This window comes from Peribacillus sp. N1 (assembly GCF_054600815.1).
On the sequence record NZ_BAAHZO010000006.1, the window covers coordinates 1 to 115,343 of the forward strand.

Annotated in this window: 108 protein-coding genes and 3 pseudogenes (1 of these 111 running past the window's edge); 8 read left to right on the plus strand and 103 right to left on the minus strand. The window is 41.0% G+C overall.

All coding sequences use genetic code 11. From position 1 onward, the window contains the following. Positions 1-243: pseudogene (locus ACYP5M_RS20770) on the plus strand (NAD(P)/FAD-dependent oxidoreductase); the annotation flags it as partial. 95 nt (positions 244-338) lie between these two features. Here ACYP5M_RS20770 and chbG read toward each other — a convergent pair. The 5 genes from chbG to ACYP5M_RS20795 are packed head-to-tail and all read right to left on the minus strand — an operon-like array spanning position 339 to position 4,434. After that, the gene (gene chbG, locus ACYP5M_RS20775; protein WP_434169111.1) at positions 339-1,070 is read right to left on the minus strand and encodes a chitin disaccharide deacetylase; all 732 of its coding nucleotides are present in this window, start codon (positions 1,068-1,070) and stop codon (positions 339-341) included. Then, positions 1,067-2,410, minus strand: a complete 1,344-nt coding sequence (locus ACYP5M_RS20780; RefSeq protein WP_434169110.1) for a 6-phospho-beta-glucosidase — start codon at positions 2,408-2,410, stop codon at positions 1,067-1,069. The genes chbG and ACYP5M_RS20780 overlap by 4 nt, the downstream gene beginning before the upstream one ends. Beyond that, a complete protein-coding gene (locus tag ACYP5M_RS20785; RefSeq protein WP_230177452.1) occupies positions 2,407-2,754 on the minus strand; it encodes a PTS lactose/cellobiose transporter subunit IIA in 348 nt (115 codons plus the stop codon). Before ACYP5M_RS20785 ends, ACYP5M_RS20780 begins: the two co-directional genes overlap by 4 nt. A 17-nt stretch (positions 2,755-2,771) precedes the next feature. Further along, on the minus strand, positions 2,772-4,121 hold the full coding sequence (locus tag ACYP5M_RS20790) for a PTS sugar transporter subunit IIC (RefSeq protein ID WP_034313464.1): 1,350 nt from the start codon (positions 4,119-4,121) through the stop codon (positions 2,772-2,774). A gap of 4 nt (positions 4,122-4,125) precedes the next feature. Beyond that, positions 4,126-4,434: a PTS sugar transporter subunit IIB gene (locus ACYP5M_RS20795; RefSeq protein WP_048684685.1), complete on the minus strand. Its 309-nt coding sequence runs from the start codon at positions 4,432-4,434 to the stop codon at positions 4,126-4,128. Between the two features lie 278 nt (positions 4,435-4,712). On the opposite strand from ACYP5M_RS20795, the gene ACYP5M_RS20800 reads away from it, so the two are divergent. After that, on the plus strand, positions 4,713-5,429 hold the full coding sequence (locus ACYP5M_RS20800; RefSeq protein ID WP_101224747.1) for a GntR family transcriptional regulator: 717 nt from the start codon (positions 4,713-4,715) through the stop codon (positions 5,427-5,429). A gap of 739 nt (positions 5,430-6,168) precedes the next feature. Here the strand turns inward: ACYP5M_RS20800 and ACYP5M_RS20805 are convergent. After that, positions 6,169-6,903 carry an alpha/beta fold hydrolase gene (locus ACYP5M_RS20805; protein WP_459735485.1) on the minus strand — a complete coding sequence of 245 codons (735 nt, stop codon included), beginning with the start codon at positions 6,901-6,903 and terminating at the stop codon, positions 6,169-6,171. 749 nt (positions 6,904-7,652) lie between these two features. On the opposite strand from ACYP5M_RS20805, the gene ACYP5M_RS20810 reads away from it, so the two are divergent. After that, positions 7,653-8,315, plus strand: a complete 663-nt coding sequence (locus ACYP5M_RS20810) for a hypothetical protein (protein WP_402941895.1) — start codon at positions 7,653-7,655, stop codon at positions 8,313-8,315. A gap of 198 nt (positions 8,316-8,513) precedes the next feature. Here the strand turns inward: ACYP5M_RS20810 and ACYP5M_RS20815 are convergent, their stop codons facing one another. From ACYP5M_RS20815 to ACYP5M_RS20830, 4 genes are all read right to left on the minus strand, one after another. Next, a complete protein-coding gene (locus ACYP5M_RS20815; protein ID WP_452445184.1) occupies positions 8,514-9,122 on the minus strand; it encodes a methyltransferase domain-containing protein in 609 nt (202 codons plus the stop codon). A gap of 110 nt (positions 9,123-9,232) precedes the next feature. Further along, entirely contained in the window at positions 9,233-10,042 is an 810-nt protein-coding gene (locus ACYP5M_RS20820) for an SDR family NAD(P)-dependent oxidoreductase (RefSeq protein ID WP_230177456.1), read from the minus strand. Positions 10,043-10,254: 212 nt separating this feature from the next. Further along, the gene (locus tag ACYP5M_RS20825; protein ID WP_260357134.1) at positions 10,255-10,620 is read right to left on the minus strand and encodes a PqqD family protein; all 366 of its coding nucleotides are present in this window, start codon (positions 10,618-10,620) and stop codon (positions 10,255-10,257) included. After that, a complete protein-coding gene (locus ACYP5M_RS20830) occupies positions 10,610-12,502 on the minus strand; it encodes an OPT family oligopeptide transporter (protein WP_459735486.1) in 1,893 nt (630 codons plus the stop codon). The genes ACYP5M_RS20825 and ACYP5M_RS20830 overlap by 11 nt, the downstream gene beginning before the upstream one ends. 322 nt (positions 12,503-12,824) lie before the next feature. On the opposite strand from ACYP5M_RS20830, the gene ACYP5M_RS20835 reads away from it, so the two are divergent. Continuing rightward, the gene (locus ACYP5M_RS20835; RefSeq protein ID WP_101224714.1) at positions 12,825-13,472 is read left to right on the plus strand and encodes a cupin domain-containing protein; all 648 of its coding nucleotides are present in this window, start codon (positions 12,825-12,827) and stop codon (positions 13,470-13,472) included. Positions 13,473-14,075: 603 nt separating this feature from the next. Next, positions 14,076-14,810 carry an SMI1/KNR4 family protein gene (locus ACYP5M_RS20840; RefSeq protein WP_434169105.1) on the plus strand — a complete coding sequence of 245 codons (735 nt, stop codon included), beginning with the start codon at positions 14,076-14,078 and terminating at the stop codon, positions 14,808-14,810. Positions 14,811-15,001: 191 nt separating this feature from the next. On the opposite strand, the gene ACYP5M_RS20845 is transcribed toward ACYP5M_RS20840, so the two are convergent. From ACYP5M_RS20845 to ACYP5M_RS20855, 3 genes are read right to left on the minus strand one after another with little or no spacing between them, the layout of a single operon-like run. Next, complete coding sequence (locus ACYP5M_RS20845) at positions 15,002-16,078, minus strand: NAD(P)H-dependent flavin oxidoreductase (protein ID WP_459735487.1); 1,077 nt, start codon at positions 16,076-16,078, stop codon at positions 15,002-15,004. A gap of 45 nt (positions 16,079-16,123) precedes the next feature. Further along, entirely contained in the window at positions 16,124-17,320 is a 1,197-nt protein-coding gene (locus ACYP5M_RS20850) for a YbfB/YjiJ family MFS transporter (protein ID WP_452445182.1), read from the minus strand. A gap of 17 nt (positions 17,321-17,337) precedes the next feature. Beyond that, the gene (locus tag ACYP5M_RS20855) at positions 17,338-17,727 is read right to left on the minus strand and encodes a tautomerase family protein (protein ID WP_434169102.1); all 390 of its coding nucleotides are present in this window, start codon (positions 17,725-17,727) and stop codon (positions 17,338-17,340) included. Between the two features lie 164 nt (positions 17,728-17,891). On the opposite strand from ACYP5M_RS20855, the gene ACYP5M_RS20860 reads away from it, so the two are divergent. Next, entirely contained in the window at positions 17,892-18,776 is an 885-nt protein-coding gene (locus tag ACYP5M_RS20860; protein WP_452445181.1) for a LysR family transcriptional regulator, read from the plus strand. Positions 18,777-18,855: 79 nt separating this feature from the next. Here the strand turns inward: ACYP5M_RS20860 and ACYP5M_RS20865 are convergent. Continuing rightward, positions 18,856-18,939, minus strand: a pseudogene (locus ACYP5M_RS20865) (hypothetical protein); the annotation flags it as partial. A gap of 219 nt (positions 18,940-19,158) precedes the next feature. Between ACYP5M_RS20865 and ACYP5M_RS20870 the strand changes: the two are divergent. Next, positions 19,159-19,371 (plus strand): annotated as a pseudogene (locus ACYP5M_RS20870) (tyrosine-type recombinase/integrase); the annotation flags it as partial. 48 nt (positions 19,372-19,419) lie between these two features. On the opposite strand, the gene mutL reads toward ACYP5M_RS20870, so the two are convergent. The 26 genes from mutL to ACYP5M_RS21000 all read right to left on the minus strand — a co-directional run bounded on the left by mutL (position 19,420) and on the right by ACYP5M_RS21000 (position 51,082). Further along, positions 19,420-21,357: a DNA mismatch repair endonuclease MutL gene (mutL, locus tag ACYP5M_RS20875; RefSeq protein ID WP_434169100.1), complete on the minus strand. Its 1,938-nt coding sequence runs from the start codon at positions 21,355-21,357 to the stop codon at positions 19,420-19,422. A gap of 23 nt (positions 21,358-21,380) precedes the next feature. Next, complete coding sequence (gene mutS / locus ACYP5M_RS20880) at positions 21,381-24,005, minus strand: DNA mismatch repair protein MutS (RefSeq protein WP_459735488.1); 2,625 nt, start codon at positions 24,003-24,005, stop codon at positions 21,381-21,383. A gap of 271 nt (positions 24,006-24,276) precedes the next feature. Further along, positions 24,277-24,816, minus strand: a complete 540-nt coding sequence (locus ACYP5M_RS20885; protein WP_034313495.1) for an outer spore coat protein CotE — start codon at positions 24,814-24,816, stop codon at positions 24,277-24,279. Positions 24,817-25,028: 212 nt separating this feature from the next. Continuing rightward, on the minus strand, positions 25,029-25,457 hold the full coding sequence (locus ACYP5M_RS20890; RefSeq protein ID WP_101224709.1) for a YlbF/YmcA family competence regulator: 429 nt from the start codon (positions 25,455-25,457) through the stop codon (positions 25,029-25,031). Between the two features lies 1 nt (position 25,458). Further along, entirely contained in the window at positions 25,459-27,003 is a 1,545-nt protein-coding gene (gene miaB / locus ACYP5M_RS20895) for a tRNA (N6-isopentenyl adenosine(37)-C2)-methylthiotransferase MiaB (RefSeq protein ID WP_101224708.1), read from the minus strand. A gap of 344 nt (positions 27,004-27,347) precedes the next feature. Next, on the minus strand, positions 27,348-28,388 hold the full coding sequence (gene tdh / locus ACYP5M_RS20900; RefSeq protein ID WP_459735539.1) for an L-threonine 3-dehydrogenase: 1,041 nt from the start codon (positions 28,386-28,388) through the stop codon (positions 27,348-27,350). A gap of 594 nt (positions 28,389-28,982) precedes the next feature. Next, positions 28,983-29,849 carry a 2-oxoacid:ferredoxin oxidoreductase subunit beta gene (locus ACYP5M_RS20905; protein WP_057278380.1) on the minus strand — a complete coding sequence of 289 codons (867 nt, stop codon included), beginning with the start codon at positions 29,847-29,849 and terminating at the stop codon, positions 28,983-28,985. After that, entirely contained in the window at positions 29,836-31,593 is a 1,758-nt protein-coding gene (locus tag ACYP5M_RS20910) for a 2-oxoacid:acceptor oxidoreductase subunit alpha (RefSeq protein ID WP_101224707.1), read from the minus strand. Before ACYP5M_RS20910 ends, ACYP5M_RS20905 begins: the two co-directional genes overlap by 14 nt. Before the next feature lie 216 nt (positions 31,594-31,809). Beyond that, entirely contained in the window at positions 31,810-32,745 is a 936-nt protein-coding gene (locus tag ACYP5M_RS20915) for a dipeptidase (protein WP_459735489.1), read from the minus strand. Between the two features lie 133 nt (positions 32,746-32,878). Continuing rightward, complete coding sequence (spoVS, locus tag ACYP5M_RS20920; protein ID WP_029281188.1) at positions 32,879-33,139, minus strand: stage V sporulation protein SpoVS; 261 nt, start codon at positions 33,137-33,139, stop codon at positions 32,879-32,881. Positions 33,140-33,313: 174 nt separating this feature from the next. Continuing rightward, on the minus strand, positions 33,314-34,111 hold the full coding sequence (locus ACYP5M_RS20925; protein WP_459735490.1) for a TIGR00282 family metallophosphoesterase: 798 nt from the start codon (positions 34,109-34,111) through the stop codon (positions 33,314-33,316). Positions 34,112-34,263: 152 nt separating this feature from the next. After that, the gene (rny, locus tag ACYP5M_RS20930) at positions 34,264-35,823 is read right to left on the minus strand and encodes a ribonuclease Y (RefSeq protein WP_063231807.1); all 1,560 of its coding nucleotides are present in this window, start codon (positions 35,821-35,823) and stop codon (positions 34,264-34,266) included. A gap of 342 nt (positions 35,824-36,165) precedes the next feature. Then, positions 36,166-37,212: a recombinase RecA gene (gene recA, locus ACYP5M_RS20935; protein ID WP_101224704.1), complete on the minus strand. Its 1,047-nt coding sequence runs from the start codon at positions 37,210-37,212 to the stop codon at positions 36,166-36,168. 347 nt (positions 37,213-37,559) lie between these two features. After that, the gene (locus tag ACYP5M_RS20940) at positions 37,560-38,792 is read right to left on the minus strand and encodes a competence/damage-inducible protein A (RefSeq protein WP_101224703.1); all 1,233 of its coding nucleotides are present in this window, start codon (positions 38,790-38,792) and stop codon (positions 37,560-37,562) included. A gap of 23 nt (positions 38,793-38,815) precedes the next feature. Next, positions 38,816-39,400 carry a CDP-diacylglycerol--glycerol-3-phosphate 3-phosphatidyltransferase gene (pgsA, locus tag ACYP5M_RS20945; RefSeq protein WP_034313524.1) on the minus strand — a complete coding sequence of 195 codons (585 nt, stop codon included), beginning with the start codon at positions 39,398-39,400 and terminating at the stop codon, positions 38,816-38,818. A 164-nt stretch (positions 39,401-39,564) separates the two neighbouring features. Further along, positions 39,565-40,470 (minus strand): helix-turn-helix domain-containing protein, encoded by a 906-nt coding sequence (locus ACYP5M_RS20950; protein ID WP_232782996.1) that lies wholly within the window; start codon positions 40,468-40,470, stop codon positions 39,565-39,567. 8 nt (positions 40,471-40,478) lie between these two features. Then, on the minus strand, positions 40,479-41,270 hold the full coding sequence (locus tag ACYP5M_RS20955; protein WP_034313530.1) for a DUF3388 domain-containing protein: 792 nt from the start codon (positions 41,268-41,270) through the stop codon (positions 40,479-40,481). Positions 41,271-41,510: 240 nt separating this feature from the next. Continuing rightward, on the minus strand, positions 41,511-41,768 hold the full coding sequence (locus ACYP5M_RS20960) for a DUF3243 domain-containing protein (protein ID WP_101224701.1): 258 nt from the start codon (positions 41,766-41,768) through the stop codon (positions 41,511-41,513). A gap of 80 nt (positions 41,769-41,848) precedes the next feature. Then, complete coding sequence (ymfI, locus tag ACYP5M_RS20965) at positions 41,849-42,574, minus strand: elongation factor P 5-aminopentanone reductase (RefSeq protein ID WP_459735491.1); 726 nt, start codon at positions 42,572-42,574, stop codon at positions 41,849-41,851. A gap of 18 nt (positions 42,575-42,592) precedes the next feature. Beyond that, positions 42,593-43,879: an EF-P 5-aminopentanol modification-associated protein YfmH gene (gene yfmH, locus ACYP5M_RS20970; RefSeq protein ID WP_434169096.1), complete on the minus strand. Its 1,287-nt coding sequence runs from the start codon at positions 43,877-43,879 to the stop codon at positions 42,593-42,595. Next, positions 43,879-45,159 carry an EF-P 5-aminopentanol modification-associated protein YfmF gene (gene yfmF / locus ACYP5M_RS20975; RefSeq protein WP_434169095.1) on the minus strand — a complete coding sequence of 427 codons (1,281 nt, stop codon included), beginning with the start codon at positions 45,157-45,159 and terminating at the stop codon, positions 43,879-43,881. Before yfmF ends, yfmH begins: the two co-directional genes overlap by 1 nt. Before the next feature lie 211 nt (positions 45,160-45,370). After that, the gene (locus tag ACYP5M_RS20980) at positions 45,371-46,330 is read right to left on the minus strand and encodes an ABC transporter permease (protein WP_094246576.1); all 960 of its coding nucleotides are present in this window, start codon (positions 46,328-46,330) and stop codon (positions 45,371-45,373) included. After that, on the minus strand, positions 46,331-47,374 hold the full coding sequence (locus ACYP5M_RS20985; protein ID WP_101224696.1) for an ABC transporter permease: 1,044 nt from the start codon (positions 47,372-47,374) through the stop codon (positions 46,331-46,333). It lies immediately after the preceding gene. Further along, positions 47,367-48,902 carry an ABC transporter ATP-binding protein gene (locus ACYP5M_RS20990; RefSeq protein WP_101224695.1) on the minus strand — a complete coding sequence of 512 codons (1,536 nt, stop codon included), beginning with the start codon at positions 48,900-48,902 and terminating at the stop codon, positions 47,367-47,369. The genes ACYP5M_RS20985 and ACYP5M_RS20990 overlap by 8 nt, the downstream gene beginning before the upstream one ends. Before the next feature lie 204 nt (positions 48,903-49,106). Beyond that, complete coding sequence (locus tag ACYP5M_RS20995) at positions 49,107-50,195, minus strand: BMP family lipoprotein (protein WP_095678836.1); 1,089 nt, start codon at positions 50,193-50,195, stop codon at positions 49,107-49,109. Between the two features lie 161 nt (positions 50,196-50,356). Beyond that, positions 50,357-51,082, minus strand: coding sequence for a GntR family transcriptional regulator (locus ACYP5M_RS21000; protein ID WP_101224693.1), 726 nt, complete (start codon positions 51,080-51,082; stop codon positions 50,357-50,359). A 304-nt stretch (positions 51,083-51,386) separates the two neighbouring features. Here ACYP5M_RS21000 and ACYP5M_RS21005 point away from each other — a divergent pair, with 304 nt between their 5' ends. Further along, positions 51,387-51,686, plus strand: coding sequence for a DUF6509 family protein (locus tag ACYP5M_RS21005; protein WP_434169094.1), 300 nt, complete (start codon positions 51,387-51,389; stop codon positions 51,684-51,686). A 29-nt stretch (positions 51,687-51,715) separates the two neighbouring features. Here ACYP5M_RS21005 and ACYP5M_RS21010 read toward each other — a convergent pair whose 3' ends face one another. The 63 genes from ACYP5M_RS21010 to fliG all read right to left on the minus strand — a co-directional run. Further along, positions 51,716-54,046, minus strand: a complete 2,331-nt coding sequence (locus tag ACYP5M_RS21010) for a DNA translocase FtsK (protein WP_101224691.1) — start codon at positions 54,044-54,046, stop codon at positions 51,716-51,718. Positions 54,047-54,282: 236 nt separating this feature from the next. Continuing rightward, entirely contained in the window at positions 54,283-54,510 is a 228-nt protein-coding gene (locus ACYP5M_RS21015; protein WP_063231821.1) for a YlzJ-like family protein, read from the minus strand. After that, on the minus strand, positions 54,507-55,253 hold the full coding sequence (locus ACYP5M_RS21020) for a ClpP family protease (RefSeq protein ID WP_034313566.1): 747 nt from the start codon (positions 55,251-55,253) through the stop codon (positions 54,507-54,509). Before ACYP5M_RS21020 ends, ACYP5M_RS21015 begins: the two co-directional genes overlap by 4 nt. Positions 55,254-55,380: 127 nt before the next feature. Continuing rightward, positions 55,381-57,051: a ribonuclease J gene (locus ACYP5M_RS21025; protein WP_101224690.1), complete on the minus strand. Its 1,671-nt coding sequence runs from the start codon at positions 57,049-57,051 to the stop codon at positions 55,381-55,383. Positions 57,052-57,341: 290 nt separating this feature from the next. Further along, entirely contained in the window at positions 57,342-58,208 is an 867-nt protein-coding gene (gene dapA / locus ACYP5M_RS21030; protein ID WP_101224689.1) for a 4-hydroxy-tetrahydrodipicolinate synthase, read from the minus strand. Positions 58,209-58,257: 49 nt separating this feature from the next. Continuing rightward, positions 58,258-59,484: an aspartate kinase gene (gene dapG, locus ACYP5M_RS21035; RefSeq protein ID WP_230177473.1), complete on the minus strand. Its 1,227-nt coding sequence runs from the start codon at positions 59,482-59,484 to the stop codon at positions 58,258-58,260. A 106-nt stretch (positions 59,485-59,590) separates the two neighbouring features. Beyond that, positions 59,591-60,646, minus strand: a complete 1,056-nt coding sequence (asd, locus tag ACYP5M_RS21040) for an aspartate-semialdehyde dehydrogenase (RefSeq protein WP_101224687.1) — start codon at positions 60,644-60,646, stop codon at positions 59,591-59,593. Between the two features lie 213 nt (positions 60,647-60,859). Then, positions 60,860-61,462: a dipicolinate synthase subunit B gene (locus ACYP5M_RS21045; RefSeq protein WP_101224686.1), complete on the minus strand. Its 603-nt coding sequence runs from the start codon at positions 61,460-61,462 to the stop codon at positions 60,860-60,862. After that, positions 61,459-62,361: a dipicolinic acid synthetase subunit A gene (dpaA, locus tag ACYP5M_RS21050; protein ID WP_230177688.1), complete on the minus strand. Its 903-nt coding sequence runs from the start codon at positions 62,359-62,361 to the stop codon at positions 61,459-61,461. Before dpaA ends, ACYP5M_RS21045 begins: the two co-directional genes overlap by 4 nt. 228 nt (positions 62,362-62,589) lie before the next feature. Then, complete coding sequence (locus ACYP5M_RS21055) at positions 62,590-62,859, minus strand: YlmC/YmxH family sporulation protein (RefSeq protein ID WP_048684753.1); 270 nt, start codon at positions 62,857-62,859, stop codon at positions 62,590-62,592. A 162-nt stretch (positions 62,860-63,021) separates the two neighbouring features. Further along, positions 63,022-64,248 carry a M16 family metallopeptidase gene (locus ACYP5M_RS21060; RefSeq protein WP_230177475.1) on the minus strand — a complete coding sequence of 409 codons (1,227 nt, stop codon included), beginning with the start codon at positions 64,246-64,248 and terminating at the stop codon, positions 63,022-63,024. A gap of 46 nt (positions 64,249-64,294) precedes the next feature. Next, positions 64,295-65,254 (minus strand): polysaccharide deacetylase family protein, encoded by a 960-nt coding sequence (locus ACYP5M_RS21065; protein WP_434169093.1) that lies wholly within the window; start codon positions 65,252-65,254, stop codon positions 64,295-64,297. A 155-nt stretch (positions 65,255-65,409) separates the two neighbouring features. Further along, positions 65,410-67,527 carry a polyribonucleotide nucleotidyltransferase gene (gene pnp, locus ACYP5M_RS21070; protein WP_434169092.1) on the minus strand — a complete coding sequence of 706 codons (2,118 nt, stop codon included), beginning with the start codon at positions 67,525-67,527 and terminating at the stop codon, positions 65,410-65,412. Between the two features lie 319 nt (positions 67,528-67,846). Continuing rightward, positions 67,847-68,116, minus strand: coding sequence for a 30S ribosomal protein S15 (rpsO, locus tag ACYP5M_RS21075; RefSeq protein ID WP_053345367.1), 270 nt, complete (start codon positions 68,114-68,116; stop codon positions 67,847-67,849). A 135-nt stretch (positions 68,117-68,251) separates the two neighbouring features. Continuing rightward, on the minus strand, positions 68,252-69,202 hold the full coding sequence (ribF, locus tag ACYP5M_RS21080; RefSeq protein WP_101224682.1) for a bifunctional riboflavin kinase/FAD synthetase: 951 nt from the start codon (positions 69,200-69,202) through the stop codon (positions 68,252-68,254). Positions 69,203-69,235: 33 nt separating this feature from the next. Continuing rightward, positions 69,236-70,156, minus strand: a complete 921-nt coding sequence (truB, locus tag ACYP5M_RS21085) for a tRNA pseudouridine(55) synthase TruB (RefSeq protein WP_434169091.1) — start codon at positions 70,154-70,156, stop codon at positions 69,236-69,238. Positions 70,157-70,325: 169 nt separating this feature from the next. Then, positions 70,326-70,685 (minus strand): 30S ribosome-binding factor RbfA, encoded by a 360-nt coding sequence (gene rbfA / locus ACYP5M_RS21090; RefSeq protein ID WP_101224680.1) that lies wholly within the window; start codon positions 70,683-70,685, stop codon positions 70,326-70,328. Between the two features lie 17 nt (positions 70,686-70,702). Beyond that, positions 70,703-70,984 carry a DUF503 domain-containing protein gene (locus ACYP5M_RS21095; protein WP_101224679.1) on the minus strand — a complete coding sequence of 94 codons (282 nt, stop codon included), beginning with the start codon at positions 70,982-70,984 and terminating at the stop codon, positions 70,703-70,705. Continuing rightward, complete coding sequence (gene infB / locus ACYP5M_RS21100) at positions 70,981-73,131, minus strand: translation initiation factor IF-2 (RefSeq protein WP_101224678.1); 2,151 nt, start codon at positions 73,129-73,131, stop codon at positions 70,981-70,983. The genes ACYP5M_RS21095 and infB overlap by 4 nt, the downstream gene beginning before the upstream one ends. A 19-nt stretch (positions 73,132-73,150) precedes the next feature. Beyond that, positions 73,151-73,456 carry a YlxQ family RNA-binding protein gene (locus tag ACYP5M_RS21105; protein WP_034313614.1) on the minus strand — a complete coding sequence of 102 codons (306 nt, stop codon included), beginning with the start codon at positions 73,454-73,456 and terminating at the stop codon, positions 73,151-73,153. 4 nt (positions 73,457-73,460) lie between these two features. Continuing rightward, on the minus strand, positions 73,461-73,736 hold the full coding sequence (rnpM, locus tag ACYP5M_RS21110) for an RNase P modulator RnpM (RefSeq protein ID WP_061462443.1): 276 nt from the start codon (positions 73,734-73,736) through the stop codon (positions 73,461-73,463). Positions 73,737-73,752: 16 nt separating this feature from the next. Continuing rightward, positions 73,753-74,883 carry a transcription termination factor NusA gene (gene nusA / locus ACYP5M_RS21115; RefSeq protein ID WP_076366463.1) on the minus strand — a complete coding sequence of 377 codons (1,131 nt, stop codon included), beginning with the start codon at positions 74,881-74,883 and terminating at the stop codon, positions 73,753-73,755. 43 nt (positions 74,884-74,926) lie between these two features. Next, positions 74,927-75,400, minus strand: a complete 474-nt coding sequence (gene rimP / locus ACYP5M_RS21120; RefSeq protein ID WP_048684765.1) for a ribosome maturation factor RimP — start codon at positions 75,398-75,400, stop codon at positions 74,927-74,929. Between the two features lie 193 nt (positions 75,401-75,593). Then, positions 75,594-79,916 carry a PolC-type DNA polymerase III gene (locus ACYP5M_RS21125; protein WP_427574124.1) on the minus strand — a complete coding sequence of 1,441 codons (4,323 nt, stop codon included), beginning with the start codon at positions 79,914-79,916 and terminating at the stop codon, positions 75,594-75,596. 166 nt (positions 79,917-80,082) lie between these two features. Further along, entirely contained in the window at positions 80,083-81,783 is a 1,701-nt protein-coding gene (locus tag ACYP5M_RS21130) for a proline--tRNA ligase (protein ID WP_434169090.1), read from the minus strand. Positions 81,784-82,049: 266 nt separating this feature from the next. Then, a complete protein-coding gene (gene rseP / locus ACYP5M_RS21135; RefSeq protein ID WP_101224674.1) occupies positions 82,050-83,318 on the minus strand; it encodes an RIP metalloprotease RseP in 1,269 nt (422 codons plus the stop codon). A gap of 7 nt (positions 83,319-83,325) precedes the next feature. Continuing rightward, entirely contained in the window at positions 83,326-84,486 is a 1,161-nt protein-coding gene (dxr, locus tag ACYP5M_RS21140) for a 1-deoxy-D-xylulose-5-phosphate reductoisomerase (protein WP_434169089.1), read from the minus strand. Positions 84,487-84,529: 43 nt separating this feature from the next. Beyond that, the gene (locus ACYP5M_RS21145; RefSeq protein ID WP_260357096.1) at positions 84,530-85,327 is read right to left on the minus strand and encodes a phosphatidate cytidylyltransferase; all 798 of its coding nucleotides are present in this window, start codon (positions 85,325-85,327) and stop codon (positions 84,530-84,532) included. 25 nt (positions 85,328-85,352) lie between these two features. Continuing rightward, entirely contained in the window at positions 85,353-86,126 is a 774-nt protein-coding gene (locus tag ACYP5M_RS21150) for an isoprenyl transferase (RefSeq protein ID WP_101224672.1), read from the minus strand. 399 nt (positions 86,127-86,525) lie between these two features. Further along, positions 86,526-87,083, minus strand: a complete 558-nt coding sequence (frr, locus tag ACYP5M_RS21155; RefSeq protein WP_101224671.1) for a ribosome recycling factor — start codon at positions 87,081-87,083, stop codon at positions 86,526-86,528. Positions 87,084-87,086: 3 nt separating this feature from the next. Next, the gene (gene pyrH, locus ACYP5M_RS21160) at positions 87,087-87,809 is read right to left on the minus strand and encodes a UMP kinase (RefSeq protein ID WP_034313639.1); all 723 of its coding nucleotides are present in this window, start codon (positions 87,807-87,809) and stop codon (positions 87,087-87,089) included. A gap of 125 nt (positions 87,810-87,934) precedes the next feature. Next, entirely contained in the window at positions 87,935-88,819 is an 885-nt protein-coding gene (tsf, locus tag ACYP5M_RS21165; RefSeq protein ID WP_101224670.1) for a translation elongation factor Ts, read from the minus strand. Between the two features lie 295 nt (positions 88,820-89,114). Further along, positions 89,115-89,828: a 30S ribosomal protein S2 gene (gene rpsB / locus ACYP5M_RS21170; protein ID WP_034313644.1), complete on the minus strand. Its 714-nt coding sequence runs from the start codon at positions 89,826-89,828 to the stop codon at positions 89,115-89,117. Between the two features lie 154 nt (positions 89,829-89,982). Continuing rightward, entirely contained in the window at positions 89,983-90,621 is a 639-nt protein-coding gene (locus ACYP5M_RS21175) for a hypothetical protein (protein WP_434169088.1), read from the minus strand. Positions 90,622-90,820: 199 nt separating this feature from the next. Next, complete coding sequence (locus tag ACYP5M_RS21180; RefSeq protein WP_459735492.1) at positions 90,821-91,585, minus strand: FliA/WhiG family RNA polymerase sigma factor; 765 nt, start codon at positions 91,583-91,585, stop codon at positions 90,821-90,823. Positions 91,586-91,711: 126 nt separating this feature from the next. Beyond that, on the minus strand, positions 91,712-92,215 hold the full coding sequence (locus ACYP5M_RS21185) for a chemotaxis protein CheD (RefSeq protein WP_459735493.1): 504 nt from the start codon (positions 92,213-92,215) through the stop codon (positions 91,712-91,714). Continuing rightward, positions 92,215-92,847: a chemotaxis protein CheC gene (locus tag ACYP5M_RS21190; RefSeq protein ID WP_459735494.1), complete on the minus strand. Its 633-nt coding sequence runs from the start codon at positions 92,845-92,847 to the stop codon at positions 92,215-92,217. The genes ACYP5M_RS21185 and ACYP5M_RS21190 overlap by 1 nt, the downstream gene beginning before the upstream one ends. A gap of 4 nt (positions 92,848-92,851) precedes the next feature. Further along, positions 92,852-93,307: a chemotaxis protein CheW gene (locus tag ACYP5M_RS21195; RefSeq protein ID WP_434169085.1), complete on the minus strand. Its 456-nt coding sequence runs from the start codon at positions 93,305-93,307 to the stop codon at positions 92,852-92,854. A gap of 108 nt (positions 93,308-93,415) precedes the next feature. Beyond that, the gene (locus ACYP5M_RS21200) at positions 93,416-95,458 is read right to left on the minus strand and encodes a chemotaxis protein CheW (RefSeq protein WP_434169084.1); all 2,043 of its coding nucleotides are present in this window, start codon (positions 95,456-95,458) and stop codon (positions 93,416-93,418) included. A 21-nt stretch (positions 95,459-95,479) separates the two neighbouring features. Then, positions 95,480-96,577, minus strand: a complete 1,098-nt coding sequence (locus ACYP5M_RS21205) for a protein-glutamate methylesterase/protein-glutamine glutaminase (protein WP_459735495.1) — start codon at positions 96,575-96,577, stop codon at positions 95,480-95,482. Positions 96,578-96,587: 10 nt separating this feature from the next. After that, the gene (locus ACYP5M_RS21210; protein WP_459735496.1) at positions 96,588-97,454 is read right to left on the minus strand and encodes a MinD/ParA family protein; all 867 of its coding nucleotides are present in this window, start codon (positions 97,452-97,454) and stop codon (positions 96,588-96,590) included. Continuing rightward, a complete protein-coding gene (gene flhF / locus ACYP5M_RS21215; RefSeq protein ID WP_434169081.1) occupies positions 97,438-98,595 on the minus strand; it encodes a flagellar biosynthesis protein FlhF in 1,158 nt (385 codons plus the stop codon). Before flhF ends, ACYP5M_RS21210 begins: the two co-directional genes overlap by 17 nt. Next, a complete protein-coding gene (gene flhA / locus ACYP5M_RS21220; protein WP_434169080.1) occupies positions 98,592-100,628 on the minus strand; it encodes a flagellar biosynthesis protein FlhA in 2,037 nt (678 codons plus the stop codon). Before flhA ends, flhF begins: the two co-directional genes overlap by 4 nt. Before the next feature lie 40 nt (positions 100,629-100,668). Further along, positions 100,669-101,751 (minus strand): flagellar biosynthesis protein FlhB, encoded by a 1,083-nt coding sequence (gene flhB, locus ACYP5M_RS21225; RefSeq protein ID WP_459735497.1) that lies wholly within the window; start codon positions 101,749-101,751, stop codon positions 100,669-100,671. 1 nt (position 101,752) lies between these two features. Then, positions 101,753-102,529 carry a flagellar biosynthetic protein FliR gene (gene fliR, locus ACYP5M_RS21230; RefSeq protein ID WP_459735498.1) on the minus strand — a complete coding sequence of 259 codons (777 nt, stop codon included), beginning with the start codon at positions 102,527-102,529 and terminating at the stop codon, positions 101,753-101,755. 3 nt (positions 102,530-102,532) lie between these two features. Then, entirely contained in the window at positions 102,533-102,802 is a 270-nt protein-coding gene (gene fliQ, locus ACYP5M_RS21235) for a flagellar biosynthesis protein FliQ (RefSeq protein ID WP_101224658.1), read from the minus strand. Positions 102,803-102,816: 14 nt separating this feature from the next. Then, positions 102,817-103,482 (minus strand): flagellar type III secretion system pore protein FliP, encoded by a 666-nt coding sequence (fliP, locus tag ACYP5M_RS21240; protein ID WP_434169077.1) that lies wholly within the window; start codon positions 103,480-103,482, stop codon positions 102,817-102,819. Continuing rightward, positions 103,479-104,138 carry a flagellar biosynthetic protein FliO gene (locus tag ACYP5M_RS21245; RefSeq protein ID WP_434169076.1) on the minus strand — a complete coding sequence of 220 codons (660 nt, stop codon included), beginning with the start codon at positions 104,136-104,138 and terminating at the stop codon, positions 103,479-103,481. The genes fliP and ACYP5M_RS21245 overlap by 4 nt, the downstream gene beginning before the upstream one ends. A 15-nt stretch (positions 104,139-104,153) precedes the next feature. Then, positions 104,154-104,516 (minus strand): response regulator, encoded by a 363-nt coding sequence (locus ACYP5M_RS21250; protein WP_063231856.1) that lies wholly within the window; start codon positions 104,514-104,516, stop codon positions 104,154-104,156. Positions 104,517-104,533: 17 nt separating this feature from the next. Then, positions 104,534-105,751: a flagellar motor switch phosphatase FliY gene (fliY, locus tag ACYP5M_RS21255; RefSeq protein WP_459735499.1), complete on the minus strand. Its 1,218-nt coding sequence runs from the start codon at positions 105,749-105,751 to the stop codon at positions 104,534-104,536. After that, complete coding sequence (fliM, locus tag ACYP5M_RS21260) at positions 105,741-106,739, minus strand: flagellar motor switch protein FliM (protein ID WP_260357085.1); 999 nt, start codon at positions 106,737-106,739, stop codon at positions 105,741-105,743. Before fliM ends, fliY begins: the two co-directional genes overlap by 11 nt. 53 nt (positions 106,740-106,792) lie before the next feature. After that, positions 106,793-107,221 (minus strand): flagellar basal body-associated protein FliL, encoded by a 429-nt coding sequence (fliL, locus tag ACYP5M_RS21265; RefSeq protein WP_459735500.1) that lies wholly within the window; start codon positions 107,219-107,221, stop codon positions 106,793-106,795. Then, positions 107,218-107,436, minus strand: a complete 219-nt coding sequence (locus tag ACYP5M_RS21270) for a flagellar FlbD family protein (protein WP_459735540.1) — start codon at positions 107,434-107,436, stop codon at positions 107,218-107,220. Before ACYP5M_RS21270 ends, fliL begins: the two co-directional genes overlap by 4 nt. 45 nt (positions 107,437-107,481) lie before the next feature. Next, positions 107,482-108,747, minus strand: a complete 1,266-nt coding sequence (locus tag ACYP5M_RS21275) for a flagellar hook protein FlgE (protein ID WP_459735501.1) — start codon at positions 108,745-108,747, stop codon at positions 107,482-107,484. A 76-nt stretch (positions 108,748-108,823) separates the two neighbouring features. Further along, positions 108,824-108,970 carry a hypothetical protein gene (locus ACYP5M_RS21280; protein ID WP_434169072.1) on the minus strand — a complete coding sequence of 49 codons (147 nt, stop codon included), beginning with the start codon at positions 108,968-108,970 and terminating at the stop codon, positions 108,824-108,826. Positions 108,971-109,055: 85 nt separating this feature from the next. Next, on the minus strand, positions 109,056-109,202 hold the full coding sequence (locus ACYP5M_RS21285) for a hypothetical protein (RefSeq protein WP_434169071.1): 147 nt from the start codon (positions 109,200-109,202) through the stop codon (positions 109,056-109,058). A gap of 11 nt (positions 109,203-109,213) precedes the next feature. Continuing rightward, the gene (gene flgD, locus ACYP5M_RS21290; RefSeq protein ID WP_434169070.1) at positions 109,214-109,849 is read right to left on the minus strand and encodes a flagellar hook assembly protein FlgD; all 636 of its coding nucleotides are present in this window, start codon (positions 109,847-109,849) and stop codon (positions 109,214-109,216) included. Between the two features lie 8 nt (positions 109,850-109,857). Next, positions 109,858-111,165, minus strand: a complete 1,308-nt coding sequence (locus ACYP5M_RS21295; RefSeq protein ID WP_434169069.1) for a flagellar hook-length control protein FliK — start codon at positions 111,163-111,165, stop codon at positions 109,858-109,860. Between the two features lie 25 nt (positions 111,166-111,190). Next, positions 111,191-111,808: a MotE family protein gene (locus ACYP5M_RS21300; protein WP_459735502.1), complete on the minus strand. Its 618-nt coding sequence runs from the start codon at positions 111,806-111,808 to the stop codon at positions 111,191-111,193. A gap of 4 nt (positions 111,809-111,812) precedes the next feature. Beyond that, complete coding sequence (gene fliJ, locus ACYP5M_RS21305) at positions 111,813-112,259, minus strand: flagellar export protein FliJ (protein ID WP_230177503.1); 447 nt, start codon at positions 112,257-112,259, stop codon at positions 111,813-111,815. Positions 112,260-112,261: 2 nt separating this feature from the next. Next, positions 112,262-113,581 carry a flagellar protein export ATPase FliI gene (gene fliI / locus ACYP5M_RS21310; protein WP_434169067.1) on the minus strand — a complete coding sequence of 440 codons (1,320 nt, stop codon included), beginning with the start codon at positions 113,579-113,581 and terminating at the stop codon, positions 112,262-112,264. A 2-nt stretch (positions 113,582-113,583) separates the two neighbouring features. Further along, positions 113,584-114,357 (minus strand): flagellar assembly protein FliH, encoded by a 774-nt coding sequence (gene fliH / locus ACYP5M_RS21315; protein ID WP_459735503.1) that lies wholly within the window; start codon positions 114,355-114,357, stop codon positions 113,584-113,586. Beyond that, a protein-coding gene (fliG, locus tag ACYP5M_RS21320; protein WP_459735504.1) for a flagellar motor switch protein FliG crosses the window boundary here: on the minus strand, positions 114,341-115,343 show its 3' portion. It continues 17 nt past the right edge of the window; 1,003 of the gene's 1,020 nt are visible here — the last part of the coding sequence; its start codon lies beyond the right edge, outside the window; it ends in the stop codon at positions 114,341-114,343. The genes fliH and fliG overlap by 17 nt, the downstream gene beginning before the upstream one ends.

A 115,343-nucleotide genomic window follows, 5' to 3' on the forward strand; every position in this document is an offset into this window, starting at 1 on the left:
AATGCTTGGCAAATGGGTGAGCTTGTTGGTTACAACCTATTTGCAGCCTTTGAAGGCAAGAAACTTGAAGCATTTTCGCCTGTCAACTCAGGTACGCTTGCGAGCCTTGGCCGTAAGGATGCGGTGGCAACGGTTGGGGCCAATAACACGTCCCTTAAAGGACTTCCGGCTACATTGATGAAAGAAGCAAGTAATGTTCGCTATCTATCGCACATCAAAGCCCTATTCAGCTTGGCTTATTAATTTTTAAGATAAAGCACTCATTGAATTTAAAAGGACCATTCATCATTTGGATGAATGGTCCTCTTTTGCAATTAAAGGGATGTATTTATCAAAATTCAAATGTTAACCTGGTTGATGCTGAATCTAAGGAAAAATCCCTCAGGTAATTTTGCATTTGTCAGGATCCGTGTTTCTTTTAAACGTTTATCATTATATGAGGAGACTTCCATTAATTCTTCATCCATATAAGCAGGGTGAGTCATTATCTCCACGCTCGCCCCATCGATTACCCTCCCCTTCAAGTTTTGAAAGTAATCTTCAACCACCATTTCTCCATAAAAATCATCCAGGAATACATCTGTAACGATTTGAATCCCAGCAAGGTGCCTTCCGGCATTACGCACTGGCAATCCATATTTATCTGACAGCTTTTTAATAACCGGTAGAAATGCTGTGATCCCATGTACATGATGATGGCTGTCAAAATGAGTCGGGAATAGACCAAATTCCAAGAATCTTTCGATTTGTGCTGACCACTCCCTCTCCAATTCGCTCAAGGAAATACCGGCAGGATCCCCATATACCAACCCTTGCTTCTTAAAGAAACCAGCTTCATCAACCAAACTCGGAACATCACTCAACAAAGGTTTCCCCCATGTCAGCACTAAGTGTATACCTACCTTCAACGATGGTGTCTTCTTTGCGATTTCGATCGCATGCTCCGTTGCTTGCGCATTCATCATGATCGTTGTCGAATTGACAATTCCATATTTGTGGCTATCCAAAATCCCATAATTCACCGCTTTAGTTAACCCGAAATCATCTGCATTTACAAGGACTTCAATCATGATAAATTATCCTGCAACTCCTTTTTTTCAAAAAACTGCGGCAGATAATCTTTATGTGCCTCCAGCATTTCGTCTAAGATAAGTTTTGCAACCCGGTCACTTGGAACGAGTGGATTGATCGTCATGGCAAGCAACGCAGTATCATAGTCCCCCGAAATTGCAGCTTCGATGGCTACCCTTTCAAAGGATTTGATTTGCTGAATTAATCCGCGGACAGCGACAGGAAGCTCTCCTACATTGATTGGCTTAGGACCATCCTTAGTTATCACGCAACTGGTTTCAATCGCCGAGCCGTAAGGGATGCCTTCTATCGCACCATGGTTGACCGTATTTACCGCTTGAATATCTCGCCTATCCGTATGCATCGAGCAAATCAACCGTACAGCCGCATCGCTGTAGTACGCACCTCCGCGCTCTTCAAGCTGCGGCGGCTTGATAGCCAGATCCTGGTCTTTGTATAGCTCGAATAAACCTGCTTCAAGTCTTTGAACGACCTCTGCACGTGTTTCCCCTTTTTCTGCATCCTTCAATTCTTGGGCCAGCACATCCCCCGTTTTGTAATAGTAGTTGTGGTATGGACACGGAAACAGATTTAACGCTCTAAGGAATTCCGGCTCCCAGCCCATTGCATGGATATTCTTCATCGTGACAGCTTTAGCTGGATCCGTAATCAAATTGATGATTTGATCTTTGACACTCTCCCCATCAACGAATACATCCAATCCGTAAACCATATGGTTCAAGCCGGCAAAGTCGATCCGGACTCTTGATGGCTCTACATCCATTAAATCCGCAACACCTCGTTCCATACCAATCGGCACATTGCAAAGTCCGATGATTTTGGAGATATTACTGTGACGCAGAACTGCTTCAGTTACCATTCCAGCAGGATTCGTGAAGTTAATCAGCCATGCTTCCGGACATAATTCCTCCATTTCATGAGCAATATCCAGAATGACGGGAATCGTTCTAAAAGCCTTGAAAAGCCCACCAGGCCCATTCGTCTCCTGTCCGATCACTCCGTGTTTCAATGGAATCTTTTCATCAAGTGCCCTTGCTGCGAGCTGGCCAACCCGCAGCTGGGTTGTTACATAATCTGCGCCTTTAAGCGCTTTCTTTCTATCTAGCGTGAGGTGGACATCAATATTCACACCAGCCTTTTCAATCATCCTTCTTGCCAGATTCCCGACAATTTCAAGCTTTTCCTTTCCCGCTTCGATGTCAACGAGCCAAATTTCACTCACGGGAAGTTCTTCATGATATTTAATGAATCCTTCGATCAGTTCTGGCGTATAGCTCGATCCTCCACCAATCGTAACAATTTTCAGCCCCTTGCTCATTCGGCAGCCCTCTCCTTCACAACATTTGCATGTAAGAATTCTTCGCGTAGATCGATCATTTCCAGTGCAAGATCCTTTACTGTCATCGCCGTCATTAAATGATCTTGTGCATGCACTAGGATGATGGGAAGATCAAAATGGTCCCCGCCCGCCTCGGCATGGATTAATTGAGTTTGGTATTTATGGGCCTGCAGTAATTCCGTTTCCGCCTCGGCGATTTTCAATCGTGCAGAATCAAAATCCTTTTTCTTTGCTTCCTGCAACGCTTCCATTGCAAAGCTTCTCGCATTCCCACTATATAAAATCAATTGAAAGGATAGCTGGTATAATTCTTCTTTTTCCATTTTTCATCACTACTTTCTTAAAGGCTTAGCGTTTCTGAATCTTTTGTAAGCTTTGTTTCATTTTTGGTGTCTATCTTCACTTGAGCATAAACGAATGGTAAATAAATAGCGGTTGAAATGACTAGATTGATTGCAGCCAAAACCGCTCCAGATACATGTCCGCCTGTGGCCAGGAATCCACCCACAATCGGCGGGGTAACCCATGGAATCTTAGCGACGATCGGAAAAACCATTCCGCTGCTTACCGCGATATAAGAGATCACCGTTGTAATTACCGGGCCGAGAACAAATGGGATGAACCACATTGGATTCAGAACGATAGGCAATCCGAAAAGAATGGGTTCGTTAATCTGGAACACTCCTGGTGCCCCTCCGAGTGCAATCATCTGTTTATACCGTTTCCGGCCGGCAATGATCATTGCAATGATTAGGCCCAATGTTGCACCAGATCCGCCTAAATAAACAAATGCATCCAGGAAAGAACCCGCCAATACCCCGTATTGGTCCATGTCTTTGACGCCTTTTGCATATAAATCGATATTTTTCACTCCTGAACTTTCAAAAAGCGGTGTCGTTATCCCACCAAGGATATTGGGTCCATGCAAACCGATCATCCATAATAAATGAACAAGAAATACTAGTAAAATAGCGAATGGCAATGAATCTACTGCACTTTGTAATGGAGATACGATCACTTTACTCAACCAGTCATTCAATACCTGCCCATCCGTAGCTTTACGGAACAGCAGTCCGAATATACCAGCGATAAAGATCGTTGCCATACCCGGCACTAACTTTGCAAATGAACGGGCAACCGCAGGAGGTACTCCATCAGGAAGCTTGATGACTAAATACTTCACTCGGGAAAGTCTCACAAATATTTCAGTGGCTATCAAGGCAACGACAATTCCTGTAAAGAGGGCTGTAGCATTAAAATAGTTTACGCTTACAAAACCCCAGGCCCCGCCAGTAACATCTTTATCATCGATGGTTAAAGTGACATTTCCGATTTGAGGCAATAGTAAGAAGAAACAGGCTGCGGATACCAGCATCGCTTCAAAACCATCGTCACCGTATGATCGTGCCAATTTATAAGAAATGCCGAATACAGCGAATACCGTCATGAATGCAAAGGTTCCAAACCAAATATCACCGCCGAGCGTATTCCATGCAGGACCGAAGATGGCCTCCATCATTCTTCCGTAAGGCTTGATGACTTGCCCTAGATTATTAAACAGGACGGCGAATGACCCGATCATTGTAATCGCTATCATTCCAATCAATGCGTCACGAATTGCAAGCAAATGCCGGTTATTTCCTACCTTTACCGCCCCAGGCATAATATACTTATCAATAAAAGTCATCATATCCTTATTCTCCTTTTATTAAAGTAGTGGCTTGTTTTAGCACTTCTTCACCATTACATAGTCCATAGAACATCGGATTGATGGTTGCGACTGGAATTCCCTTTTCTTTCCCCGCTTCCTGTAGCTTGGAAAGAAGATATCTAACCTGCGGCCCTAATAAAATAACATCCGCCTTATCTATTTCATTGTTAACTTCTGTAGAACCAACTGCCCATATATGACACTCTACCCCTTGTTTTTTAGCACTTTCCTCCATCTTGGTAACTAATAAACTAGTAGACATCCCTGCAGAACAACATAATAAGATATTCATTGAAATTACCCCCCTTTTTTAATGATTGATTATTCAGTATTTTCAAGTAAGTCTAAACCGCATTTTTTATAATCGATGTTACTTTTATCACATCCCTTGAATATGAAATGGGTATTATTGCCTCCATACATACATTGTAGTTACAAATCAAAAAAATATCAACACAATTTTTAATTTGTTATTACAAATTTGCGAATTAAAGTTGATTATTGAACTTATCCGAGATAATCTATATGTATATATTGGGAATGAGCATAGGAGGAATCACTGTGGAGACCATGAATAAAGAAGCGGCATTGCATTCCATAGTTAAGGAATCAATTATCGATCTCATAAAAAATGGCGAATATCAAACAAATACAAAATTACCGACTGAGGCAGAATTTTGTAAAATATACGGAGTAAGCAGGACAACAGTTCGCACGGCCTTACAGCAATTGAACGTCGAAGGCTACATCTACCGTGTTCAGGGCAAAGGTACTTTCGTTTCGGAAAATAAAGTGAAGCAATTTCTTTCAAGCACGGTTGAAAAGTTCTCTGAGCAAGTCACGATGCAAGGAAAAAACCCTTCTACAAAGGTCATTAGCTTAAAGGTGATCGAAGCAAACGCTACCCTTGCCAAGCTTTTTAAACAAAATATTGGAGACCCCGTAAATAAACTGGAACGGATACGTTACGTAAACGATATCCCCCTTCAATATGAAATTGCCTATCTCCCTTGGTATAAAACACCCGGGCTTAATATCGAAGCCTGCGAAAAATCACTCTTTAAAGTACTTGAGACACAATTCAATTTAAAAGTAAAAAAAACGGTCGAACACTTGGAGTTTTCACTTGCCGACGATTCCATTTCTGACAAATTGGACGTACCGAACGGCTCACCTTGTTTTTCATTGGAAACTTACACATATGAGAATGACGGATCGGTCATTGAATTCTCTAAAACTCTCTTTAGAGGCGATCGCGCGCACTTTGTCATCGAGCGTAACTATTGAATATTATTATATAAAATAAGACGGCTGCCTTATTAATTAAGGCAGCCTAGACTGTAGACATACTCGATTTTTTTAGGGTTTTGTAAGTTTGGAACATTGAATTCCACTCCAGGCACTTGCCTTCCGCAGGAGGCTCGAACACCGACTCCAATCAACTTAGTTTTAAAGTTTAGATAGAAACCCTTTTGTTGATAAAAGGAGGCTCGGAAGACTTTGTTACCCTTCATGTTTTTTACTTTTTTAATGGGTGAAACGTCATTGGATTGAAGAAATTTGCGCCACTCCTCCGAATAACTGGCTAGCCGAGACCCCACAGCCGCTTGCATTGATGAGGCTTTGCAGAAAAAGGGAGCGGATTTCTGAAATCAACTGAAACAAACTTCATGCAAACTCGTTTTTCTTCTTGAGAGAGGCAATCATAACGATTGCCTCTCTTTTCGTTGTGTGTCCGGATAATTATTTACATACTTACAAATACACTCAATAAATGAGTGAATTTACAAATATAGCATAATATTAAACAAATAACGCGAAAGCAATAATCCGGACCGGGGAGGTGTGGTGCTTGTCGTTTAGTCTACATCCCCCCCTTTTTCCGCATACCGGATCCCTTTGCATCATTGTTTACAAGTCCAAATATAATTCGATATGAAAATGCCCCCAATTAATTCTTTGAAGGCATCTCTACATCATCATAGAATAACAGGTCCTTTTTCTCATGGCTCAAGCTGAATTTTACTTACTCCCCATTCTGATTAAGCCATTTTTTTGTGACAACTATCATTTCTTCTTGCTGTTTCTTAGCTGAGATAGTCGCTTCATTATCTCCCTTTTGCTTTCCGTATACACCAAATTGACCGTGGTTTCCCCCCGCTATCTTATGCATGTTAGCCTGTTTAGATAGTAAGTGCTTTGTCTTCACAATCTTCTTCACTGTAGATAGCCCATCATGTTCTGCATATAACGATAGCATAGGAACCTTCATTTTTGAAAAGTCATTCGAGTTACTGGGATATGAACCGAGGAGGATAATTCCTTCCACCTCTTTTGGATTTTCATAAGCATATGCGGAGGCGGCTACTCCTCCTAACGAGTGTCCAGCAACGTACCATTTCTCCACAGTTGGATATGCATCTTTAGCTTCCACCGCTTTATTTTTATCAAACAAAGCGAAATTGAACCTCACATCTGGGATAACGACTGTATATCCCTCTTTCGATAATTCTTTTGCATAATATCCGTATGCTCCCGGCTCAACCTTGGCACCTGGATACAGGACAATGCCCACTTTCTTAGTTTTTGTTGGTTCGAATGTGACAAACCCATTTTCCTTTTTTATATTCCCCTTTCCAACTAACGCATACAATTCATCTGATGGCTTGTATGTTTGTTCTGACCATATGTAAAAGCCGCCGAAAGCGATAATCATTAATGCAATTATACTAACGAGAATATATTTAATAACTTTTTTCATTTTATACCTCACTATTCCTAAAATTTATTTCTAGGTGATGTTATGGACACACACAGCTACTAGTATTGCTTTTCATTCACCCTGTCCTTGAACTTTACATCTAACTTCCTTCTCTTTTGAATATTTTTATGACATTTTCCTCATGTAGACGGATATGTCATCTCTACTTAGGCTAAAAAAGAAACAAGGTGTGAAATGAGCTGGTTATTAACGATTATATAGGCTTTCCTTTATCTCAGTTTTGCGTGCTTATTTATTTTCTTCTCAGGAAAAGGGGGATTATCTCCATCATTTTCAAGTCTCTTGGATTATCACATATTTAATTACTTGCTGTGCTATTTCTCACCTTATTAGGTGTAACCACCCTGTACGAATCCTCTCTCTTTGTTTGGATGCCAGCTATCGAACATTGCCACAAGTTTTTCGGAAACGTAGTTCGTCTGAGTCCACATTGAGAATTATTACACAATCTGTGCACGTATTTCAGTGGCTGCTTATCAGTAATATCCCTATTTATGGGAATTTTTCATGCAATGCTTCCATCCATGTTTAAATATAAAGTTTCTTATGTAGACCTTTGATACTTATAAAAACCATATATAAAGCCTACCCTTATATTCTCCGTATAGGTATTTACAATCTTTCCTGAATATGAATTTCACATTAAATTAAAATTATATTAAAGTTATTTTTTGTGATATGTTTTGTTCTATTATAGTATGGAAAAAAACATATAGGGGGTGAATTAGTTGGATACTATTTTATATTTTTGTTATTCAATCATTTATATTATTCTTTTTATCATGGGAATGATGTTACTTCGACAGGACCGTAAACTCTTTTCGTATTCAAGCTTTCTTCTTCTAGTTACTTTCGGGCTTATCGTGGATAACTTAATTATTGCCTCTGGAAAGTTCATTGGTGATGGCCCTTTGTTGGAGTCATTAAATGCATTACGTTTCTGGAGTCATGGATTTATCACTCCCACATTGATTTTGTTTGGATGGGGAATGGCAAAAAGGATACATATTCCTTTTACAAAAAAAATGATAACACCCTACTTTTTCCTTTTCCTTACAGCTGGGCTTATCATCTATGAATTTATTGAAAATATGCATAAGACATTTGTACCAATCTACGAGTATGGTGTTTTAAGATATGTTAGTGAGGAATCTTCAGGCCCACCTTTAATGGTGCTTATTGTTACCTTTATATTATTGGTGATTAGCATCTGCATATTTATAAGAACACGTTGGATTTGGATGCTTTTAGGAGTAATAGTCATGATAGTTGGAAGTGCCATCCCTATTCCCATAGAAAGTTCGGCTGTTACCAATGCATTTGAATTAATTTTTTTATGTTTACTATGGCTTACAAACTATAAACTAGAACCTCGCCCACAAACAAAGTGATTCATCCTTAGAAATAGAAGAGCATAAAACTAAAAGATAAAAAATGGAATAGGAGCATGCAAAAAAGTAAGAATTTTACAATACACTGTAAATTAAGTACCCACCACGGTTCGTTACTCATTGCACCCAAGCATCAATGAAATATCGCTTGGGTGCATTTAATGTTTGCTTGATTATCACCAAAAAACGAGTATCCATTCAAATTAACAATTGGTATATGACGAATTTTTCAAAAGGATTAGATTCTGTCAAGCCAGGTAACATCACCTCGTCTTTCAGTTCGAAGGCGGTTTGGTTTTCGAGGAAAAAAATATAATCCTGTGAAGCATAAAATAAAATCAGTTCGATTTGGCGCGGTTCTTTTTCAAAGGAAAGCAATATGTTATTGATGATTTTCATGAAGATCTGTACCGAGAACGGGTTAAAGAAATAAAAGCGATTATCATTCGTATCAATATCATATTCTTCCGCCAAACAGCAGTGGAATTCTATATTGCCATAGTTGTTGTTCCTTTTCTTCATGTAGCCATTCAGATTCTCGATCGCTTCTTTATAGAAACTTTCATTCATCTCCACGCCAACCACAGATGATTGATATAAATGATGGATGAAAAAATTCAAGCGTCCTTTACCGCATCCAAAATCAACAATGCGATCATTTCTTTTCAGTGCATATTTTTTGAATAAATGTTCTAATGCGCTATAAGGCGTAGGTTCGTATCGGTGATAATGCAGAGAATCATTGAATTTTTTTTGTTCACCTTCCGTTTTGATGTTCAGCATTTCGTCATAATTCGTTTCTTCCATTGTTAATGCACCTGCTTCATGTTTTTTAAATAAAGGGCTTCCTAACCAAAAACCCCGGATAAGGTTGATCTTTTCCAGGGTAAGGTTTTGTTATATGAATGTCCAGAAAATTAATTGGATTTTGCTTTGGTTACATAATCATTAAAATCAGAGATGCTTGGGTTGGCCATATAATGACCGCCTTCCACTTGGATCGTCTGACCTGTAATGAATTTAGACTCGTCAGATGCAAGGAATAGTACGGTATAACCGATATCATCCGCTTCACCATGATATGGCAATGCATTGAATTTAGCAAAAATATCGAGTACGGCCTGAGGCATATTATTTTTCGCTGCAGGAGTTAAAATAAGACCTGGTGCCACTCCATTACAACGAATATGATCTTTACCATACTGTGCAGCTATATAACGAGTCAGATTCACTACCCCCGCTTTGGACGCGCCATATGCAGATCGTACGGAGTCACCTGTAAATCCAGCCATGGAGGCCGTATTGATTATCGAACCTCCTCCCGCTTTAATCATGTGAGGAATCGCAAACCTGCTGCCCAATAGCACACTTTTTAAATTCACATCCATAAGTCGGTCCCATTCTTCCAAATCTAAATTCACGACATCCAGATCTTTATGCAGGTTAGTTGACCCCACATTATTAACAAGTACCGTAACCGTTCCATATTGTTCAATGGTAAAGTCGACTGCTGCCTGGATGGAATCTGCTTGTCCGGCATCCAAGAACACTCCAGACGCTTCCCCACCTTGTTTTTTAATGTTTTCAGCCGCTTCTTTCGCTCCTGTTTCGTTAAAATCAGCAATCACGACTTTTGCGCCTTCTTTAGCCATTAGTGTGGATATGGATAACCCTATACCTGAAGCTCCACCTGTAACTAATGCTACTTTTCCTTGTACTCTTCCCATAATAATCCACCTGCTCTTCAAAATATGAATATTTTATCCTGACTGACAGTACAAGAATACAATATATATAAATTAGTTACAAATAATTATACTCAAAGTTCATTTTTGTAAAAATGTAGATTATTAGAATGTCGTAAGCCTGTGAAAATTTTTGATTTTCATCAAATTTAAAACAGAAAAAAGCTGAAGCATCAAAAGAGCTTCAGCTTTTTTCATTTTTCTTCTTCATCATTCCATATGATCCAATCATGAACCTCTAGAATTTCCAGGAATTTCATCAACCTCGGTAAAGCCGGTTCTGCTTCCTCTCCAAAATGTTCACTCATCGCTTCAGAAATCTGATTTACATTTCTTTGGAACTCCATCTGTTTAATGGCATATGCCCCAAACTTATCAAGCTTGATTTTGCGGACTGATGGTTGTTTAAAGAAACGAATTGTAATTCGTTCCACAAAATTGGTCCTTTGAATGACTAAAAAAGTTGCTTCCGAAGATTCTTGTACCATAGTGACGCGTTTTTCCAAAAGGGGAACCATGGTTAACAGGTTCCTCTTTTTTGATTGGCTTTTACGAAGCATCTTCTTTTTTCCCTTTGCTGGATACGAACCATAGCAATCCAGCTAGAGCAAGGAATAATAGGAAAGGTAGCAAATTGCTGGCTAATTTAGCCGCAGCCGGAACTTGGACACCTGCTGCGATCAATATGGCAATAAGAACACCAATCAATGATTCACCCGCTATTAAACCAGATGCAAATAATACACCTCTATCAACCCGTGCTTTAAGCGCTTCTTTTGTTTTCGAGAAAAACTCAACGAAGAAACGAATAAATCCACCGATCATGATTGGGGCACTAGTATGAACCGGTAAGTAAATGCCGACAGCAACAACAAGTGAATTTAGACCGAAAAATTCTAATGTGATCGAAATAGCCGCACCGATAAAGATGAGTGTCCAAGGTAAATCTCCCCCAAGAACACCTTCAGCTAGTATTTTCATTAGTGCCGCTTTAGGTGCAGGCAGTTCTGCAGATCCCATCGTATATGCGTTATCCATCAGAACCAGGATAAAACCAATGACAGAAGCTGACGCAACAACACCGATCATCATGGCAACTTGTTGTTTCCATGGTGTTCCGCCGACGATATATCCTGTTTTTAGATCTTGAGAAACATCACCTGAAACCGCAAGTGCAGTACAAATGATCGCAGCGACGGTTAAAGCGGCTACCATTCCCGTCGTACCAGTAAAACCAGTAGCTTTATAGACAATCGCTACAATCAATAGTGTGGCTATCGTCATTCCTGAAACTGGGGAAGAAGAACTTCCGACGATCCCAACAACCCTTGAAGCCACTGTCACGAATAAAAACCCAAAAATCGCAATTGCAATCGCACCGATGATTCCTACATCCGTGATAGGTGTGAAAGCAATGATTAAAATAACGATGATCGTTCCCAGCCAAACGTATTTAGCCGGTATGTCTTGTTCTGTACGGATCGAACCTGATTTTAGTTGTCCTTTATTGGCTTTAACACCTTTAAGAGTATCGAAAACTGAACTGAAAAGTATTGGTAATGTTTTGATCAATGTGATCAATCCGCCAGTTGCAACGGCACCAGCACCAATGTAGCGTATATAATTATCCCAAATTCCCCATGCATCCAATTCACCGATCGGTACCTCAGAAGGGAAAATGGCTGTTCCATTGCTTCCGCCAAAAAAGCTGATGGCCGGTATTAGAACGACCCAGGCTAATAACCCCCCACCTAGCATTTGTCCTGCAACACGCGGTCCAATAATATAACCTACACCCAAAAGGGAAGGAAAGGCATCAAGACCAACCACTGCATTTTTAAAATTCGTGATTCCTGTTTCAACCTCAGTCTTGAAAAGCTTAAACCCATCACCAAGACCTTTAACCACACCGCCGATAACCAAGCCGGCTCCGATCAGCTTGGCGCTTGTACCACCCTTTTCTCCTGATTTCAGGACCTCGGCACATGCCGTACCTTCAGGATAAGGTAATGTTTCATGTTCCCTTACAATCAAAAGCTGGCGAAGTGGAACCATCATGAAGACCCCTAAAAATCCCCCAGTTAATACAACGAAAATGATGAATGCTTGACTCACGTCCATGTCCCACATGAATAATGCTGGAATGGTAAATACAGCACCGGCACCAATAGCCTCACCTGCTGTGGTCATCGTTTGCACAATATTGTTTTCTAATATTGAATCCCTGCGAAAAACCCCTCTTAATATAGCCATTGAAATTACCGCCGCGGGTATTGAAGCAGAGACAGTTAAACCAATAAGTAGGCCTAAGTATGCATTTGCCGCCCCGAATACGATTGCAAGAATGACCCCTAGAATGATTGCAGTTGCAGTCAATTCCGGTAAAGATTTAGATGCAGAGACGTACGGGACGAATTTACTCTCTTTTGAATTGTTCGACAATTTAGCCACTTCCTATGTTAAACTTTAAAATCACAGAGAACATTATATCACTGTAATTTAAAGTCATGCAATGGGAAAATTACGCTAATCAAAAGTTTGATTATATCAAAAATTCAGTTTAGTAGTTTCAGTTTTAAAATATATAAAATAATATTGATATAATAACCATAACTATTACGTTACTCTAAGTCACTGCCTATCACAGCATCATCAGCAACCCTTATCAGTTCCATAGGCAATAAACCCACTGGGTTATTGCACATTAAAATGAGATTTTACATATCCTGAAAAATCAAGTCTTAAAAAAAGGAATGATAAATTCATGGTCTCCTATATGGACTATACCTCACCATCCACACAATACTTTTTCGATATTAATAAAAGCAATTTAATGAAAAAAGACAATCAAAACTATATCAATGTATTAGGTATCAAACAATTGAACACACTCGAAAATGTTTCATTATTAGATATTTACCTTAGTACAGACAATGTCGTAGAACCGCATTATCACCAAAATGCAGCAGAGCTCGTGTATTGCATTTCTGGAGCGGCAACCGTTTCATTACTGAATCCTTTTACAAAACAAATACAAAATTATCCCATTAAACCCGGTCAAGTAGCCAATGTCCCACAAGGTTGGTGGCATTATGAAGTGGCTAATACGGATAATACTCATTTGCTCGCCATTTTTAATGCACCAACACCTGAGGTGATCCTCGGTTCGGATATCTTGAAATTGACGCCGGCAAATATTATGGCACATACTTATTGCATGGATGAAAACCAATGGAAAAAAGCAATTGCACCGGTTCAGCCATCAACATTCATCGGTCCGCCAGTCAACTGCCATCGAGCCGATGAAGAGATGCAGCAATATCCTCAATATATTAATCACTATGATAACCAACTATATACTGCCCCGGCATACAACTATCAATACCAGCCCAATCCCCCATATTATTATTGAAGATAGATGTTGGGAACATGATTAACGCTGTTCAAGGCCTATACACCCTTCATGGATGACGTCTAAGGGAGAACCTCTCATTACATAAGGGTTCTCCCTTGCTTTTTATTACATGACCCGTGTAAAATGTCGAATTCATTTTACTGCGCAACATCTTATATTATGGTGTCCACCCAATGTGGTTTATGGGTATTTAAAAATCCATAACACGCTTGGATACAATTATCCGTTATATTATCTAAATATATTCTACCGAGTTTCTTCTTATAATATAAAAAATTCTCAAATTGCTCCCCCTAATACAGCAACAGATTATTCAGTTTGCGGCTGGCTCAGAAGTACTCCTATCTTTAAAAGAACCTCACCCTATCAAAATGCTCAATCTAGTTCTATAAAATTTAATCATCTGTGGCTTAATAGTGCATCACAGGTTCTATCTAAAAGGAATTATTGAAATTTTATAAATGCAAATAAATTAAAACATTTTTTGGATAAATATGAGAAATCACCTTACAATTGAAAAAGCCTATAAATAGTTGAGATTTTACTGTTGGATGATTTATTTGAGAAGAATGAAACTAAGTAATATGGAGAGTGTGATACTTGGAGTCTATTTTTGAAGAATTCGAAGATATGGATTTTGATGAATATAACCTAAATGAATTAACAGAAGGAGATATCCTTGATGCTGAAACAAATTTAAACATTAAACTCCCAAAAGAATATATTGAACTATTAAAAATTCAAAATGGGGGATATTTAAAATACAACGCATTACCAGTGAGTTTTAAAAATTCCTACGCTGATAATCATATTGCTGTAGACTTTCTGTTTGGAATTAAAGAAAATGAAGGAATTTACAAATCAAAATACCATCTTAATGAATGGGGAATTAAAGAAAAAGATTTTGTAACAATCTCCGGAGATGGACACACGTGGATTGTATTAGATTATAGTAAAAATAAAGATGAACCGCCAACAGAAGATTTGTCCGATTACATTGGTGGATATGAGTTATCCGTTGAACGTGCAAAAGATTTGTGTAAAAGTATAGATACTGAGGACATTTTAGATGGTATAAGCATATGGGCATGTAGTTATAAAGATTTAACAGAACTCGCATCTACACTGATTATGTTCCTTGAAACTAACTCATATATATATATTCAAGAAAGAGCATCTCAAAATTTAGTTGAATTAATCAGCGATGAGTTTGTAACTGATGAAATCATAATAAAAAAAGCGTTGCATATTTTAGGCTCTGTAGAAGATAGTGAAATCAATAGTGATATAAAGTATTCACACAAGTTATTACTTGACTTTATAAACAGGAACTAACTCAGTTACTTCGAATATACAGGTCTCTTATGCTGAAAACTTTTCAAAAGCACTAGAAAAAAGAGCATGGACCAATAAATGTGGTCATTTAACTAAAAAAGCAATGGAGAATCCCATTACATAAGGGTTCTCCATTGCTTTTAATTACATGATCCGCTTAAAAAACCGAATTCTTTTAACCTCGTAACATCTCATAATAGATTTATGTTTTTTGCTTCTGTAATAATATTTTTCATTAATGATACAACAGATTGATTTTTAGCTAATCTTGGACTCTGGCCAGACCATAGGGACATGAAATCTTGATTATTTTGTCCACTGGACGTTTTTCTAATTACTTGAGTTATTAGGTTTTGAACAGGAAAATCGGGTACAAGCAATTCATGCTCCAGCATATCTGCAATAAATTTGTTTTTAATACCTCTTGCCCATTTACCAGAAAAGGCACGAGTAAAGGTTGTCTGGTCTTCATCAGCATTCAATATGGCTTCTTTATGTACCTTATGTGCCCCACTTTCTATACAAGTCAAGAAAGCTGTACCCATTTGTACACCTTGTGCTCCTAAGCAGAGTGAAGCCATTAATCCTCTTCCATCCATAATTCCTCCTGCAGCAATAACAGGTATGCTTACATTGTCAACAGCCTGCGGAATAAGTGACATTAAACCTACTAGGCTCTCCTGATGACCTTCAATAAAGTTCCCGCGATGCCCGCCAGCTTCACTGCCTTGCATAACAACCATATCCATTCCCGCTTTTTCATTTTCAACTGCTTCCCTTACCGTTGTAGCTGTTCCTATAAGAGTGATGTTATGCTGTTTTAATTCATCCATCACTTCCTTAGGAGGAATACCAAATGTAAAGGAACAAATAGATACATTCTCTTTAATGACAACCTTAACTTGTTCAATGAAGCTTTCATAAATTTTTTTATACTCAGGAATGTCAAAGCTGTCTGTTTGTTCTAAATTTAATTGCTTACAAATGGTGTGTAAAAGCTGGTTAGCTGATTGGACTGCGTCAGGCGTTACGTTAAATTCGTTTGGCACGAATAGATTGATGCCAAAAGGGTTTGAAGTTAACTGCCTGATTTCTCTAATCTGCTCTCTCGTTTGTATTGGTGTCTGATAGCCTGCTCCGATCATTCCAAGTCCCCCAGCATTGGATACCTCGGCTACTAAATCCGAAGTGGTGATCCCACCAGCCATAGGAGCTTGTATAATAGGATTCTTAATCTTCAAATGCTTCATCATTTCATTATTTAACATCAATGACTCCCCCAATTTTGTATTTATATCCCAATTAATTATTTTCTATTTTTTGTATTGGACAGTTGAATTTCTTATGTTAGGGTTGTTCTCGAAATGAATCCCACTTGAAAGCAAAATTGCCCCAAAGAAGACAACACACGCTGCGCCAATAAAAGCAGCATTAAAATCATGTGTGAATGATGATAAGACTCCAGCAAGGGTTGGTCCTATCAACTGTCCAATAGCATAAATAGCAGAAAGAATACCAATAGTCCGACTGCTATCAGATGGATTCATTTCTCGTCCCAATGTTGTAGCCAGGGTGGTGATACCCATAAAGGTGGCTCCAAATAATAAAGCACTAATGACAAAACTAGTTTTTGACATCCAAAAGGCTGGCATCGCAATACCCAAGGATTGCAGAGCCATTGCAAGCACTAAAGATTTAATGAATCCCCATTTTTTAGCTAATAAAGACCAGATGAGACAGGATGGAATCGCAGCCAATCCCACCATCATCCAAACTAAGGTAGCACCATTATGAAAGTATGTGGTCTTTTCAGCGATGGATACGATAAACGTTCCGGTAACAATGTAACCCAATCCTTCTAAACCATACGCAATAATCAACCATATAAGCCATTTAGCGGGGGGCACTTTTACAATCATATCTTGTTTATTTTTCTTCTCGACAACGTTAAGGGTTTCATCGAGCCAGATCCATACAAAGATAGCAAGGATGCCACTCACAACAGCTAGTCCTATCCATGTTCCTTCCCACCGAAATAAATAGTTTAAACTCGGAATCATTAGACTTGATAAAAAGATTCCCAAACCTACTCCCCCATAAAACATCCCCGACCAACTGGTTTTTCTTATAGTTGAAAGTTTATCTAACACGATACCAGAGGCTAAGACCAATACAAACGCACTGGCAAATCCTGATAGAAAGCGAAGTACAATCCATAGTGAATTAGAGTATGTGAGACCCATTAGAGCCGTGGTTAAGATACTGATGATTAGACTTATTCTTAACAAAATGGTTCTACACTTCTTAAAAGGAATGGCACCTGCTAAAATTGCTCCAAGCAAATATCCTGCGTAATTACTGGTTGCTATATAACCAGCAGCTGCATTTGATAAAGAAAGTTCTTTTTGCATAAGAGGAAGAATGGGAGTATATGCAAATCTTCCAATCCCCATCGCAATGATTAAAGAAAATATTCCCCCTATTAAAAAATGATAAGTTTGATTCTTCAAAGATTTCCTCCAATTAACTATAATGAACCTGTTAGAAACTGTGCTTCCCCTCGTCCAAAACTCCAGTCAGCATCGCTGTTTTCTGTTATAGAAACCATCAAGTCCTGTGGAGAAATCCCACAGTCCGATTCAAGTTTATGAGCAAGAAGTGAGTATAAGGTTTCTTTCTGTTTTTCCGTTCTTTTTTTACTTACAATACTAATAATTACTAGGTCTCTGCTTCTTTTAAACCCCAGTCCGGTATCCTCGATCATTAGCTCATGCGGCGGGTGCTGATGAACTATTTGATAACGATCACTTTCAGGCACTTGGAAAGCTTCCACCATCGCATGGTGAGCCGAATCCAATAATTTTTTTAAAGTTTCTTCGTTTCTTCCTTCTACTAAATCAAAACGTAATAATGGCATTTTGTATCTCCCCTCAAAATAAATAATGGTTTTAGAGTGTCCAATTGAAATGTAGGATATTATAAGCATATCTTCTTTTTGCCATATGGTATAATACTTAAAATCGATATTTGGTATCACTCATACTGATGGCTAAAAGATATATCAACTAAGGAGAGATTATTTTGGATTTGCACTCATTAAAAATTTTCCACAGTGTTGCTAAGATGGGAAGCATTTCTCAAGCAGCAAGAGAACTTCAATATGCACAGTCAAATATCACGATGAAAATACAGCAGTTGGAATCGGATCTTCAAACAACTCTTTTTTATAGACATAATCGTGGCACTGCATTAACTGACAAAGGAAGCATGTTGCTAACATATACAGAAAAAATATTCGATCTTATAGAAGAAACCAAAAATATGATGAATGATGATCAAACACCCAGAGGTCCGTTAATTATTGGTTCAATGGAAACAACCGCAGCAGTTCGCTTACCAGTCTTGTTTTCAAAGTATCACAAAGATTTTCCAGAGGTTGATTTAACTTTAAAAACAGGCTCCACTCAACAAAATATTCAAGCAGTCCTTCAGAATGAACTTGATGGAGCATTTGTGGCTGGACCCATTAATCATCCAGATCTCATTCAGAAAGAAGTGTTCGAAGAAGAACTAATGCTCATTACAGATACAGTTCATCCTCCTATATCTTCTATCAAAGATATTCAAACAAGGACGCTGCTTGTATTTCATGCAGGATGTGCTTATCGGGAAAAGTTTGAACTATGGCTACAACAAGAGAAGATGATACCCAATAAGATAATGGAATTTGGCACTATAGATGGGATCATCGGTTGTGTAGCAGCTGGTCTAGGTATAAGTATGCTTCCGCAAAGAGTTGTTTCAAAACAGGTACAAGACGGAATCATTCGACAACACTCAATTCCGAATGGAAAAGTTAGGACAGTTTTCATTTATCGAAAAGATAAGTATGTACCTGCATCCTTAGTAAAATTTATAAATATGTTGAGTGAAGATGAGGAACTAATTAATAAAATAGACGGGTAACCAAGTTTATATTTTCGATAAGGAAAAATAAATTAATTTCGTTTTAGGCGTTGAAAGTTGAACAATATTATCAAAGTTCACTTACATTCGAAGGGTTCTTATCAAGAGCATGACGGCCACTCCTAACACGCACGGGTACATTATTCTTACGTGCCCATTTAATTCAAAATATGGGAACGTCCGATTTGGACGTTCCCGTTCTTATTCCATTGAAGCCCCCTATAATGGCATATCACTCCCTTACGGTAATTTTTGTTCTTCAAGGAACAAACGTTCGATAAAATCAAATAAAAACATTTTCTTTAACAAAGCTAATAAAAGGTGCAGGCATTACCCCCTCTTAAATTTCTTTAATGACTGGTTTACCTAGCTTGTCCGCAGACGATTTCATGATTTACGTCATACACATGCAACTATAATGTTGGAAATCTGAGTAAATGCTAAAGTGGTATCAGAAAGATTAGGACATTCTAAAGTTTCTATTACCTTGAAAAAATATAGTCATGTTACTCAGAACTGCAGAAAACTTTTCAAAAGCTCTAGGAAAAAAGAGCATGGACCCATAAATGTGGTCATTTTGTGGTCATTTAACTAAAAAAGCAATGGAGAATCCCATTACATAAGGGTTCTCCATTGCTTTTAATTACATGATCCGCTTGAACATTTTCTCCATTTCATAAATGGAATAAGAGATGATGATAGGCCTTCCATGAGGGCATGTGAAGGGATCGGTTGTGCGCCTTAGTTCATCCAAAAGTGCTTGGATTTCATCATTGCGCAGATGACGGTTTGCCTTTATGGAGGCTTTACAGCTCATCATGATAGCTGCTTCTTCACGCAATTTCTTGATGTCGACCTTTTTCATCGAGAGCAATTGTTCAATCATTTCTTCAAGGATTTCCTGTTCAATTCCTTTAGGGAACCATTGTGGATGCGATCGGACAATATAGGCATTGTAGCCAAACTCCTCTAAATAGACGCCGACTTTTTCCAACTCATGCCGATATTCATTTATCCGAATACATTGGTCTGTTGAAAATTCAAGGGTGATGGGAACCAGCATGTCCTGCAGCTCGTTTTCAACACGTCCGACCTTCTCTTTAAAATATTCGTATTTAATCCGTTCCTGGGCAGCATGCTGGTCTATGATATATAAACCTTTTTCGTTTTGAGCGAAAATATATGTTCCATGCATTTGCCCAATCGGGTACATGGGAGGGATGCGGTTAGCCTGTTCATTCGCCTCGATTTCTTCCTCTTGTTCGACAGTGTAGGTTGTATACTTTTCAGCTGACTCGAAATATGGTTTGCTTTCATCATCTTGTAAGACCGGTACATAGACATCTTCCATTTGCTGCTGTTCATTGCTATAGATTATTTCCTTTATTGGTTCAAAATTGAAATCTTCATGATCCACATAACTCTTTTGTTCCTGCTTTTCCCGAATCAAGGTATCCTTCAAGAGTGAAGCTTCTTTCTTGGCTTCTTCAAGGACCCGCTTGCCGCTTTCCACAACATGGTCCAATTCCAGCGTAGTTTGCTCACTTTTCGCCTGTTCCGGCTTTGGTGTAGGTGTATATCCACTTGGAATTAGAGACATCTTTTTAAACGAAGATTTAATCGTTTCCGATACAAGACTGAACAATTCCTGTTCCTTGCTTAGTCTTACCTCCATTTTGGACGGATGTACATTGACATCGACAAGAATCGGGTCCATTTCAATATTCAACAAAGCAATTGGAAAACGCCCAATTGGTAGAAGTGTATGGTAACCATCCAGGATTGCTTTCACGAGCGCATAGTTTTTAATGAAGCGGCCGTTTATCATGGTCGAAATATAATTCCTTGAAGCCCGGGTGACTTCGGGCATGACGATATATCCGGATAATTTGAAGTCCAGGGAGCTTGCCTGAACCGGAATCATCTTTTTGGCAATATTCGTCCCATAGATAGCGGCTAGCACCTGCCTGACATCGCCGTTACCATTCGTGTGCAGGATACGCTTCTCATTGTGTGTTAACCGTATTGAAACATCCGGGTGCGAAAGTGCGAGCCTGTTAGCGACATCCGTAATATTTCCTAACTCGGTATGAATGGTTTTCATATATTTCAACCTTGCAGGAGTATTGTAAAACAAATCGGAAACAAGGATATCCGTTCCTTTACGGCTGGATGAAGCCTCGAGTTCCTTAACCATACCGCCTTCAAGAAGTATGCGCGTTCCTACACCTTCGCCAGTGCTGCTTTTCATTTCAAAACGGGAAACTGAAGCAATACTGGGCATTGCTTCACCGCGGAAGCCGAGTGTTCGGATTCGGAAGAGATCATTTTCATCTTTTATTTTACTTGTGGCGTGACGTTTAAATGCCGCCTCTATGTCATCAGCCAAAATCCCATCGCCATTATCCACGATCCTGATGGAACCAAGTCCAGCCTCCACCAATTCAATCTCTATAATGGTACTGTTTGCATCTATTGCGTTTTCCACAAGTTCCTTAACGACTGAGGCTGGGCGTTCAACAACTTCGCCAGCTGCGATTTTATTAGATAAAGCCTCGTCGAGCTGTTTGATTTTCCCCATTTTTATCGCCTCGCTTTATTATCTCATTTAAGTTTCTTTTGTAATTTATAAAGGGTATTCATCGCCTCAAGCGGCGTCATTTCAAGGATATCCAGTGATTTTATGTCATCGAGCACCTTTTTTTCCTTAGGCGAGGAATTCACTTTTCCTTTAGGAGCCTCTTCCCCAAAGAAGGAAAGCTGTGCCTCATTGATGGATGTCACCGGGGCTACTCCGGCAATAGGTGCTTTTACAGAAGCAGCCTGTTCAGGCATCGCCTTTGCCTGTCCATTTTCATTTTCCAGCTGCGCTAAAATGGCGGCCGCCCGATCTATTAACTGCTCCGGTAAATCAGCTAGCTTTGCCACGTGAATTCCATAGCTTTTATCTGCTGGACCTTCTTTAATTTTATGAAGGAAAACGACATTTCCATTTTGCTCAATGGCACTGACATGGATATTGTTCAATTTTGGCAGTTCCGCTGCCAGCACTGTCAATTCGTGATAATGAGTCGAAAAGAGAGTCTTTGCCCCAATTTCCTCATGAATATATTCAATTATGGCCTGGGCAAGCGCCATCCCATCGTAAGTTGATGTTCCCCGCCCGATCTCATCAAATAATATCAAACTGTTTTCTGTCGCATTCATGATGGCATTTCTTGCTTCAAGCATCTCGACCATGAATGTACTTTGACCGGAAATCAAATCATCTGCCGCGCCGATCCTAGTAAATACCTTATCAAAAATAGGCAATTCAGCTATACTTGCGGATACGAAGCATCCAATTTGCGCTAGAATCGATGTTAGCGCTATCTGACGCATATACGTACTTTTACCCGACATATTGGGCCCTGTGATCAAGAGTAACTCCCGGTCTCCATCCATGAAGCAGTCATTTGGGACATACTCCTGTGATTGAAGGACTTTCTCGACCACTGGATGTCGGCCTTCCTTCAGTACGATTCTTCGATCATCAGAAAAGACAGGCTTCACATAATGGCGTTCTTCGCTAATCGTCGCAAAGCACTGCAAGACATCCAGTTCACTGACACCTTTCGCTAAATCCTGTAAGCGCGGGATATAGCTTTTGACCTCTTCACGAAGATTGAGGAATAGGTCATATTCCAAACTGATGCTTTTTTCCTCTGCTTGTAAAATCAAAGCTTCCTTCTCTTTCAACTCAGGTGTGATATACCGTTCGGCATTCGTTAAAGTTTGCTTCCGTTCATAACGGCCTTCTTCAAGCAGATGCAAATTGGCTCGTGTGACTTCAATATAATAGCCAAAAACACGATTATATCCGATTTTCAAAGATTTGATCCCTGTGCGTTCCCGCTCTTCCCGTTCAAGCTGTGCAATCCAAGTTTTCCCGTTTCTGCTGGCATCCCTGTATGTATCCAGCTCCTTATGGAAACCGTCCTGAATGATATTTCCTTCCTTCACGGACAATGGCGGGTTTTCTACAAGCGCCGTTTCAAGCAAATCCGTCACTTCTTCGCAAGGATCCAATTTATCGGCCAGAATTGAAATATCCTGATTTGAAGCCATTGACTTCACGATTTCACGAATGATCGGCACCTGTTGCAATGAACGTTTCAGTTGAATCAAGTCCCGAGCATTTACATTACCGAAGGCCACCCTTCCGGCAAGTCGCTCCAAATCGTACACTTCCTTCAGGCGTTCACGTAAGTCCTGCCGTTCGAAGTATTGATTTTTTAGGGTTTCAACAAGGCTTTGTCTCCGCTCGATCTGTTTTTTATTAATGAGCGGTCTATCAATCCATTGTTTCAACATTCTTCCGCCCATGGCTGTTTTCGTTTCATCAAGCAGCCATAATAATGAGCCTTTTTTACCTTTGGAACGAATGGTTTCAGTTAATTCCAAATTACGTTTGCTATAATAATCAATTTTCATATATTGAGATGTTTCATATGCAAGCACTGGCTGTAAATGATCCAGGCTGCGTTTTTGGGTACGGTATAGATAATTCAATAAGCGTGAAGTCGTTGTCGCCAGTTTCTGGTCTTTTAACAAATGAAGCAGTGCAACGAATGACTCGCTTTGATCCGAATTATTCTCTAGGGATAGAGCGGCAGCGCCCCGTTCTTGCAGCTTTTTTTTCCATTCTTCATTGAAATCCTCGGCAATGACCACTTCACTCGCACCGAGGATGGCAAATTCATTCAGAACTTCCTCGAAACTCTCAATCAATGTGACCTTATTTTCCCCTGTCGATAAATCATTGTATCCAAAGCCAAACTGACCATCAGTGAAATAAGTGATCGTGGCAATATAATTATTTTCCTTTTCACGAAGACCCTTACTATCCATTTTCGTTCCCGGAGTAATCAGCTGGACAACTTCCCTGCGTACCACGCCTTTTGCTTGCTTCGGATCTTCGGTTTGTTCACAAATAGCTACTTTAAAACCTTTTTCTATCAATATATCAATATAATTAGCAGCCGAGTGATACGGAATGCCGCACATCGGAATTCGCTCTTCACTACCGCCTTCTCGGCTTGTTAATGTGATTTCGAGCTCTTGAGATGCATTCAGAGCATCGTCAAAAAACATTTCATAAAAATCGCCTAAACGAAAAAATAAAAAGGCATCCTGATACTCTGCCTTAATTTTTAAATATTGCTGTATCATTGGAGTATATCCAGCCATTCCTTCAAAACCTTTCCAAACTATAATCTATTACACATTTATGTCCTTCATTATAACATACGGGAAAGCAACATTGCCTGTATTCGAAATTGCATGGTAAATCAATTATCCTTTAAATTGTGAGCTAGCTGTATCTGCAAAGCCTTACGCACGGATATAGTAACATTGCATTCCTATTTTTTTCTCATTCCCAGCCCTGCAAGGACTTGTCCCGCTTCAAATTAAATAAGACCGGATGAAGGGAATGTCATCCGGTATTAATTTCTATATTCTATTCATCTTCGAATTCATCAAGGAAATCCGGATCTAAATCTTCGAAATCCTCATCATCGAAATCAGAGCCCCAGTCATCCTCACAGCGGCCATCTGGACTTACAGCGACACAAATTTTCGTTTCGCCGACGACTTCCACAAAGAATTCCCTTTCCACATGGACAATGATTTTTTGTCCACATGGGGAGATGCAAGCTTCTAAACAATTCGGCTGTTGGACAGCTTTTGCAACGATTTCATGGTCATCAAGACAATCGGGATCACGGTATTTCAACGAAATAACGTCGGTATATTGCACTTTTTCAGTTACAACTTCCGTTTTTGAATTTTGGTTATAGGAATACCAGACGTTGATTTCGTAGCTGCCGTGAATTTCTACCTTTTTGCCGACTTTCTTTGCATCGTATTTATGGTTGATGATCCAACAACCTAGAATGCTAGAAGGATGATGAGCCGGGCAAATGGTGTGAGAGGACTTTGTGAATTTGCGTCCTTTTGCCACCACCGCTTTAGTAATTATCTCTCTATATTGTGACATGCTAGCGAACCCTCCTCATACAGTTTCCATTCATCCTATGCGTGGTAAAAGTCTAGTGTGCGTAGAATTTTAATTGTTTGAAAACTGCTGTAATGTTTTAAACCTAGGTTATTTTATGCGCATGTTTTGGGATATGTGTCACGAATGGGCACTGTATAAGGATTTCCGCATCTAAAAAAGCCCTTCTGAAATCAGAAGGGCTTTTTTATTATTTATGAACAGCTTCCGCCGCCTGCTTGTACCTTTGAACCTGTCTCACCGCGAAGGACGTCTCCCTCAGTCGATTCAATAATCAGGTCCGTCACCTTATTCGATACCTGTGATGAAACCATTTGTAAAAGGTCATTTACATCCACTTGGGATTGTTTGAATTCTTGCACGATCGGAAGTTCATCCAATTGTTTTTCCAGTGCATCAATCTTGGCCTGAACTTGACTGTATGCTTTTTCTTTGCCGTAATGCTGGAAGTTTACTGCCTGTTTTTGTAAGCTCTTGATACTGGCGATCATTTCACGGATTTTTTGGTTTTCATTGATGTGTGCTTCTGCCCGTTTAAAGAAATCGACTTCTTCCGTGCTTGCGATCATTTCAGCAAGCTCGGCAGCTTTGTTCAGAATGTCATCTTTAGTATATTTCGTCATATTACTCCACCTCAATCGCCGTTGCTTCTTCAACCATATCCCCATTCAGTGACCATGTTTTCGTTCCGGTGATTTTCACTTTTACGATTTGGCCAATAGCGGATTTTGGTCCTTTGAAGTTCACGAGCTTATTTTTCGTTGTATAACCTGCTAATACTTCCGCATTCTTCTTGCTTTCGCCTTCAACGAGCACTTCAACAATCTGCCCATCATACTCCTTCATTTTCAATGCACACGTTTCATTGACAAGGGCGTTCAAGCGTTGCAGACGTTCCTTTTTCACTTCCATCGGTACATTATCCTGCATTTTCGCAGCCGGTGTTCCCTCACGTGGTGAATAGATGTAAGTATATGCTGCATCGAAACCAACTTCACGGTATAAGGACATCGTTTCTTCAAAGTGCTCTTCCGTTTCATTCGGATAACCTACAATGATGTCAGTGGTTAGCGATACACTTGGGATAGCTTCCTTGATTTTTTTTACTAGCTCTAAATATTGTTCACGTGTATATTTACGGGCCATGATTTTAAGTGTGTCCGTACTACCCGATTGAACTGGAAGATGAATATGGTCAACGAGATTACCGCCCTTAGCCAATACTTCAATCAAGTGATCATCGAAATCACGGGGATGACTTGTCGTAAAACGAATACGCGGAATATCGATTTTGCGGATTTCATCCATCAAATCACCGAAACGGTATTCGATATCCGTAAAATCTTTACCATAAGCATTCACATTCTGCCCAAGCAGAGTTATTTCCTTGTAACCCTGTGCAGCTAAATGACGGACCTCCTGTATAATATCTCCAGGCCTGCGGCTTCTTTCTTTTCCTCTTGTGTACGGTACGATGCAGTATGTACAAAACTTATCGCAGCCATACATGATATTGACCCATGCCTTCGTTTTTCCTTTACGCACTTTCGGAAGGTTCTCGATTACATCACCTTCTTTAGACCAAACCTCAATGACCATTTCCTTGGAAAGATAAGCTTCATTAAGAATTTGCGGCAGACGGTGGATGTTATGCGTTCCGAAAATCATATCTACAAAATGGTGCTTCTCTAGGATCCGCTTTACAACTGACTCCTCTTGTGACATACAACCGCAAACCCCAAGCAATAGATCCGGCTTTTCCAATTTCAATGATTTTAAATGCCCCAATTCACCGAACACTTTATTCTCTGCGCCTTCCCGAATCGCACAAGTGTTAAGTAAAATGACGTTAGCATCATCCACGGTGTCTGTCGGCCGATAACCAAGTGCCATAAAGATGCCCGCCATGACTTCTGTATCATGTTCGTTCATTTGACAGCCATAAGTACGAATGTAAAACTTTTTACCTTCTCCCATTCCACGGAAACCTTCAGGAATGGCAAAGTCATCATGATATTCTACTTCTTCTTTTCCTCGCTTTTTCGCATCTTTTAAGGAAGGCGGAATATAAACGGCTTGAAAGTATTTACTGAAGTCCTTTTCGGATTTTTTGTCCGCTGGATTCTCAGCCTGTACTTGTTGTGATTCTAATCGTTGTTTCTCGTTCATAGTTAATCTCCTTTCAAAATAGTTAGTTTATTTCTTTCACCAACTATTTCAAGACCTATCTTCTAATGGTTTTATACGGATTCCTTTTTAGGAATTACCAGTAAATATTTGCTTTTAAGTGTGATATATCCACATTATTATAGTATAAAGCTTTTAACAGCAAGAAACAATCATTCTGTCAGGGCTTCTTGAATTGTAAGAAATTTTTCACAAATTCGGAAAATAAGAACAGGAAAGAAGAGGCTAATTTCGTCTTAGCCTCTTCTTATCATTTTGTGGATGACGCCTTCCCCTTCAAAATTTTTCAAATGCAAACATTGTAATTTCACTTTTTAAGATGATGTTTAAGGTATCAGGAGCACCTTACCACATTGACCTTTGATCATCAGTTCAAATCCCTTTTCAAAATCGCTTAGTGGAAAACGGTGGGTAATCATTGGTTTTACATCAACCTTGCCACTTTCAAGCAGGCTTGAAACCTGTTGCCAGGTTGAAAACATCTTCCTTCCTGTTATTCCTTGGACAGTAAGGCCCTTGAATACTATATCCTCCGTTATATTAAGGGTGACGGGCTTAGAAGGCAGACTTAGAATTGATATTCTACCACCATTTGTCGCCATCTTAAACCCTTGTTGGATAGCAGCGGGATTACCGCTCATTTCGCAAACGACATCCACCCCATCGGCATTTGTGAGGCTTTTCGTGATTTTCAATGGATCCTGTTTAATTGAATGAATGAGGTCTGTCGCACCCATCTTTTTGGCCAGCTGAAGTCGATAATCATTAATATCAAGAGCGATTACTTTATCAGCACCTGCGGCCTTTGCTACAGCAATCGCCATCAGCCCGATTGGACCACAGCCGATTATTGCCACCGTTTTACCCAGCACCTCGCCAGCTAGCACGGAATGGACTGCATTGCCCATCGGTTCTTGTATGGTAGCCATATCAAGTGGCATATCACTTGGATTTTTCCATAAATTTTTGGCGGGCAAAGCTATATACTCTGCAAAGCACCCTTGTTTATCAACACCGATAATGTTAGTTTTTTTACAAATATGGAATTGACCGGTTAAGCACTGCCTGCATGTACCGCAAACTATATGTGTCTCGGCAGATACACAATCACCAACCGAAACATTGCTGACACTTGCTCCTATCTCGATTACTTCCCCAGCAAATTCGTGCCCAAATACGTATGGTGGATTCACTCTTCCCTGCGACCATTCATCCCAGGTGAAAATATGAATATCCGTTCCACATATCGAGGTCATCTTCACTCGAATCAATACTTCGTCATCACGGATATCCGGAATATCGACATTTTGTAATTGAGCCCCATAACCTCGGTGGTGTTTGACAACGGCTTTCATTTTCCCTCTCAACATGTACACTCCCCCTGAACTAGGGCTGCTACTTTTATCTTCCTTAATATGTAAAGATATGAAAAACTAAATAAAAAAATACCATAATCGCTTTTGTACCGACCTTTTCACATTAATAATGATGATTTTTAGGGCATTCGTACATTTTTGTTAAATGGGTCATGTTTCTATAGCATCTTGTCCGCTCTCGAATAAGATATCTTGTAAGACAAAATTATGAAGGAGTGACTTATATGTCATGTGGATGCAATAATCACGATCATCATGATCGGGACCGCGATCGGGATAGAGATCGGGACAGAGATAACGATAGAATCGCAGACGATTTTTGTCGTGCTGTGAGGGGCTGTAATAGGCGCGACCGCGATCGCGACCGCGATCGGGACCGCGATCGGGACCGTGATCGGGACCGTGATCGGGACCGCCATCACAATTGTTGTCGTAGAAGGAATCGTTGCAATTTCTTCGGCGGTGGATTCAATAACTGTTGGTGGTAAGCTAATTTAGAGAGTATAGTGATTCTCTCCACTTGAGCTTTCCAATTAATCACAAAAAAAGGTTCACCCCATCTTTAGGGGTGAACCTTTTAACTTTTTACATAAATTCAGCAACAAGCTTATCAAAGTGCGCTTGATCCAGTGTCAGATCTGATTTATTTAACGCTTTTTCAGCATACCCTGGCACTAATTCCTGGTACGAAGGGCGTGAAGAGTCTTGATAAATAATCCCTGTTACAAGGCTGTCATGCTGCATCAAAGTCTGCATGGCCTGTTCTTTATTTGATGAATCATAGCCTTCAATCGTGTTCAATTTAGTCAAGTTTTGTTTAAACCAATCATACGTATTGATTTTATTATATGTTACACAAGGAGAGAAAACATTGATAAAGGAGAACCCTTTATGGTTTATCCCTGCTTCAATGATCGCCGTCAAGTCTTTCAAGTCAGTGGAAAAGCTTTGGGCGACAAACGTAGCGCCAGCTGACAATGCTAATTCCATAGGCGAAACAGCCTGTTCTATTGATCCTTCTGGAGTGGATTTTGTTTTAAATCCAGCAGCTGATCTAGGAGAAGTCTGGCCTTTTGTCAATCCATAAATTTGGTTATCCATGACAATATACGTAATGTCGATATTACGGCGGATCGCATGGATGGTGTGACCCATCCCGATTGCAAAACCATCTCCGTCACCGCCTGAAGCTATAACGGTCAATTCACGGTTGGCCATTTTTACTCCTTGGGCAATTGGCAGTGAGCGGCCATGGATACCATGGAAACCATAGGACTTGATGTAACCGGATATACGACCTGAACAGCCGATACCGGAAACAACGGCCAAATTTTCCGGCTCCAATCCTACATTGGCTGCCGCACGCTGCATGGCAGCCTGAACGGAGAAATCTCCACAGCCAGGACACCAGTTAGGTTTTACATCATTCCGAAACTCTTTAAACGTTGCCATATTCGAACATCTCCTTGCATTGTGTGTGAATTTCATGCGGGAGGAATGGGTTGCCATCATATTTTAGGATGCTTTTAATTTTATTAACATGTCCGACATTCATCTTGATGATATTAGCCAATTGTCCAGTCGCATTATTTTCAATAACTACTACTTTCTTAGCACTTTGCACCAATGATAGGACTTCATCAGCTGGGAAAGGATGAATCAAACGGATCTGCGCATGATTCACTTTCATTCCATCCGTTTCTAACCGGCCGATCGCTTCATCAATCGTCCCGCGTGTTGAGTTAAAGCCAAGAATTAATAAATCCGCTTCTTCATGCGGTGTGTTTTTGTATACTGGTGTTTGGAATGTGTTAGTTAAATTATTCAGCTTACGCATCCGTTTATCCATTTGCAATTTACGATTCAAAGCCGTCTCGGAAGGTCTGCCCGTTTCATCATGTTCAACACCTGTAACATGGTGAATCCCATTTTTCATACCAGGCACTACACGTGGTGAGACTCCGTCTTCCGTTACTTCATAACGCTTGAAGTAAGATTTGTCTTCAGCCTCTTCAATTTCAAAGTCCACCAATTTCCCGCGTCTTATCTCCACTTTGCCGTAATCAAGCGGCTGAACCGTTTGTTTACCTAATGATAGCTGTAAGTCGGATAGAACGATAACTGGACATTGATATTCCTCTGCAAGGTTGAAAGCTTCCGCCGTATCATAAAAAGCTTCCTCAACAGTACTCGGAGCCATGACGATTTTAGGTATTTCACCATGTGTACCATAAATCATGGCCATTAAATCGGATTGCTCCTGTTTTGTAGGAAGACCCGTAGATGGACCGCCACGTTGAGTATCGACGATGACAATTGGCGTTTCGGTAATGCCCGCTAAACCAATCGCTTCCATTTTCAAGGAAAGTCCAGGTCCAGCTGAAGCTGTGATGGCACGTACACCGCCATAGTTTGCACCGATTGCCATTGTAGCCGCCGCGATTTCATCTTCAGTCTGGATGACCGTTCCTCCAAATTGAGGAAGTTTTTTAATTAAGTATTCCATAATTTCCGAGGCAGGAGTAATCGGGTAAGCTGCCATAAAGCGGCAACCGCCTGCAACTGCTCCTAAAGCGATAGCATCGTTTCCAATCATGAACATGCGTTTTTGGCCGTCTGCCTTTTCCAACTCCATTGCGCCCAGTTTTTCTCCAAGCAACACTTCCATTGCCTTATAGCCAGCAGTAATGGCATCCATATTCTTCTTGACGATTTCTTCACCCTTACGGCCGAATATTTCATCAACCACATCGTTGAATACGGAAATTTCCATGCCTAGAACAGCACATGTCGCACCGATGGCAACCATATTTTTCATTAATGATGTTCCTAATTCGGCTGCTATTTCCGTAAAGGGAACAATATATAATTCTGCCTTTGTATCTTCTGGGCAGACAGGTTTGAATTTTGCATCTGCAATTATGATGCCACCCTCATGTAATTCTTTATAATTGACGTCAATTGTTTCTTGGTCAAAAGCAACTAAGATGTCTAAATCATCAGAGATAGCACGAGTTTCCGTAGTACTTACACGAATTTTGTTATTCGTGTGTCCACCCTTGATTCGGGATGAGAAATGACGGTAGCCATACAAGTAATAACCTAAGCGATTGAGGGCAATACAGAATATTTCTCCTGTACTTTCAATACCTTCACCTTGTTGTCCGCCAACTTTCCATGAAAGTTGATTGATCATGTCTTACACTCCTTTAGGACGTTCGTATATAAATGCATTTAACCGCACCTCTCTTCAGAACATTCAACTATGTAAAATTATCGTTCTAATTTAGGAAAGGTGTACTAAACGCTTTCAATTCTATCGGTTAAATCATCAAATTGCAACCTTTTTGCTTTTATTTTTTATATTTTCAGAATATTTATTCATATCTTTATAGTAAGAATTGAAAATCACTTAAGATATTTCCTTTCCAAGCGGAAAATTACGTGTGAAATTATCAAAAAGGAGACCTTTTACAATCTCACTGGAATAAAGCCTGTTCAGTTCATTTATTAAGTTATGATAATCATAATATGACAATAAATTTTCTACCATATGATCGATTCCATCGAAGTCAGACCCTAATCCAATTTGTCTTTCCCCTCCCAAACTGCATATATGCTCAATATGTTTCAGGATATCCTTTATCGTAGCCGATTCACCATTTGCCAGAAATTGCGGGACAAAGGTTACGCCGATCACCCCATTTTTCTGTAAAAGGGCTTTTATCTGCCCGTCTTTTAAATTTCGCGGATGCGGACAAAGGTGATAAGCATTCGAATGGGAGGCAATTGGGAATTTAGCCAAATTTAAGGTGTCCCAAAATCCCGCTTCGGATAAATGGGATAAATCGCACCAAATCGACTTCTCATTCAATTGCGCGACCACCTCGGTTCCAAACCCCGTCAAGCCGCCCCCTCTTGTTTCTAATGCCCCATCCGCTACCAAGTTGGCGTAATTCCAAGTTAGGCCTACGGAGGACACGCCAAGATGAATGAGGGTTTTCAGTTTCAACAAATCATTCCCGATGCAATCACACCCCTCCAAAGTAAGCATTGCACCTATTTCCTTTTCTTTTAAAGATTCGATGTCTGCCTTGGTCTTTATAAATTTCATTTCCGGCTCTGATAAAATCTTTTCATGAAAAATATCCACCATCGCCAAAGCCGCTTGAAATCTCATATCAGGGTGGACTTTTTCAGGAATATATATTGCAAAACATTGGACCTTTCCCCCTTCATCCAATAATCCCCGCTTTGTTATATGTAATTTATCACTATTTGCAAATGAAATATCCGGATCGATGAACATCTTCATCAGTACATCACAATGGGCATCAAAAATTGTCAATGTAATCCCCCTTCCTGTGTCTTTTAATGATTCTATATTCCATTATAAAGGGATATGGATTTTTCGTCATTTGGATTTCACGACAAAAAAGAGCCTGCTCGCCTTCCGACAAACAGGGCATCCAAACATGGAGTTATCTTGGTTCAATGATTAGTTTTATTGCCGTTCGTTCTTCGCCATCAATAAGTATATCTGTAAAGGCAGGAATACAAATCAAGTCAACTCCACTAGGTGCGACAAACCCTCTTGCGATTGCTACTGCCTTGACGGCTTGATTTAACGCACCTGCACCGATTGCTTGAATTTCGGCTGCTCCTCTTTCCCTGAGCACTCCCGCTAGTGCGCCTGCTACAGAATTAGGATTAGATTTTGCTGAAACTTTTAATATTTCCATTCCTAGTCCTCCTTGTTTTCCCTGCCGATTCTAACTTGGCTCAATAGTTATAACACTTTCCACTGCTACTATATTCATCAAGTAAAACTTGTATGACAAAGAAAACCGGGATTGTCCACCATTTATTAATGAATCGAAAAAAGGATGGCCAGTTTGACTGTCCATCCGTTCCAATCAATGATAAAAGGGGTGATCTTCGTTAATCAGAATCCTTTCTATTTTTTTAGCCTTGCCAGTTTTATCATCAATTTCAAGGAGTATCCCACTTAATAGGGTCCGGCCCTCTTTTGGCACTTCAAAACGAGCAGGAAGGCTAGTTAGGAACCGATGAATGACTGCATCTCTTCCCATACCAAGGATGCCATCATATGGTCCTGTCATGCCTACATCTGATATGTAAGCGGTGCCTCCAGGCAATATACGGTTATCTGCTGTCTGGACGTGTGTGTGTGTACCGACAACGGCTGTAACCCTCCCATCCAGGAACCACCCCATAGCCTGCTTCTCACTTGTAGCTTCTCCATGAAAATCGACAAAGATGATTGGTGTCTTTTTTTGAGCCTCCGCCACGAGTTCTTCAGCTTTTTTGAACGGACAATCCAAATCCGGCATGAATGTTCTCGCTTGCAAATTGATGACCGCTATTTCATACTGGTTCAATTTTAAAAATTTCATTCCTTCTCCAGGTGCCCCGTCTGGAAAGTTCGCTGGACGGACGAGATATTTCGCTTCATCAATAAAATTGAAGATATCACGATTATCCCATGTATGGTTTCCCATGGTCACCGCTTGTGCTCCCCACTCTAAAAAACTGCGGTAAATCTTTTCTGTAATCCCCCGGCCACTTGCTGCATTCTCGCCATTGATGACCGTGATGTGCGGACGATACTTTTCTTTTAACTTAGGAAGGTATTCTTTGATCATGTCACGACCAGGAGACCCCACCACATCTCCAATAAATAGCAATTTCATTGTAAAACCCTTTCTAGATTCACCTAATTATATGAATTATTCAAGTATGTATTGTAACATAATTTGGGGTAATTATAGGAGTTACGCTTAACGATTAATATCCGAAAAAGAAAAAACGAAGTGGTTTGCACCACTTCGTTTTTCATTAACGATTATTTAGCGTATTCGACTGCTCTTGTTTCACGGATGACCGTGACTTTTATATGACCAGGGTAATCGAGCTCTTCTTCAATCCTTTTCCGGATATCACGTGCGAGTCGATGGGCCGAAAGATCATCAATTTGTTCTGGTTTCACTAGAATCCGCACTTCTCGTCCGGCTTGAATCGCAAATGATTTTTCCACTCCATCATAGGATTCGGAAATTTCCTCAAGTTTTTCAAGTCTTCTAATGTAATTTTCAAGCGTTTCACTTCTAGCTCCCGGTCTTGCAGCTGATAATGCATCAGCGGCAGCCACAAGCACTGAAATGATGGAAGTTGGTTCAGTATCGCCATGATGTGAAGCGATGCTGTTAATGACAGTTGGATGCTCTTTATATTTGGTTGCTAATTCAACGCCAATTTCAACATGACTGCCTTCCACTTCATGATCAATCGCTTTCCCAATATCATGCAGTAAACCTGCACGGCGGGCAAGAACTTCATCCTCTCCAAGCTCAGCGGCCAGTAAACCTGAAAGCTGGGCCACTTCAATTGAATGTTTAAGTACGTTTTGCCCATAACTAGTACGGAACTTCAAACGTCCTAAAATTTTGATGAGATCTGGATGGAGACCGTGAACTCCAACTTCAAAAGTCGTTTGTTCACCAATTTCACGAATATGTTCATCTACCTCACGTCTTGCTTTGTCAACCATTTCTTCAATGCGGGCCGGATGGATCCTTCCGTCCTGAACAAGTTTCTCAAGAGCCAAGCGTGCCGTTTCCCGTCTAATTGGATCGAATCCAGATAAAATGACAGCTTCAGGAGTATCATCGATAATAAGGTCAATACCTGTTAGCGTTTCTAACGTCCGGATATTTCGTCCTTCACGTCCGATTATCCGTCCTTTCATTTCATCGTTTGGAAGATTTACTACAGAAACGGTGGTTTCTGCAACATGATCAGCCGCACAACGCTGAATGGCAAGAGAAAGAACTTCTTTTGCTTTTTTATCAGCTTCTTCTTTGGCACGGGTATCACTTTCTTTAATCATAAGCGCTACATCGTGAGCAAGCTCGTTTTCCATTCGGTCTATAATGATTGCTTTAGCTTCTTCACGAGTTAAACCGGAAACACGTTCAAGCTCTGTTTGCTGCTTACGAACCGTCTCGTCCACTTTGCTTTCCATCTCTTCAATATGCTGTTGTCTTTGGTTTAGAGAATCTTCTTTTTTCTCCAAAAGGCTTTCACGTTTGTCTAACGTTTCATCCTTGCGGTCCAGATTCTCTTCTCTTTGCAATAACCGATTTTCTTGTTTTTGTAATTCGTTCCTTCTTTCACGGGCTTCCCGATCCGAATCGGCACGAACTTTATGAATTTCATCTTTTGCTTCCAACAAGGCTTCTTTCTTAAGTGCTTCCGCTTCACGTTTTGCATCCTCAAGGATGTGTTCAGCAGAGCCCTTTGCCCCTGCTATTTTACTCTCAAATTTTGATTTGTGAATAAAATAACCAACAACTGCACCGACGATTAGGCCAAGCAAAGTGAAGATGATTGTCATGGGTTCCATCGTTTCACCTCCCCTTGCTATGAACTTTTTACATAAAATGTTGAACTGTCGGCAAGTACATTGCACATAAATTCAATATACAGCACTTAATTTTCAAAATTTTAGTTTGAAAAATTGTAAAATATACATATTAATTGTATAGTTGAGAATTTTTATTGTCAAGCGTTTGTCCCTTATGTATCAATGATTATTCAAGTTTTCTCAATATCAACCATCATAATGTACAGCATTCTTTATGGAAAAGTTATTTCAATGCCATTTATTCCGCTGAAAATTTCACACTTTTCTCAAAATATATAGAAAAGGCCTAAGCGAACAAGCTTAGGCCTTTTCCAAATACCATTAATCAAGCAATTCAAAATGCTCTTCTGGTTCATTTTCTTCTGGCGGTAATTCATGCTCTCCATCGAGATTATAGTGATCTCTGATTTTCTGAGAAATTTCCTGAGCGATATCCTGATTTTCTTTCAAGAACAGCTTCGCATTTTCGCGGCCTTGTCCAACACGCTCTTCATTGTATGAATACCACGAGCCGCTTTTAAGGACGATATCAAGATCTGCACCCATATCGATGATTTCACCTTCCTGGGAAATCCCTTGACCATACATGATGTCAACTTCTGCTTGACGGAATGGTGGAGCAACCTTGTTTTTTACAACTTTGATTTTCGTTTTATTACCGACGATTTCATTACCCTGTTTTAATTGTTCCGCACGGCGCACTTCCAGACGAACAGTTGAATAGAACTTCAATGCCCGGCCTCCTGGAGTCGTTTCTGGATTCCCAAACATAACACCGATTTTTTCACGGACTTGGTTAATGAAAATGGCAATGGTATTTGATTTATTAATGGCACCAGACAGTTTTCTAAGCGCCTGGGACATCATCCGCGCTTGAAGACCCATATGGGAATCTCCCATTTCGCCTTCGATTTCAGCTTTAGGAACAAGTGCTGCCACCGAATCAATGACAATGATATCTACAGCTCCACTTCGAACTAATGCTTCAGCGATCTCCAAGGCCTGTTCACCCGTATCAGGCTGTGAAAGCAGTAAATCATCTATATTTACACCAAGTTTTTCTGAATATGCTGGATCTAAAGCATGCTCTGCATCAATGAATGCAGCCGTGCCGCCAGTCTTTTGTACTTCTGCAATAGCATGTAATGCAACAGTCGTTTTACCTGAGCTTTCAGGTCCATATATCTCAATGACCCGGCCTCTTGGATATCCGCCCACTCCCAATGCTACGTCCAATGCTAAAGAACCGCTTGAAATCGTTGAAATCCTACGATCAGACTGTTCCCCAAGTTTCATAATAGAACCTTTACCAAATTGTTTTTCAATTTGTTTTAACGCCATATCTAAAGCCGCTTGACGATCACTCACTCAATTTCCTCCTCTATATTCAAATAATCGGCTGTCCGATTAAAGGTGTACTTACGTTAGCAATTATTCGAGATCAAGGTTTGCATCCTGTCTCAAAACCTATCTTTACTATATACTCTTTTTACAATTTTGCCAAGCAAAAAGTCGAACATTCATTCGTTTTTTTCTTTCGGGGCATTCTCTGTAAAAAAGCGTTTTATCTTAAGGAAATCTCCATTTCCTTTCACTTGCTCCCTAAAAAAAACATTTTCATTGAATTAACTTTTTTCTTTTTTTCCCTATTTTTCAAGAAACAAACTTCTAAAACCAAATAAAAAGCAGAGCTGTAAAAAGCTCTGCTTTTAGCGTTATAAATCCCTTAATAGGTAATGACAGCCGTACTTCACACTCCGAATCCGGTTTTGCGCCCTGCTTCCGGAAAGATTCAACTCCTTGAAATGAGTGTTTCCATCCCGATAGGAAATGCCAATGAATACTGTCCCTACAGGCTTGCCTTCTTGTTCATCCGGACCTGCAACACCCGTGAAGCTTATGCCTACATCCGCATCGAGCTTGCTCCGGACATTAGAGGCCATTTCCATTGCACACTCACCGCTGACCACCCCATGCTCAGATATGGTATCATCGCTGACGCCAAGGACGTTCGACTTCGCATCATTCGTATAGCAGACAATTCCGCCTTTGAAGACTTTACCCGCGCCCGGTATGGTTGTCAGCTGTTCTTGGAACATCCCACCGGTCAAGCTTTCAGCTGCAGCAATTGAAAGCTTGCGGACCGTTAATTCTTTTACAAGTTCCTTTATTAGCGAAGTATTATCACTTCCATAGTGGAACTTACCGACCCTGCTAAGAATTTCTTTTTCCGCTTCTAAAATAAGCTCTTCGCATTTTTCTTTAGAAGAGTCTTTAGCGGTGATCCTTAACGTCACTTCCCCTTCGGCTGCCAGCGGAGCAATTGTCGGATTCGTTTGATTGACAAGAAGATCTTCAATCACCGTTTCCAGTTCGGCTTCACCTATACCGTAGAACCGAAGAACCTTGGAATCGATCCGTTCATGCTTTTCCAGTTTATTCATGATCTTTTCATAACCATAACTTAAAAACATCGGCTCCATTTCACTTGGCGGACCAGGGAGAAGCATATATGTAATCCCAGATTTGGACAAGACCATTCCCGGTGCCATGCCATGATCGTTTGCCAACACTTCACTGCCTTCTAAGACAAGGGCCTGTTTTTTGTTGTTTTCCGTCATCGGCCGTTCCCGTTTTTGGAAGTAAGCTTCAATGGAATGCAAAGCTTCATCATTAAAAACGAGCTTTTTCCCTATATGGCGAGCAATCGTTTCTTTCGTTAAATCATCTTTGGTAGGACCGAGTCCACCGGTAAAGACAATCAAGTTCGCCCTAGATTCAGCGATTTCTATAGCTTGTTGTAAACGGCGATCGTTATCCCCGACCACAGTATGGTAAAAAACGTTGATCCCCATTTCCGCAAACTGCTGCGATAAGAACCTTCCATTAGTGTTATTGATTTGTCCTAAAAGAAGCTCTGAGCCCACTGCAATGATTTCTGCATCCATCTTTTCAAAACCACCATTCGTTTTTACTTTGAATTAACAAATACTTCTTTGTTTTTTATAAAATAATCCAAGCCTGACCAGATTGTAAAGATTAATGCAATCCACAATGCGATATTGGCAAATGGAAGTGAAATTAAGGCAAATGGGAGGTTATGCAGCAATAAAGCCGAAATAGAAACAATTTGTGCCCATGTTTTTATTTTACCAAGCTGGTTCGCTGCAACCACTTCCCCTGTACCCGCTAGCACCAAACGCAATCCGGTGACTGCAAACTCGCGACTTATGATCACGATGGCGATCCATGATTGACCGTACATTAAATCTAGATCAACCAAAACGATTAAGGCAGCCGAAACCAGAAGCTTATCAGCCAGTGGATCTAAAAATTTCCCTAAATCAGTAATCATATTATATTTTCTGGCAAAATGGCCATCGATCCAATCCGTAGTGGAAGCGATAATAAAGAGGATGGCTCCAGCTAAGTGCGCCACTGGCAAACTGTATTCTCCCCAAGTCAGCGTCCCCCATGAAAAAGGAACGAGCATGATGATTAAAAATACTGGTATTAAACAGATTCTTGCTACTGTAATCTTATTAGGCAGATTCAAAACTTTTACCTCCAAAATTTACGCCTGCCATTCGGGCCTGCGTCTTAGATCTAAAATACGCTTTTATGTATAATTTAACTCAAAATCCAATCTTATATGCCGGGTAATCCATTTCCCCGTCGCCTTACCATTAAATAGAGCAAAAATAGTCATCTATAAGATGACTATTCGGCTTTCGTAAATTGTATCGTAACCAATTGCGTATTCACTTCAGTCGGTGAAATGGAATACTCCAGCTTCTCATCATTCACATAAATCTCAGTTTCATATGCTCTGCCTATATTGATGACAGCTTCTTTTTCATTGGTGAAATCAATTTCCTGGCTTTTGTCCTTGTCGATAGTGCCCTGGAATAGTAATTTACCTTCACCATTTTTTATGCCGACCCATGGCGAGCCTTTTGAGGTCACCTTTAATTTAAAGGTATCGGTATTTTTTAATTCATACGTACTATTTTTACCGCTGGAACTTGTGACGGCAAGTTTTTGCTCTTTCTTTTCATCTTTGACAACTGCATCATCTTCATTCTTCTCATCAGATGACTCAGATTTTTCTTCCTGTTTTTTGTCTGCATTCTCTTTTTCTTCGTTAAACCCATCACTTTTATTGTAGCCCACAGCTTCATTCTCTTTAGCGTTCTTTTTATCATCATTATCAGGGTTACTCATATAATTCGATACCAGTACCCATATCAAAACGGCCGCACCAATTACTAAAACGACAGCCAGGATCTTCGGTAACATTTCAACAACCTTTGAATCTCCTGCCGGTATAGTTTTCCGGGATTGGACCCTTGAAAGCTGTTCTGGCAATTCCTCGCTATAGACTGATGGCACTTCACTTTTATATTGTTCGAAAATCTCTTCTGAGTCCAGTCCGACCGCTTCACAATATTGCTTTATGAATGCCCGTACATAGAACTTTCCAGGCATCATACTGTAATTTCCCTCTTCAATGCCTATAAGGTAACGCTTTTGGATCTTCGTTAATTCCTGCAAATCTTCTAAGCTAAGGCCTTTGGCTTCCCTAGCTTCCTTTAATCGATTACCTAACTCAGTCAAATAAAACACCTGCCATTTTAAAAGTCAAAGGAACCAAAATCGGACCCTGAAAACTGGTCTTTTTGGTCGACAACTTCATATGTTATTTCTTCTTCAGGATTGTTTCGCAATTCAATAATATAATCAAAGTCTTCGAGGGTATACTCTGTATTTTGGACAAAAACATCCGGATGTTCGATTACTTTGACAGCATCAAGCCTCATTATTTCTCGAATCAACTGCCAATGACGCTCATTTGCACGGCGAGTGGAAACAATTCCATCTAAAATGAACAAATTATCATTATTATATTCATCCTCAATAAGCTGACTGCGGATAGTCTGCTTTAAAAGGGTCGATGACACAAACAACCATCTCTTATTAGCACATACACTCGAGGCTACGATGGATTCAGTTTTCCCGACACGAGGCATCCCTCGTATCCCGATCAATTTATGCCCTTCCTGTTTAAACAGCTCGGCCAGGAAATCGACAAGCAAGCCCAGTTCATCACGGACAAACCTAAAGGTGTTTTTCTCATCGGCATCGCGCTGAATATAACGTCCATGCCTGACTGCGAGGCGATCACGCAATTTAGGTTCCCTCAGCTTAATGACCTTTATCGTATCCATCGTACGGAGAATTGACTCGAATCTTTCTATATTACGGCTGTCTTTCGCCAACAAAAGTAAACCACGCCTGCCTTCATCGACCCCGTTAATGGTGATGATATTAATGGAAAGCATCCCCAGAAGGGATGAAATATCCCCTAATAAACCAGGACGGTTGACTTGGATTTCATATTCAAAATACCATTCTTTATTATCCACGATAACACTCCTTAAGCCTAAAAGCTTTTACCCTACTCAGGGGCAAAAAACTTATCCATCGTAAATTTCAAGGTCTGAACACTTTATATTAATTGTCTAGCTTCTATAATATAGCATTTCTTGATAAGTTAAAAGGAAAAACCCTAGAAAAATATTCATTTTTATATAAGAGGATAAATAATCATCCACTTAAATCCAAAAGGCCCTGTTATTTAATAACAGGGCCTTTGGAGGGATATTTTACTTCGTTCCATTGTTCTCGACTAACTTGACCATGACACTTGCCATAGCGTGTTTTTCTTGATCGCTTGCAACTGACCAAAGATCAGCAAGCACTTTCTCTTGATCATTCTGGGGCTCAACCTGATTAGCCAGGTAATCACCGATTTCGAAAGCCAAGTTGTTAACAGCGCCTTCTGACAAGCCTTGTTGTTCACCTTGATGTAATCTGTCGCCTAAAAAGTTTTTCCATTGATCCCAATTGTCCAGTACAGACATGAATGGTCACCCTTTCCTTCAAAATAGTACATAGATATTTTGTGAAGGAACCGAGGAAATTATACATGTCTTTAAAAAAATCATGTGTACCATCCGCCATTTACGCCTAAAATTTGCCCGGTTATATAGGATGACTTGTCGGAAAGCAAATAGTATACGGCCTCCGCGACTTCTTTGGAATGCCCCATCCTGCCCATCGGGATATCTCCTTTGATGATCTCCAGATCTTCTGCACTGAAAGATTCGAGCATGGAAGTGGAAATCGCTCCGGGGGCAACGGCATTCACCCGGATTCCATTAAGTGAGACTTCTTTGCTAAGCGCCTTGATAAAAGCATTTTGACTGCCCTTGACCATTGAATATAATACTTCACAGGATGCACCTGTCTGCCCCCAAATCGATGTGACCGCAACGATGGCAGCCTGTTCTTGGTACATAAGCTTTGGAAGCAGTTCCTTTGTTAATTGGAAAGGGCTCGTTACATGCAGCTGCACCATTTCATTAACGATTTTCTCATCCATGTCAGATATTAGCCCATAATAGCTATTGCCACTATTGAGGACGATTGCATGGAGGGCAAAGATATTTTCCACCAATTTCCTGTATCCATCCGGTGCAGCCAAATCCGCTTGAATCGGAATAAGTTCGACTTGATGGGGCTTCAGTTCTTCAATCAATTCAAGTATCGCTTCTTCATTGCTGTTATAATGTAAATAAAGTGAATAATTTTCCTCGGCGAGCTTTATAGCTATTTCCCGGCCGATTCCTCCACTGGCTCCAGTAATAAGGGCAAAACGTTTCCCCACATTCGAGCCCCCTTTATATTATTTAGGAAGTACCTGACAGACTGTCATCCGTTCATCGGATATTAAGTCCTTGGCGACCTCCCTGATATCTTCGATCGTTAGTTTTTCCAATACTGATACAACATCGAACAAGTTCATATCATTGAATGCATATCTGGTGAATTGATTTGCTATATATTCCGGCGAATTCAGAGAACGAAGGAAAGAACCGATTTTTTTCTTGATTGTCCTTTGCAGGCTTTCTTCATTCAGGCCGGTTCCGGCTTTTGATTTTTGCAGGATACCAAATAAAGACTCCGTCAACTCATCAGGTTTAGCACTATCCCCGCCAATTAACGCAAATCCAAAACCTTGTTCCTGTGTATAATCATATGAGAAGCTTTGATCGATCAACCCTTCCTCATATAGCTCCTCATGCAAAGGTGAACTTTTGCCGAACAGCATTTCCAGATAAATATTGGTTGCCAATTCCCTTTTCAAAAGCTGCGAACCGGATTGATTGACATTGGTCGCCTTGATTCCCAGCATAACTTTTGGTGTCTGGACATTCATTCTTAAGACTTCCTTGTCCTTGGCAACAATTTCAGGCTCTTGGTCAAACTTACGTTCCACCTCAGGTTGTTCGTTGTATCCTTTATTATTTTGATTATCCCGGATCAGCTTCATGGTGCTTTCGACATCAACCGGTCCTACAACAAATAGGAGCATGTTGCTAGGATGATAAAACGTATTATAACATTCGTAAAGCATATCCTTCGTAATATCTGCAATGGATTCCACAGTACCGGCAATATCGATTTTCACGGGATGCTGATGATACATATTGGCTATCGTTCCAAAATATAATCGCCAGTCCGAATTATCATCATACATATTGATTTCCTGCCCAATGATTCCTTTTTCCTTCTCTACCGTCTTTTCCGAAAAATAAGGATCCTGGACAAAGTCGATTAAGGTAGTAAGATTCCTACCGAAGTCGGACGTACTGGAAAATAAATAAGCTGTACGAGTGAAAGAAGTAAAGGCATTTGCAGATGCTCCCTGCTTTGAAAATTGCTGAAAAACATCTCCATCTTCCTTTTCAAAAAGCTTATGTTCAAGAAAATGGGCAATTCCATCAGGTACTTTAGTGAATTCCGTTTCATTCAAAGGTTTGAAATGGTTGTCAATCGAACCATAATTCGTCGTGAAAGTGGCAAATGATTTATTGAAGCCACTTTTCGGAAGAATATACACTTCAAGGCCATTATCCATTTTTTCATGGAAAAGTTCTTCTTTCAATTGAGTGAATGCTATTTTTTCCATTACCCTTGCACCTCCTCTTCCGTTAGGAAATAAATCGTATCAAGCTGAATCTTTTGACCAACTGCAATGATTTCTTCCTTTGTCGTCCGCTCTGTGTTTGCAAACCACTCGTCGAGTGATATATCCTGCCCGGAAACCACATTATGATATAAAATTTCCACAAGCCCTCTCGAAACGTCAATGGTTTCAAGTAGTTGATTCTTAACGACCGCCTTTGTCTGTGCGAGCTCTTCTTCGGAAAAATTCCCTTGCTTCATTTCCTTCATTTGTGCATGAATGATATCCAATGCCTGCTTGTAGTTGGCATTTTCAATGCCGGCCATGACCATCAATAGACCTTTATGACTTTCGAGCCTCGAAGCTGCATAATAAGCAAGGCTGGCTTTCTCCCGGACATTGATGAAAAGTTTTGAATGTGAAAAGCCACCAAAAATCCCATTGAAAAGCTGAAGTGCATAATAATCCGGATCACCGTAGTCAACTTGGGTTCGATAACCGATATTCAATTTCCCTTGCTTCACATCCGAATTCTCAATGATTTCTTTTTCCTTCTCCACTACCTTGCCCGTCTTCCCGGGCAGTCTCACAGGCACTCGTTCTTGCAATGAAACATACTTGTCAGCCAGAGCCTGCACTTCCGATTCATCGATGTCACCGATTACATATAAATCGATTTCATCCTCCGCCAGCACTTTATTGTAATAAGAGAAAAGGGACTCAGGAGTTATCGTTTCCAAGTCTTGTAGATTACCGCTCGCTTCTAAAGCATATGGTTCGTTTTTGCACATTTCCTCTACAAGGCGTATAGCTGAATATCGCATTTTGTCATCGGAAATGGATTGAATCCGCTGTTTTAAAGAACGGATTTCATTGGAAACCGTTTTAGAGTCAAAGGCCTCGCCATTCTTCTTCGGATTAAAGATCACCTCTGATAATAACCCAAAAGCCTTTTCGAGAAGCGGGGTTGAATCACTAAGAAATTTTTCATTGACGATATCGATAGTAAAACTTATGATTTGATATTCGCCTTTTTTAGCTACATCGACATAAAACCCTGCTCCATATAAATCATCAAGATAAGATCGAAGCTCGGGTGTTGTAGGATATTTACTTGTATTGCTTTGTAACACATATGGCAGCAATGCACGATATGTAACGTCCTCTTTTGTCAACGGGGCTTTCATCTTCAGCACGAGAGTATTCGTTTTATATTTATCCGTCCGGACCACATGAAGCTTGTAGCCGCTTTTTTCCGTAATTGTATCGGAAGCAATAGACATGAATAATCCTCCTCATTTTATAAATCACCTTTATTAGCTTATTGTTTGTAGATTGGAACCCTTTTAAACATCTACTTAAAATATACATGTGAAAGGAAAAATCATGCAAGTTACAGCTACTTTTTTTGGTTTTTCACCAGCTCACCATCACTTACGGCTCAACCTCGAAAGAAAAAAACCGGCCAGCATAGTTTGCTGACCGGTTATAACCTTATCTTTTTCCTTTGATATATGGCTGTCCGGATGCTTTAGGAGCATCTGCACGACCAATGAAACCAGTTAATGCAATGATAGTCAGAACATAAGGAGCGATCAATAGGTAAACCGAAGGAATATCCTTGAAGAAGGGAAGGCTCGAGCCAACGATACTTAAACTTTGAGCCAAACCAAAGAATAACGCTGCACCCATTGCCCCGATCGGGTGCCATTTACCAAAAATCATTGCGGCAATGGCCATGAAACCTTGTCCATTAATTGTCGCATGATTGAATTCATTCGAAAAGATGGTAGCATATATCGCTCCGCCGATACCTCCAAAAGCACCTGATAATAAAACGGCGGCATATCGGATTTTCGTAACATTGACACCCATCGTATCAGCTGCCATCGGATGCTCACCCACTGCACGGATCCTTAACCCGAATGGTGTTTTATACAGTACATACCAGACGACAAAGGAAATAAGGATCGCTATATATACGATATAATATCCATTTGCGAAAAAGATGGGTCCTATAAATGGGATATCACTTAGTAAAGGAACATCAATCCTTGGGAATGTTTCCGTGATTCTATCAGTTTGACCTTTGTCAAAAATCAGCTTCACCAAAAACATGGTCAGACCTACTGCCAACAAGTTGATGGCTACCCCACTAACCGTTTGGTCCGCCCTGAAGGTAATGCATGCCACAGCGTGCAGAATGGAAAACAGCAAGCCGGCAATCATTGCCGCTAGCACAGCAAGCCAAGGAGTCCATTCCCCAAAAACATCAGCAAACATTAAGTTAAAAACGATCCCTGTAAAGGCACCGATGACCATCAATCCTTCTAAACCGATGTTTATGACACCTGCCCGTTCAGAAAACACTCCTCCGAGTGAAGTAAAAATAAGTGGTGCAGCTAGAGCAATCATAGATGGAATAATAATTTGTAATACTTGGTAAAAATCCACTTATTTCACCCCTTTCTTAAATCGAGCGGCAATCCAACGAATAAAATAACTGGATGCGACGAAGAAAATGATCAAAGCTATGACAATATCTACAATTTCACTAGGTATGCCGGTTTCTAGCGGCATATTTAACGCCCCTGCTTTCAGTCCCCCAAATAATAAGGCTGCCAGCACTACACCAATAGCCGTATTCGCTCCTAGTAAGGCTACTGCAATCCCATCAAAGCCCATACCTGTGAACCCGCCTTTGACTGCGGCATAACCAAAAGTTCCAAGGCCTTCCATCGCACCCGCAAGCCCTGCAAACGCACCTGAAATAACCATCGAAAGTATGATGTTCTTATTTACACTCATTCCTGCATATTCGGAAGCGTGCTGATTGAAACCTACCGCTTTCAGTTCAAAGCCGGTTTTTGTCCTTTCAAGAAGGAACCACATGATGATCACGCAAATAATCGCTACCACTATTCCCCAATGCATCCGGGAAAAATCCGTAATGCTTTCAAAAAAAGGAGACCTCAATGATGCTGTATCAGCAACTCTTTCTGTTTTATCCAGCTTGTCAGTCATTACATTCCGAATTAAATAATTCGTCACATATAATGCTGTATAATTCAACATGATCGAAACGATTACTTCATGTACACGGAACTTAGCTTTTAGATAACCAGGGATAAATGCCCACAGGGCACCAGCAGCTGCACCAGCTAATATGGCAAACGGCAAATGGATGATCCTTGGTAGGTCAAAAGCGATTCCGACCCAAACTGCCGCCAGCCAGCCTACAATTAATTGCCCCTCTACACCGATATTGAATAGGCCCGTACGGAAAGCAAAAGCCACTGCCAAACCAGCAAGGATATAAGGAATGATTGTCCTGACGGATTCCCCTACATAATAAGAATCCCCAATAATTCCATTTATCATGGAGCCATAGCCGGCAACAGGGTCATAGCCGCTTACTAACATGATTATGGCCCCAACGACTAAGCCGAGGATAACTGCTATTAACGGACTCGTTAATTTAGATAAATACTTAGACATTTTGTTTTCCCCCTGCTTCCGTCCGTTTACTGCCAGCCATAAGAAGGCCAAGCTCCTGTTCAGTCGTTTCTTTCGGATCGACTATTGCGACGATTTCCCCTTCGTATATAACGGCAATTCTATCGCTCACATTCATGATTTCTTCTAATTCAAATGATATGAGGAGTACCGCTTTTCCTGCATCTCGCTGTTCAATCAGACGTTTATGGATAAACTCGATCGCCCCTACATCAAGGCCGCGTGTCGGCTGTGCGGCAATCAATAAATCCGGGTTCCTATCAACTTCCCGGCCGATGATCGCTTTTTGCTGATTCCCTCCAGAAAGCGCCCTTGCCGGGGTATATTCACTCGGAGTGCGAACATCGTAACTTTTGATCAGTGAACGGGCCTTTTCAAATATTTTCTTTGAGTTCAAGATACCAGCTTTTGAAAAAGGCTTTTGATAATAGGTTTGCAAGACAATATTTTCCCCAATGCTGTAATCGAGAACCAAACCATGCTTATGTCTGTCTTCTGGAATATGTCCGACACCTGCTTCAGTGATTTTACGCGGCTTCAAATTCCTGATTTCTTTTCCATTTAGCTTTATCGAACCTGCGGTTGTCTTCCTTAGGCCAGCCAATGCTTCAATTAGTTCGGATTGTCCATTTCCATCAACACCGGCAATACCGACAATTTCTCCTGCACGGACAGTTAAATCCAAGTTCCGAACAGCTGAAACGCCCCGGGAATCCTTGACTTCCAGTTCCCGGACCTCGAGAACTACATCCGAAGGAATAGCTGCCGTTTTTTCCGTCTTGAACAGAACTTCCCTACCGACCATTAAGCTGGCCAATTCGTTAGGATTCGTTTCGTTGACATTCACTGTACCAATTCCTTGGCCTTTGCGTATTACCGTTACCCGGTCACAAACCTCCATGATTTCCTTAAGTTTGTGTGTAATTAAAATGATGGATTTCCCCTCTTTGATAAGGGCTTTCATAATATAAATCAATTCCTTGATTTCTTGAGGAGTCAATACAGCTGTCGGCTCATCAAAAATCAATATCTCCGCACCACGGTATAGCGTTTTAAGAATCTCGACACGCTGCTGCATCCCTATTGAAATATCGGCAATTTTCGCATAGGGGTCAACACGAAGCTGATATTGTTCCGATAGTTTCCTAACTTCCTCGCTCGCTTCTTTTAAATCGATTTTACCCGCTTTTGATGGTTCTTTTCCTAAAATGATATTTTCTGTTACTGTAAAGGGGTCTACGAGCATAAAATGCTGATGGACCATCCCAATCCCTAAATCATTGGCAATGTTAGGACTGGTAATCTTGACTGGCTTGCCGTTCACACGGATTTCTCCCTGTTCAGGCTGGTATAAGCCGAATAAAACATTCATCAATGTGGATTTGCCCGCGCCATTTTCACCTAATAATGCGTGAATCTCCCCTTTTTTAACCTGAAGGGTAACGTTATCATTTGCGACGATGCCGGGGAATTCCTTACGGATATTAAGCATCTCAATTACATATTCCACGTATTATCAACTCCTAAAATGAGTGTAAATATTCTTAAAATCATTTAATTGCATCTACTAGCTTATTGATTTTTTTAAAAAAACCAAATGAAAAACTACGATTCTATCATAGTTTTTCATTCGATATTTTTCAGTTGCAAAGACCAATTGGGAAAAGAAAGAATAGAGGGCAATTCGCCTCCCTATTCTTTCTGGCATTAGAGATTATAAATCAAGTTTTTTGAATTCTTCATCCGTTCCCGGAACTACGAATTCACCTGATTTAATTTTTTCTGTCCACTCTTCGACCGCTTTTAAAGATTCTTCTGTTACGTTATCTTTTGTATCGGAAATGCCTACACCATTTTCTTCGATACCGTACTCAATTACTTTTCCGCCTGGGAAGTTTCCTTCTTTCGCTTTCTCGGAAAGGTCTTTAACTGCCACGTCAACACGTTTTAGCATGGAAGTAAGTGTGATGTTGTCGTCAGTTCCAGGAACTGCCCCTAATTTAGCTTGGTCGCTATCTACACCGATAACATAGATTTCCCTCTTAGGATCTTTTTGCTTTTGCTCGACTGCTTCAGTGAATACACCTTTTCCAGTTCCGCCAGCAGCATGATAAATGATATCGATGCCTGAAGAATACATGGAGCCTGCTGTGGATTTACCGATATCAGCTTTATTGAAATCTCCGGCATATTTAACTTCAACTTTCGCATCCGGATTTACAGATAAAACCCCAGCCTTAAAGCCAACTTCGAATTTCTTGATTAATTCAGATTCAACTCCGCCGATAAAACCGACCTTGTTTGTTTTCGTTTGCAGACCGGCAATTACACCTACAAGGAATGAACCTTGCTGCTCTTTAAAATTGATGCTGGCTACATTCTTTTTATCTACAACTGTATCCACGATGGCAAAGTTTGAATCCGGACGTTGGTCGGCCACTTCACCAACAGCTTCGGCTAAAAGAAAACCGATACCATAGATTAGTTGGTAATCTTCACGTACAAGCGTATTCAGGTTTTTAGCGTAATCTGCATCAGATTTAGATTGCAGGTAGTTGTAGCCATCCTTACCTTTTTCCAGACCATTATCCTTACCGAATTCCTGAATGCCCTTCCAAGCGGATTGGTTGAACGACTCGTCATCCACGCCGCCAGTATCAGTTACCATTGCAACAGTGAAGTTATCTTTGTTTTTCCCATTTGAAGATTCTTTATCATCATTCTCTGAGTTACCACATGCTCCCAGTAGCGTACCGGCTGCAAGAACAAGTGAAAGAGCTAGTCCTAATTTGCGCTTTTTCAATTTTTATCCCCCTAGTTTTACATAGTTTTTTGAGCAGGAATGTTCTGAAAAGTCATTCATGTTTGCGTTTTCACTTCTCGTTAATTTTTTTTGCATCCGCTTGATCGACTTTTTCGGAACCGAAACAAACGCTTGCATTCACCCGTATGCAGAGTTAAGACCTACACACGTTTACGAAGAACATGAAAGCTGAACATATTGGCTTTAAAGTAGTTTACAGAATACAGGATAGGCTGGTCCCAATCATCCAGATGCATCTGCTTTAGAACGAGTAGTGCGGCTTCTGGCGAGCATTTAAGGATAGGAGAAACTTTCTCATGATATCCAATAGGCTCAATCTCTGCTACGGCATGCGTAATTTTTCGATGCGCATCTCTTTCCAAAATATCTAAAAGAGACTCATCATTACGGTCAAAATTTTCTGATAGTATAGATTCAGGAATTTTGTCAATACAGTAGACAACTGGCTCCCCATTCGCAGTCCTTACTCGTTCGATGATGACGATGCGTTCATCTGTCGAACACGAAAACCTGCGTATATCCTCTTCTGTAGGTTCTTGGGCCGTCGAGCTTAAGAAAATCGTACCCGGTTTCATTCCTGCCTCTTCAATCATGTTCGTGACACTTTTTAATTGCTCGATACCTGAAGTGAACCGAGGTTTCGGATTGACGAAAGTCCCAACTCCATGGCGGCGAATGATGATGTTTTCTTCTTCTAAAATTCGCAGCGCTTCTCGAAGTGTCGCCCTACTAACTCCCAATTTTTTTGCAAGATCGAATTCTGAAGGGAATTTTTCATTTTCCTGATAGACTCCAGCTTCAATATCCTGCTTCAGGTAATCAATGACCTGCAAATATAAATGTCGACTATCTGATTTTATTGACATACAGTTTCCCCCAGCTAATTTCTTAAGACATCAGACCTCTGATGTTGAATCATTCCTACTAATCGAAAATAATATAACATTTTTTTTGACATAAATAAATAGTGTTTTACTATTTACTTTAAAAGAATTTAGGAGAAATTACCCTTCCCTGTGTCTTTTAATCTAGAAAAAGCCCCGGAATTTGTACGATTATTCTCCTAAATCAGATAAATATTTTTTGAAAATGCAAAATGAATGCAGCTCTGTTCAAGATGCTGTTTTCCTGTATAATAGGATTTATCTTCTTTGAAGGGATGTACACAAGATGTTAAAGATTACAGAATACACGATCGAAAAATTGAATGATCCATTTGGTATTTTGTCCGGGGAACGTTACGAGTTGTTCTTGGATATTGAAGTGCCTGAAGAGGATGAGCTCTTTTCAGAAAATGGTTTATATATCCGGGTGCTTTTTGCAGCGGAAGAGCAAATGGGAAAATTGATTAAATATGATATTTTTGAAAAAGGTAATGAGGGCGCACTCGAATTCGATTTAGAAGAAGATGAAGAAGCGATGATTACCGACTTCTGCCTTAAACATTTAGACGAGGCGATGAATAATTAAAAAACCGGGCTGCTGCCCGGTTTTTTTACTTATGATGAATGCGCTTCATCCTGTTCATCTTTAGTGACCAATACATTTCGTGGTTTACTGCCTTCATATGGACCGACAATTCCCCTCGCTTCCATTTCATCAATCAATCTCGCTGCCCGCGTATAGCCAATCCGGAAACGGCGCTGCAGCATGGAAACCGATGCAGTCTGCATTTCTACGATCAAGGACACGGCATCCCCATATAAATCATCTTCGACTTCACCATTTGAAGTTTCTGCAATTTCATCGGGTATCATCTCTTCGTTGTATTGTGCTTTTTGCTGTGAAATGACATATGTGACAACTTCCTCGACTTCATTGTCGGACAAAAAGGCACCTTGGACGCGAACCGGTTTTGAAGCTCCTGCTGGCAGGAAGAGCATGTCACCCCGGCCTAACAGTTTTTCAGCTCCGCCCATGTCGAGGATCGTTCTCGAATCAGTCATTGATGAGACACTAAAAGCAATCCGAGATGGGATGTTCGCTTTAATGACCCCTGTAATTACATCTACGGATGGCCGCTGAGTGGCAATTATCAAGTGGATGCCTGCGGCACGTGCCATTTGCGCAAGCCGTGTGATGGCATCCTCTACATCATTTGAGGCGACCATCATTAAATCCGCCAGCTCATCGACAATGACTACGATATAAGGCAAGAGCGGTTGTTTGGCATCTTCTTCGATGTTATATCGGTTAATATAATCATTGTAGCCTTCAATATTACGCGTACCGGAATGAGAAAATAGCTCATAGCGCCTTTCCATTTCACTGACCACTTTTTGCAAAGCCTGTGCAGCTTTCTTTGGATTTGTCACTACAGGTGCGAGTAAGTGGGGAATTCCATTATAGACATTCAGCTCCACCATTTTTGGATCGATCATCATCATTTTTACTTCATGCGGTTTTGCCCGCATCAGGATGCTGGTGATAATCCCGTTGATACAAACGGATTTCCCGCTGCCAGTAGCACCAGCCACTAGTAAATGCGGCATTTTATTGAGCTCCGCCTTAACCGCTTCACCGGAAATGTTCCGACCTAGGCCTATTTGCAGTTTTGCGTCAGGCTTGTCAACTTCCTTGGCCTCTAAAACTTCCCTTAATGACACCATCGCCACTTCGGAGTTGGGCACTTCTATTCCGATAGCCGATTTTCCCGGAATCGGAGCTTCGATTCTAATATCCTTTGCGGCCAGTGCAAGGGCCAAGTCATCGGATAGGCTGACAATTTTACTTACCTTCACCCCTACGTCCGGATGAACTTCGTATTTGGTTACGGCTGGGCCTAAATGAACTTGAGTGACCCTCGCTTTCACTCCAAAGCTATGAAAGGTGCGCTCAAGCTTAGCCGCATTTTCATGGATCAATTGGTATTCTCCGCTTTGGTCCGTTTTTTTTGGCTGCAATAATAAAGAAAGAGGCGGTAAAAGATATTCTTTATTCTCCACTTCCGTAAAATTCATAGGCGGAACGGCATCATCCTGGTCCTCTTTATTATCAGCGGCAGGTTCCGTAACGACCGGAATTATTTCGTCTTCGTCGCTATAGGCTTTATCAGCAAAGCTGGAAATGATCCGCTCCGTCGCCATTTGCTGTGTATCCTCTTCTTGCAGAAGGGGCTGATCCGTTTCTTCAACCGGTTCTTTTTCCCGTTTCTTCTTTTTAACCGGATTCTTTTTCTTTTCTTTTTTGTCTTCATTCCACGTTCTCATATCATCAATGAATGCAGACCATTGCTTTTTGAAAAAGCCGCCAAGACCCATGAAAAACTTCCCGAGGGTTTCACCTAACGTTTTCCCGGTCAATAGGACGGCACCTACAATGATAAAAAGGAATGAAACGATTTTCGATCCAGCTTCGTCGAATAAAAAGTATGAGGCTGCAAATAATATCGCCCCAATCATACCGCCCCCAAGGTCCTTTGTGCTGGCCTTGCCGGTCACTTCCATCCAGAATAGCTCCCATGTATTCGAAATGACGCTGGGCTTCGTGAACGGTCCTCCATCTGCAAGCATGTTGAACAGCGTCACATGACTTAGTAGGAGCATGCTCGCAACAAGGAAATACATCCCGACGAATTGCCGTTTTAACAGGTAAGGGACCTCCCTCTTTATCATCAAATAGAACCCAGCTGCGATTGCTCCCAACAAAAAGAGGATATACCATTCCCCCATGAAGAAGCGGATTAAAAAGACCGTCCCATTTCCAACTGCTCCAAGCTTGGCAATGGCAATGATGGCCAAGCCTATTAAAGTGAGGCCGATCAATTCATATTTAAGCGTTAGTTTTAACTTCTCTGTACTATTCTTTTTTCTGCGTTTCTTCTTTGCCATAATATCACCTGATTCTTCATGAAACTATTCTAACTTTCCTATTCAACATCACTACATGATTTCCCTTCAGGAAACAAACGTTCGCTCACTGATTATACCAAATAAATTTGAGCCTGTCCTTGATATATATACCATTTATTCTTAGCGGACAATTTGCCACATAATGAATAAAGCAGCCAAGCGGCTGCTGATTTTCATTCCAGTATATCATAATTTACCTCAGTTAGTCTTTTTTACTAAGGATTCATCTGTTCGAACACATTTATGACAGCTCCTGGCTGAATGTGTACATTCATATAATCTTCAGGATCCGTGCTCACAATTCGATCAATGCGAAATGTGCGGCCCCCGTCATGCTCAACCATAACATGTACACCATTATAGATCATTTCTATTAAATTTGCCGTCTTCTCATGATGATGAGGAAAAATTATTTCTTCAGGAACGATCGTATAAAGCGTCATTGCAGAAGCCCCTCCTCTTCCCCGGCAATTTTGGGCCTTCTTTCTTCCATGAAGCTATTCAGTTTTCTCATGGCCTGGCCTACTCCTCCTACATCATCGATCATTCCGATTTCAACTGCCTCGGCCCCAATGACATTCGTACCGATATCTCGAGTTAAATTTCCTTTAGCAAACATTAAATCCTTAAAACTTTCTTCCGTAACATTGGAGTGCCGCGTAACAAACTTGATGACTCTTTCCTGCATTTTATCCAAGTATTCAAAGGTTTGAGGCACGCCAATGACCAGACCTGTCAAACGAATGGGATGAATCGTCATCGTTGCTGTTTCAGCAATATAGCTATGGTCACACGAAACTGCAATCGGCACACCGATCGAGTGACCTCCCCCAAGCACAATCGAAACGGATGGCTTTGAAAGCGAAGCCAGCATTTCTGCGATGGCTAGTCCCGCTTCGACATCTCCTCCGACTGTATTTAAAATGACTAGCAGCCCCTCTATATTGGGATTTTGTTCAATTGCCACAATTTGCGGAATAACATGTTCATATTTGGTCGTTTTATTTTGAGGCGGCAGCTGCATATGTCCTTCAATTTGTCCAATGATCGTCAAACAATGGATTTTTGAGTCCTGAGATAGTTGTGGAACATTGGTAGCTCCCAGCTGCTGAATTTTCTCGATTAAAGTTGAATTCTTACCTTCCTGCTTGCCTTCATTTTCATTTGGTAATGGTGCATTATCCACTATGCCAACCCCTTTCTCTTATAGCCTATAGCTTTATTATGTCTCGAGACTCGGACTTCATTCTTCAAGATATTAGAGGTTTGAAACAGAAAAAGAACCCCTGACTGTTAAATCAGGGGTTCCTTACTTAATATTCCATGATGATCGGTAAAATCATTGGACGGCGTTTCGTTTTTTCATAGAAGAATTGGTTTAACGCATCACGCATTTCCTGCTTCAGCGTGGACCAATCAAATGGTTGGCGCGACCCATTTTTCTTTACGATTTCACTTACTATTTCAGTTGCTTCGCCGATCATTTTCTCTGATTCGCGAACATATACGAAGCCCCTTGAAATGATTTCAGGGCCAGCTGCAATGCTTTTATCCTGACGGTTCAACGTGACCACTACAATCAAAATGCCATCCTGGGATAACAAGCGCCGATCACGAAGAACGATATTACCCACATCTCCAACACCGCTGCCATCTATCAAGATATTTCCTGCAGAGACTTTGCCGGAAAGGCCCATTTTATTGCCCTTAAGTTCGATGACATCACCTTTTTCGGCAATGATGATGTTTTCACGCTTAATCCCCGCTGCAATCCCAACTTTTTGATGGGCATATAAATGGCGGTATTCCCCATGTACAGGGATGAGGAATTTAGGATTCATCAAATTGATCATCATTTTCAGTTCTTCCTGGCTGCCATGACCCGTTACGTGCACTTTATATTTATTAGCAGATACCACTTCCGCACCTACCCTGTATAGCAAATCGACGGTTTTGGATAAAATAAGTTCGCCGCCCTGTAAGGGTGATGCACTGATCAAAACTGTGTCTCCCTTTTTGATGGTCACCTGCTTATGGGTCTGTTTTGCCATTTTTTGAAGTGCCGCGATAGGTTCCCCCTGATGACCAGTCGATAACACGACGATTTCACGGTCGTCATACTGGCTAATTTCATTAATTGGGATTATAAGCTCTTCTTCGACCTTTAAGTAGCCAAGGTTCAAGGCTGTTTCATAAACGCGTTGCAGGCTTTTCCCTACGACTGCAACTTTTCTGCGACTTGCTGCCGCTGCATTGAAAACATGTTGAATCCGGTTGATATTCGAAGCGAAGCACGCAACGATGATCCTTCCGGAGGCAGCATGAAATACCTCTGTAATATCTTTGGCCACAACTGCTTCTGATGTCGTATACCCTGGCCTCTCGGCTCCGGTACTATCCGAAAGCAAGCATAAGACACCTTCTTCACCGATACCGGCCATTTTACCGATTTCCGGTTTATATAGATCTGTTGCTGCTTGATCGAATTTGAAATCCCCTGTATAAACGATTGCACCTTCACGAGTGTGGATCACGACTCCGACGGAATCAGGAATACTATGATTTGTCCGGAAAAAAGACACAGCTGCTTGAGGGAAACTTAAAAGAGAATCCGAATCGATTTCAGTGAATGTCGCCCGGCCGTTAAAGCCATCTTCCTTTAATTTCGTTTTGATTAAAGCAAGAGTAAGCTTTGTTCCATAAACAGGGACCGGCAAATATTTCAAGACATAAGCAAGCGCTCCCATATGGTCTTCATGACCATGGGAAATGAATATTCCCTGCACCCGTTCCTTATTATCCATCAAATACGAAATATCTGGGATAACCGCATCGATTCCGAGCATTTCGTCTTCTGGCAGCATTAACCCTGCATCAAGAAGATAGATGTCCTCGTTCACCTCAATGACGTACATATTTTTACCAAGTTCCCCTTGTCCTCCAAGAGAAATCACTTTTATTCCATTATTTTTATCTTTACCCAATCGAATATCCTCCTTAAAAAATCCCGTTCATAATTTCCCAATGAATTCATTATAACCGATGTTCAAAAAACATGACAACACTTACCATTTTCAGAGGGACTTTTCATTTAATCAAATAAAACATAAAACAACCTATTATGTAAGAGATTCCTTAGTACTTTTATCCAGTTTCGATTGATTATAAAAAAATTCAAATATTTTTTATCCGAAATCGGAAAGTATATCCCATTCATATACATCTTTATGTAAAAACAAGCCAATCTTCAACGATCAGCTTGTTCCGTGTTTTTTTATTTTTTTAATACCTTGGTTAATGCAAGGCGCTCCTGCTCAGTCAATGGCACGATTGGAAGTCTCACCGATCCAACGTCAATTCCATATAACTGAAGCGCTGTTTTGACAGGTGCAGGGCTTGGCGCTGCAAACAAACCTTTTATAAGCGGTAACAGTTCCTGATGCAGCCTGGCTGCCTCTTTCAAGTCCCCGCTGATGAAGGCCTCAACTATTTTCTGCAACTCATTACCTGCAATATGTGAAGCAACCGAAACTACACCCACACCACCAATAGCCAATACTGGGAGTGTTAAAGCGTCGTCCCCACTATATAATGCAAAATCTTCATCCGTGCCGGCTATGATTTGGGTCATAGCGTTTAAATCCCCGCTCGCTTCCTTAACGGCAACGATATTAGGAATTTTTGAAAGGCGGATGATCGTTTCCGGTTCAATGTTAACCGATGCGCGCCCAGGGATATTATATACCATGACAGGGAGAGCCGTACTAGCTGCAATAGCCTTAAAATGCTGGTACAGACCTTCTTGATTAGATTTACTATAATACGGGGCAACCAGCATTATCGCATCGGCGCCATTTTGTTCCGCTTTTTTTGTCAACTCGATGGACGCATACGTATTGTTGCTTCCTGTACCCATGATGATGGGAACACGTTTTTCAACAACCTTTGAAACATGACGCAATAATGCAATTTTCTCCTCCGAAGATAAAGTTGGGGATTCCCCTGTCGTTCCCGAAAGCACAAGCGAATCGGTTCCATTCGCTAATAAGTAATTAACCAATGAAGTCGTCTTTTGAAAATCAACATTTCCCTTGCTATCGAAAGGGGTGACCATTGCGGTTGATACTCTACCAAATATCATTTCTAACACCTCTTTAATTTTTAAAACCTTTATTTATTAAAAAACCTGATTATTGGACTTCCCTTTCATGCAATTGAAACGCATAGTGCAGGGAATTAACAGCTTCTATTAAATCTTCCTCTTTTACGAGTACCCAAATTGTCGTATGGCTGTCCGCTGACTGGAGAATGGCAATTTCCTTTTCGGATAGTGCTGTAACAATCTTCGCTGCAACACCTGGCACTCCATTGATGCCTGCACCGACTACTGAAACCTTGGCACAATTCCGTTCAATGACCGGTTCATGACCAAGCTCGGCCAAAATCGTGAGGGCAAGTTCAGTCATCTCCTCGGAAACGGTATAAACTACGCCACTTGGATATATATTTATAAAGTCCACTGAAATGGAGGCATTGGCCATTGCTTTGAAAACTTCTGCCTGCAGATTATATTGATCTTTTTTCGCACGGACCTTGATTTGAGTGATCTTTGGTACATGGGCAATCCCGGTCACGAGCCTTTCACGTATGTCACTGCCCTGACTTCCCTTGTTCATGCTAGTAACAAGTGTTCCCAAACCTTCGCTGTACGTTGACCTTATCCGAATCGGGACTTTCGCCTGCATCGCAATTTCAACAGCTCTCGGATGAATGACCTTCGCCCCTTGATATGCCATATTGCAAACTTCCGTATATGAAACGATTGATAATGGACGAGCTTGATCGGCAATACGTGGATCTGCCGTCATGATTCCTTCCACATCCGTAAATATATCGACACGTTCAGCTTGCAATGCCGCACCTAATGCTGCGGCTGAAGTATCACTTCCACCACGGCCGATGGTCGTGATGTCCCCGTTTTTAGCCGCTCCCTGGAAACCCGCTACAACGACGACATCCTTCACCTCAAGTTCTTTCATGAGACGGTCGCATTTCATTTCGATAATTTTCGCACTTGAATAGTCGGTATTCGTCAAGAATCCCGCTTGAGCTCCAGTATATGCGACCGCATCAATACCATGTTCCAAGAGCATGTTCGTAAATACGACAGATGATATCGTTTCCCCTACTGACATAAGTAAATCCTGTTCTCGTTTTGAAAGGCAGGCTTTCGCTCCATTTACCAGGGAAAGTAAGGTATCCGTTGCATAAGGATCGCCTTTTCTTCCCATTGCTGAAACCACAACCACCACTTTATAGCCTTCTTTAATCGCATTTTCAATATGCCCCTTGGCGAATGAACGGCTTTCCTCATCACGAACGGATGTCCCACCGTATTTCTGGACGATAATTTTCATAATATGCACCCCAAATATAAGCCAGCTTCCCAATCCGGGAAGCTGACAAAAACTCTCTATCCTATTGGAATTTAATTTTCTGTCGAGTTCATTAAGAATAAAATTTTTACTTAACGGTAACCAAACCTAATTTCAAAAGGCTCTCAGCAATTTGAACGGAATTCCAAGCTGCTCCTTTTAATAGATTATCGGAAACCACCCATAAATGGAAGCCTTTATCTTCATCCAAATCTTTGCGAATTCGACCGACGAATACATCATTCTTGCCGACGGATGAAGCAGGCGTAGGGTAAACTTGTTGTTCCGGTTCATCTTCTAACACTATTCCAGGTGCCGTTTTCATTAGCTCTTTGATTTGAGAAGCCGCTATGCCTTCTTTTTCAACTTCAATGTATACAGATTCCGAATGACCTGTTACAACAGGAAGCCTCACGCAAGTTGCAGCCACTGGAAGGTTTTGCATATGCATGATTTTCTTTGTTTCATTAATCATTTTCATCTCTTCGAATGTGTACCCGTTATCTTGGAATTTATCGATTTGGGGAATGACGTTAAATGCGATTTGATAATGCTTTTCGTCCCCTTTTACCGGTAAAATTTTCGGATCTATTTCTTTTTCATCAAGCAAGTCGCGAGCTTGTTCCTTTAATTCATTTATCGCAGCTGCACCTGCACCCGAAACAGCCTGATAGGTAGAAACAACAATTTTTGATAAGCCGTATGTCTTGCGAATAGGTTCCAATGCCACAACCATTTGGATAGTTGAACAATTCGGATTTGCAATGATCCCATTATGCTGTTTCAAGTCTTCTTCATTTACTTCAGGAACGACTAACGGCACATTTTCATCCATGCGGAATGCGCTTGTATTATCCACTACTATCGCACCGCGTTTAACTGCTTCTGGAGCCAATTCCTTAGACACGCTTCCACCAGCACTGAATAAAGCGATATCGATGCCTTCAAAGCTTTCAGGTTTTGCTTCCTGCACTTCGATTTCTTCGCCCTTAAACGTAAGTTTGATTCCTGCGGAACGAGCCGATGATAAAAAGATGATTTTCTTAATCGGTAAGTCCCTTTGTTCGAGTGTTGAAATCATTTGTTGTCCTACTGCCCCAGTTGCTCCCACAACTGCAATACGCAATCCCTGTGTCTCAGTCATTTATACATACTCCTTTTCTATCTCTTAAATTAGTTATTTATTGGATTTACTGCTTCTTTTTCAGAATATCATTTATTTTAACACATTAACATTCCAAAGGGTCGCACTTTAACAAAATATTCTGGTAGTGGAGTGGTTTTTCATAACTTCAACCTACAAATTTATGCATATATGTCAGTCGTTAGAAAGCTGGTTTGAGGCAGTAATACTTGTTCAGACTAAATCATCCTTGAACCTTTCAACGATGACAGGTTGAATCTGTTCCCTTTCCAATGCCGCTATGATCGTATCCCTTATCATGCTCATCCTCGCAACCATGGAACTTGGTTTTCCTTTGGGATTATCCTGGCCATATGGAACGAAATAAATGTCTTTAGCTGCCATCAGCCTCATTAGATTGACACCATTTAACCCAAGTGCATCATTAGTTGATATCGCGACCACGACTGGACGGTGATTTCTCATCGTCGCTTTTGCAGCCATAAGTACTGGCGAATCGGTAAGTGCATTTGCCATTTTACTCATTGAGTTACCCGTTAAAGGAGCGATCACCATGCAATCAAGTGGCAATTTAGGTCCTAAAGGCTCTGCTTTGACGATTGTATCAACGACATGGTTCCCCGTCAATTTTTCTATTCTTTCGACCCAGTCCTCTCCCTTTCCAAAACGGGTTTCCGTGTTTTGGACAGTCGATGTTACGATGGGAATGACTTCCGCACCTTCGTTTACAAGTTTTTCTATTTCCGGAAACACCTCATCATATGTGCAATGTGATCCTGTTAATCCGAAACCAATACGTTTCCCTTTGAGACTCATATCATTTTCCCCTTCCTTTTCAAGAACTCGCCTTGAATCAATAGTCCCAGTGCATTCGCTAATATCTGACCAGCTGTTTTCGGGGCAACTATACCCGGTAGGCTCGGTGCCAACAGCGCCTTAATTCCCCTTTTTTCAGCGTAACGAAAATCCGTCCCCCCCGGTTTTGAAGCAAGGTCGATGATTAATGTATGAACGGGCATATTGGCTATAACTTTTGCGGTAATTATCGGAAAAGGAATCGTATTGATACATATATCAACATCTTTCATTTCTGCAGCGAGTTCATTTAAATGAAAAGGGGCTAATGCCATTTCACTGATCCTCGCAATATCTTCGCTTTTTCTTGCCCCCACCTTCACTTTTGCTCCAAGTGCATGGAATGACCGGGCTACACTCATTCCGACCCTTCCCAGACCGAGAACGGCTACATTCGATCCATGGATAGTAAAATCCGTATGTTGAATTGCCATCATGATTGCCCCCTCAACAGTGGGAATCGAATTATAAATAGCCACATCATCACGTTCGAACAATAGAACGAGTTTGCGATCCACTTTCTTGAATATCTCATTAAGGTAGTCGTTACTGATTCCTGCATAAAAAATGCAATGTGCCGGGGTATTTTTTATCATTTCTTCAGTCAAAACAACCTCTTCACTGGAAAAAATCGTTTCTACTTTCCCATCTGAATCCGTGCCCCGGACAGGTAAAATAACTGAATCTAATTCCTTGAAGTTTATATCTTCCATTTTTTCCTTAACCGCTCCGGTAAAAGCATGGTCGAGCTGTTCAAAACCTACCAATAATAGCTTTGCATCCAGCTCCGTCAGTTTACGGACAACTTCAAGCTGACGCGCATCTCCACCAATTACAGCGATTTGCATGCCTGTGAGCATTAAAACCGTCACCTTCTTTATATAAAAGATCCTAAACATTCCTTGCCTCATGATATACAATTCCTTCAGGAAGCAATTCGGTTTTTGCTACATTCTCTAGTTACCCTGCCATCTTATGTTTTCACTTAAAAAACGGTGATAAGAAAAGAAAAAACGCCATAGCTATTGCCAGCTAAGGCGTTTTCGAGCTTGTATGCCGTGAAGTTCAAGGAGCCTGCGCGAGCGTGATCATCCGTCCATATGCTCTCCGTCTTTAAGTGAAAGTCCTTCCTGAAAGTCAATGATGACCATATCCGCACCGATTTTTTTTATATGTTCCCAAGGAACTCTTATTTCACTGCCATTCCTTAAAAGGCCGAACCATTTGACAGATGGGATGATCAATGAGGTAATTTGTCCAGTTTCATCTATTTCCAAATCAGTCTGACCAAGGATCCCTAATCTTTCCGCCCTATTCACATCGACTATTTCCTTACCGCTCAATTCGCTCAACCTCAAATTTGGTTCCCCCTTTTTGGCCTTCTATTCAATCTATATCCGAAAAAGGTAAACTTAGAAGGCATTTATCCAAATATTGTCCATAACATTGGACCCTCCCGCATGCAAAGAAAAAAAGCCTGACCTCCCATTAATTAAAGGAAGGTGCAGACTTGTCCGTCATTATTTATCCCAGTTTTCCAACGGGCTCACTAATGACAATGAATGTTCCGTAAAAATCTGGTTTGCCAATTCATTGACGGTATCCTCCGTCACCTCGTCAATCTTGATGATGATATCATCAAGGGAACGGTGCTCACCTAACATCAGCTCATTTTTTCCGTTCCGGCTCATGCGGCTATTCGTGCTTTCAAGGCTAAGCATCAAGCTGCCTTTAAGTTGCTCTTTACTATTCCGTAATTCCTTTTCCGTAATGCCATCCCTTTTTAGAGTATCCAGTGTTTCCTGAATGGTTTCATACAGGCTGTCAAGCTGATTTGTGCCTGTCCCCCCATATACCGTCACCATACCGCTATCTTGATAGCTGGAATGATAGGAATATACGGAATAGGCAAGGCCTCGTTGCTCCCTGACGTCCTGGAATAAGCGGCTGCTCATGCTTCCTCCAAGAATATTATTCAAAGTAATCAGGCTGTATGTTTTATCATTGCCAATTTCCAACCCTTTGTAGCCAAGGCATAAATGGGCTTGTTCCGTATCTTTTTTACGGGTGATCCTATTTTCATGGAAGGTAGGCTTGACCAATTCAAGACGATCTTCCCCTCCTTGATACGAGCCAAAGTAGCTTTCGACTTCCTTAATCATTTTTTCATCTACATTCCCAGCAATGGATACAACTACTTTATCTGGTGTATACATGTCATGGACGTATTTTTTTAATGTATCACTATTGAACGTTTCAAGCGTATTTTCCGTGCCAAGTATCGGATAGCCAAGGGGATGATTTTCATATACCGCCTTGCTTAAGAGGTCATGGACAATGTCATCTGGTGTGTCTTCGTACATTTTGATTTCTTCGTAGACGACATTTTTTTCTTTTTTCAATTCTTCACCATCAAATGTTGAGTTGAAGAACATATCAGCAAGGATTTCAAGCGCATAGCTTGCATGGTTATCCATTACTTTAGCATAATAGCATGTATACTCTTTTGAAGTGAATGCATTCACCTGTCCGCCAATACTATCGAATGACTCGGCAATTTCACGCGCATTTCTCGTAGCTGTCCCTTTGAAGAACATATGCTCCAAGAAATGTGATACCCCATTCAATTCCGGTGTTTCATTTCTTGAACCTGTTTTGATCCATACTCCAATTGCTGCAGAGCGTACAGTTGGAATATTTTCCAATACAATTCTAACTCCATTTTGACACGTGTATTTCTTAATCAACTAACATTCCTCCCAATCATTCTATGCTGCTATCGTAACCAATACTTTATGGATTCGATCGCTCTTCATCTACTGCTTCCGAAACGGTAACAACATCTAAGTTTTTCTTTTTCATTTCAATTATTAACGTTTCCAATGATTTTGCAGTAGATTCCGTCGGATGCATCAATATAAATGCTCCGGGGTGTACCTTAGAAAGCACTCTTTGTTGAAGGACTTCAGGGCTTGGCTTTTGCCAGTCGATCGTATCCACACTCCACATGACGGTCTCCATACCGAAAGAATCCGCGATTTTCACCGTTTCGTCCCGGTAGCTTCCACTTGGTGGTGCGAACCATTTCATTTTCAAACCCGTCACCGCTTCAATGACTTCGTTCGTTTTTCGAATTTCCTCACGTGTAGCTTGTGCGGAGATGTTTTTCATATCGGGATGTGAATAAGAATGATTTCCAATTTCATGTCCGCCACCCATGATCATTTTGGCTAAATCTGGGTTTTTCTTGGTCCAATTGCCTTCCAGGAAAAAAGTGGCCTTGACATTATACTTTTTTAACACGGCCAACATATCTTGTAAGTATTCATTCCCCCAGGCTACATTGATTAAAAATGAAACGACTGGCTTTTCGGGATGGGCCCGGTAGATCGGAGCCGGATCCAGATCCTCCATATGTATCTTCGCAGGAACCTGCTGAAACACCAGCTTATCCTTATCGAACACGCCCTCCTTCTTCATGGCTTTATACGAATCATCAATATTTACCTTCAGGCCGTTATATGCAGGAACGGTTTTCCAGACAGAATCTATTCGTGCATCCTGTGGTGCAATCTCATATTTTTTTGTTGATTCTTTTATTTGTAAAAGAAGCTCGTCTTCTTGCTTCATTGAAGCAACTGAATCATCGGTTAATTGGGTCAAATAAATTTGTGTATATGGATTTTGCACTAATAACCATGATATACCTGCAATGGCACTTATCGCAACTATCTGCTTCCATTTATTATTCATTTTTTACGCCCCCTTCATACCAAAATGTATGAAGAAAACGGACAAGGTAGAACTTGACATCCTTTTAACGCCATTCACACTATGGATATTCCCATACTTTAAACAAAAAAAGCATGCAGATTCACAAGGAACCGCATGCCGGATTTCATTTTTCATTACGATTGAGAAGGGTTGGCTGCCTCTTTTTGCTCTTTCAAGACCGCTTTACGGGAAAGGTTTACCCTTCCTTGCTTATCGATCTCAGTAACTTTAACCAATAATTCATCGCCAAGTGAAACGACATCTTCCACTTTTCCGACTCTTTCTTCAGCCAGTTCAGAAATATGTACCAAACCGTCTTTACCGTTGAAGATTTCAACGAAGGCACCGAACTTTTCGATACGTTTAACTTTACCTAAGTATAGTTCGCCCACTACGACTTCACGTACGATATCCTCAATGATTTTCTTCGCTTTTTGAATCATTGGTTCATCAGTAGAGGATATGAATACCGTTCCATCTTGTTCGATGTCGATTTTCACGCCAGTTTCTTCAATGATTTTGTTGATATGTTTTCCGCTCGGTCCAATCACATCACGGATCTTATCCGGATTTATGGACATCGTAACGATTTTTGGAGCATATTTGGATAACTGCTCACGCGGTTGATTGATTGTTGACATCATTGATTCCAAAATATGCATCCGGCCATGTTTGGCTTGAAGTAAAGCTTCTTCAAGGATCTCTCTTGAAAGACCCTCAATCTTAATATCCATTTGCAGGGCAGTAACACCTTTTGAAGTACCTGCGACTTTAAAGTCCATGTCTCCCAGATGGTCTTCCATGCCTTGAATATCCGTTAAGATTGTATAGTGCTCACCTGATTTGACAAGACCCATGGCAATACCGGCAACTGGAGCCTTCAATGGAACACCTGCATCCATCATTGCCAACGTGCTTGCACAAATACTTGCTTGTGATGTTGAACCGTTTGATTCAAGCACTTCAGAAACAAGTCTGATTGTATAAGGGAAGTCTTTATCGTTTGGAATAACAGGCTCCAATGCCCTTTCACCAAGTGCACCATGACCGATTTCTCGGCGTCCTGCCCCACGGATAGGGCCAGTTTCACCGACACTGAAATGCGGGAAGTTATAGTGGTGCATAAAACGTTTTGACTCTTCGGTTCCAAGTCCGTCCAGAATCTGCACATCACCAAGCGCACCTAATGTACAGATGGATAGAGCTTGGGTTTGTCCGCGTGTGAACAATCCGGAACCATGTGTACGAGGCAGAATCGTAACTTCTGATGATAATGGTCTGATTTCGTCAGGATTACGGCCATCCGGACGCACTTTATCTTCCGTGATTAAACGGCGGACTTCGGATTTGACCAATTTATTCAGGATTTCTTTGATTTGCTTTAATTTTTCTTCATCAGTTTCTTCCTCATAATGACCCAATACACGATCTTTTACTTCTTTGATCGCGTCTTCACGAGCATGCTTTTCCTGAACTTGTACAGCTTTGTTCAAGTCTGCTTCACATAGGCCTTTAACTTCTGCTTCCAGTTCTGCATCCACTTGATATAAAGTGACCTGCATTTTTTCCTTGCCGATTTCAGCAACGATTTTCTCTTGGAATGCAATGATCTTCTTGATTTCATCATGTCCAAACATGATTGCTTCAAGCATCGTTTCCTCTGGTACTTCATTTGCTCCGGCTTCAACCATGTTGATAGCATCTTTAGTGCCGGCAACCGTCAGATTGATGTCACTTTTAGCTAGTTGGTCGACAGTAGGGTTAATAATGAATTCATTATTGATCCTCCCCACTACAACTCCGGCAATTGGACCTTCAAACGGAATATCGGAAACTGAAAGTGCAAGTGAAGAACCTAGCATAGCTGCCATTTCCGTAGAACAATCCTGATCGACACTCATGACCATGCTGATGATTTGAACATCATTCCTGAAGCCATCGGCGAAAAGCGGACGGATTGGACGGTCAATCAAGCGGCTTGCAAGAATTGCCCTTTCACTCGGTCGTCCTTCACGTTTAATGAAGCCTCCCGGAATTTTACCGACTGCATATAGTCTTTCTTCATAGTTGACTGTTAAAGGGAAAAAGTCGACATTTCTAGGTTCCTTTGAAGCCGTCGCTGTACTTAATACAGCAGTTTCTCCATAACGGACTAAAACTGCCCCGTTCGCTTGTTTGGCCAATTGCCCTATCTCTACCGTTACATTACGGCCGGCCCAGTCAAATGAATACGTATGTTTTTCCTGTCCCATTTATTAAACCCCTCTCTGAATCTTCACTTAGAGGCTTAGTTTACCTAAACCTGTATTGGATAAATCATTTATATGTGAAAAGTAACTGAACTCGAGTTAAAACCAAACTATTCCTATTATGCACGAAAAAAACAAGCATTAACAGTAAAATGAATAAAAATTTCATTCATTTGATTATGTATATCCCGATCATTTATAAATGGAAAAGGACCCGGCTCCTGCCGAGTCCCAAGGACGAAGGCCCAGCCTTAAGTAGAATACGTCCAAATCATTTGATTAACATCAAAAAAGCGGGAAATTTCCCGCCTTCCTGAAAAAATTATCTACGTAGACCTAATTTGTTAATTAGTGTACGGTAACGAGTAACGTCTTTGTTACGTAGGTAAGTTAAAAGATTACGACGTTTACCTACCATTTTTAGAAGACCGCGACGTGAATGGTGGTCTTTTTTGTGTGTGCGTAAGTGACCGTTCAAGTTGTTGATTTCTTCTGTTAATACTGCGATTTGAACTTCTGGAGACCCAGTGTCAGTATCGTGAGTTCTGAACTCAGCGATAAGTTCGTTTTTGCGTACTTGTGTAATTGCCATGTTATTATTCCTCCTAAAATTCTGTAAAATCACCTATTACCGAGCCAGCGTCGGAGTCTCGACTAGCCAAGCAATGGTTATTTTCATACATACAATAGAATACATGTTTTTCATTAAAATTGCAAGTCTTGTCTTTTATCCTTCAAGCTTTGCAAAATAGGCTATGGCATTTTGCTTATCCGTTTCGATCTGAGCGACCAATGCTTCAAGTCCGGAAAATTTCTGCTCACTCCGAAGTCTTATATGCCACTCAACCGAGACTTGGTTGCCATAAATATCTCCCGAGAACTCCAAGGCATGAACCTCTACAGTCGGATATTTAGGTTTTTCTTCGTGGAATGTAGGTTTGTAACCGACATTGCAAACCCCTTTATACCATTTACCGCTTATTTTGATCCTGACGGCATATACGCCGGCAGCAGGAAAAATATAATCATCACCCACATCAATATTAGCGGTGGGGAAACCCAATTTCCTGCCCCGCTTTTCACCGTGAACGACATGACCTTTCGTTAAATAGCGGCGGCCAGCCAAATGATAAAAGTCGGTAAAGCTACCGTTACCGAGAGTTTCCCTGATTCTCGTCGAGCTAACCTTTTCATCTTCAATTGTCTGTTTTGCGACGACTGTCTGTGAAAATCTGCCCTGTGCATAAACAGGCAAATCTTCCATCGATCCTTGACCATAGCGACCGTAGGAATAATCAAAGCCTGCAACTACGTGACGGACATTCAGCCCGGCAATGTATTCGTCAACGAACCGCTGCGGCAGAACCGAAGCAAATTCCTTGCTGAAATGGACAATGAATAAATAATCTATCTCCATCGACTCTATGATATCCACCTTATCTTCAAGTGGAGTGATATAGCGGATATTTTCCGTTTTCCTACCCAGTACTGCAGAAGGATGCGGGTCAAATGTCATTACTGCTGACTTAAGATTCATTTCATCGGCTTTTTGCTTGGCGGTCTGAATAACAATCTGATGACCTTTATGTATACCATCAAAAAATCCAAGCGCCATTACAAGCTCGGGAAAATCATCCGAATTAAATTGATGAGGATGCTCTATTGCGATCACTTTCACCTTTCAATCTCCTCTTTCCGACGGTAAAACGGTCTATAATTCTTGTGCCAATACTTTTACAGGTTTAATTAATCCCTCTTTTGTCGGATGTATTTGATAAATGGCAATGGCCTTATCTGCTGGGTCGACCATAACAAAAGGCATCCCTTTATCAACAACAACATCCTTTGTTTGTTCCAATACCGCACCGTTAAGTACTTTCTTTGCTACTTTATCACTAATCTGAAATTTGGGCAAATGAAATAATCCCCGTTCCAAAGGCAGCAGAAATTTATCCGTTTGTCCACTTTCCATGAAGTCTTCCACTTCAGCAAATGTGAAACAATCCTCCTGCTTAAAACCTGCTGATTCAATACGTGTCAAGTCTGACATATGGGCAGGAAAACCCAATTCTTCCCCCATCATGACTGCAAGCGTCCGAATATACGTTCCTTTGCTGCATTTGACGCGAAACCGAAAAGAGATGGTTTCCCCTTTAAATTCAGAACGATCATCGAGAAGATTAATATCATAAATGGTGACCTCCCTTGTCGGCCTCTCCACTTCCACCCCTGCACGGGCATATTCATATAACTTCTTCCCGTTTACCTTTACTGCTGAATACATTGGCGGCGTCTGTTCAATCTTTCCAGTCAGTGATTCCAGCACTTCCAGAATCCGTTTACGCTGAATCACTTGATCAACCTTTTTCTCTTCCACTTTTTCACCGCTTGCGTCTTCAGTTGTCGTGGAAAAACCAAGGGTCACTTCCCCTTCATACGCTTTACCGGCTTCTGTCAAATATTCGGCTATCTTGGTTGCCCTGCCAATACAAATAGGTAAAACCCCTGTTACATCAGGATCTAAAGTACCTGTGTGCCCAACCTTTTTAGTCTTTAGGATCTTTCTTAATTTAAAAACACAATCATGGGATGTCAATCCCTTGGGTTTCCATAATGGAAGAATACCGTTCACGCTTTCACCTCATCATTTATAAAACACCCTAAATTACTATCATAAAGCAAAATGAATTCCCATTTCGATAGGTGTTTTTCGCTTTTTTACATATCCATTTTTCAAAAAAAAGAGACCGACTTCAAGAAGTGCAAAGCACTTATTGAGTCGGCCTCCTTTTACTGCTTGCTTATTCCTCGTCTTTTTCAGCCGGTTTATTGATTTGGGAAATCAACGACTCGATACGATTACCATAATCGACCGATTCATCAAATTCAAAAAACAGCTCAGGGGTTTTGCGAAGGCGGATCCGCTGCCCAATTTCTGAACGCATGAATCCTTTCGCCTTAGCTAGACCTTGCAGGGTTTTCTCCCTTTGTTCCTGGTCACCCAAAACGGAAATATAAACTGTTGCCTGTTGTAAATCGCCTGTAACCGCGACATCCGTCACAGTAACAAATCCGATTCTTGGATCTTTAATTTTTCGGCCGATAATTTCACTCAGCTCTTTTTTCATTTGTTCGCCAACACGATTTGAACGAAGGCTCATAATATCACCTCGATAGCCTAAAGCCAGTCTATATCTGTTATTGTTCGCTCTAGTTCCGGAAAAGAATCTAGAAATTTAAGGGCATTTTGAAGTTCCCGTTCTGTAGCCTTCCGTGAGGATGTTACGGTAACGATAGTAATCGTTGTCCGCTGCCATAAATCCTGAAAATCGGTTTCTGCTACAGAAATATTGAACTTCTGCTTAAGCCGTGTCATGACACGCTGAAGCACGGCCCGTTTTTCTTTCAAAGAATGGGTGTCATGGATGATGCATTCACATTGGACAGAGCCAACGATCATTTACGTTCAATCTCTTCCATAACATACGCTTCAATTACATCGCCTTCTTTAAGGTCGTTATAATTTTTAATCGTAATACCGCACTCATAGTTCGTTGCCACTTCTTTTACATCATCTTTAAAGCGTTTCAATGCATCAATTTCACCTTCGAAAATGACGACACCTTGACGAATTAAGCGAATTCCGCTGTCACGAGTGATTTTTCCTTCTGTAACGTAAGAACCGGCAATCGTACCAACCTTGGATACTTTGAAAGTCGTACGGACTTCAGCCTGACCGATAATTTTTTCTTCGAATTCAGGGTCAAGCATCCCTTTCATAGCTGACTCGATCTCTTCGATCGCTTTATAAATGATGCGGTGAAGGCGGACATCAACATTTTCTGATTCAGCTGCACGCTTCGCATTCACGTCAGGACGGACGTTGAATCCGATGACGATTGCATTCGAAGCTGTAGCAAGGATGATGTCAGACTCTGTGATAGCACCGACGCCAGTGTGTATGATTTTTACTTTAGCGCCTTCCACTTCTATTTTATTCAGGGAAGCGGCTACTGCTTCCGCAGAACCTTGAACATCAGCCTTTAAAATGATGTTCAATTCTTTAATTTCCCCTTCTTTCATTTGTTCGAACAATGTATCCAGGGTTACACGGGATTTTTCATTACGTTGTGAAGCAAGTTGCCTTTGTGCACGCACTTCCCCAACTTGACGGGCTGTTTTCTCATCTTCAAAGACGATGAAACGATCGCCGGCCTGTGGCACTTCGTTCAATCCTGTGATTTCAACCGGTGTTGATGGACCTGCATCCTTAACACGGCGTCCAAGATCGTTAACCATAGCACGGACACGTCCGAATGTATTACCGATAACAATCGGATCGCCGATTTTCAACGTTCCGTTTTGAACTAGCAAAGTGGCAACCGATCCGCGCCCTTTATCCAAACGTGCTTCGATGACAGTTCCATTTGCTTTACGAGATGGATTAGCTTTATACTCTTCCACTTCACTGACAAGAAGAATCATTTCAAGCAAGCTGTCGATGCCTTCACCGTTTTTAGCTGAAATTGGTACGAAGATCGTATCTCCTCCCCATGCTTCAGAAACTAAACCGTGCTCTGTCAATTCTTGCATGACACGGTCCGGATTGGCAGCTTCTTTATCCATCTTATTGACAGCGACGATAATTGGAACTTCTGCCGCTTTAGCATGGTTGATTGCTTCAATCGTTTGAGGCATAACGCCATCATCCGCAGCGACGACAAGGATGGTGATATCGGTAACTTGTGCACCGCGGGCACGCATTGTTGTAAACGCAGCATGGCCTGGTGTATCCAGGAATGTTATTTTCTTATCGTTAACTTTAACTTGATAAGCACCGATATGCTGAGTGATTCCGCCTGCTTCGCCTTCAGTTACTTTTGTATGGCGTATAGAATCAAGCAATGTCGTTTTACCATGGTCGACGTGACCCATGATCGTCACGACAGCCGGACGTTCAATCAAATCTTCAGAAGCGTCCTCAGTTACAAGTGATTCCAGGTCTGTTAGGTCGATACGAATCTCTTCTTCGGCCACTACACCGTATTCCGCACAAATCAATTCAATTGCATCTTTATCCAAAGTCTGGTTGATTGTTGCCATAACACCAAGCATAAAGAGTTTTTTAATGATTTCAGAAGGTTCACGGTGAAGTTTTTTTCCAAGTTCCATAACCGTCAAAGACTCATAAAACGTAATTTTCTCAGGAAGTTCCCTTTCTTTACGTTTTGTTACAGGTGCCTGAGGCGCTTGTTGTCTTTGTTTATTATTTTTATTCTTGTTATTGCGACCTTTGTTGAACTGACCTGTTGGTTTTTTCGTCCCTACAGGTTTAACTGGTGGTTTCTTCTTCAGTTTTTCTTTATTGACTGTGCTCTTTTCATCCGCCTCAGCTTCGTACTTCGCAACCGTAGCGTTAGCTTTTGGTTCTTGGCTTTTATCTTCGTTTTTAGGTTTGATTGAATCGTTTAATTTATTTACAGTTGAATCGTCTAATGCTGTCATATGGTTTGTTACCTCTATATTCATTTCTTTAAGTTTATTTATTACATCCTTGCTTGAAACGTTCTTTTGTTTTGCATATTCATATACACGCAATTTTGTCATACGTTCACCCCCGTAAAATTTAATCGAGCAGCGTTCGGAGTTTTTGTGCAAAACCTTCATCCAGAACTGCGACGGCAACTCTAGCATCCTTGCCTATCGCATGGCCGAGCAATGACCTGCTTTCGACTCTTTTTAAAGGAACCTGATAAAATGCGCACTTATCAGATATTTTTTTTTCAGTGTTTTTTGAAGCGTCCGCGGATAAAATAACAACTTTGGCATTACCGCTTCTAATCTCTTTAACCACTAATTCTTCACCCGAAATTAGCTTGCGTGCTCGATTGGCCAAACCTAATAGAGACATCCATTGTTGTTGTTGGGTCATGGTGTTAGTTTTTCTCCTTATTCACTAATTCAAGCAATTGTTCATAAAGGGAAGAATCGATTTGGGTACTAAGGTGATTAGCCAGCACATTTTTCTTTTTGGCCAGCTCGATAACATCCCGATCAAGAGTCAAATAAGCTCCCCTTCCAGATTTCTTTCCGGTAGGATCAAGGCTGACTTCCCCTTCTTTAGATCGAACGATGCGAATGAGTTCTTTCTTCGGCTTCATTTCGCCTGTAGCCACACATTTACGCATCGGGATTTTTTTTCGGCTATTCATCTTTTTTCACCTCGAATTACTCGTTATCCTCTTCGAAATCTGTTTCCTCTTCAGTAACATAACTATCTCTGCTCAAAAGGAATTCCTGTTCTTCCACAGGATAAATACCAGCTTCGCGGGCTTCCGTTTCACTCTTGATATCAATTTTCCAGCCTGTAAGCTTGGCAGCTAAACGGGCATTTTGTCCACGCTTACCAATTGCCAGGGAAAGTTGATAATCCGGAACGATTACAGTCGTCGCCTTTTCCTCTTCTTTAACAATAACTTCAAGTACTTTTGAAGGGCTTAAAGCATTCGCAACGAAAATGACCGGATTCTCCGACCATTTAACGATATCGATTTTTTCACCTTTCAATTCATTGACGATGGCCTGGACACGCTGTCCTTTTTGACCTACACAAGAACCGACTGGATCTACTTCTTCGTTATCGGAGTGCACGGAGATTTTTGAACGGTCGCCTGCTTCGCGGGCAACTGACTTAATTTCTACTGTTCCATCAAAAATTTCAGGCACTTCGATTTCGAATAAACGTTTTAAAAGGCCAGGATGTGAACGGGATACAAAAATTTGCGGGCCCTTGGAAGTCTTTTCAACTTTAGTGATGAAAACTTTAATGCGATCATGTGGCTTATACTGTTCATTCGGCATTTGCTCATTCACCGGGAGCAAAGCTTCGATTTTACCTAGGCTCACATAAATGAATCGGGAATCCTGGCGTTGAACGATACCAGTCATGATATCCTCTTCACGATCGATGAATTCGGCATAAATGATGCCCCGTTCCGCTTCACGCACCCTTTGAGTGACGACTTGTTTTGCTGTTTGTGCAGCAATACGGCCGAAATCCTTAGGTGTTACTTCCATTTCGACAATATCCTCTAACTGATAGTTGGGATCAATTGCTCTTGCTTCTTCAACAGAAATTTCCAGACGTGAATCGAACACTTCGTCAACAACGTCTTTTCTGGCAAATACACGCATAGTCCCTTTACCAAGATTCAAGTCGATACGAACATTTTGTGCTTGGTTAAAGTTACGGCGATATGCCGATATAAGGGCAGATTCAATCGCGTCGATCAAAACCTCCCTGGAAATTCCTTTTTCGTTTTCTAAAATATAGAGAGCATCCAATAACTCATTGCCCATGGTGATCCCCCTTACGGATATTTAAATTAATGATTTGCTTGACTTAAGCGAAGGTAATCGCCAATCTTGCTTTCGCTACCTTTTCGAATGGTATGACGATCGTTTTCTTTCTTGTCTTGATTCTGACTTCGAGTGTCACTTCTTCACCATCGAAACTGGTTAAGATTCCTTCGAATTCTTTTTCATCTAAAATGGGCTCGTATGTTTTTATGTAAACATTTTTACCGATAGCATTAAGGAAATCCTTCTCTTTTTTCAGAGGCCTTTCAGCTCCGGGTGATGAAACTTCGAGAAAATAATTTTGTGGAATCGGATCAACCTCATCAAGCTTTTCACTGAGTTTTTCACTCACATTTCCGCAATCATCAATATCTACGCCTGTTTCTTTATCAATGTACACTCGAAGGAACCAGCTTTTACCTTCCTTCACATACTCCACTTCGACTAATTCAAGCTGCAATTCTTCAAGAATTGGTAATGCTAATTCCTCTACGACTTCCGTTACCTTTTTACTCATTTGTTTCCTCCATACGTGCGTTGTATGCGCTTGGTTTCGGATTCAAAATTAAATGGTCAATACAACACGAAAGAGTGGGTTTCCCCACTCTTTCCATTGGTTCCTCTTAGTATTTCCAATAAAAATATACCATAATCAAGATATTTATGCAAATATCATGTCTGTTTCTTCCTTTTTGAAATCAGTTTCCCCTTTAAAATAATGATAACTGATTTTGTTCAGGCAATGATTCCAGACAGCCTTGTTTATCAAGGTATTCAAGGATGGTCTTTGAAACCTTCCCACGTTGCTGAAGGTCTTCTTTGGAGAGGAATTCACCATTTTTCCGTGCATTGACAATATTGATCGCCGCATTCGTCCCAAGACCCGGTATCGAATTGAAAGGCGGTATCAAAGTATTTCCTTCAATTAAGAATTGATCTGCACTGGATTTGTACAAGTCAACTTTAGCGAAGGAATATCCGCGTTCACACATTTCCAAAGCAAGTTCGAGAACCGTCAATGTATTCTTTTCCTTGGTGGATGCATCCAATCCCTTTACCATGATTTCTTCCATCTTTGCTTTGATGGCCTGCGATCCCCGTGTCATGGCGTCGATTTCAAAATCATCGGCACGCACTGTGAAATAGGCTGCATAATACAATAAAGGCAGATGGACTTTAAAATAGGCAATCCGGACAGCCATCAAGACGTAAGCTGCAGCATGGGCTTTCGGGAACATGTATTTAATCTTCTTACATGAATCGATATACCATTCCGGTACCTCATTTTTCCTCATTTCCTCTTCGAATTCCTCAGAGAGCCCTTTCCCTTTACGAACAGATTCCATGATTTTAAACGCCAGGGAAGGATCAAGACCTTGATAAATCAAATAGACCATAATATCATCCCGGCAGCCTATAACCTCACTCAGTGTACATATCCGGTTGTGAATCAGTTCCTGTGCATTGCTCAGCCATACATCCGTACCGTGGGAAAGCCCCGAAATCTGAACAAGTTCGGAAAATGTCGTAGGTTTCGTATCTTCAAGCATTTGCCGGACAAAACGCGTACCAAATTCCGGGATGCCAAGCGTACCCGTTTTACACATGATCTGTTCCTCGGTAACTCCTAAAGATTCAGTGCTGCTGAATATTTTCATTACTTCCGGATCATCGGTAGGAACGGTCTTTGGATCGATGCCGCTTAAATCTTGAAGCATCCGGATTACAGTCGGATCATCGTGTCCAAGTATATCAAGTTTCAAAATATTATCGTGAATGGAATGGAAATCAAAGTGAGTAGTTTTCCACTCGGAATTCCTGTCATCCGCAGGGAACTGAATAGGTGTGAAATCATAGATATCCATATAATCCGGAACAACGATGATTCCGCCCGGATGCTGTCCTGTCGTCCGTTTCACACCAGTACAGCCGGCAACAAGGCGATCAGTCTCGGCTCCACGCATATGGATGTTATTATCGGAGGAATACCCCTTTACATATCCATAAGCCGTTTTTTCGGCGACCGTACCAATCGTCCCTGCACGATATACATATTCTTCACCGAATAAGACCTTCGTATAGTTATGGGCCTTCGGCTGATATTCACCGGAGAAGTTCAAGTCGATATCGGGAACCTTATCCCCTTTAAACCCAAGGAAAGTTTCAAACGGGATATCATGCCCGTCTTTTGTATAAGCAATGCCGCAATCGGGACAGTCTTTATCGGGCAGGTCAAACCCGGAACCTACAGAACCGTCATTGAAGAATTCGGATTTCTTGCACTCCGGACATACATAATGCGGCGGAAGCGGATTTACCTCTGTAATTTCAGTCATGGTGGCAACGAAAGATGATCCAACCGACCCCCTTGAACCAACTAGATAACCATCATTCAATGATTTTTTAACAAGTTTGTGAGAAATTAAATAAATAACGGCAAAACCGTGGCCAATGATGCTTTTCAATTCTTTTTCAAGACGGGCTTCCACGATTTCAGGCAGGTTCTCTCCATAAATCTTCCTTGCCATGCCATAACTCATTTCACGCATCTCTTCATCTGCACCTTCAATTTTAGGTGTGTATAACTCATCCTTGATTGGCTTGATTTCTTCAATCATATCAGCGATTTTATTCGTGTTGGTCACCACGACCTCTTTGGCTTTCTCGGAACCGAGGAAGGAGAATTCCCGCAGCATTTCATCTGTTGTCCGAAAATGTACGTCAGGCAGCTTATGACGATTCAGCGGATTGGCGCCGCCTTGTGAATTCACAAGGATTTTGCGGTAAATTTTATCATTCGGCTCCAAATAATGCACATTTCCCGTGGCTACGACTGGCTTATCCAATTTTTCACCAAGCTTGACGATATTGGAGATGATCGTTTCTAATGATTTATCATCCCGTACATATTCAAGCTCAATCAAATGCTGATACACTTCCTTCGGATGAATTTCAAGATAATCGTAGAATTCGGCGATATCGACGACTTCCTCAAAACCCTTCTGCATCATCCCTTCAAAAACTTCCCCTTTATCGCAACCCGATCCCACCAAGATTCCTTCACGATACTTTTTAAGTTGTGAGCGCGGTAACCGGGGCACACGATAGAAATAATCGATGTGTGATATTGAAATTAATTTGAATAGGTTTTTTAACCCAGCCTGTGTTTGCGCGATCAGTGTACAATGTGACGGCCGGGAACGCTGATAAGCATTTCCTTTACCCATATTGTCATTAAGTTGATCATGATGGGTAATCTCCTTTTCCATTGCATCCTTCAGCATCTTCAGCATAAGGTAACCAGTAGCTTCGGCGTCATAAATGGCCCTATGATGCTGGGTCAAATCAATATCGAACTTTTTACATAATGTATTTAACCGGTGATTTTTAAACTCTGGATATAGGAAACGGGCAAGTTCCAATGTATCAAGTACTGGATTGGAAGCTTTAGGATAACCCAAGTTTTTATAACCTATATTCAAAAAGCCCATATCGAAGGCTGCGTTGTGGGCAACCAGGATTGCATCGCCTGCCCAGTCCTTGAACTTTTCCAGTACTTCCGAGACTTCTGGAGCATTTTGTACAAGATCATCAGTGATTCCAGTCAATTCTATCGTCGTATTGGATAGTGGGTGATGCGGATTCGCAAATGACTCGAATCGATCAATGATGTCACCGCCACGAATTTTCACTGCAGCAAATTCAATGATCGTATCATAAACAGCTGACAGGCCTGTCGTCTCTACGTCAAACACAACATAGGTGGCATCTGCCAAAGCGATATGCGCCTCATTATAAACAATTGGTACACCATCATTTACAAGATTCACTTCTACGCCATAAAGGATTTTGATACCATTCTTTTTCCCGGCACTATAAGCTTCAGGAAATGATTGTGCTCCCGCATGATCTGTAATGGCCACAGCCTTATGTCCCCACTTTGCAGCCTGGGCAACAAGCGCAGAAGTAGGTGTCACTGCATCCATCGAGCTCATTGGGGTATGCATATGCAGTTCGACACGCTTTTCCCCTTCTGGAGCCTTATCCTGCCGTCCTTGTTTAGAAATTTCATTTATATCATTTGCGATCATTACAAGGTCACGTACGAATGTATCATTTTGAATGCTGCCTTGGGCACGTACCCACATCCCTTTTTTCACTCGGGCAAGTATGGCGGCATCTTCTTTATCACGCGAAAACATTTTGACCAATATCGAGCTCGTATAATCGGTGACTTTAAAGGTCAGCAGGCTTCGTCCGCTGCGTAACTCACGCACTTCTGCATCAAATACGAAGCCTTCGATGGCAATCCTGCGCTCTTCATCGATAATCTGTTCGATTCTGCGGAAATCCGCATCTTCTTTAATCGTATAGCCAATTTTAACCGGTCCTTCGTAGACGCCATCGTCGCCGCCTTTTTCCGATTCTTTCTTCTGCATTTCCACTAGGGCGGCAAGTCCCTTTTCCGCGTCTTCCTTTTGTTTCTCTTCTAAAAACTTCTGGTAATCAGGATTCGAAACCGTTTCCTTCACTTCCGCTTCAAGTGTCAACGGAGGAAAACCGAATGTTTGGTAGATATTCGAAATGATGCCGGAGTATTTGCGTTTTAACTGACCAGCCTCCGTATCATTTCGGGCGCTTACGATAAGCTTATATCCATTCACCGTTGGCACTTGTTCATTCAGAAGTGATAAAAGTGCTGGAGACATGCCTTCAAGCTCGCCAATGCAGTTTTTCCAATACTCTATCACCAATTGTTCCGTCACCTGCGGATTGGCCACATTCAAGTTGAATGTGACCTTTGCAATATGGGAAAACGTACTTGCTAGATGAGTAGCAAGTCTTGTATGAACACTGCAAGGAATTAATGCAGGTATATTAAAGGCAAAATGCCATGTTTTGGACTCCCTCTCGATCGAGAGTTTATCAATTTCGGCACCTATGAAATAATTCACAAAGGCATCCTCAGTCAAGTCCATTTGCTGGAGCAAGAGTTGAAATCTCTCTCTACCGCTATTTGGATTTTGATCCATTCCCTCTCTCCCCTATCTACTATCTCTTTAGATATTATTCACTATCATTTTCGTTTTTGATATCAGAGGCTATTATAACATATCATGAATGTTTCACTAGTATCCAAATCCATGAAAAGGAAAGGCATCATCCAATTGAATGATGCCTAATTCCCCTATTTTTAAATTACCCCAATATTTCGTGAAGCTTTTGAGTTAATTCAGCTCTTTCAATTTCAAGAACCTCACCCGTTTTACGGATTTTCACTTCGACGATTCCGTCGGATGCCTTTTTACCTACAGTCACCCTGACAGGAAGACCGATCAAGTCGGAGTCTGCGAATTTCACGCCCGCACGTTCTTGACGATCATCCATTAGAACTTCCATGCCTTGTGCCTTTAACTCATTATATAAATCTTCTCCCAGGGCAGCCTGAGAATCATCCTTCATATTTATTGGAATCAAATGGACTTGGTATGGCGCTAAATTCGCTGGCCAGACCAATCCTTTTTCATCGTTGAATTGTTCAGCAACAGCTGCAAGTGTACGGGAAACCCCAATACCATAACATCCCATGATCATTGGCTGCGACCGTCCATTTTCATCTAGGAATGTCGCATTCATAGCTTCGGAATATTTAGTTCCTAGTTTGAATACGTGGCCTACCTCAATCCCTTTGGCAAATTTGATTTTTCCGTTTCCGTCCGGTGATGGGTCACCCTCTTGGATGAAACGTAGATCTATATAATTGGCCACGTTAAAATCACGAGCGGGATTTACGTTCACATAATGGTGGTCTTCCTCATTTGCACCACAAACTCCATTAACCATGGCTTCGACGGCAAAATCCGCAATCACTTCAACCTCAGAAGTGACATTGATTGGTCCGAGAGATCCAATTGTACATCCTAAGACTTCCTTCGTCTCATTTGGATCGACCAAATCAACGATTGAAGCGTTATAAAAATTCTTCAGCTTAATATCATTGACCTCATGATCTCCTCGTACCAAAACAAGCACATACTTTTCATCCACTTTAAACAATAACGATTTTATTAGTTTCTCTGCATCGGTATTCAAGAATGATGCAACTTCTTCAATCGATTTTTGGCCAGGTGTATGAATTTTTTCAAGTGCACTTTGTTCTTCGGAGCTTTTTTCATAGTTTACACTCACAGGTGCCATTTCAATATTAGCTGCATAATCGGAAGTATCCGAATATGCGATGGTATCCTCCCCTATGTCAGACAGGACCATGAATTCATGTGTATCTTTACCACCCATCGCCCCAGAATCGGCAATGACGGCACGGAAGTTCAACCCACAACGGCTAAATATATTGGAATATGCCGCATATAAATTTTTATAAACAGCATCCAGGCTTTCTTGATTGGCATGGAAAGAATAAGCATCCTTCATGATGAACTCACGTCCACGCAGCAATCCGAAACGCGGTCTTTTTTCATCACGGAATTTGGTTTGGATTTGGTAAACCGTTAATGGAAGACGCTTGTAGGACTTCACCTCATCACGAACTAAGCTGGTTATCACTTCTTCATGTGTGGCACCAAGCGCAAATTCACGGTTGTTACGATCCTTAAGACGCATCAACTCTGGACCATAGGTATACCAGCGTCCAGATTCCTGCCAGAATTCGGCTTGTTGTAAAGCCGGCATCAACAATTCTACTGCACCAGCATTCTCCAGCTCTTCCCGAACGATCGCCTCAACCTTTTGAAGCACCTTTTTTCCAAGCGGCATAAAACTATAAACACCGCTGGAGTTTTGTCTCATAAATCCTGCACGTAATAGCAGCTGATGGCTTTTGATTTCAGCATCTGCAGGCACTTCCCTCAATGTAGGGATCAACGTCATACTTTGTTTCATATCTGCACCTCTTCAATATTTCCTATAAATTACTTGCAGCTACGGTAAATTTAATACCGCAACATTAATACGGTCATTTCATACAAAAAAGACTTTCCGCGTTATTCAGAAAAGCTAATTTAATATACTCATTCTCGATTATACTTACGATTTCCCTAGAAAACAAACAATTTCCCCAAAACGGTTAAAAAACTAGGAAATCCTTCAGATAAGAAAACGGCCAACAGATAATTCTGCTGGCCTGTTTTGCGTTATCCAAACATGTCTTACAGGAAGAAGCGCTGGATGTCATTCCAGGTAACGACAATCATCAATAACATCAGCAAAGCAAAGCCGATGAAGTGGACCATTCCTTCTTTTTGACGATCGATCGGTTTCCCTCTCAAGAATTCGACCACAAAGAATAACAGTCTTCCTCCATCCAATGCCGGTAGCGGAAGCAGGTTCATGATTCCCAGGTTAATGCTGAGCAGCCCTGCCCATTTCATTAACGTGAATAAACCTTGTTTCGCCACTTCCTCAGTTGATTTATATATTCCTACAGGACCAGATAAACTGTCGATCGTAAACCCACCCGTTACGAGGTCACCAAGGATGATGAAGATTTGTTTTGTCCAAAAATACGTTTCTGTAAAACCATATTGTATAGCTTTAATCGGTGCTTTTTCAACTGGAGGGTAGACACCGATAATCCCGATTTTCTTCCCTTCCCTCTCCACTTCTTGCGGAACAACCGGAACTTCTAATGTTTTCCCGTCCCTATCAACGACGAACTCGATCTCTTGCCCAGGGTTCTTTTGAATGCTTTCCTGAACATCTCCCCAAGTGGAGACTTCCGTCCCTTCTATGGATTGAATGACATCCCCCGATTTTAAACCGGCATTTACTGCCGAGCCGTCCGGTGTCAATTCACCAAGTTTCGCTTCATCCACCACGACTCCTTGAAACAGGCCGATCAATACAAAAATGACAAAAGCCAAAACGAAATTCATTGCCGGTCCAGCTACAATCGTTAGAAAACGGTGCCCAAGCGACTTTGAGGCAAATTGCCGGTCAAAAGGAGCTATCTGGTTCTCTACACCATTTTCAACAATCACCGCTTCTTTATGAATGGCAAACGTTTTTAATGTTTCTTCCTCGCCCTCTTCATAACCAGTAAGGATCAGTTTATGATCAAGGTCGATCACTTCAACTTCCACAAGACGAATATCAGGATATTTATCTTTATTGTTCAAAATGATTTTTGTAACATTCTCTTCATTATCAAACATTAATCCCACTCGATAGCCGGGCTTCAATTCTATATTCTCTGCATCTTCACCAGCCATACGGACGTACCCGCCAAGAGGAAGCAATCGAATGGTATAAACGGTTTCCTTCTTTTTATATGTGAATACTTTTGGCCCGAAACCGATTGCGAACTCACGGCATAAAATTCCTGCTCGCTTAGCAAACACTAAGTGCCCAAGCTCATGGAAAAATACTAGAGCTCCAAAAATGATGATGAACGCTATAATCGTTTCTAAAGTCTGCATGTTCCGGTCACCTATCTTTCACTAAAGATTCTATATACTGCCTTGTCATATGATCGACTTCCTGAATCGTTTCTAAATCTGGAAGGGCTATGACGGAATGCTGATTCAGCGCTTTTTCAATCAATGTTTCAATATCAAGGAAGGTTACCTTTCCAGATAAGAATGCAGATACTGCGGCTTCATTGGCGGCATTCAGCACAGTAGTCATCGTTCCGCCCATTTTACCCGCTTTATAAGCGAATTGCAAACAAGGATATCTGGTGAAATCCATATCTCTAAAATGCAGTTTGCCTGCTTCAGCAAGGTTAAGCCGTTTGCGCCCTGCCAGCGGAATACGGTCTGGATAAGTAAGCGCATATTGTATAGGCACCCTCATATCCGGTGTCCCCAGTTGTGCTATCACGCTGGAGTCATGAAACTCAACCATGGAATGGATGATGCTCTCCTTATGTAGCAATACATCAATTTTATCGTAGGGGAGATCGAATAGCCAGTGGGCCTCAATTACTTCCAATCCTTTATTCATCATTGATGCCGAATCGATCGTGATTTTGGCTCCCATTGACCAGTTCGGATGGTTCAGTGCCTCTTCCACCGTTACATCCTTCAATTCTTCCCTGGTTCGATCTCGAAAACTGCCTCCTGAAGCAGTAATGACAAGTCGTTCTATATTTTTTTCCTTTTCACCTTGCAATGCCTGAAAAATAGCGGAATGCTCACTGTCAACCGGCAGCAGTCTAACCCCCGCTTTTTTTGCTTCACTTATGACCAAATGACCTGCCGTCACCAAAGTCTCCTTGTTGGCGATCGCAATATCCTTTTTAGCCTTTATTGCTTGAAGTGTAGGATATAGACCCACGCTTCCGATTACAGCATTGACCAATATCGTCGCTTGACCATAAACGGCAACAGCAGTCAAACCCTCATCCCCATACATGAACTCGATATCTTTGCGGCTGGAGAATTCACTTTTCAAAACATGATAATCTTCTTCCGTCTGTACTGAAACCAGTTTCGGTTCAAACTCTTTTATATAAGTCCTGACCAATTCTATATTCTTTCCAGCAGAAAGCGCCACGATCTTGAATTGATCTGGATGGGACCTTACTACATCCGCTGTTTGTTGACCAATCGATCCTGTCGCGCCCAAAAGGCTGATATTTTTCAAATTGTTCATCTCCTAATTCAGATAACACTTGCCTATATTTATATTATAAAACGTGCAATAAATGCAGAATCGGTAAAATGAATATCACGCTATCAAGCCTGTCCAAAATCCCACCATGTCCCGGGAGAAGCGTTCCTGAATCCTTGACGCCATAATGACGTTTATACGCCGATTGGACGAGATCGCCCAATTGGCCGAATACCCCAATGATTAATGAAATCAATAATAATTGTAATAACGTGTAATCCAGGCTGGAGAAGGCGTAAAATAGAACCCCCACTACCATCGCGGAAAATAACCCGCCGATAAACCCTTCCACCGTCTTGTTTGGACTTATTTCTGGCCATAGCTTTCTTTTACCAAGTGATTTACCTATGAAGTATGCCCCGGAATCGGTTGCCCAGATCGTAAATAGGGTAAGCAGGATATAGATCAGCCCCAACCCCAATGAGTCACGTGTTTCAAATAGGTAATAGAAGCCTATCCCCAAGTATAGGATTGAAATCACTAGAAAGCCTGCGTCATCAAAAGTAAAACGGTTTTTTGAAACGACTGTATAAAGCAATAGCAGCAAAACACCGATTAAAAAGACTTGAACTTTATCGTAATTTATTTCTGCTAAAAAAGCAGTATGCTCATTAGGCAATAAAAGCACCCACAATAATATGTAGGAAAGAAATGCTTCAAAAGACAGTACACGTAACTTTTTCATTTTCATCAGTTCATACAAACCAATTGACCCTAACAGATATACCGTCAGTAAAAAGGGAGTGCCCCCTAAAATGACTAGTGGAATGAAGATAGCGGCAACTACGACCGCCGTAATAATTCGTTGTTTCATTATTCCATTTTCCTCGCCTTCTACATTAAACGCCACCGAATCTTCGTGAACGCTTTTGATACTCCTCAACTGCCTGCAATAAATGCTCTTCACTAAAATCCGGCCATAGCACCTCAGTAAACCACAGCTCAGTATAAGCCGACTGCCAAAGCATGAAATTACTTAAACGGATTTCACCGCTTGTACGGATCAGTAAATCAGGATCCGACAAATGTTTGGTCATCAGGTAACTGGATAGCATTTCCTCAGTTACATTTTCCTTTATTATACCATTCTTAGCATCTTCAATGATGCTATTCACTGCAGATACAATCTCCCCACGGCTTCCATAGTTCAGGGCAAAATTCAGAATCATCCCATCATTGTCTTTCGTGTCCTCCATGGCCCGTTTAACGGCACCTTGAGTATGTGACGGAATGAGTGACAAGTCCCCTATCGTTTCAACTCTTACATTTTCTGAAATGAGCTCTGGTAAAAATGTCCCCAGAAATTCCTGGGGAAGCTTCATCAAAAAGTCGACTTCACTTTTCGGACGTTTCCAATTTTCAGTGGAAAACGCATAGACTGTCAAAGTTTTGACCCCTAATTTATTGGCAACTTTCGTAATTCTACGAACGGTTTTCATTCCTTCATGATGACCCGCCACACGTGGCAATGCACGCTTTTTGGCCCAACGGCCGTTTCCATCCATAATGATGGCGATATGCTGAGGAACATCAAACTGTTTAATATGCTGAATCCTATTTGTTACATCGGAAGAAGCATCTTTTTTAACGAAACGCTTCCAAAGTGAATACATATGTTAGTCCCCCATCAGGTTGTACTTATCTCTCTACAAAGGCAAAGTTTTCGTGCACTATGTATATCAAGCTTTCTGCCGCTTAAAAAGAATCTATATTATAATATCAAAAAAAAACTGGTTCTCATATTATTTATATGAAAATTATTTCTTCATTAGAAGCTAGAAAGGGAGAAATCATTACTTCTTTTTTTCTAAAACCGGTTATGATTACCATGAAAAATGCAAAAAAAGGACCACCTCCAACGTTTGCATGCAACATACTAACTCAAGGAGTAATCATTATCGGAGAAACCTTATTATAACAGTTTTCTCCTTTAAGCACACCTATATGTTAGAACCAAGACATGACCCAGTATGGATTCGGCCCTCTTTATTTAATCAATTCTTCAGTGGGAATTATACTTCCATAATTTCTTTTTCTTTATCTTTTGTAATTTCATCAATTTTCGTGATGTTGCCATCTGTCATCTTTTGGATGTCATCTGCATAGCCACGTAAATCATCTTCAGTGATTTCACCACTTTTTTCAAGCTTTTTCAAATCATCATTAGCATCGCGACGAACATTACGGACAGCTATTTTCGCTTCTTCCGCTTCTTTTTTAACGACTTTCACAAGCTCTTTTCTGCGCTCTTCCGTTAGAGCTGGGATGGCAATCCTGATGACCGATCCATCATTAGAAGGATTTAATCCCAAGTCTGATTTCAAAATCGCCTTTTCGATTTCACCCAAAACCGTTTTATCATATGGTTGAATGACTAATAGTCTAGCTTCCGGGACAGAAATTCCTGCCACCTGATTGACTGGTGTCGGCGATCCATAATAATCGATCGAGATTCTATCAAGCAATGAGGCATTTGCCCTTCCGGCACGGATGCTTGCTAATTCACGTGTGTACGCTCCAATGGCTTTTTCCATTTTCGTTTTCGCATTCGAAATAACTTGTTTCGGCATCTTTTATTTCCCCCTTACAATAGTACCAAGCGTTTCGCCTAATACGGCCCGTTTAATATTACCTTTTTCCATGATCGAGAAGACGATCAATGGAATATCATTGTCCATGCATAGTGAGGACGCAGTTGAATCCATTACTTCTAACCCTTCTTTAATCACATCAAGGTAGGAAAGTTTATCATACTTCACTGCATTTTTGTCCTTAACCGGATCTGCATTGTATACGCCATCCACATTATTCTTCGCCATCAAGATGACATCAGCTTCAATTTCAGCAGCACGCAGGGCGGCAGTGGTATCCGTTGAGAAGTATGGATTACCTGTACCAGCTGCAAAAATCACCACTCTCTTTTTCTCTAGATGCCTGATAGCACGGCGTCTAATGTATGGCTCAGCGACTTGCCTCATCTCAATGGAAGTTTGCACGCGCGTTTCAATTCCAAGCTGATCAAGGCTGTCTTGTAATGCCAATGAGTTCATGACTGTAGCCAGCATCCCCATATAATCGGCATTAGCACGATCCATGCCCATTTCACTGCCTATTTTCCCGCGCCAAATGTTTCCGCCGCCGACAACAACAGCCACTTCTACATCAAGCTCAGCCACTTCCTTGACTTGTTCAGCAATAGATTTAATTACTGCAGGGTTAATTCCAAATCCTTCTTCACCGGCTAATGCTTCGCCACTTAGTTTTAAAACGACACGTTTATATTTAGCGTTACTCATGAGAACCTCCAACTATGTAATCTTTTCATTCGTTCATCATGCTTTCTTGCAATACTACCAAAAATTCATGACATTTCAAAAAATAGGGAACACCAGAGTGTTCCCCATTATTAATTATCTGACAATTAGTCTTTTTTAACTTGGTTCATTACTTCTTCAGCAAAGTTTTCTTGACGTTTTTCAAGACCTTCCCCTACTTCATAACGAACGAATGATAGGATTTTTCCGCCTTTTGATTCAACGAATTGTCCCACTTTTTGATCTGGGTTCTTAACGAAAGCTTGTTCGTTTACGCAGATTTCTTCGTAGAATTTATTGATACGTCCCTCAACCATTTTTGCAACGATTTTTTCAGGTTTGCCTTCATTAAGCGCTTGTTGAGTAAGAACTTCGCGTTCGCGTTCTAATTCGCTAGCATCTACTTGGTCGCGAGAGATATATTTAGGGTTGATTGCAGCGATATGCATTGAAACGCCTTTAGCTGCCTCTTCGTCAGTTGTACCTTCAAGAACTGATAGTACGCTGATACGTCCACCCATGTGAAGGTATGCACCAAATGCGTCGTTATCTGTTTTAGAAACAACTTGGAAACGGCGTAGAGTTAATTTTTCCCCAATTTTAGCAACTGCAGCATTGATATGATCTGCTACTTTTACTCCATTTTCCATTGTTTGCTCAAGAGCTGCTTCAACGCTTTCAGGTTTGTTAGCAAGAAGGAATCCAGCCAATTCTTTAACAAGAGTTTGGAATCCTTCGTTTTTAGCAACGAAATCAGTTTCTGAGTTCACTTCAAGGATTACCGCTTGGTTTCCTTCCACAACGATTGAAGTTAGACCTTCAGCAGCAATACGGTCGCCTTTATTAGCAGCTTTTGCAATTCCTTTTTCACGTAGGAAATCGATTGCCTTTTCCATATCGCCTTCTGTTTGTACAAGTGCCTTTTTACAGTCCATCATACCGGCACCAGTTTTTTCACGCAATTCTTTAACTAATTGTGCAGTGATTGCCATAATATATATCCTCCTCAAATTAAATGCAGTTTATTCAATCTTTACCCATTATTGCCAAAAAATACTTGTTATCATCAAACAAAATAACTAGTCTTGACAATATTTCTGAAAAAACATCCACTTACTCAGTCAATATGACGGAACATTTTCATCCCTGAAAAATCGCCCATACCTTTTTAAAAAGTCATTACGTACAGTGATTTTATGTATGCTTATTTAGTGCAAAAAAAAGGGATAAAAGGCATTATCCTCTTATCACCTTTTTTCTTACTGAATAAGCAACCTTTTTTACTTATTAAGCAGTAGTTGTTTCAGTTGCTGTTTCTTCGCCTTGTTTAGCTTCTAAGATAGCATCTGCCATTTTACCTGTTAATAATTTAACAGCACGGATTGCATCGTCATTCGCAGGAATAACTACATCGATTTCATCCGGATCACAGTTTGTATCAACGATACCAACAAGTGGAATGTGTAATTTGTGTGCTTCCGCAACAGCGATACGCTCTTTGCGAGGGTCGATAACGAAGATCGCATCTGGAAGAGTCTTCATATCTTTAATACCGCCTAAGAATTTCTCTAAGCGATCCCATTCTTTTTTAAGTTGGATAACTTCTTTTTTAGGAAGTACTTCGAAAGTTCCGTTTTCTTCCATTTTTTCGATATCTTTAAGACGAGCGATACGTTTTTGGATTGTTTCAAAGTTTGTTAAAGTTCCACCTAACCAACGTTGGTTTACATAGTACATACCAGAACGGATAGCTTCTTCTTTAACAGATTCTTGAGCTTGTTTTTTAGTTCCAACGAAAAGAACAGTACCACCGTTAGCAGCTAGTTCTTTCACGAAGTTATAAGCTTCTTCAACCTTTTTAACTGTTTTTTGAAGGTCGATGATGTAGATGCCGTTACGCTCAGTGAAGATATATTTCTTCATTTTTGGGTTCCAGCGACGTGTTTGGTGTCCGAAATGTACACCAGCTTCAAGCAATTGTTTCATAGAAATGACTGACATTTTAGTTCCTCCTAAATGGTTTTGTTTTTCCTCCGCACCGATCATTTTCATACAGAAACTGTCATAACAGCACCATCTGCAAGAATCACGGGGCGTGTGTATTAACACCATTTCATAATATATCATAATGGCTCTGCACAATCAAGAGATAACTTTATCTATTCATGCGAAACTTTAGTAATAGCTCTATCTCGGTTTGACCGCAACCTAACTTTTTGGCGATTTCCTCTACTGAATGTCCTTGATCCGCTAACATATCCACTTTTGAATTTAATGATCGTTCATTTAACGAAGCCTGCAGCATGTCCGAAAATTCCATGCCAGCCGGCTTCCCTTCGTTTTTAGGAGAAGCGACTGCCGATGAAAGCTCCAATTTGTCCTCGACTTTTACTGGTAAAGCATTGGTTTCATTTTTTTCAGGCATAATTTTATAGGCGTTGATTGCCTGCTTTTTAGCACCGGCACGGCTTCCCTCTTTATACTCTAGCAGCATGTTTTGTTCCTGTTTTTCTTCTTTATCTTCCTTTGTTTCTTTGATCGAGCCATGTACTTGACCTTTTTGACCATGCTCGTGATTCATTGCCACCGAATTGGTGAATGCCTTTACCAATGCCTCATTATCCTCTTTCATCTCCATTAAATAACCAGACAAAAGTTGTTCCATTTCTCCAATGATGGCTTTTTGGTCTTTTTCCAACTTACTTAAACGATTTTGCCGAAGATATAAAACGATGATGGCGAAAATGGTGAATATGTTTAATACAAACAACAGAAATATAAAAAACGCTGTCATGTTGCCTCCTAATTAACCGGAATAGTCAATCTGTTGCTTTGCTCTTATTGACTAAGTACAGTTCGTACATTCTGTGATTTCGAAGCATTTATTGATGCGGGTACCTTATCAATTCTTTCAAGCTTGCAGGGGGCTTCTTCGTTCAATTGGGATTTTATGCTTCCCAAACTCCGTAGCCCTCTTCATTAAAATATCATGATTAATTTTTTTGATCTTGCATCGTGTTTCTTAATTTATATATCGCTTTTGAATGAATTTGGGATATCCGGGACGTAGATAGGCTCATCACTTGCCCGATTTCGGTCAATGTTAGTTCTTCTTTATAAAAAAGCTGTAAAACCAACTGTTCTTTTTCATTAAGGGTTTCTATGACTTTGGCCAATTCAACATACAGTTCATCCCTTAACACATGTTCCTCGGGTAAATCCGCCTTTTCATCTTTAATATGAAAATTCGCGCTTTCTTTATCGTCTTCTTGGGGATTTTCATCCATTGATAGTACATTGGCAAAGAAGTTCTCATTTAATGCAGCATATACTTCATCTTCCGGAATATTCAATTCAGCGGCAATCTCGTTTGGCGAAAGGTTCCTCATGTATTGCTGCTCCAGCTTTTCTATTGCAGCTTCAATTTTCTTGGCTTTATCTCTTGCGCTCCGCGGAAGCCAATCCTCTTTTCTTAATCCATCTAAAATAGCACCACGTATTCTAAATGAAGCATATGTGTCAAACTTCAGATCACGCTTCGTGTCAAAACGTTCCAGGGCATCGAATAACCCCATCATTCCTAAACTCCTTATATCATCCCGGCTCACATTTTTAGGAAGACTTACTGAAATACGTTGAACATGATACGATACGAGAGGTATGTATTTCTTCACCAAAATGTCCCCGGCTAGCGAATCTCTGCGATCCACCCAATTCTTCCAACATAACTGCTCTTCTTCGATGGTCAGATGAGACATTGGACATCCTCCTAACATTGTTATGCGATTTGTGATCGATACGGCCCCTAAAGCCATAAATGCAATAATAATTCGATTGCAAGTGTACCTGTCATATTTTTGGCTTTTCAAAAGCCAAATCCGATCCTATATGTTTTTAGTCCCTTTTGTAACGGTCCGTATATTTAGCAAACAATCACTTAAATTGAAATCAATCGTTCTTCCGCTATTCCCGCCAACATCTTCAGCGACGACTCTAATGCGCAAGTCAGATAACACCTTTCGAATAGCTTCCACATTCCGTGGTCCTATTCTCATTAAATCCCCTCCGGAGGCAAATTGGAACATTTGTGCTCCGCCAGCCAACTTCGCTTTTAGGAATGGCATTCTTGCGCCTTCTTTTACTAAGAGCTGCACCAATTCCTTTATCGCCGTATCTGCAAATTTGGCAACGTTGATCGGCCCCGATTTAGCTAATGAAGAGTCAGGCAGCATAATATGTGCCAAACCCGCAATCTCTTTTTTCTCATCATAAATCACAACACCAACACACGACCCCAGCCCGGAAGTGCGAATCGTATAGGGAGGTTTTATAATATTCATATCCGCTATTCCAACCTTAACAACCTGGACCTTTAACAATTCAGTCATTAGGTGGACACTCCTAAAGCGGAAAAAATGATATCAAAAAATTCGGGATCAGGTAATAAAAAGAAATGACCATTAATGGATTCAGCGAAAAGCTGGTCTTTTTCAAGCACAGTATCAATGACGATGGCTGCGTCACTTACTTTTGATAATTCCAATAATCCGTAACTGATCGTTGCCCCTACCATATCGATGCTCAATGATGGAACGGATGGATAGATATTCAATCGGGTGAAATCAGAAAGAGAAGAGAGGTAGGATCCCGATAAGATATTCCCTAATTCCTGAAGGCAAGAAAGCGCCAATTCAGTATGGGGTGCGGATTCCATCAAAAAGGTCTCATCACCAGTCATCTTACGAATCAAGTATTGGGCTACAGGAAGCGAAAGGATAAAAAACATACTCCCTGAAGCATCACCTTCTATTCTAAGGAAAACGCTGGCAACGACTTGATCGGCCCCGCCAGCCATTTCCATCATTTCATCAAAGGAAACGATTCGGACATTAGGAACATTCATATCAATTTTCCTATTAAGGATGGCAGAAAACGCAGTTGCTGCGTTCCCTGCACCTATATTGCCGATTTCCTTCAAAATATCGAGTTGAATAGGGTTGATTTTCTCAATGAACGACATATGATTATCCTTCTCTTAATATATTTTCAGTCATTTCCAGACTTAGAGCCTTCTCCAAATTGATTAGGACGAGCAGTCGCTTGTCAATTTTAGCCACTCCGCTAATGTATTCTGAAGCCAAATGTCCCACAACTTCAGGCTGAGGTTCGATACTCTCCACTGGAATATCCAAAACATCATTGGCAGAGTCCACTATTAACCCAACTTCCATATCATCCAGAATGACGATGATAATCCTTGTTGATTCATCGTATTCCATCTCTTCGAAACCAAAACGCACCCGCAAATCAATAATTGGAGTGATTACACCCCTTAGATTTATGACTCCCTTAACAAACTTTACAGCCTTTGGAACTCTGGTAATATGCAGAATCTTTTCGATACCGCTGACTTTATCCACTGGTATTGCATATTCTTTATCTTTAATTTGAAATACGATTACTTTCATATCCTCCGACATCTATTCCCCTCCTTTTAATAAACTCCTGATTGTTGTGCAGTCTTAACGAAAACTTGAATCGAAACGGTTGAACCAACGTCCCATTCCCCTGCCCCGCTTATCTATCATTCAATGAATCAATGTGTTGCAATCTATAATTAAAGCAACTTGACCATCACCAAGGATCGTTGCCCCCGATATTGCAAAAGCGCTATTTAGATAATTACCTAGTGATTTCAGAACGATTTCCAGCTGCCCGATGAATGAATCAACGACTAATCCGGCTAATTTATCACCTTTTCTTACAATGACCACAGAGAGGGACTCTTCTTCTTCCAGACTGATTGGCACTTCAAATATATCTTTCAAGAACAGAAGCGGCAGGATCTTTCCCCTGAAGTCAATAACCTGTTGATTATGGGCATTCAAGATATCTGCTTTTTTTATGATCGCTGTTTCTATTATCGAAGAAAGAGGTATGGCATATTTTTCGTTTTGGATTGCAACCAGCATGACAGAGATAATGGACAATGTAAGCGGAAGCTGAATAAGGAAGATGGATCCATCATTCTCTTTGGAATCGATCGTGACAGATCCACCGAGAGACTCAATAGTATTTTTAACCACATCCAGTCCAACACCGCGCCCCGATACATCTGAAATGGTTTCCGCTGTTGAGAAACCAGAAGCGAATATCAATTCATAGATTTGCTTATCCGTTAGGGTGTCGGCAGCTTCCTTGGTTAATATCCCATTGGAGAGCGCCTTGTTCAAGACACGATCTTTATTGATTCCTGCACCGTCATCCTCAATTTCAATGAAAACATGATTGCCGCCGTGGTAGGCTTTTAAAAGGATTTTACCTTCTTCTTTCTTTCCTTTCGCCAAACGTTCTTCAGGTGTTTCAATTCCATGATCCATGGCGTTTCTTAATAAATGGACGAGAGGATCACCGATTTCATCAATGACTGTACGGTCAAGTTCCGTTTCTGCACCGTTGATTTCCAAATTGACTTTCTTGTTTAAATCCCTTGCTAATTGACGAACCATTTTAGGAAAACGATTGAATACAGTTTCAACGGGCACCATCCGCATATTCAAAACGATTGTTTGTAAATCACTTGTTATACGGGACATTCTTTCTACTGTTTCATGCAATTCTTGATTATTCAAATCACTGGAAATTTGGTCAAGTCTGCCTCTATCGATTACTAGTTCCTCGAATAGGTTCATTAATATATCAAGCCGCTCAATGTTCACCCGAATGGTCTTGCTTGATGCCGGCTTAACGAGTGCCTGTTTTTTCTTATCATCATTATCAGTTGGAAGCACGGCTTTAATTGTCTCTTGTTCCGGTACTTCAGCAACTTGATCCTCTATAGAATTGGCTGCATGCCTCAAGCCCTCAAGATCAAGGGCATTTACCACAACTTGATCCACTTCGGAAACCTTCATGATTTTTTCCTTTATCTCATCACTCGATTCTGTTGTTACCATCGTGACCGTAAATTGCTGATCGAATTGTTCTTCTTCCAAAAGTTCTACCGGTGGGTGTGACTTGATTACTTCACCTGACTTTTCAAGCACCTCGAAAACCATAAACACCCGGGCAGCTTTTAAAAGACAGTTCTCTCGCAACCCTATCGAGATTTCGAAGCTGTTGAAGCCTTGATCTTTGGACTGCTTAAGCACTGTCCATTCAAATTCATCGTACTCTCCCACAGTCATTTCCTCTTTTTCAAGGACGGCAGAAGCTGCTGCAATCTCTGCAATGGTGGAAGAAACGGGCGACTCCCCTTTTTCAATCACTTCCAGCTGATGGACAACCTCTTCCACATTTCTTTTTCCATCTCCACCTTCTGCAATGGACATGACCATCGCTTCTAAATCATCAACCGCTAAAAATATCACATCAAATAATTCTGGAGAGAGGGCGATTTGACTATTTCGGATTGCATCCAACACATTCTCCATTTTATGGGTTAAATTGGTTAAATCCTCATACCCCATAGTCGCCGACATCCCTTTTAAGGTATGGGCGGAACGAAAGATTTCGTTTACGATCGTGAGGTCTTCCGGGTTCTTTTCGAGTACCAGCAACTGTTCGCTGCACGTTTGAAGATGTTCTTTACTTTCTTCTATAAAAACCTCTAAATACTGATTCATATCCATACAATCTCACACCTCCACGTGTTAACAATAGCTCATTATCGCTTTAGCTATTTTTTCTACATCCTCTATGCTATCTATTAACTTGGTATTGATTGCCGCCTTAGGCATACCAAAAACGATTGATGTCTCCTGTGATTCGGCTATCGCTTTTAAAGGACCCTCCTGTTTAAGCTTCATGAGTCCCATCGAACCGTCCATTCCCATCCCGGTCATGATAACGGCTATTTTCGCAGAATCATTCATTTCACTTACCGATTCAAATAGCACATCAACTGACGGGCGATGTCCATTACGCAATTCGGATTGATCCAAAAGGATTGTCCAGCTCATTCCGACTTTCTTCACTTTCAAGTGAAAACCTCCCGGTGCGATATAGGCGACACCTTTTTGAATCAGTTCCCCCTCTTCAGCTTCCTTCACTTTAATCTTGCACAATGAATCCAGGCGTGTTGCCAAGGATTTTGTGAAACCGGGGGGCATATGCTGGACAATGAGTATGGGAGCATCAACTTCTTCCGGGAGTCCTGCCAAGACGGTCTGCAGGGCTCTCGGGCCTCCTGTTGATGTACCAATGACTATTATTTTCCTGTACCCATAGGACCATTTTTTTTGATTTTTTTTAATTTCTGACGATTCTTTTGAATCTATTTTACTATATTTTCCCCAAACAGATGGGCTTCTTTCAATATTCATTGCATTTTTTTCTAGTTTGTGAACATTTGCCCTGCTGGCCGCCATAACTTTTTCATGGAGTTCTTTCTTGATTTTATGTAAATCCAATGAAATGGCACCAGAGGGTTTAGCCACAAAGTCAAAGGCTCCACTGTTCATGGCGGCAAATGTATTTTCCGTTCCCTTTTTCGTTGTGCTTGATAACATGACAACAGCAGTTGGACATTCATTCATGATCCGGCTTAATGCTTCCAATCCGTCCATAATCGGCATTTCCACATCCAAAGTCACGACATCGGGTTTTAAAGCCTTTATTTTGTCTATGGCATCTCTACCATTCCTCGCAGTCCCGATGACTTCCATCCTGCTATCTTCTGCTAAAAACTCTGAAATTAACTTTCTCATAAATGCAGAATCGTCCACTATCAGCACTTTTACTTTACTCATATAAGGAGACCTACTTTCCAAAAAAATATCTCTTCATATTTTGGAGGAAATGGCTTTTTTGCAAAGTCAATTCTTCCCCAAATGAATGATTTGAATATCTCGAAGCAATGTCCATAATAGCTTTGGATATATCGGCTTCAGAATCGAAAAGAAGAAAGGGCATTTGTTTGTTAACAGAATTGGGTACGGTTCTATCATCTGGCAAGTACCCAAGTGCTACAGTTTCCAGTCCCAAAAATTCCACTAGTGCATTTTGGAGCCGCTTAATCGTATCTTTGCCGTCCTTACTCGTGAAAACCCGATTGCAAACCAGGAACAATGATATCTCTTTATTTACTGAATGGATATATTTCATTGCGGAATATGCATCCATGATAGAAGTGGGTTCAGGTGTCGTGATAACGACTAATTCATCCACACATAACAGGAATTTCATGGAATCCTGAGTGATGCCAGCACCCATATCAAATAAGATATAATCGTAATTCGCCAACAATAAACCGAACTCCTCATTAAACCGGGTATACTTTTCCTCATCAAGTGAAAAGAGAGCCGTCAACCCCGTTCCACCTGTAATGATTGAAATGTTTCCCGGTCCTGTCATGATGATATCCTTCAAACTACAATCGTTTTCAAAAAAATCAATTATGCTGCAGGGAGATTGTTCCCCAATCAAAATATCAATATTCCCCATACCGATATCCATGTCGAACAACAGTACTTTTTTGCCTCTTTGGGATAAGGCAATCGAAAAATTCAAGGAAAAGTTTGATTTTCCCACTCCACCTTTCCCGCTTAAAACGGCAATCGTTTTGGCCATTGATCGATTTTGGCGGGCTTCCAATCTTTTTCGTAAATTCTCAGCTTGATCTTTCATATTTATTAGCCCCAATAGCCATTTTCAATAGCTGTGATGATGTAGCTATTTCAATATCGTCTGGCACATTTTGTCCATCTGTTATATAGGCGGCTCCTAATTTATGAGTATTTATAAAATTGAATATTTGCCCGAAAGTGGAGGTTTCGTCCGCTTTTGTAAAAATGACCTGTTTAATAGGTATGGCAGCAAACTGTCGATAAATATCTTCCATATCCTTTTGTTTAGAGGTCAATGACAATACTAAATAGGTTTCCATCTCATCTGTAAAATGGATGATTTCATTAAGATCCTTGACATATTGCGGGTTACGGAAATTCCTTCCGGCCGTATCAATAAAAACAAAATCATAATGGGAGAAGCGTTCAGCAGCCCTTTTGAAGTCTTCCAAGTTATAAGCGACTTCAATTGGAACGTTTAAAATCTTGGCATATGTCTTAAGTTGATCTATTGCAGCAATCCTGTACGTATCCGTCGTAATGAAGGCCACCTTTTTATCATGCTTTAACATGGTTTCCGCAGCTACTTTTGCTAAGGTCGTTGTCTTTCCCACACCTGTTGGGCCAACAATATTAATATATTTTTTTTGCAGCCCGGGTTTTCCGTTTCCAACTTCTTCTAAAATCCCGAGCATGGCTTCTTCCAACCAAACTTGAACCTCTTCATCAGTGGATTGCTGTTTAAAAACGAACCATTTTTCAAGCAATTCATCCATGATTTGGGACCGAAGTGATATATCCACTTCCTGCTCGGTTAGGTATTCGTGGATTTTCTCCAGCTTCCCCGGATATTTTTTATCAGTTGAATAGATTTGCAAACTCTTTATCATATCTTTCAAACCTTCGATTTCTTTTAATAAGTCAGCACTTTCCCCATTCCCTTCATTAGGTTCAGGGGCATGACTTGCCATTTCCAGCTTTGATGGCAACTTCTTCGATTTTTGCTTGGTTACGGCTTGGATAGGCTGGGACACAGGGTCTATGGCTGCAATGACTTCAATATTCCTCTTTTTGAATAATCCTAAGAAACCACCATTATATACAGCCTTCGAACTTAAGATTACTGCATCACTGCCTAGTTCCGTCCTTATTCGCTTCATTGCCTCGTTCATTGATGGCGCCAAATATTTCTTTACCTTCAATCGATATTCACCACCCCTACACTTTGTACTTCCACATTCGATTCGAGTTCATTGTATGAAAGAATCGGTACATTAGGAAAATAACGTTCAGTTAATTGCCGGGCATACATCCTTACTGCTGGAGAGCAGAGTAGGATCGGTTGGTGATCCATTAGGGTCAGCTCTTCCAATTTGGCTGCAACTGCCTCCAATATGGATTGCGATAGAGTTGGATCCAATGATAAAAAATTACCATGTTCAGTTTGCTGTACACCATCAGCGATGGTCTTTTCAACTTTCCCCGATAATGTTATGACTTTAATTCTATTTTCATCCGCAATAAAAGAATTTGTTATTTGTCTCGCTAAGTTCTGCCTTACATATTCGGTAAGCAAATCTGTGTCAGTCGATAACTTGCCATAATCAGCAAGCGTTTCGAAAATGATCGGTAAATTCCTTATCGAAACCTTTTCCTTCAATAGTTTTGCCAATACCTTTTGTACATCTCCTATAGACAAGGGATTCGGAGTGACTTCCTCTACTAGTATAGGTGCCGATTCGTGAAGATGATCGATCAATTGTTTCGTTTCCTGCCTGCCCAATAATTCCTGCGCATTGGACTTTATGACTTCCGTCAAGTGGGTGGATACAACACTTGGCGGGTCCACAACTGTATAACCCAGAATCTCGGCATGTTCTTTCATATCATCCGTAATCCACTTGGCCGGTAAACCGAAAGACGGTTCTATCGTATCGATTCCTTCTATTGAATCATCTTCCATCCCTGGACTCATGGCCAAGAAATGATTTAGGAGCAATTCCCCCTTTGCCATGACACTTCCCTTAATCTTCAGCCGATACTCATTAGGATTCAACTGAATATTATCACGTATTCTGACGACAGGGATCACGAGCCCCAACTCAATTGCAAGCTGCCGGCGGATCATGACGACCCGGTCCAGTAGGTCTCCCCCTTGATTGGCATCCGCAAGCGGAATCAATCCATATCCAAACTCAAATTCGATCGGGTCGACACTTAAAAGGTTAACGACGCTTTCTGGACTTTTCATTTCATCGGTTTCCAGCACTTCCTCCATTTCTTGTATTTCTCTTTCGTCCTGCTTCGGTATCCTTGAAATTGTATACCCTCCAACGACTAATAAAGCAGCGATCGGAATGGTGAACAAGTCGGAAATGGGAGTGAATAACCCTAAAAGGAAAATGGTTGCTGCTGTTAGGTAAAGCATTTTGGGAAATTGAAATAACTGTTCAACAATATCCGCTCCGAGGTTTCCATTCGAGGCTGCCCGGGTTACGACAATTCCCGTAGCTGTAGAAATCAATAAAGCTGGTACCTGACTCACGATTCCGTCACCAACCGATAACATGGAAAAATGGACGGCTGCTTCTCCAAAGCTCATGTCCAATTGCATGACACCAATGATCATACCGAAAATCAAGTTAATGATGACAATGATGATGCCCGCTATGGCGTCCCCTTTAACAAACTTACTAGCCCCATCCATGGATCCATAAAAGTCTGCTTCGTTACTAATTTTTTCCCTTCTGGCACGTGCTTCGTTTTCGGAGATCATCCCAGCATTTAAATCTGCATCGATGGCCATCTGTTTCCCTGGCATCGCATCCAGCGTAAACCTTGCCGCTACCTCCGAGACCCGTTCGGAACCTTTCGTGATGACGATGAAATTGATGATGACCAAAATGATGAATACAACTAATCCTACAAGCACGTTACCGCCGACTACAAACGACCCAAAGGTTTCTACAACTCCCCCAGCATCACCATAGGTCAAAATGGCACGAGTCGTCGAAACATTCAACCCCAACCTGAACAATGTCAGTAAAAGGAGCAAGGAAGGAAAGATTGAAAATTCGAGAGGTTCTTTCATATTCATCGTAGTCAATAGAACCAGCAGCGCAAGAGAGATATTTAAAAGGAGTAAAATACTTAACAACCATGTTGGCAATGGAATGACCAACATGGCAACGATCATGATGACGCTCGATATAACAACTAAATCTCTTGCTCGCATGTTTTTTCTCTCCTAACTAGCGGGTTACCCTATTACTTCTTTACAGTTTACCTTTGGTTTTATATACAAAGGCCAGTATTTCAGCGACCGCCTTAAAGAACTCTTCAGGTATCGCTTGGCCTAATTCAGCTTGATCATATAAAGACCTGGCCAAAGGCCGATTTTCCACCATGGTCACATCATTTTCTTTGGCAATGAATTTAATTTTCTGGGCAACAAAATCAACGCCCTTTGCCACTACATACGGAGCCTCAGCTTTTTCTTCATCATATTTTAAAGCAATAGCAAAATGCGTCGGGTTAGTGATGACGACATCCGCATTGGGAATTTCCTGCATCATTCTTTGAGCGGCCATCTGCCTCTGCTTTTGCTTTATCTTGGATTTGATGAGCGGGTCCCCTTCGGAATTTTTATATTCATCCTTAATATCCTGTTTGGACATCCGGATGTTTTTTTCAAAGTCATATTTTTGATACAAATAGTCTAATAGAGCAATGAACAATAAAGCCACGGCAGCATAAAATCCTACTTTAATCGTAATATCCGCCAATGTTGCCATCGCTTCTTCCACAGAAATCTGTGATAAAATCATAATCTCGTCCATGCGCTGCCATAGTACATAAAAGGCAACAAAACCAACAAATGATATTTTAAGAATGGATTTCAATAACTCAACAATCGCCCTCATTGAAAAAATACGTTTGAATCCTTTAATGGGATCCAATTTATCAAGTTTGAACTGTATGGATTCAGTCGAAAACAGAAACCCGACTTGCATGACATTAGCCAATATCCCAGCGACTATCGCTGCTGCAAAAACGGGTCCTAGGATAAGGCCCATCTCCTTTAAAACCTCTATCATGATAATTTGCATATTCTCCTCACTGAATCCAGCCAAGGTAAAATGTTGCAGATATTCTTTCGTAAGACCGAGCAAATGATTATACATGTACGGTCCCATAAGAAATAACACAGAAAACACGGCAATTAAATTCACAGAGGTATTTACATCCTGACTCTTTGCCACCTGACCTTTTTTCTTCGAATCCTGACGTTTTTTAGGAGTCGCCTTTTCGGTCTTTTCACCAGCGAAAAACTGCAAATCCAGCTGAAACCTCACCATATCAAGTGCCTCCAATCAACTGCATTAGGTGACGCATCGTCAAAAGCAAGAAATTGAAGAGTTGGGTGACAACCGTCATCATCATCCCCATTACCAGTATGATAACCGCTAAGCCGGCAATGATTTTCACTGGAATCCCAACAACGAATACATTTAATTGAGGAACTGTCCTGGCAAGTATCCCTAACGTGACATCCACTAAGAAAATACTTCCCACCACAGGTATGGACATTTGAAAAGCAATCATGAAAGCTTTGCTGAAAGCTTTGGCCAAGTATTCTATCAGCGCATGATCTCCGAATGGTACAAATAATTGGTCAATCGGGATGAACTGATAACTATAAAAAATCCCATCCAAAAGCAAATGATGGCCATTAGTACTCAATAGGAATAATAGAGCGATTGTATAAAGATATTGTCCCATCAACGGGCTTTGTGCCCCCGTTTGGGGATCGATGACATTCGCTATTGAAAAACCCATTTGAAAATCAATCAATCCGCCAGCTATTTGAACGGCCGATAAAATCATATACGCTGCAAACCCAATGAAAAGGCCAACAAGCGCTTCCTTCATGATCAATAAATAAAATGTGACATCCAATTCCAGAACCGGAGCATCAATGGTGTAGTACATGATCCAGGCAAGGAAGATTCCAAGCCCGACCCGATGTTGTACCGGTATAGAACGGTACGAAAAAATCGGCATGGCCACGAAAAACGTAGTGACCCGTACCACAATTAATAAAAAGGCGGGAAAGTGCGGAAATAATTCCTCCATGCCCTACCCTACAAATCGATTCAGATTACCGAATATTTCATTTGCATATGATAATAGGTGGCTCAACATCCATGGAGCCAATAAAATGAGTCCCAATAAGACTGCGACGATTTTCGGAACAAATGCCAAGGTTTGTTCCTGAATCTGTGTAGTTGCCTGAAAGATGCTTACTAATAGTCCTACAATAAGAGCGATTACCATCAATGGGCCAGCGATAATCAATACCATATAAATTCCTTTTTCTGCTATATCAATAACAAAATCTGCACTCATTTTTTCTCACCTGCTTAAAAACTCTGTAATAAAGACTTCACCACTAAATACCATCCGTCTACAAGAATGAAAAGGAGGATTTTAAATGGCAGGGAAATCATGACTGGCGGCAACATCATCATCCCCATCGACATCAGGACACTTGCAATGACCATATCAATAACCAAAAAGGGAATGAAAATCATGAAACCTATTTGAAAAGCTGTTTTGATTTCACTGATTGCAAAAGCAGGTACAAAGGCCGTCAAGGGAATGTCCTGTATCGTTTCAGGCTTATCCACCTTGGCATATTCCAAGAATAGCTCAAGGTCCTTCTGTCTTGTATGGGCACTCATGAAATCCTTAAATGGTATCGAGGCCTGTACATATGCTTCTTCTAAATCTATCTCTTCATTAAACAACGGGGTTAATGCCTTTTCATTCACTTCCTGAAAAGTCGGTGCCATTATGAAAAATGTCATGAAAAGTGCCAGGCCGATCAACACCTGATTCGGCGGCATCTGCTGTGTAGCTAGCGATGTTCTCACAAAGCTCAGGACAATGATGATTCTAGTAAAACAGGTCATCAGGATCAATATGCTTGGAGCCAGCGATAAGACAGTCATCAGTAGAACAAGTTTGACGGAAGTAGAGACATTAGTGGGATCACTGTTATTAAAAAACTCCATGAACTCATTCATTCATTGTCTCTTCCTTTCCTATCAAGCTCCTTTAACAGCTTTTTCCTGCTAGCAGACAATTGATCAAGTTGATTTTTGAACTCTGCAGAGAAACTGGCGGTTTCGGATCCGCTTTTCTTCAACCAATTATTTTTTAACTTCATTGCAAGTTCCCCTGGCTGGATCATTTGATCGATCTTATCGTTGTGATCTTTCAAAAGCTGTTCATATTCCTCTGGATCATCTATTTCTTTCAAGAGCTGAATATTTTCACCGACCCCGATCACCAATATTCTCCCGCCGACTTTAACAAGCTGGACAGAACGATTTGCGCCAAGGCCCGTACCGCCTAAATTCTCCACTGAATTTGCCTTTTGATACGATTTACTTTTTTTATTGATGAACTTTAATAGGATATATAGAAGGGCCACTACAAAAATAGTAGCAAATATCATCCTCAGAAACTCCCAAACGGTTATCCCCACTTTGTCAGGATTCGTTGTCTGTTTGGTAGATTTCGAGCCTTTTGATTCACCTTTATCCACCTTTAAATCATCTGGCTGTTCATAAACATCCTTCACTGTTTTTTCAAGATCTTCCGCATGGGCCTGTATCGCCCCAGAGAAGAATACTGCTATCATCAGTGAGACCTGAAGCCATTTTTTAATTAAAAACAATATGAAGACACCCTCTTAACTTAATGCTTTATTTATGGCTTCCAAAACACGGTCTGCCTGGAATGGCTTCACGATAAAGTCCTTTGCACCCGCCTGGATTGCATCAATGACCATTGCTTGCTGTCCCATCGCTGAACACATGATGACCTTAGCTTGAGGATTTACCTTTTTAATTTCCTTTAATGCTGTAATTCCATCCATTTCAGGCATGGTAATATCCATCGTTACAAGATCCGGATGAGTTTCTTTATATTTTTCCACCGCTTGGGCGCCATCTGCTGCTTCCCCGACTATTTCAAAGCCATTTTTTGAAAGGATATCCTTAATCATCATTCTCATAAATGCTGCATCGTCCACAATTAAAATTCTATTAGCCATAATTTTCGTCCCCCAAATTATCTTATTTTATTTAATCGGTCACTCTGACTCATGATATCCGTAACACGCACTCCAAAGTTTTCATCAATAACCACTACCTCGCCTTTTGCTATCAAGCGGCTGTTTACCAGGATATCCACTGGCTCTCCCGCTAATTTATCCAATTCGATGATCGATCCGGAGGACAGCTCCAAAATATCCTTGACGGAGCGTTTCGTTCTTCCAAGCTCCACAGTTACCTGCAAAGGGATATCCATCAGCATGCTGAGATTTTTCGTTTCAGACTCCTGAAGCTGATAAGGCTGAAAACTGGTGAAACTGGCAGGCTGAACATTTACCGGCTGTCCTGTTGGTACGGATGAAACACCAAAATGTTGTGGTACATTCGGTATTTGGTTCATAGGTTGGGTTTGGTGATTGCCTTGTCCATAAGTTTCTTTTGCCGATCGATCAGACCGGCTGTCCTGTAATGGTGCCCGCTCCTGAGTTGGAATGTTTGTTACTGGTTCACTTAGTACTTTTGGCGTTTTCATCTCGGCAGGATCGCTTTCGCCCGTTCCATTTAATAATTCGGAAACTAACCCTTTAGCAAACTCTAACGGCAGCAATTGCATGATACTGGAATCAATTAAGCTGCCGACACGGAGACGGAATGAGATTTTTGCAAATAAATCCTCGTCCGGTATCGCATTTTCACCTTCACCATTTAAAAAGTTAAGTAAATCTATGCTAGGTGGAGAAATATCCACTTTTTTACTGAAAATGGTCGACATGGAAGTCGCAGCAGAACCCATCATTTGGTTCATGGCTTCCTGAACAGCACTCAATTGAATTTCCCCAAGCAGGTCTGAAGGATTCTCCCCATCTCCCCCAAGCATCAAATCCGCAATGATAGCAGCATCGCTCTGCTTGATGACCAGCATATTTATACCTGAAAAACCTTCTGTATATTGCACTTGTATCGCTACATACGGATGCGGGAATTCTTCCGCGATCTGTCCCCTTTCAATCAATGTAACCGTCGGAGTGGTGATATCCACTTTCTGATTCAACAAAGTGGATAGGGCAGTGGCCGAACTTCCGAAGGAGATATTACCGATTTCACCGAGGGCGTCGAGTTCCATCATCGATAAATAATCGTCAATCGAGAGAGGGAACACCTCATCTTCTATATCACTTGTACCTTTTAAAAGGGCATCTATCTCGTCTTGCGAAAGCATTCCATCACTTACCATCCTCGTCTCCCCCTTTCAAAATATCAAGAATCTGGATAGCATGTTTTTTTCCTACTTTTCCTGGCTGCCCGCTGTATTTTGGAATCCCTCCAATGGTAATCGTCAAAGGTTCATCGATTGCCTTATTTAAATCGATGACATCGCCAACATCAAGCAGCAAAAAATCCTCGATGGTGATGTCCGTGGAACCAAGTTCGGAAATAATGGGAAGATCTGCGTTTCGGATACGCTTTTCCAAAATCATGATTTCCTCCGGGATTTTTTCCTTTTGGGAATTTTCCATCCAATAATGAGCGGATAACTTTGGTATGATCGGTTCCAATACGACGTGAGGAATGCAAACATTAATCATTCCACTCGTTTCGCCGATTTGTGTATTCAAGGAAATGACCACAACAGTATCGTTGGGTGAAACCAGTTGTAAAAATTGTGGATTCACCTCGAACTCTGTCATCACCGGCTCGATTTCAACAATCGTTCCCCAAGCCTCCTGTAAATTTTCAAAAGCTTTCTCGAATAAATTCGACATGATCTTCGTTTCTATTTCCGTTAAACTATCCACCTTATTCTCGCTTATGCCCCGCCCGCCCAAAACGCGATCCATCATGGAATAAGCGATATTCGGGTTGACCTCAAGAATGATCCGGCCATCCAAGGGCGGCACCTCAAAAACATTCATGATGGTCATTTTAGGAATCGATCGGATAAACTCTTCGTAAGGTATTTGATCTGCCGAAGCAACGGATATTTGGACATATGTTCTAAGCTGAGCAGAAAAGTATGTGGTCAGCAGCCTTGCAAAGTTCTCGTGTATCCTGGTCAAACTCCGGATTTGATCCTTAGAAAACCGAAGCGCCCTTTTAAAGTCGTATACTTTCACTCTTTTTTCTACTTCTTCTTTTTTTAAATCATCTGCATCCATTTCACCTGTGGAAATGGCCGATAACAAAGCATCGATTTCATTTTGCGATAATATTTCCCCGGACATTAACACTCACCTCCAAAGCTTCTCCTTCTTAATTTAATGAAGCAAGGATGTTCTTATTGCAGAATCGAGGAGGTTATATAAACCTTTTCAACTTTTCCTTCTTCCATTAATTCATTCATTCTAGTCTTTAACGCTTCTTGAAGCTTTTCCTTGCCTTTTTTACCGGTTAACTCTTCCGCTTTCATTTCTGATAGTTCGGTAATGATGATATTTTTCACTTGAAAATTTCTTTTTTCCAACTCTTCTTTTGCTTTTTTATTTTCTGTTTGGACCGTAAATGAGATTTTGATATAATCATTGCCGGCAAGATTCGTAGTAATTTCAGGAATCTCAACTGATGATTTGATAATTTCGTCAATGCTAGGTTTATCTTCGGCAGATGTGGTCTCAGATAACTTTGTCACAACTACGACCGCTATGACACCAACAAGCGTTATAGCCACGAGTATAATCAACATAATGGTCAATAGATTTTTTTTCATGAACTTTCCTCCACATCCTTACGAAAACCGAGAATATTAACAGTACGATAAAATTGTATAATACCTTCAACCAGTTCCTCTTCCTTCTCTAGCACAACGATTTTCTTACCATTTGTAAAGGTAATGGTCGTATCTGGCAATGACTCGACTGTGTCTATGTACAATGCATTGATATAAAAGCATTTTCCATTTAGCCTTGTGACTTTGATAATGATATTTAGGAGCTAGGGCAAAAACACCTGGCTCCTCCCTCCCTTAACCTATCGTTTTAAGTTAACCAATTCCTGTAGAATTTCATCCGACGTCGTGATGATCCTCGAATTTGACTGGAAACCACGTTGAGCTACGATCATTTCAGTAAACTCTTCGGATAAATCCACATTGGACATTTCCAAAGAACCTGATGCAATCACACCGCGCCCCTCACCTGCGATATTGATATTTGCAGTACCTGAATTTATTGATTCCTGAAAAGTATTGCCACCGGTTTTCGTCAAGCCAGATGCATTGGAAAACTTGGCGACGGCAAGTTGGCCTAAGGTAGTGATCAGACCGTTGGAATAAACGCCATTTATTTCCCCTGATGAACCAATATTAAAACTTTCCAGTTTACCTTCTTTATTACCATTCGGATTTACAAGAGCAGTGGTGGAACCTTTAACTTGAGTAAGATTCGAGAAATCAAAATCCAAATTAACTTTTTGTACGCTTTCATCGACTGCAGTATCCGAGTCATCCTCTTTGCCGCTTGAAATGTTTATGGTTTGACCTGCCTGGGTTTTATCAGCTGCCACTATCTGACCATTAGCGTCGAAATTTATCGTAGTGAACGGTTTTGGTTTAGTAGCTGATGTATCCCCCAAAGGAGCAGGTTCTTCATCAAAAACCTCCCATTTATCATCACCGTTTTTTTGGAAAAAGATAGTTGCCGTTTGTTCTTTACCCTTGTCATCCACAACTTTCATTTGCTGGCTAAATACGGTACCATCAATTGCGTCAGCAGCTAGATTTCCACTTACTGATATTTTAGTGGTGGTAATGGCAGGTAAAATCGCATTGACGTTAACAGCAACATCGCCAATCGTTTTTGATCGTTTCCCGTTTTCATCAACCTTGTAAGCCTGCACTTTCAAACCATTCGCGTTGACAAGGGTACCATTATCATCCAGATAAAAGTTTCCTGCGCGTGTATATGAAAGAGAATCCCCTTGCTTGACGACGAAATAGCCATCACCGGATATTCCTAAATCAAGATCGCGGCCGGTGGTTTGCAGGCTTGACTGTGTATGGATCGTATCAATTGTAGCAATCGTGGAGCCCAATCCAATTTGTTTAGAATTGGTTCCTCCTTTATTGGCTGTTGCTGCACTTGCACCAGATACCGTTTGGTTCATTGCATCACTGAATGTCACACGGCTTTTTTTGAAACCATATGTATTGACATTGGCGACGTTATTACCGATAACATCCAATTTTGTTTGTAAGTTTTTTAATCCGCTTATTCCCGAATACATTGAACGAAGCATGGTAAAGCTCCCCTTTCATATATAGACTGCTTCCGTCATTCCACAGTCCAGGCTTCCTCTTTCAGGTCCAGCCTATTTATCTAAAATTATGGTTCCGTTGATGTTCATGAAGGTTTTGTGATGTTGCTTCTTCCCTGTTCATGACTGTGATGACCATATTGTTTTTCGGGCTTACTATCAGTGCCGCATTCTTTGTAATGATAAGAGATTCGTTTACACCCATTTTTTTGGCCTCATTGGCTTTAAGAGCTATTTGTCCCAGGTTTATGACGCTATTTCTCCTTTGACTCATCCGAAATTGAGCATGTTTACTGATGGTCAATTTTTGATTTTGTGCAGACAGCAGCTTGAAAATGCTGTTGGAAGCCTTGCTGGATCATCCGCCTTTGCCTTAACGGCAATTTTCTTTGTGCCATCAGCTGAGAGGAATTTGCTTGAAAACCAAGTTTATTCATATTCCCGCCCCTTAAGCTTCAGCGATTTTTATCAATTGCTCTGATGATAACTTGGTTTTGTTTTCATCATCCACTTCAATTTGCAGTTTGCCATTACTCATGGATACCGAGATTACTACAGCTGATGTCTCTCCATTTTTTTCATCCATCCAGGAAACGCGCTTGCCTATTAATTCACTTGCCGCCGTCAAGCTATTCGACGTGGAACTTGTTTGTTTCATTGCCGAGATATTTGCGGGTTCAAGCTTTGTGCCATCTTCTAAAAGAAAATAAACGCCATCACCCTTATATTGGATCGATTTAACCATGCCTGTTCCTTCTTCTATCGTAAGGTCATCATCGCCTTCATCCAGTTTATGCCAAGTGACTTCCTTTCCGACAAAAGAGTTATAGTTCATTAAACTATTTTGTTGATTGATCCCGATTATTTCTTCCATTTGGGCTCCCATATTCATCATCTGTTCCAGAGAAGAAAAAGTGGCCATTTGGGCGATGAATTCCGTATTGTCCATCGGGCTTGACGGATCTTGGTTTTGAAGCTGGGTAAGCAGCAATTTCAAGAAATCATCTTTTCCCAATGCATCCCCGGTTTTTCTGTTTTCAGTTTGAGATTTTGATAATAATAGTGACGTATCGATGGTCGTCATTTTTTCACCTACACTTCCAGATTTAACAAAGCATCGGCAAGGGATCCCGTAAATTCGCTTTCCGTCTCATCATTGCTTTCTTCCTTACTCTCCTGTTGTTCATTATGTTCATCCGCATCTTTCTGGCTGAATTTCTCAGAGTTAAAAGCATTGAAGGTCTGTGATATTTCAATTCTTTCAATTTGAATGTTTTGTCCGCTAAATGCTTGTTTTAAACCATGAATCTGATTCTCCAGCATATCTTTGGCCTGTGCAGTAGTAGCCAGAATCTTGGCTGAAAGCATACCATCCTTTTGAATCAGCTCGATTCTTAGGGACCCTAAATGTTCAGGATTCAATCTGATCAACAGTTTATTTACACCGTTATTTACGCTAAAGTTTGCCTTACTTAGAATATTTTCAAATTGCTTAACGAACTCTCCTTGGCTGGCAGTTTGCTCAACTTTGGGAGCTGCCAAGACGAATTGCTCCAGCTTTGTCATGAAAAAAGGCATACCAGACCCTTGATGTTTACCGCTATCCAGGCTTTGCAAAGTCACACTGCTAGCGACTGCTCCGTCTTTATTTACCTTGTCACTCCCAGATGAATGAGGGAATGCGCTTTTAAATGTTTCTATTGCTTTAGTTTGCCCTGTCTCCAAAGTGTTGGATTGGTCAGGTTCTGTTTTTGATTTTGGTTGAATGGACAGCCATTTCTCCAGCTTCCCCGTTATTCCTTCAAGCAGGTGTTTCATTTGTTTCTGCATGGCCGCTTCATCTTGTGTCATGTGCTTATTCTCCGAGAGAAGATCTTGAACTTTCACCAATTTCAAGAGATTCACCACACCAGATAATGGTAGGTCATGCCATTCTTCTTCGCTCAATAAAGTAATTTTTTTCAGGGTGGTATACAGTTCCATCACATTGGCTGATAACAAACTTTGTGGATTCAGGCTGAAGTCATCACCTTCTTGTTCTAAATCCAGTTCCTCGATGCTCGCAAAGAAATCATCAAGCGCACCCTCATCATTTCCAACTATATTTTTTAGGGCCTGTAAAATAAGGTTGCTGTCTTGTTTGTTTACTGAAGGGTCAACGGCTGGACTCTCTTCCCCTTTATCACTTAACCTTTCAAGCTTCAAAAAACCAAGCAAATCGTTTATTTTAGACATTCGTCCTTCAGGGTTGCCGCCTATATCCGATGGAATGGGAGGTTCTGCCACTATCGCTGATTGAAGGACTGATCCAAACCTTGAATTAGTTTGCTGATTTGGCTTAATTGGTACCTTTAGACTTAATGATGCCAAGGGAAGTAAAGAATTAATGGCAGAATTCATATATTCACCTCCTAACTCTTTCCACTTAAGGACTTTGTTCCGTTAGTTTCTTCGTTAACCTTGCAGCATCAGCCGTTGTCATTTGCTCCAAAACCTTAGCTAAAGTGGCTGCTTTCATACTTGAGAGAATCTCCAATGCATCTTCATCATTCATTTCGGTAATGATAGGTGCAGCCTTCTTGGGAGCCATGGTTTCATAAGTACGAATTATATCCTTGAACGCTTGTTTACTATTATTCTGACTATCTTTAAGTTGATTCATTTCTGTTTGAAGCTGCTGTTTTTCTGCTTCTGCCTTTTCAATGGCCTTGTCGCGTGTATAGATGATGCTCTCAAGCTTGTCTATCTCTTTTTCCTTGTTTTCAATCTCGGTTTCTAATTTATCGATCTTCATGGAAACTTTCTCATCACTCTTGGCTGGTTTATCTTTCTCTTCATCCTTTTGATCCGATTCAATGAAGGGTATTTTCGCAGACATATCCTTTGCCTTTTCCATTACATTCACCCCTGCAACTGTAAAAACGATCAACGCTACAGTTACCGCAAAGATTAATGGAATGAAGATGACAAGAAACCATTGAAACTTACTTATCTTGCTTTCTTCCAATTCTTCCAATCCATTAGATTCACTTTTTTTACGCATTCCATCACCTTACGCCTTTGCTTAAGAATTGCCGGATTGATATTTCATCCATTTGTTTGTTCTCAGCTTCCTTAATGACATCGAGGAATTTAAGAAAATCATTTTCTTTCATTTTCTCGTACTTTTTAACCTCGATATTTCTTTCCATTAATATATCCCGTTGAATATTCATCTTGTATCGCGCTTCAATGACTTCCTGTTGACAGTGGTTTAAGAGTTTTTCCAAGTTGTCCATAAATAACTGATGATGACGAATTTCCTGTATGGATAATCCATTTCGCAGCTTTTCCTGTTGAAACTCAAGCAACTCTTCTTTTTTCTTTAAAAGCTTATATAACTTTTCTGCCACTTCTTCAAATTTTTTTAAAGCAGCATTATATTTAGCTAGTGCATCGTTTTTTTCTTTTTCTTTGATGGTCAGGATCTTCTCGAATTTATATTGATAAATCATTATTAATCACCTTTCTCCATCAATTCGACAAGGGTATTGATACTATTATCTTTGGTAGCTTTTTCATGGGTTCCTTGCTTTAAAAATGAAATGATTTCCGGATAGCGTGTAATCGAGTTATCAATTTGTCTGGAAGAACCCTTCTTATAAGCTCCTATATTAATCAAATCTTCCGACTCCATATAGATTGATAAACTTGCCCGTAATTTTTCCGCGGCGTTTTTATGCTTGTCACCAACTATATTATTCATTACACGACTAATGCTCTTTAATACATTGAGCGCTGGAAACTGTCCTTTATTGGCTAAGTTTCGGTCCAGTATGAAGTGACCATCCAAAATTCCCCTGACAGCATCAGCAATCGGTTCATTCATATCATCACCGTCGACGAGTACCGTATAAAAAGCTGTAATGGTACCGAGCTGATTTGTACCCGTTCTTTCGAGTAACCTTGGCAGGATGGCGAAAACGGAGGGGGTATACCCTTTTGTCGTCGGCGGTTCCCCGATGGCAAGTCCAATTTCCCTCTGGGCCATCGCAACCCTCGTGACCGAATCCATCATCAGCATCACATTCAATCCCTTATCACGAAAATATTCCGCGATGGCAGTTGCCGTCAAAGCACCCTTTATCCTCATCAACGCTGGCTGATCAGATGTCGCCACTACAACGATTGATCGTGCCAGTCCTTCCGGTCCAAGATCTTTCTCAATGAATTCACGAACTTCACGGCCACGTTCTCCAATAAGACCGATTACGTTTAAGTCAGCCGTCGTATTCCTTGCTACCATACCAAGCAACGTGCTTTTCCCGACGCCGCTTCCTGCAAAGATACCAACACGCTGTCCTTTACCAACTGTTAATAAACTATCAATCACCCGGACTCCTACATCTATCGGTTCATTAATGGGAGGTCGTTTCATCGGATTCGGCGGATCTTGATCCACAGAAATTGTCGCCAGACCTTTTGGAAGGAGTGAGTCATCAATGGGATGTCCCAATGGATCGACTACTTTGCCAATGAGCCCGCTTCCCGCCTTTATCTCAAGGCTCCGTCCGCTCCCTTCCACGATACAGCCCGGAGCAATATCACTAACTGCTGTAAATGGCATTAAAATAACCATTTCATCACGGAAACCGACCACTTCGGCTAAGATTCGATTTTTCTTTTTTTGTTTGCCTGTATGGATATAACAAACATCACCTACAGAGCTTTCAGGGCCTTGAGATTCTATCATTAACCCCACGACACGTTTGACCCGTCCATAATGTTTGAATGGATCAACTTCATCAACCAAGGGCAATAGGTCTCTAGTTTTCATCTTTATTCCCCTTCCAGCAATTCAGTTAGTTTCACTTTTATTTCCTGCAGCTGACTGTCGACACTCGCATCCATCCTTCCGTTATCGGATTCGATGATACAGCTGCTTTCTTCAAGCTCATCATCCGGAAAGATATACAGCTCAGTATCTTTCGGAAAGATTGCCATCAACTCATCTTTATGAGAAAGAATCGATTGATATCGGATCGGATGGATATGCAATTGCACTTCACGGCAATCCCTCCCTTCTTTGATGGCTCTTTTGACTATGGATAAAAAAGACTCTTCATCTCTTTCAAGCTGTTGCCCGATAATTTTCTCTGCCACCTTCAGGGCAAGATTTAAAATAACGGTTTCAGATGATTCGATATGGTGCCGATAATCTTTTTTAGAGGACTCCACCACTTCTTTTGCGAAAGCTATTTCCGCGGCAATCTCGCTATAACCCTTTTGGATCCCATCTTCGACTCCCTGCTGATACCCTTCTTTTTGAGCTTGTTCGATAAACATTGCTTTTTCTTGATTCTCCCATTGTTCTCGGTCTTGCTGGATTTCAGCAGCAATCGCTTGGGCTTTTTGCTTAGCATCGAGCAATAACGTTTCCGCTTCCTGTTTGGCATCTTTGAGAAATTCATCAGATTGAATATAATGAAGTTTTTTTCGCTCATCTGCATCATCATTTTGAAGAAAGTCAAAAGGGCGAACTTTTATCGCTATCTTTTTGCTTTTCTCCTGGTTAGCCTGCTGGGATTTGATAATCCTAGACAATGATATCATCCCCTCCGCCGCGGGCAATCACGATGTCTCCAGTTTCCTCCAGTCGGCGAATGACGGCAACAATTCTTGATTGCGCTTCTTCTACATCACGCAAACGTACCGGCCCCATATATTCCATTTCTTCCTGGAACGTTTCAACCATACGTTTTGACATGTTTCGGAAAACGATTTCCTTCACTTCATCACTAGCCACTTTAAGCGATAGCTTAAGATCTTCGTTATCGGATTCCCTGACAACACGCTGAATCGCTCTGCCATCAAGGGTCACGATATCCTCAAAAACAAACATTCGTTTCTTTATTTCCTCAGCAAGCTCCGGATCTTGGATTTCAAGTGCATCCAAGATCGTTCTTTCCGTTGAGCGATCAACACCATTCAACACATCTACAACGGCTTCCACTCCACCAGTCTGTGTATAATCTTGGGTTACAGTCGCTGAAAGTTTTCTTTCGAGTATTTGCTCCACTTCATTGATGATTTCCGGAGAAGTGCTATCCATTAAAGCAATCCTTCTTGCAATATCGGCCTGCACCTCTTGCGGAAGCTCTGACAATATTTGTCCAGCCTGTGTGGGATCAAGATAGGACAAGATCAATGCAATGGTCTGCGGATGCTCGTTCTGAATGAAATTCAAGATCTGTCCAGGATCTGCCTTTCGAGCAAAGTCGAATGGACGAACCTGCAAGGAAGATGTTAAACGGTTAATGATGGCGGTTGCCTGGTCAGTCCCTAATGCCTTTTCAAGTACCTGTTTGGCATATCCTATCCCTCCCTGGGAGATGTAATCCTGTGCTAAAGCAATATTATGGAATTCTTCCAGAATTTCCTCTTTATCTTGGGAGTCCACTTTCCTCACTCCCGAAATTTCAAGTGTCAATCTCTCAATTTCCTCTTCGGAAAGATGCTTATAAACGGACGCAGAAACATCCGGGCCTAAGGAAATAAGGAGGATGGCAGCTTTCTGTTTGCCAGTCAATCCGTCTTTT

Coding starts and splice junctions, on each gene's coding strand:
- ACYP5M_RS20835 (WP_101224714.1), top strand. CDS start 12,825: ATGGTCTCCTATATGGACTATACCTCACCATCCACACAATACTTTTTC.
- ACYP5M_RS20940 (WP_101224703.1), bottom strand. CDS start 38,792: ATGGATGCAGAAATCATTGCAGTGGGCTCAGAGCTTCTTTTAGGACAA.
- tsf (WP_101224670.1), bottom strand. CDS start 88,819: ATGGCAATCACTGCACAATTAGTTAAAGAATTGCGTGAAAAAACTGGT.
- ACYP5M_RS21125 (WP_427574124.1), bottom strand. CDS start 79,916: ATGGATCAAAATCCAAATAGCGGTAGAGAGAGATTTCAACTCTTGCTC.
- dapG (WP_230177473.1), bottom strand. CDS start 59,484: ATGAAAATTATCGTCCAGAAATACGGTGGGACATCCGTTCGTGATGAG.
- ACYP5M_RS20910 (WP_101224707.1), bottom strand. CDS start 31,593: ATGATCAATCAACTTTCATGGAAAGTTGGCGGACAACAAGGTGAAGGT.
- ACYP5M_RS21180 (WP_459735492.1), bottom strand. CDS start 91,585: ATGTCTCATCTGACCATCGAAGAAGAGCAGTTATGTTGGAAGAATTGG.
- yfmF (WP_434169095.1), bottom strand. CDS start 45,159: ATGTCTATTGCTTCCGATACAATTACGGAAAAAAGCGGCTACAAGCTT.
- dapA (WP_101224689.1), bottom strand. CDS start 58,208: ATGATATTTGGTAGAGTATCAACCGCAATGGTCACCCCTTTCGATAGC.
- ACYP5M_RS21095 (WP_101224679.1), bottom strand. CDS start 70,984: ATGATCGTTGGCTCTGTCCAATGTGAATGCATCATCCATGACACCCAT.
- ACYP5M_RS21145 (WP_260357096.1), bottom strand. CDS start 85,327: ATGAAACAACGAATTATTACGGCGGTCGTAGTTGCCGCTATCTTCATT.
- fliI (WP_434169067.1), bottom strand. CDS start 113,581: ATGAAAACTAGAGACCTATTGCCCTTGGTTGATGAAGTTGATCCATTC.
- ACYP5M_RS20785 (WP_230177452.1), bottom strand. CDS start 2,754: ATGGAAAAAGAAGAATTATACCAGCTATCCTTTCAATTGATTTTATAT.
- ACYP5M_RS20890 (WP_101224709.1), bottom strand. CDS start 25,457: ATGACGAAATATACTAAAGATGACATTCTGAACAAAGCTGCCGAGCTT.
- rpsB (WP_034313644.1), bottom strand. CDS start 89,828: ATGTCAGTCATTTCTATGAAACAATTGCTTGAAGCTGGTGTACATTTC.
- ACYP5M_RS20855 (WP_434169102.1), bottom strand. CDS start 17,727: ATGCCATTATTACGTTTTGATTTAGTAGAAGGAAGAAACGAAGAAACT.
- ACYP5M_RS20825 (WP_260357134.1), bottom strand. CDS start 10,620: ATGCTTCGTAAAAGCCAATCAAAAAAGAGGAACCTGTTAACCATGGTT.
- chbG (WP_434169111.1), bottom strand. CDS start 1,070: ATGATTGAAGTCCTTGTAAATGCAGATGATTTCGGGTTAACTAAAGCG.
- pyrH (WP_034313639.1), bottom strand. CDS start 87,809: ATGAGTAACGCTAAATATAAACGTGTCGTTTTAAAACTAAGTGGCGAA.
- nusA (WP_076366463.1), bottom strand. CDS start 74,883: ATGGGCAATGAGTTATTGGATGCTCTCTATATTTTAGAAAACGAAAAA.
- infB (WP_101224678.1), bottom strand. CDS start 73,131: ATGACAAAATTGCGTGTATATGAATATGCAAAACAAAAGAACGTTTCA.
- ACYP5M_RS20905 (WP_057278380.1), bottom strand. CDS start 29,849: ATGGCAACGTTTAAAGAGTTTCGGAATGATGTAAAACCTAACTGGTGT.
- ACYP5M_RS20985 (WP_101224696.1), bottom strand. CDS start 47,374: ATGTCTAAGTATTTATCTAAATTAACGAGTCCGTTAATAGCAGTTATC.
- flgD (WP_434169070.1), bottom strand. CDS start 109,849: ATGACGACCATCGATACGTCACTATTATTATCAAAATCTCAAACTGAA.
- ACYP5M_RS21010 (WP_101224691.1), bottom strand. CDS start 54,046: ATGGCAAAGAAGAAACGCAGAAAAAAGAATAGTACAGAGAAGTTAAAA.
- spoVS (WP_029281188.1), bottom strand. CDS start 33,139: ATGGAAATATTAAAAGTTTCAGCAAAATCTAATCCTAATTCTGTAGCA.
- ACYP5M_RS21150 (WP_101224672.1), bottom strand. CDS start 86,126: ATGTATTCACTTTGGAAGCGTTTCGTTAAAAAAGATGCTTCTTCCGAT.
- ACYP5M_RS21005 (WP_434169094.1), top strand. CDS start 51,387: ATGTTAAAGATTACAGAATACACGATCGAAAAATTGAATGATCCATTT.
- ACYP5M_RS20845 (WP_459735487.1), bottom strand. CDS start 16,078: ATGTTAAATAATGAAATGATGAAGCATTTGAAGATTAAGAATCCTATT.
- ACYP5M_RS21000 (WP_101224693.1), bottom strand. CDS start 51,082: ATGTCAATAAAATCAGATAGTCGACATTTATATTTGCAGGTCATTGAT.
- fliY (WP_459735499.1), bottom strand. CDS start 105,751: ATGGTAAGTGATGGAATGCTTTCGCAAGACGAGATAGATGCCCTTTTA.
- pnp (WP_434169092.1), bottom strand. CDS start 67,527: ATGGGACAGGAAAAACATACGTATTCATTTGACTGGGCCGGCCGTAAT.
- ACYP5M_RS21065 (WP_434169093.1), bottom strand. CDS start 65,254: ATGAATAATAAATGGAAGCAGATAGTTGCGATAAGTGCCATTGCAGGT.
- fliR (WP_459735498.1), bottom strand. CDS start 102,529: ATGGAGGAATTATTTCCGCACTTTCCCGCCTTTTTATTAATTGTGGTA.
- miaB (WP_101224708.1), bottom strand. CDS start 27,003: ATGAACGAGAAACAACGATTAGAATCACAACAAGTACAGGCTGAGAAT.
- ACYP5M_RS20815 (WP_452445184.1), bottom strand. CDS start 9,122: ATGGAAGAAACGAATTATGACGAAATGCTGAACATCAAAACGGAAGGT.
- flhA (WP_434169080.1), bottom strand. CDS start 100,628: ATGCGAGCAAGAGATTTAGTTGTTATATCGAGCGTCATCATGATCGTT.
- fliM (WP_260357085.1), bottom strand. CDS start 106,739: ATGTCCGGGGAAATATTATCGCAAAATGAAATCGATGCTTTGTTATCG.
- fliQ (WP_101224658.1), bottom strand. CDS start 102,802: ATGAGTGCAGATTTTGTTATTGATATAGCAGAAAAAGGAATTTATATG.
- frr (WP_101224671.1), bottom strand. CDS start 87,083: ATGCCGAAACAAGTTATTTCGAATGCGAAAACGAAAATGGAAAAAGCC.
- yfmH (WP_434169096.1), bottom strand. CDS start 43,879: ATGGAAAAAATAGCATTCACTCAATTGAAAGAAGAACTTTTCCATGAA.
- ACYP5M_RS21185 (WP_459735493.1), bottom strand. CDS start 92,215: ATGACTGAATTGTTAAAGGTCCAGGTTGTTAAGGTTGGAATAGCGGAT.
- ACYP5M_RS21210 (WP_459735496.1), bottom strand. CDS start 97,454: ATGAAAGATCAAGCTGAGAATTTACGAAAAAGATTGGAAGCCCGCCAA.
- mutL (WP_434169100.1), bottom strand. CDS start 21,357: ATGGGGAAAATCAAACAGCTCGACGAGGCTTTATCTAATAAAATCGCA.
- ACYP5M_RS21285 (WP_434169071.1), bottom strand. CDS start 109,202: ATGAATAAACTTGGTTTTCAAGCAAATTCCTCTCAGCTGATGGCACAA.
- fliP (WP_434169077.1), bottom strand. CDS start 103,482: ATGAATGAGTTCATGGAGTTTTTTAATAACAGTGATCCCACTAATGTC.
- ACYP5M_RS21300 (WP_459735502.1), bottom strand. CDS start 111,808: ATGCGTAAAAAAAGTGAATCTAATGGATTGGAAGAATTGGAAGAAAGC.
- mutS (WP_459735488.1), bottom strand. CDS start 24,005: ATGGCTGGATATACTCCAATGATACAGCAATATTTAAAAATTAAGGCA.
- flhB (WP_459735497.1), bottom strand. CDS start 101,751: ATGGTGAGGTTTCAGCTGGATTTGCAGTTTTTCGCTGGTGAAAAGACC.
- ACYP5M_RS20960 (WP_101224701.1), bottom strand. CDS start 41,768: ATGTCTGTACTGGACAATTGGGATCAATGGAAAAACTTTTTAGGCGAC.
- ACYP5M_RS21105 (WP_034313614.1), bottom strand. CDS start 73,456: ATGACCCAACAACAACAATGGATGTCTCTATTAGGTTTGGCCAATCGA.
- ACYP5M_RS21045 (WP_101224686.1), bottom strand. CDS start 61,462: ATGAGTCTCAAAGGGAAACGTATTGGTTTCGGATTAACAGGATCACAT.
- rny (WP_063231807.1), bottom strand. CDS start 35,823: ATGGAACCCATGACAATCATCTTCACTTTGCTTGGCCTAATCGTCGGT.
- ACYP5M_RS20805 (WP_459735485.1), bottom strand. CDS start 6,903: ATGAAAAAAGTTATTAAATATATTCTCGTTAGTATAATTGCATTAATG.
- asd (WP_101224687.1), bottom strand. CDS start 60,646: ATGACTGAGACACAGGGATTGCGTATTGCAGTTGTGGGAGCAACTGGG.
- fliL (WP_459735500.1), bottom strand. CDS start 107,221: ATGAAAAAAAATCTATTGACCATTATGTTGATTATACTCGTGGCTATA.
- rimP (WP_048684765.1), bottom strand. CDS start 75,400: ATGAGTAAAAAGGTAACGGAAGTCGTAGAGGAATTAGCATTACCAATT.
- rseP (WP_101224674.1), bottom strand. CDS start 83,318: ATGCAGACTTTAGAAACGATTATAGCGTTCATCATCATTTTTGGAGCT.
- ACYP5M_RS21190 (WP_459735494.1), bottom strand. CDS start 92,847: ATGTCGTTCATTGAGAAAATCAACCCTATTCAACTCGATATTTTGAAG.
- ACYP5M_RS21175 (WP_434169088.1), bottom strand. CDS start 90,621: ATGACAGCGTTTTTTATATTTCTGTTGTTTGTATTAAACATATTCACC.
- ACYP5M_RS21130 (WP_434169090.1), bottom strand. CDS start 81,783: ATGAAACAAAGTATGACGTTGATCCCTACATTGAGGGAAGTGCCTGCA.
- ACYP5M_RS20795 (WP_048684685.1), bottom strand. CDS start 4,434: ATGAATATCTTATTATGTTGTTCTGCAGGGATGTCTACTAGTTTATTA.
- ACYP5M_RS21200 (WP_434169084.1), bottom strand. CDS start 95,458: ATGGATATGAATCAGTATTTAGAGGTTTTTATAGAAGAAAGTAAAGAA.
- fliH (WP_459735503.1), bottom strand. CDS start 114,357: ATGATATCATTGTCTAGGATTATCAAATCCCAGCAGGCTAACCAGGAG.
- ACYP5M_RS21250 (WP_063231856.1), bottom strand. CDS start 104,516: ATGGCTAATAGAATTTTAATTGTGGACGATGCAGCATTTATGAGAATG.
- ACYP5M_RS20780 (WP_434169110.1), bottom strand. CDS start 2,410: ATGAGCAAGGGGCTGAAAATTGTTACGATTGGTGGAGGATCGAGCTAT.
- ACYP5M_RS21015 (WP_063231821.1), bottom strand. CDS start 54,510: ATGACGCTTTATACGATCGTTCCTGAAGAAATAATTTTTCCTCATCAT.
- ACYP5M_RS21295 (WP_434169069.1), bottom strand. CDS start 111,165: ATGAATTCTGCCATTAATTCTTTACTTCCCTTGGCATCATTAAGTCTA.
- rnpM (WP_061462443.1), bottom strand. CDS start 73,736: ATGAATAGCCGAAAAAAAATCCCGATGCGTAAATGTGTGGCTACAGGC.
- ACYP5M_RS20820 (WP_230177456.1), bottom strand. CDS start 10,042: ATGGGAAGAGTACAAGGAAAAGTAGCATTAGTTACAGGTGGAGCTTCA.
- dpaA (WP_230177688.1), bottom strand. CDS start 62,361: ATGCTCACAGGCATGCAAATCGCTGTAATTGGTGGAGATGCGCGTCAG.
- fliJ (WP_230177503.1), bottom strand. CDS start 112,259: ATGATTTATCAATATAAATTCGAGAAGATCCTGACCATCAAAGAAAAA.
- ACYP5M_RS21275 (WP_459735501.1), bottom strand. CDS start 108,747: ATGCTTCGTTCAATGTATTCGGGAATAAGCGGATTAAAAAACTTACAA.
- ACYP5M_RS20925 (WP_459735490.1), bottom strand. CDS start 34,111: ATGAAATTGCTATTTATTGGAGATGTGGTGGGGTCTCCTGGTCGTGAC.
- ACYP5M_RS21280 (WP_434169072.1), bottom strand. CDS start 108,970: ATGGGTGTAAACGAATCTCTTATCATTACAAAGAATGCGGCACTGATA.
- rpsO (WP_053345367.1), bottom strand. CDS start 68,116: ATGGCAATTACACAAGTACGCAAAAACGAACTTATCGCTGAGTTCAGA.
- ACYP5M_RS21195 (WP_434169085.1), bottom strand. CDS start 93,307: ATGTCGGAGGATATGAAAGTAATCGTATTTCAAATTAAAGATAAAGAA.
- ACYP5M_RS20800 (WP_101224747.1), top strand. CDS start 4,713: ATGAATAAAGAAGCGGCATTGCATTCCATAGTTAAGGAATCAATTATC.
- ACYP5M_RS20885 (WP_034313495.1), bottom strand. CDS start 24,816: ATGTCACAATATAGAGAGATAATTACTAAAGCGGTGGTGGCAAAAGGA.
- ACYP5M_RS21205 (WP_459735495.1), bottom strand. CDS start 96,577: ATGAGTAAAGTAAAAGTGCTGATAGTGGACGATTCTGCATTTATGAGA.
- ACYP5M_RS20790 (WP_034313464.1), bottom strand. CDS start 4,121: ATGATGACTTTTATTGATAAGTATATTATGCCTGGGGCGGTAAAGGTA.
- rbfA (WP_101224680.1), bottom strand. CDS start 70,685: ATGAGCCTTCGTTCAAATCGTGTTGGCGAACAAATGAAAAAAGAGCTG.